The following is a 115343-nucleotide window of genomic DNA, read 5'->3' as shown; positions in this document are numbered from 1 at the left end:
TTGACCCACGAACGGGCCATGGCGCTGCTGCCGGGCCTGAAAGACGCGCCGATCACCGCCGCCTGGGCCGGTTACATCGACAGCACGCCCGACGGCGTCCCAGCGATTGGCGAGGTGGCGACCTTGCCTGGTCTGATCCTGGCGGCGGGTTTCAGCGGCCACGGCTTTGGCATCGGCCCCGGCGCCGGCCACCTGATCGCCGACCTCATCACCGCGCAGACGCCCATCGTCGATCCCCGCCCCTATCACCCCAGCCGTTTCGCCGGTTTCGCCGCCGGAACCGTCGCCGATTTCTGAACCGGAACGCCAGCCCCTCAAGCGCAACAGACGATTTCGATTTCAACCGCAAGGTTCTAAAGCGCGAGGGGCGTCATCCCCGTCACCGTCAGGACGGCGGGACCCGCGACCGCCTCGCGCCACGCGACGGACAGCACGAAACGCTCGTCCAACACCTGCTGGTGGAAGCGCCAAGCCAATGGATCATCGACGATGGCGGGTGAGAACTGGATGCGCCAAACGTCCGGCGCGAACCAGAAGGCGTCCAGCGCTTGGGAGAGGCCGAGGCCGGTCGCCTTGACATAGGCCTCCTTCAGCGTCCACAGCCGAACAAAGCTGGCGGGCTGTTCATCCGTCGGCAAGCCGAACAGCCATCGCTGTTCCTCCGGGGTCAAGACGCTTTCCGCGACCGCCAGATCCATCGGTCGCCGCAACGCTTCGACATCGACGCCTGGGTCCACGGTCGCCGAGACCGCGACGGCCACCATGCCCCGCGTATGGGACAGGTTGAACCAAACCCCGGCCAGGTCGTCGCCGACCCAAACGCGCGGCTTGCCATTGGCCTCGGCGACGAAGCGCAGCCCTTCCGGCGGACAGCCAAGATGCGCGGCCAACACGCGCCGCGCCAGCGCGTGGGCGGCCAGATAGGCGAGCCTGTCGGGCGCGAAGACGAAGCGGTCGGATCGGGCCTGCTCCTCCACGCTGAGCCGACCACGCCAGCGCGCGGCGTCAGCCTCATCGGCGTCGCGCAGGGGCAGAGTCCAGATCCGGACGAACGCGCCTGCGTCGTCCATCAATCCGCCACGCCCCCTTGGGACAATGGTCCATGCAGCATCCGGCGCGCGTCCTCATCGCTGGGGGGAGTGGCCAACGGCTTGCGCACGCGTTTGCTCGCCAACGTGTAGGTCGCCGGCACGACGAACAGCGACAGCAGCATGCCAAGGATCATGCCGCCGATGATGACCACGCCGATCTGAAAACGCCCCTGCGCGCCGGAACCGACGTTGTAGAGCAGCGGCAAGGCGCCGACGATCATCGACACCACCGTCATCAGCACAGGGCGCAGCCGGGTGACGGCGGCCTCGATCACCGCCGCGCGCAGTTCCAGCCCCTCGTCGCGCAGTTGGTTGGCGAATTCCGTCACCATGATGCCCTGCTTGGCCACCAGCCCGACCAGGGTAATCAGCCCGATCCCACTGAACAGGTTCAGGCTGCCGCCAGCCTCCGCCAGCCCCATCAGACTGCCCAGCACGGAAAACGGCACCACCAGAAGGATGATGAACGGATCGCGAAAGCTTTCAAACTGGGCCGCGAGGAAACTGTAGATGTAGATGAAGACGAACGACAGCAGGAAAACCAACCCAGCCATCGCGTCTGTGCTCTTCAATTGCCGCGACGCGCCATCAAAGGCGATGGTGGCGCCGTGGGGCAGAACCGGCTTGACCGCCGCCTCCAGCGCGTCGAGCGTCGGCCCCAGCGAGGCTCCGGCGGCAAGGTTGGCCGACAGGGTGGCCGAACGCTGCCCATCGAAATGCGACAACCGGTCCGCTCCCACGCCGTGGAAGGTTTTTATCAGGTTGCGCAGCGGAACGGCCTTCCCCTTGGCGTCGCGCACCTCAACCAGACCGATTCCCTCCTCCTGGCCGACGATCTTGCCGTCCAGTTCGACGATGATGTTGTAGTTCTTGGACGCGTACGAAAAAGTGCCGACTCGGTAATCGCCCAGCGCCGCCGCCACTGTGCCGCCAATGGCGTTCGCGTCCACCCCGGCGTCACCGGCGATGTCGCGGTCGATGGCAATTTCCAGGCGTGGGCTGTTGAGCCGCAGGTTGCTGGTCGGGTTGACGAGACCCGGCACGGTCGCCGCCTTGTTCAGCACAACGTCCATGGTCGCCGCCAGGGTCGGGTAATCCCCCGGCGCCTTGATCGCCATCTGCACCGGAAGCTGCCCGCCGCCCGACAGGATGCCAGGATCGACGACGTTGACGTCCAATCCGGGGATGGCCTTCAGCGCGGGAATCAACGCCGCGCCAATCTGCGCCGCCGAGCGTTGACGCTGTTCGATCGGCTTTAGGATCAGGATGGCGAAGCCGGATCGCGAATCCGGCAAGCCAACCAGGATCAGCGAGCGGGTTTTTTCCGCCACGGAGTCGAACACCTTGGCGATGTCGCGCCCCTGACGCTCCAGCGTTTCATAAGAGGTGCTGGGGGCGCCGACGAAGCTGGCCATGACATAGCCTTGATCTTCCACCGGAGCCATTTCGCTGGGCAGAGTCTTGGCGGCGGCCACCGCGACGACGCCGACCGCCAGAAACACCGTGAAGACCGCCCAACGTTCCGACAAGGCGCCGTCCAGCGCACGGCGATAGCCGTCCTCCAACAACCGCATCGGCCCACGGCGGCGGCCCGGCTTTTTCGCCTTCGCCGGTTTCAGCAGGCGCGAGCACATCATCGGAGACAAGGTGCGCGAAATGAAGCCGGAGAGCAGCACGGCGGCGGCCAGAGTGAAGGCGAATTCCTGAAACAGCGCGCCCATCAGACCGGGCAGGAAGCCCATCGGCAGATAGACCGAGGCCAACGTCAGCGTCGTGGCGATCACCGCGAAACCGATTTCCCGACTGCCGACAAAGGCGGCGGTCATCGGATCGAGACCGCGCTGGATGTGACGTTCGACGTTTTCCACATCGACGATGGCGTCGTCCACCACCAGCCCAACCGCCAGCACGATGGCGAGCAGCGAGAAGATGTTGAGGCTGTAGCCCATGACCATCATGAAGGCCAGCGTGCCGATCAGCGACAGAGGGATGGTCACGATGGTCACAAGCGAGGCGGACAGCGATCCAAGAAACAGCATGACCACGACGATCACCAGCCCGACCGCGTCGCGCAGCGTGTGGAACAATTCGTCGATGGATTGCTTGATGGGGATGGTGGTGTCGAAGATGATGTCGACCGTGACGTCGGCGGGCAACGCCGCGCGCAGCGTCGGCAGCCTCGCTTCGACGAGCGCGGCGATGGTCAGCGCGTTGGCCCCCGCTTGCCGCAGCACGCCAACCGTCAGGCCGGGCTGCCCGTCGATCAGCACGCCGTTCTTGACGTCGTCGGCCGCCACCACGACTCGGGCGACGTCCTCCAACCGCACCAGATAATCGTCCTTGCCGCGCAGCACCAAACGGCGGAACGCCTGGGCGGTCGCCAGCGTGGTGTGGGCGATGACGTCAATGCGAAGGTCGCCCTTGCCCACCGTTCCGGCGGAAACCGCCGCGCTTTGGCGCAACACCGCCGTGCGCACGTCGTCAGGGGTGATGTCGAGCGCCGCCATCTTCAACGGGTCAAGTTCGATGCGCATGGCGTATTTCCGCTCGCCCAGCAACGCCACCGAGGCGACGCCTTCCAGGGTCGAGAGCGGCGTGCGCACCACGCTGTCCACCAACTCCGTCATCTCCATCGCCGACCGCGTCGGGCTGGAAAGCGACAAATACAAGATGGGGGCGGCGTCGAGGCTGAGCTGCGTCACCACCGGCGCCTGGGTGTCGGCGGGGAGTTGGCCACGGGCGGCGTCCACCTTGGCCCGGACGTCGGCCACGGCGGCGGCGGCGGAGACGCCGCCCTTGAAGGTGATGGTGACGACGCTGACGCCGGATGAACTGGTCGAGGTGAAATAATCGACGCCTTGGGCGCCGGAGATCGCCTCTTCGATGCGTGACGTGACCTCCGACTCGACCAACTCAGCCGAGGCCCCGCTCAAAACCGTGGTGATGGTGGCGAGCGGCGCTTCAAAATTGGGCAGTTCGCGCACGGTCAGCACGGCCAACGCGTAAAGCCCGAGAATCGCCAACAGGGCGTTGACGACGATGGAGAAGACCGGACGTCGGATGAAAAAATCGGAGAGGCTCATCCGCCGCCGCCCGCGCCGACGGCAAGGCCGGCCGTTTTGGGCGCGACGAGCACCGGCGAACCGTGACGGACCTGGAACCGCCCATCAATGATGACCTGATCTCCGGCGGCGACGCCGGAGCGGATTTGCGCGACGCCATTTTCGACAAGCCCGAGGACGACGGGCGCGCGTTCCGCCTTGCCATCCCGGATCCGGTAAACATGTTCGCCCGACAACGCGTAGACCAGCGCGGTTTCCGGCACCAGAACCGCGTCTTCCCAGACCGCCAGCTCCAGGGAAATGCGGGCGAACATGCCGGTTTTCAGTTTGCCGTCGGGGTTGGGAATTTGCCCCAGCAATTCAGCGCTGCGGGTGGCGGGGTCGATGTCCGGGCTGATGAAGGCGACCTTGCCCGCCGTGGTCATCCCACCTCCGGCGACCGTCGCCGAGAACATCATGCCGAGTCGAGTCTCCGCCAGCCGACTTTCCGGCACCTTGAAGGCGACCTCCATCACGTCGAAGCCGCGCAGGGTCGTCACGATGTCGCCGGGAGACAGATAGGCGCCGACCGAATAGTTGATCCGACCGATTTGGCCAGCGAACGGCGCGCTCAGCGACCGATGGTTCACCTTGGCCTGCTGCCCGATCAGGACGGCCTGCGACGAGGCCACGGCGACGCGCGCCTTCTCGATCTGCGCGCGGGTGGAAAAACCTTTGCCCCCCAGTTCGGAAACACGGTCCAATTCCAACTGGTCGTTTCTCAATTGCTGTTCGGCGCCGACCAGATCGGCCCGGGCCACGGTCGAGTCCAGCGCGATCAGCAAATCGCCTTGTTTCACCAAACTGCCCTCGCCAAAGGGCAGGGCGATGACGTGCCCGGCTTCAGGCGGGGTGATCGCCACTTCCTGTTTGGCGCGCAATGTGCCGATCAGAGTCAGGCGTTCGACCGCCGGGCCAAGATAGGCTTGAGCGACGGACACTGCGATCGGCAGAGGCGCGACCTCGACCGGAGCCGCGACGACGGCTTTCAGATTGCGGCTGTACCAATAGGCCCCGGCGCCGCCCAATGCGGTGAGCGCGATGACGGCGGCGACGGCTTTCCGCTTCATGGCGCCTTCCCGATGACGAGGCTCGCTTGGCTTAAGCGTGGCCCCAGTGTCGCACAGACGGGTGTCTCAACGCAAATTTCCACACCCATGTTTCCAGGCGACAAAAAACCGCATTCTCCCTGTTCGGAAAGAAACGCGGCTTTTCATCAAGCCAAAGCAAGACGTCGGGTCGAATGGAAAGTGGCGATTCAGACCGATCAATCGTCGTCGTCGTCATCTTCCTCAAACAGGTTCGCCAGCGTGCGCTCTTCCTTCACGACGACGACCAGGGTCTGGACGTTTTTCTCCAGAACGCCCTGAGTCTGCAACTCGGCAAGGGCGTCCTCGACCTTTTCCATCAGGCGACCGGTGCCCTTGCGCAGACGGCGAATCCGCTTGCGCGACTGTTCGCCCATGTTGATGACGCAGATGGCGCCGCCGCTTCCGCCCTCGGCGTCCGACTCGATGCTCATGATGCTCTCCGCATAAATGGCGTGGTCAATGATCCGGAGCGATCCGGTCAAACGGTGCTTATTCCCAGGAAGGCTTGCGCCGAGCCTTCATCATGTTCGAGCCGAGATCGCGCAGCCAGCCGTTTTTCTTCTTGCGATTCGAGCGATCATGCAGCGTCAAATAAAAGTCCAAAGTCTGGAGTTGCCGACGCAAAACCTTGCGCAGCCGCTTTTCGACGGGCCGCAAGGTCTTGTTCTGCTTTTTGATCTCACCCAAATCCTCGACGATGGCGCCGTGGCGGGTGTGGCCCGATGGTTCGACAACCACGAATTTTACGCCATCCACCGCCGCGACGCGGGATGTCATGGCGTCACGCTCAACGATGCGCTGGGAGGGAGCACTGCCGCTGTTCTTGCGAATCACGGTCACCCGCTTCGCCCCGCCCTTCATTACGACGGTCATCAACCGTGTCCTCCAATCGATTGGGAGCATTCACAATTTATAACACACGCTGATGGATTGACAACAGACCTGCGCGCGCCGCGCGCGCGTATTTTCAGGCCAGCCGCCCGGCGATGACTCGCGACAGGGTTGCGAAGCCGGTTTCAATCGCGAAGAGCGCTTCAATATCAGTCCTTTCGCCAGATTCGCCGACAGTTTCGGGCCGCGCCGCTGGCCCACCCCAGCAACCGCCCGCGATCCAGCGCCGTTATGCGGCGCGCATCCGATCAGCGATGGCCTCCAGATCAAGAACCGACCGCGCCGCCGGGCAACTGGACATCAACTGAATCCGTCCGTCAAAATTCGACAGCACCACGATGTCGCCGCCGCCACGGGGCGAACTCAGCACCAACTCCATGACCGTGTCGGGATCGGGGCGGCGACTGGCGCGTGTCGGCGGGCCGGTGATGGTCAGATCCGCCGAGCCGCCGGTCAGCGCCATGTCCCGTTGGAGCAGCACCTTGGGCAAAATCAGCAGGGAGTCGCCATGGGCGCCGCCCTTGATCCGGTCCCGCACGGCCGCCCGCGCCGCCCGCGCCGCGCCCCAAAATTCCGGCATTGCCGCCGGATCGGCCAGATCGGCGAAAAGATGCGACACCGCCAGCCCCGGCCCCGGCGGAGGGGAGGGATGGATGAAACGGCTCATGTCCACGGACAAGGCCACCGTTCGGCTTCCCAGGCAGTCACGCAGGGCGACCATCAGCGCATGGTTGGGGGTGACTCCCTCCGCCTTGCAGCGGGCCAGGAACGCCGCCGTGTCCTCGGCGGAGAAGCGCAAACACGTCAAGGCCACAGGGGAGGCGGCGGGCAAGACCCCGGCCAGTCGATCCAGCCCGGCGGCTTCCCAACGGGCGCCGGCCTTGGCGCTCCACCAGCCATCAATCAGATCAGCCGAGTCGGGATCGCCAAACACCTCCGGCGGCAAGGATTCCTCGCAGGCCGGCTCCAATGGCCCCGGATGAAGCCCGGCGAGGAAGGCGTCGGCGACGACCAACCCACTGCGCCAGTCGGTCAACGCGTGGTTGGTCGCCAGGGCCAAGGTCGAGCCTCCCGCGTGCCGGATCACCACAGCCCGCCACAGGGGGTGGTTCGGCCCGCCGACCCGCTGGTGCAACAGGTCGGTGGCGACGGCGAGCCAGGTCATCGCGTCACCGTCGATCATGTCGATGACGCCGGACCGCGCGTCTTCAGCCCTTGTGGACCAGCGTGGGCGTTGATGGCGGCCAATGACCGCGCTGGGCAGAGTGAAGGCGCTGTCGCGGACCAGAGCCGCCGCGTCCAGGTTGCGGCGGGTTTGGACCACCAGCACCGTGTTCATCGGGGCTGTGCGGTCCATCAGCCAGAAATTGGCCTCGTTGGGACTGAGCAGGCGATCCACGCTCACCCCACCCCGCCGAGATCGGCCAGTTCCTGATCGAGAAACGCCTCCAGATCGGCGTCGGTCATCGCCAGCACTTCCCGCGCCAACGCCTGTTCCGTGTCCCGATCCGCATCGACCGTCACAGACGGCGCCGCGTCCAACAGATCGGCGAAGCTTTCACCAACGTGCAAGGCCAACGCCTCGATGCTGGGATAGTTGAACAGCAGGGTCGCCGGTTGCGACGCGCCCAAGGCCGCGCCCAGACGGTTGCGCAATTCCAACGCCAACAGGGAATCCAGGCCGATTTCATTCAGCGCCTGGCCCATGTCGATGCGGGTGGGATCGTTCAACCCCAGCACCTCGGCGGCTTCGCTCCGCAACAGTTCAGCCAGCTTGCCACGCCGGGATTCTGGCTTTTCCGCCGCCAACAAGGCCCGGAAATCACGGGTCGGCGCCGATGGGGTCGTCCGCGTGGCCGCCTTGCCCCCCGCCAGCGCCGCCTTTGGCGCGGCTTGCGAGAGGAACGGCGGCGTCCGCCCGCCATAACCGGCCAGGAATTTCGGCCAATCCACCGCGACGAAGCCGTAACGCGCCCGCCCGTCGCCCCCGGCGGCGGCCATGGCGCGGCCCAGCCCGTCCAAGCCTTGGGCGATGGTGAAGGTCTTCACCCCCCGCTCGGCCATGGCGGCGGCGTAGCTCCCCGCCGCCACCGCGCCCACCTCGCCCCAGGCGCCCCAGTTGACGCTGAGGCCGGGCAGCCCATCCCCGCGCCGATGTTCCGCCAAGGCGTCCAGATAGGCGTTGGCGGCGGCGTGGTTGGATTGCCCTCGGTTGCCGATCAACGCGGCGGAGGTGGAAAACAGCACGAAATGATCCAGCGGCCGGCCAAGGCTCAACCGATGCAGACAGCGGGCGCCGTCCACCTTGGCTGGCAGCGCCGAGGCGAAGCTTTCCCAACTCTGGTTTATCAGCGCGCCGTCGGCCACCGACCCCGCCAGATGGAAAATTCCCTTCAAGGGCGGCGTCTTGCGGTCGATCTCGTCCAACAGGGCGGTCATCGCCGCCTCGCTGGCGACATCGGCGACGCGGGTGTGGACCGTCGCCCCCTCCATCGCCAGCGCCGCCCGAAGTTCGTCCGGCGGCGCCCGGCGCCCGACCAGCACGATGGTCCGGGCGCCATGCGCGATCAGCCAACGGACCAGCGGCAGTCCCAACCCGCCGAAACCGCCCGTCACCAGATAGGTGGCGTCGGGCCTGAAGGCGACCGGCGCCGCCAAGGGCGGCAAGGGGGCGGGAACCAGTCGGCTGACCAAGGGACGACCGCCGCGCCAAGCGACGTCCTCCTCCCCGGCTCCGCCATCAAACAGCAGCGCCGCCGCCAGTTCAGCGGCGCCGCCGCCAGCCGGATCAAGATCGACGCGCCGACAGGCCAGTTCCGGATGCTCCAGCGCCACCACCCGACCAAAGCCCCACAGGCTGGCCGCCTCCGGCGCCGTCGGCGCTCCCTCGGCGGCGACCGCGCCGCGCGTGACCAGCGTGAAACCGCGCCGTCCCGCCGCGATCATCGCACGGCCCAGGTCGAACGCCGCCTGCAAGGGCTGCTGATCGACGGCCCCCACCCCGCCCAAAGCGACGACGCCCGCCAAGGCCGACGATCCGGCGATCGCCGTCAACGCTTGCGCCGACGACACGGCGCGGGCCGGTTGGCCATGGGTGGCCAATTCCGCCGCCGCCGCCGCCGCCAAATCCCGTTGCTCATCCTGGCAAACCAGCAGCAGTTCCGGCCCGGCTTCGGCGCGGGCGACGATCACCGATTGCCGCCCCGGCCCGTCCACCGGCGTCGCGGCGACCGCGCCGAAACCGCTTTCCCGCAACACCGCTCGCCAACGCCCGGCGTCCAACAGGGGATGGTCGGGGCGCAAGTCGGTGTCGGCAAAGCGCCACCAACCATCCGTCAGCCCAAAAACGATGTCCCACCAAAGCTGTGGACGCGTGCTTTCCACCAAAATCAACAAGCCGCCGGGGACCAGCGCCTGGCGGACATGCGCCAACGACCGGCGCAAATCGGCGGTGGCGTGAACCACGTTGGCGGCGACCACAATGTCGAAACGCTCGCCGCCAAAGCCCTGCTCGCCGGGCGCCCGCTCCAGATCGAAGACGGCGGTGGCGAAGCCCGGCGCGTCGGCGAAACGCCGTTCCGCCGCGTTCAGGAAAGCGGGCGAGACGTCGGTGAACAGATAACGCGCGGCGCCGCCCGCCGCGTTCAGGACCGGCAGCAGCGCCGCCGTCGTCGCCCCCGTCCCGGCGCCGATCTCCAACACCCGCGCGTTCGCCGCGCCAACGCCGCGCCGCGCCAGCGCCGCCGACAAGGCGGACGCCGCCATGGCGTTGGCGGTTTCCGCCAAACCGGCCCGCCCGTAAACGCCCTTCTCCTCGTCGCTTTCCGCCGGAAACAGCAGAGTCAAGGGATCGGTCTCGCCACGCAGGACGCCGACGATCCCCCGACCGCAACGGGCGACCATGTCGATGTCGGCGGCGTTGTCGGGGAAAGCGGCGGCCAGCGTCCGCGCCACGCCATCGCCATCGCCATCGCCATCGGCCATCCGCTTCAGCCGCTCGAACAGGCGCGCCTTTTCCCGGCTGAGATGCGCGGGCGCCCGACCATCCAGCGCGGTCAGCGCGTCGCGGGCATAGGCCCCGGCCAAACGCTCCAGCCCGTCGCCCAGCCCTGTTTCCGGCAAATCCGCCGCAACCGCCGTGTCCTTGGCCGCCCGCGCCGCAGCGTCCACCCCCGCCCAATCGGCGGCGGGCAAGCCCCCCGTCAAGGGCGCCGTCAGCCAATCCACCGCCAGCAACGCGTCCGCGACCGCGTCGCGTGGAGTCGGCGCGGCCACCCGTTTGATTTGCAGACCATCCACCGCCATCAGGCTGTGGCCGTTCTCGTCGATCAATCGGAAATGACCGACCGCCACCTCGGCGCTGGGTCCGGCGTCGGCGATGCGGGCATGGCAGAAGAAACGCTCTCCTGGCCGCCGCCACAGGCTCAGGCGGTCGATGGACAGCGGCAGGAAGCCGCCCGAGGTTCCCTCGCCGCTGAAGGTCGCGCCCAACAATTGGAAACAGGAATCCAGCACGGCGGGATGGATCGGCAAGCGGGCGGCGTCCGCGCGCAGACCGACCGGCAGACAAATTTCCGCCAGCGCCTCCCCCTCGCCTCGCCAGAACCGCGCCAACCCCTGGAAGGATTCTCCCAACACGATCCCCCGCGAGGCCAGCATGGCGAACAGGGCCGCCGGTCCAGCGTCATCGGCGGTCAACCGCTCGCGCAACGTCGGCAAATCCAGCGGGGCGGGCGGCTGGTCGGGCGCCGCCAGCAAACGACCGGCGGCGTGACGGGTCCAGCCCTCGTCCCCCGCCCGGCGGGAATGGACGGCGTAGCCGCCGTCCGGCATCGCCACGGTTTGCAGGATGGCGCCGTCGGGCGGCGCGACCAGCGCCTGGGCGAACACCAGATCGGCGACGGCGGGCGGCGTCAGCCCCGCCCCCTCGGCGAGCATCAAGCCCAGCACCCCATGCATGGCGCCGGGGACCACCACCTCGCCGAACACCACATGGTCGGCCAGGAACGGCATCGCCTCAACCGACAGCGCGGTTTGATGGATCCGCGCCTCCAGCGGGGTGTCGATGCGCGCGCCCAACAACGGCGAACCGGGTCCAACCTGCGCCACGACAGCGCCACCCAAACCGGGGGTTTCCACCGGCTCCGGCCAAAAGCGGTCCCGACGGAACGGGTGCGGCGGGGCCGCCGTGGGTCGCCAGCCGCGCGATCCGTCCTCCGCCCGGCAATAGGCCGCCCAATCCACCGGCACACCCGCCGTGTAAAGCGCCGCCAGCCCGTCCGCCATCATCCGCCCGTCGTCGATCCCCCGGCGCAGCGACGGAATGAACAGGGTTTCGGGCAGCGTCGCCTTGCCCAGGCTCGACAGCACCGGCTGCGGCCCGACCTCCAGCATCACCCGGCAGCCCTTTTCCGCCAGCGCCTTCAACCCATCGGTGAAACGCACGGGGTTGCGCGCCTGCGCCCGCCAATAAGCCGGATCGAAACGTTGCGTCAGCCGCCCGGTCAAATTGGCGGCGACCGGCAGCCGGGCGGTCTGGCTTTTCATCGCCGCCGCCGCCGCCTCGATCTCGTCCAGGCAGGGATCGAGCAGGGCGGAATGAAACGCGGTCGCCACCTCCAGCTTGTGGACGGCGACGCCCGCCGCCGCCAGCTTGTCGCAGGCCGTCGCCATCGCCGCCAAATCCCCGGCGATCACCGTGTTTTGCGGCGCGTTCAACCCGGCGATGACGGCGCCGGAACCCACGATGACCCGTTTCACCGTCGCCGCGTCGGCGAAGGCCGCCGCCATGCCGCCCAACCCGGCGCGGCGCTCCATCAACCGTCCGCGCTCGGTGATGAAGACGACGCCATCCTCCAGCGAGAAGGCCCCGGCGTAGCAGGCGGCGGCGATTTCACCGACGCTGTGGCCCAGCACGGCGGCGGCCTCCACCCCCCAACTGCGCCACAACTCGGCGGTCGCCAGTTCCAGCGCGAACAGCGCCGGTTGCAACAGGTCGGTGCGGGTCAGCGTTTGGTCGCCATCCGCCAACAACCGGGCCAACGACAGGCCGAGACGGTCGCCAAGAGCCGCGTCGCAACGCTCGATCACCGCGCGGAACGTCGCTTCCGTCCGCATCAGCCCCCCAGCCATGCCCAGATATTGGCAACCCTGCCCGGTGAACAGCAGGGCGAGGGCGGGCGCGGTCAGCGCCTTGGTGGCCGCCGCGCCGTCCAGCGCCTTGCGGGCCGCGTCCAGATCGGAAGCGGCGAAGGCCAGACGGTGCGGATGCTGGGCGCGCCCCGCCGTCAGCGTCGCCGCCAGATTGGGCCAATCGGCGTTTGGATCGGACAACGCCGCGCCAACGCTCGCCCGCAACATCGCCAACCCTTCCCCATCGGCGGCGGACAGGGCCAGAACCGGCGGACGGGTTCTGGACACGGGAACCGCCGTCCGTGGCGGCGGCCCGCCGACGATGACGTGCCCGTTGGTGCCGGAAAAGCCGAAGCTGCTGACACCGGCGATCCGCCGACCATCAACGCCGCCCCATGGCTCCGCCTTGGTGGGCACCGTGAAGGGAAAACCATCGGCGGCGATGTGGGGGTTGAGCGCCTTGAAATGGAGATGGGCGGGAATGACGCCATGTTCGGCGGCCAGCGCCGCCTTGATGAGACCGGCCATGCCGGCCGCCGCCTCCAGATGGCCGATGTTGGTCTTGACCGAGCCAAGCCGGGCTGGCGCGTCCCCGGCGGCGCGCGTGCCATAGACGCTGGCCAGCGCCCGCGCCTCGATGGGGTCGCCCAGCGGCGTGCCGGTGCCGTGCGCCTCAATGACCGACACCTGTTCCGGCGTGATCCGCGCGTCGGCCAACGCCGCGCGGATCACCGCCGCCTGCGCCGGACCGTTGGGCGCGGTCAGCCCGTTGGACCGGCCATCCTGGTTGACCGCCGACCCCAAAATCAGCGCGTGGATGCGGTCGCCATCCGCCTCGGCGTCGGACAGGCGTTTCAGCGCGACGACTCCGCAGCCCTCGCCCCGGACATACCCGTCCGCCGCCGCGTCCAGCGTCTTGCAACGGCCATCCGCCGCCATCATCCGCGCCTTGCTGAACCCAATGTTGAGTTCCGGCGACAGCATCAGATTGACGCCGCCGACCAGCGCCAGCCGGGTTTCCCCGCTGCGCAGGCTGCGCGCCGCCAGATGCGCCGCGACCAGCGACGACGAACACGCGGTGTCGACGACCAGCGCCGGACCTTGCAGACCCAGCGTGTAGGACAACCGCCCGGCGGCGACGGCGACCGAATTGCCCAGGCTGGCGTGACCGTCGATCCAGCCATTTTCACCCAAATTCACCGTCAGCACGCGGGCGTAATCCGTGGTGGACAAGCCGACGTAAACCCCGGTGGCCGTGCCCGTCAGGCTGTCGGGGGCGATCCCGGCATCCTCCAACGCCCGCCACGCGGTTTCCAACAACAAGCGTTGTTGCGGATCCAAAACAATCGCTTCGCGCGGGGAAATGCCAAAGAGACCGGCATCGAAACAATCAACGTCGTCGATGAAGCCGCCCCAGCGGGTGCTCATCTTTCCCGGCGCGTCGGGGTCAGGATCATAAAGGGCGTCAACGTCCCAACGGCTTTTGGGAACCTCGCGGATGGCGTCGTCCCCGTTGACCAACAACCGCCAATAGCTCGCCAGATCGGGGGAGCCGGGAAAGCGGCAGGCCATGCCGACGATGGCGATGGGTTCATGCGCTTTGGCGTCAACCGCCGCCAGCTTGCCGCGCATGTCGGTGACGGCGGCCATCGCCCGGCGCAATTGCTGGGCGACGTCAATCGGGGCGGGAGCCTTAGTATCCGGCACGGTCCATTTCCTCCATCAGCGCGCGGGCCAAGTCTTCTTCGCTCATCGCGTCCAGTTCACTGGGTCCGGGCGGCTCTATCGGCCTTTCCGGGGGCGGCGCCTGGTTTGGACCGTCATCCGCCAAACGTTCGGCCAGGAAACCGGCCAAAGCGTCGATGCCCGGATAGTCGTAGATCAGGCTGGCGGGCAGCGGAAAGCCGATGGCGGCGGCCAGCGCGTTGCGCAACTCCACCGCCATCAGCGAATCCAGCCCGTAGTCGTTGAGCGGCTTGCGCCCGTCCAGGCTTTCTCCGGCCAAGGCGAGAATCGCGGCGGCATGGCCACGCACCGCGTCCCGCAACAGGGGCAGCCGCGCCGCCGGTTCGGCCTCGGACAGGCGCGTTCGCAAACAGGCGGTCGGAGGGGCGGCGTCTGACCGCGAATCCTCATCCACCACCGGCTCCACCACCGGCAGAACCACAGCGTGCGTGGTTTCGGCGGCCAGCAAATCATCCAACGCCGCCAGCGCGGTTTCCGTCGGCAGAGCCGGACCGTGGCGGTTGGCCGCCATGCCGTCGCCCTCCCAGGCGCCCCACGCCACCGCGACGGCTGGCAGCCCTTCGGCGCGACGGCGGCGCGCCAGCGCGTCCAACCCGGCGTTGGCCGCCGCATAATTGGCTTGCCCCGCCGATCCCAGCGCTCCGGCGGCTGACGAAAACAGCACGAAACGATCCACTGGCTGGCCTCGGGTCAGGCGATCCAGCACCACGGCGCCGCGCAGTTTGCCTTTCAGCGCGGCTTCAAAACGGGTCGGCGTCATCTGGGTGAAAACCCCGTCGTCCAGCGCGCCCGCCGCGTGGAAAACACCGGCCAACGGACGGTCCAGACCAGCCAACCAACCAGCCACCGCCGCCTCGTCGGACACGTCGAGGGCGACCGAACGCACCGCGCAGCCCCAATCCGCCAAGGCCGCCATCTCGGCCTTGAGCGCCGGATCGGGTTCCCGCCGCGCCGCCAGGGTGACGCTCCCCGCCCCGTCCGCCGCCAGCCGTCGCGCCAAGGCCCGCCCCAACGCGCCGGTTCCGCCGGTAATCAAATAGGTGGCGTCGGCGCGCAAACTCCGCCGGGTCAAGGCGATGCGGCCAATGTGCTTGGCCGCCTGCATGTGGCGGAAGGCCGGCTCCGGGTCGCGCAGCGAAAACGGCGTCACCGGCAAGGCTCGCAGGGGACCGGCGACGAACTCCTCCATCAGGTCACGCCACAGCCGCCCAACCTGTTCCGGTTCAGCAACGATGTCGCGGTCAAGCGCGATGGTCGAATAGGCGACGTCGGCGCGGTAGGCCATGGCCTGTTCCGCCGACCAGACGCCCGCCTTGCCGACCTCAAGGAAACGCCCCCCCGGCGCCAGAACGTCGAAACCAGCGGCGATCATCACGCCGCTCAGCGCGTTGAGCACCACGTCCACGCCTTGCCCGCCAGTGTGGCTCAGCACCTCGTCCTTGAAGCTGGGCGAGCGGCTGTCGGCGACGCAGGAGACGCCCAAACCACGCAGATACGTCCGCTTTTCCGCATTCCCGGCGGTGGCGAGAACCTCCGCCCCCATGGCTTGGGCGATCTGAATCGCCGCCATGCCCAGGCCGCCGGTTCCAGCGTGGATCAGCACGCGCTCCCCGGCCCGCAGGCGACCCGGCCCGCGCAGGGCGTGCGCGGCGGTCAGAAACACCGTGGGCATGGTCGCCGCCTGCTCATGGCTCCACCCCGCCGGGATCGGCAGGGTCAACGCCGCCTTGGCGATGACCTCGGTCGCCAGACAGCCGGGGGCCAGCGCCATCACCGGCTGACCGATGGCCAACCCGCTCACCCCGTCGCCCAACGCGGCGACGAAACCCGCGCATTCCCCACCCAGTCGGCCACCGTCGCCGGGATAGGCGCCGAGCGCGTTCATCACATCCCGAAAATTCAATCCGGCGGCGGTCACGGCGATGCGAACCTCCCCCGATCCCGGCGACGTCCGATCCAACGGCTGGAACGCCAAATCCCCCAATTGGCCGCTGGCGGGCCGTTCCAACCCGGCGCGACCACCAGCCTCGCCCCAGCCCCCAGCCCAAACCTGCGGCGTCAAGGCGCGGGCAAAGACCGCGTCGTTCCGCAAGGCGATGAACGTCTCGCGACCAGCCATGGCGCGAAGCAGCGGCTCCACCGCCTCGACCAACTCCATCCCGGGCGGCGCGTCGAACGCGCCCGCGTCAAGCTCTGGATGCTCAATCCGCAAGGTGGAGATGACGCCCCACAAGGCCGCCGCCGCGATGGGCGGCGCATGGGCGTCGCCCGGCAACACGGCGGCGCCCTGGGTGACGACGAGCAGTCGCGGCGGCCTGTCCCGACCAATCAGTTGGACCGCCAATCGATGCAGCGCCACGCAAGCCGTCAGGGCGTCGTCGTCGGGCGGGAGGAACAGCGCCAGTTCCGCCGTGTCCGCGTCCACCAAGACCGCGCCAACCGCCGCCAGCCGCCGCGCCAAAACCGCCGCCAGAGCGGCGTCGGCGCCCGCGACATGGACCGTCTTCGGCAGGACTCGGTCCTCAACCGCCGGGCGCCAGGAGAACGCGAACGCCCCCGCCTTGGCGCGCGGTTCCGCCGCCGCGTCCACCCGCGTCAGCGGCTTAGGGTTGGGGCGCAGGATCAGCCCGACGGCTTCGGCCACCGGAACGCCGACGCCATCCAGCAGCGTGACGTCGCCCGACAGCGTTCCGTCCTCCCGCCGCGCCAGCCGCGACCACGCCCACAGGTCCGACCCAATTTCGGCGGAGAACGGACGGAAACCCGCCAGCCCCACCGGCAGATAACCGTTGTCGGCGGCCTCCAGCCCGACCGCCGCCGCGCCCAGGCTCTGGAACGCGCCATCCAGCAAGGCGGCGCGCAACGCGTCGCCGGTCAGTCCAACCGGCCTCGCAAGCCGCGCCAACGCCTCGCCCGAACCGATGCGGAGTTCAATGATCGGTCGGAACGCCGGGCCATAGTCGATGCCCTGCGACGGGAAGCTGGCGTAGAAGGCGCCGACGTCCGCGCCCTGCGGGCATCGCGCCTGCAACGCCGCCAGATCTTGCACGCCGACGCTCGGCGCGTCGCCGACGCGGGCCTCGACGATCAACCGCCAATCATCGGATTCCAACGGCGCGGCGTGCAGGGTCAGCCCGTCGCCGTCCCGCTCGGTTTGCGTCAGCGTGGCCGTGTCCACCGCCAACAGCGCGTGAAAGCGCAGATCGGCGAGCGGCTTGCCCTCGGCCGCCGCCGCCAGCGTCAAGGCCAGGACGGCGGCGGGGACGGTCGCTTGACCACGCACCCGATGATCGGCCAACCACGGCTGCGCCGTGGTGGACAGCACGCTCTGGAACCGGCGAATCCGCCCCGGCCCGCGCAGCGGAGGCCCCAACAGATCGGACGCGCCAATCCCCACAGGCGCGGAGGCGACCGTCGGCGCGGCGTCAACCCAATAACGCCGCCGTTCATACGGGTAGGCTGGCGTGGAGACGATCCGTTGACCGCGCCCGCCGCTGACCGCCTTGCCGTCGATATCGACCCCGGCGACGAACAGCGCCGACAGGCTGCCCAGCACCGCCGCCGATTCCATGTCGGACCCGTCGAGGCTCGACAGCCAGCGGGCGTTCGCGAGCGCCCGGCGCCCCATGCCGCAGAGGATCGGCTGTGGCCCCAATTCCAGAAAGACGTCGCACCCCAGATCGGCCATCCCCCGCACCCCATCGGCGAAAAGGACCGGCGCGCGGGCGTGGCGGCGCCAGTAAGCGCCGTCGAACCGATCAACGGCGGCGCCGGTCAGGTTGCCGAACAGAGGAAGGCGCGGCGTCCGCCACGCCACCGCGTCCGCCGCCCGCTCCAGCTCATCCAACATCGGCTCCAGCAATGGCGAGTGGAAGGCGTGGGACACCGTCAGCCGTTTGGCGACGACGCCGGCGGCGTCCAGCCGACTCAGCGACCGATCCAACGCCGCGCCGTCGCCGGAAATCACCGTGTTGGCCGGACCATTGAGCGCGGCGATGGAAACCAGCGCCGCATCGTCGCCAATGGCAGCTCGCGCCACATCGGCGGACGCCAGAACGGCGGCCATCGCCCCGCCCGGCGGCAACGCCTGCATCAAGGCGCCGCGCTTGGCGATCAGCCGCGCGACGTCGTCGGCGTCCGCCGCCTCGGCCACGGCGGCGGCGATGTATTCACCGACGCTGTGCCCCAGCACCGCCGCCGGTTTCAGCCCCCAATGGCGGTACAGTTCGGCCAGGGCGAACCCCACGGCGAACAGCGCCGGTTGGGCGTAGCCGGTTCGCTGAATCCGCGCCGACGCCTCACCCCACAAAATATCGGTCAAGGGTCGGTCCAGCGAACCGGCCATCGCCGCCGCCATGCGGTCGATGGCGGCGCGGAACACCGGCTCGGTTCGGTGCAACTCCCGCCCCATGCCCGCCCGCTGCGCGCCTTGGCCGGTGAACACCCAGCCCACCCGTGGTTGCTGCGGCGCGGATTCCGGCGGTTGAGCGTTCCGCAAAGCCCGCGCCGCCTCTTGCTCCGAAGCGGCGACCGCTGCGACGCGAAAATCCAGATGCGCCCGACCGGCAAGGCTGGTGTGGGCCAGATCGCCCAGACTGGGGCCGCCCTCGGTCGTCAAAAGATCGGCGCAGTCGGCGGCGCGACGACGCGCGGCGGTCGGCGTCGCCCCCGACGCGACGATCAGGTGCAAGCCGCGCGGTTCCGCCACGGCGACCGGCGCCCACTCAGGAGCTTGCTCCAGGGTCAGGTGAACGTTGGTGCCGGAAAAACCAAAGGCGCTGACCCCAGCGGCGCGCGGTCCCTCAATGGCTGGCCACGGCGTCGGTTCCGTCGGCAGCAGCGCCGGGAAGCTTCCCAGCTCAATGTGGGGATTGAGATTTTTCAAATGGTTGTTCGGCGGAATGACGCCATGGCGCAGCGTCAGCACCGCCTTGATAAGCCCGGCGACGCCCGCCGCCGCCTCCAGATGGCCGAGGTTGGTTTTCACCGCGCCAACCGCCAGCGGTCGGCTTGCGTCGCGTCCGGGGCCGAACACCGCCTTCAGCGCATGGATTTCGATGGGATCGCCCAAGGCGGTGCCGGTGCCATGCGTCTCGACATAGCCGATCCGTTCCGGCGCCATCCGGGCGCGGGCGAGCGCGCCGCGCAAGGCCGCTTCCTGCGCCCGGCCGCTGGGAGCGGTCAGGCTGGACGAGCGGCCATCCTGGTTGATGAAGCTGCCCCGGATCACCGCCAACACCGGATCGCCATCGGCCCGCGCGTCGGACAGACGTTTCAGCACCACGACGCCGCAGCCCTCGCCGCGCACGAAACCATCCGCCGCCGCGTCGAAAGCTTTGCAACGGCCATCGGGGGCCATCATCTGCAATTCCGACAAGGCGATGGTGGACGACGGCGCCAGGATCAAATTGACGCCGCCCGCCACGGCAAGGCGACAATCGCCGTCGATCAATCCCCGGCACGCCAGATGCACCGCCACCAGCGACGACGAACAGGCGGTGTCCACCACCAGCGCCGGGCCTTCCAACCCCAGCAGATAAGCCAGTCGGCCAGCGACGATGGACGGCGCGCCGCCGGTGCCCGACCAGGCGTCGATTCGCCCGCCGCTCGCCGAAATCTGTGAATAGTCGTAATTGCACAAGCCGACAAACACCCCGGTCGGGCTTCCTGCCAGCCGGTCGGGGGGCTGCCCCGCCGCCTCCAACGCCCGCCATGCGGTTTCCAGCCACAAGCGCTGTTGCGGGTCCATCGACGCCGCTTCACGCGGGGCGATGTGGAAGAAGGCCGCGTCGAATTGATCGACATGATCGAGGAAAGCGCCCCAGCGGGTGGTCATCCGTTCGGCCGCCGCGTTCTTTTCCCAACGGTCGGCGGGGAATTCGCCCACCGCGTCAAAGCCGTTCAGCAACAGCCGCCAAAAGGCGTCCGGGCCATCGGCGCCGCCGGGGAACCGACAATCCATGCCGATGATGGCGACGGCGTCGGCGTCGGCGTCGTCACGGGATTCCCCGACAACGGCGGGAGCGGCGGCGAGAACGGCGGCAGCCGCCGTTTTGGCCGGTTGTGGCGCGAAGCTGTCGGCGAGATACGCCGCCAGACGGTCGCAACTGGGGTAATCGAACAGCAACGTCGGCGGCAACGGCGCGCCCAGGCGGTTCTGCAAACGGTTGCGCAATTCCACCGCCATCAGGGAATCCAACCCCAGATCGAACAAATTGCGGCGAGGATCGATGGCGTCGGCCCTTTCGGCGGCCAGCACCGCCGCCGCTTCCCCCCGGACCTGATCGAGCAGGGATACGCTGGAGACAACCGGCCTTGGCTTCCCCGGCGCCTTCGCCGCCGTCGGTCGCGGCAGCTTGGCCAGGAGATCGGCCAAAACCGGCGCCGTCTTGCCCTTCAGCGCCGACGCGAAGGCCGACAAACGGATGGGCAGAACGCCGACCCGACCGTCAAACGGCCCCTCCACCATCGGCCCCCCTGCCATCGGCGCGCCCGCCAACGCCCAATCCAGCGCCTTCACCCCTTGTTCCGGCGGGATGACGTCCATGCCCTGCGCCCGCAGGCGACGCGCGATGTCCGGCCCGGACGCCGAACCGATCTCGCTCCACGCCCCCCAGGCCAAGCTGACGGTCCACGCCCCGCGCGCCGTGCGCCCGGCGGCGAGCGCGTCAAGATAGGCGTTGGCGGCGATGTGGTTGCCCTGCCCCCGCGTGCCGATCAACCCCACCGCCGACGAATACAGCAAAAGGAAATCCAACGGTCCGGCCAGCGTGTCGAGCAGCCAAGCCCCGACCAGCTTGGGCCTCAGCACGGTCGCCATCCGGGGCCAGTCCAAGGAGCCGAGCAAGCCGTCGTCCAGCGTTCCAGCGGCGTGAACCACCCCGGCCAGCCGTCCCGCCCCCGTGGCCAGAGCCGCCCGGACATCAGCTTCCACGCTGACGTCGCCCAACACCCGCCACACGGTGACGCCGCCAGCCTCCAACGCCGCGATCCGCGTTTCCGCGTCCGCGTTGGCCGCCGTGCGCCCCATCAGCACCAGCTTGCGGGCGCCCTGTTCGGCCAGCCACGACGCCGTGCGCAGCCCCAACCCGCCGAACCCGCCGGTTATGAGATAGCGCGCCGCGCCGTCGATGCGCGCCGCCCGCTTTTCATCCGCCGCCTGCGGAACCACATGGCGCAGCCGGGCGACGCGCCGACGTCCATCGGCGTCCAGCCGGACCTGATCCTCGCCATCGGATCGCCGCAACAGGTCGGCCACGGCCTCGGCGACCGCTTCGGGTTCCCGCGCCATCAGCGCGGCGGCGATGTCGATTTGCCTGATCGACACTTCCGGCAGTTCGGCGGCGATGGCGCGGCCCAGTCCCCACAACGGCGCGTTCAACGGTCGAGCGCCCGTCGTGGCGTCCTGGGTCAGCAAAACCAACCTCTGTCCCCGCCCGGCGGCGGCCAACGCCAACCGCCGCGCGCCGTCCAGCACCAGCCGCTGGCGCTCCAGCACCTCAGCCGCGCTCGTCGGTTCCGGGGTTGGATCAAGCGCTTGGGCGAACAGAAGGACGTCCGCCTCGTCCGCCGCCGCCGACGCCGCCGACGCCGGATGGAACCGTTCGGCCAGCGCCCGCGCCACCAACCCGTCGCCCACAATGTGGACGGCGTCCTCCACCCGTCGCCGCGCCGTCAGCACCAGTTGGCGGGCGAACGGCCCGCCGTCCATGGTCGCCGCCGCCACGTCGAAACCAGCCTCGGCCAGCGCGGCGCGCCACCCCCCGACGTCGGGCATCGGGTGATCGGGGCGCAAGGCGTGGTCGGCGAACAGCCACCACCCCTCGGTCAAGCCGAAACACAGATCGATCCAGCCCTGCCGTCCGCGCCCCTCCAACAACACCAACGCCCCGCCGGGCGCCAGCAAACGCCGCAGCCGCGCCAGCGTGTCGGCCAACCGTTGCGTGGCGTGGACGACGTTGGCGGCGACGATCATGTGATAGTGGCCGGGCTGAAAACCCTGCTCCTCCGGGTCCCGCTCCAGATCGAAGCGGGCCGTAGTCGCCCAGGGCTTGTCGGCGTAGCGGTCCTTGGCGGCGGCCAGCAGAGTCGGGGCGATGTCGGTGACGGCGTATTCCGCCATGCGTTCGCCCGGCAACGCCGCCATCAGCCCATCCGTCGTGCCGCCGGTGCCCGCCCCGACCTCCAGCAATCGGATGGCGCCGCCGGTCGGCAGCCCCGCCAGCACCGCCGCCAACAACGCCCGGTTCAGGCCCGACGAGGCGGGGGAGTCGCGGTAGACGTTGCCCTCCGCCCCGCCATCGGCGGGAAACAGCAGGGTCAGCGGGTCCAGCGATCCGCTCAACGCCTCGGCCAAACCCTCGCCGCAGCGGCGCAACAGGGCGATCTCGGTCGCCGCGTCCGGATAATCGGCCGCCAGCGCCGCCATCAACGCCGAGGCGTCCGTCTTGGGCGCCGCGTCCGCCATGCTCCGCAGCAGACCGGACAGCGCCCGGTGACGGGGGAGACGCGCGGCGGCGGGAACCCGCCGCAACGCTTCGGCGGCGTAGGCGGCGGCGGCGGCGTCCATCCGCTCGCCCAGCCCCGCCAGCGCCTGAATCCGTGGCTCCTCCATCGTCGTCGCCAGCGAGGCTTGGGCGGCGGCGGCCATCGCCGCCGCGTCCGCTGGAAGCGGAGCGTCAGGCCAGTCGCAAACCAGCAACCAGTCGCGCCAATCGCCCAACGCCCGCCCGCCGCCGCCCGACAGCCGCAACCCCTCGGCCACCGCGACGCATATCCCGTCGGCGTCGAGCGCCACGATGTCGGCGACCCAATCCGCCCCGCCATCCTCGGTCAACCGGGCGTGCGCGGTCAGCGCGCCGCCGGGCTTGCCGACGCCGGTCAGGACGAAGCGGCGCACCGCCGCCGGTGTGCGCATGGCGCCGCCCAGCTCACCATCCGCCCGCCACGTCATCGCCGCCAAGGACTGAAACGCCGCGTCCAGCGCCGCCGGGTGCACGGCGTGGCCAGCCGGCTCCAACCCATCCAACCGAACCCAGGCGAGGCCCGGCCCCTGCCGCGCCTCGGTCACGCGGCGAAAGGTCGGGCCGTGGGCGACCCCGCCCGCCGCCAGCCACTGATACAGCGCCGGAACGTCAACCCGCGCCGTCACGCCCGCCGCCGCGTCGAAAAGCTCCAGATCGTCCGCATGGTCGACCGCGCGCGCCGACAGGCAGCGGGTCCACGGCCCAGCCGGAAGATCGCGCGCCGCGATGGTCAGGCGGTCGCCGTTCAGCGAAACGAGCATCTCGGTCTTGCCCGACAGGACCAAGGGCGCCTCGAACGCCACATCGGCCGCCGCCGCGCCCAGACCACAGCGGGCGAAGGCCCCCGCCGCCAGTTCCAGCAGCGCCGCCGCCGGCATGATGACGGCCCCGCCGACGCTGTGCTGCGTGAGATACGCCGCCCCCGGCGTCGGCAGGCGGACGCGAAACGCGACGCCGCCGTCCGGCAAATCGATGCGATCCGTCAGCAGAGGATGACCGCCCGCCTGGGCGACGGCGCCATCCCGCCAGTAGCGCTTGCGCAAAAACGGATGGCCGGGCAACCCATCGACGAACCGCCGCGCGCCGGGGAACACGGCGCGCCAATCAACCGTCGCCCCGGCGACGAAGGCGCGGGCCAAAGCCTCCAGCTCCGCGCGCCGGTCGCCAGCGCCGCCGCCGTTCCACGGCTCACCGCCGGACGTCGCCACAGGCGCGCCGGGCAATGGGGCCGCAGCCAACCGACGGCGCGCTTCGTCCGCGTCGGCGGCGACCACGGCGACGCGGTATTCCAAGGCGCTGCGCCCGACCGCCAGAGCGGCGGCGGAAGCGGGCCAATCATCCAAGGCCGGAGCGGCCACGGTGTCCTGGACCAGCCGCGCCAAGGCCGCCGCCGAGCGGGCCGACAGCGCCAGCACCGCCAGACCATCGCCAGAGCCGGTTGGCGCGGGCGGAACGGCGTCGTCCGCCTCAAGGACGATGTGGGCGTTGGTGCCGGAAAAGCCGAAGGAACTGACCCCGACCACCCGCCGCGCGTCGGTCAGCGCGGTCATTCCGCCCGCCGCGATGTGGATCGGACAACCGTTGGCGTCGATGTCGGGGTTGAGCGTTTTAAAGTGCAGGGTGGGGGGCGCCATCCCGCGCTGGACCATGCCCACCGCCTTGATAAGCCCGGTGACGCCAGCCGCCGCCTCCAAATGGCCGAGGTTGCTTTTGACCGAGCCGACGATCAGCGGCGTGGTCCGCCCCTCGCCCATCACGGCGGCCAGCGCGTTCATCTCGATGGGATCGCCCAGCGGCGTGCCGGTGCCGTGCGTCTCAACGCAACACACCTCTGACGGCGCCCGCCCGGCGTTGGCCAGAGCCGCCCGGATCACCGCCTCCTGAGCCAATCCACTGGGCGCGGTCAGGCCGGACGACCGACCGTCCTGGTTGACCGCGCTGCCCCGGATCACCGCCAGCACCCGGTCCCCCGCCGCCCGCGCGTCGGTCAGACGCTTCAGCGCCACCACGCCGCAACCCTCGCCGCGCACGAAACCATTGGCCGCCGCGTCAAAGGGTTTGCAACGACCATCCGGGGCCATCATCCGCAGCTTGGACAGGGTGACGACGCCATCCGGCGACAGGGTCAAGTTCACCCCGCCCGCCAGCGCGGCGTCGCATTCCCCCAACCGCAGCGCCTGCACCGCCAGATGGACCGCCACCAGGGACGACGAACAGGCGGTGTCCACCACCAAGCTGGGACCGTTCAGACCCAGCGTGTAGGACAACCGCCCCGCCGCCACGCCACAGGCGCCGCCGGTGCCGGAATAGGTGTCAAGCGCGCCGCAACCGGCGGACGCCTCGCCCAGCCGGGCGTAATCGCTGGTGCAAACGCCAAGGAACACCCCGGTTTTGCTGCCCGCCAACCCCAACGGTGGAATCCCGGCGTGCTCCAGCGCCCGCCACGCGGTTTCCAGAACCAGCCGTTGCTGCGGATCCATCGACACCGCTTCGCGCGGCGACACGCCGAAAAACTCGGCGTCGAACAAATCAATGTCGCTGAGGAAGCCGCCCCAGCGGGTGTTGGCCTTGCCCGGCGCGTCGGGATCGGCGTCGTAATAGGCGTCGGCGTCCCAGCGCTCCGGCGGAACCTCGCGCACCGCGTCCACCCCGGCGGCCAGTTGATCCCAAAACGCCTCCGCCCCCTCCACCCCGCCGGGCAACCGGCAGCCGAGGCCGATCACCGCAACGGGTTCACGGGCGCGCCGCTCGGCGACGTCCAGCCGGGCCTGCATCTGCTTCAGCAACGCCAGCGCGCGTTGCTTTTCCGAGGGGGCGAGATCGTTCATGGTTCGGCGTACCGTTCTTCCAAGGCGCTGAGGAAACTGTCGAAATCGTCCGCGTCGGGTTCTGGGACCGATTCGGACGGCGGCGGCGGCGGCGGCGGCGGCGGCGGTGGAGTTGGGGCTGGCGACGGGGCCAGCCCACCATCGCTGACGATCAACCCGGTCAAATGCCCGGCCAGCGCGTCGATGGTCGGATAGTTGAACAGCAAGGTGGCGGGCAGGCTTTTCCCCACCAGCCGGGCCAGCCGGTTGCGCAGTTCCACCGACAGCAGGGAATCCAGCCCCATTTCGTTGAGCGGTCGGTCATGACCAACCGGCTTGCCGCCGGTGGACAACAGGGCCGCCGCCTCAACGGCCACCCGCTCGGCCATGTGAGCCGTGCGGCGGGCGGGCGGCAGAGCGCGCAAGGCGTCGGCCAAAGCCCCGCCTTCGGTCGGTCGCTGCGGCGCGACCGCTGCGGGAGCCGGTTTTTTCTCCGCGACCGCTCCCCCCTCCGCCTCGCGCAGCAACGGCGGCAGAGATCCAGAAAAGTGACGGGTCAGCGTCGGCCAGTCGATCGGCAAGACGGCGACGCGGGCCTCGTCGGCGTCCAACGCGCGGGCCAGCGCCGCCAGCCCCTCCGCCGTGGACAGCGCGCCCATGCCGGATCCGGCCAGCCGGTCGGCGACGTTGCGCTTGGCGGCGGCGCCGACGTCGCGCCACGCGCCCCAGGCGATGGAGACGGCGGGCAGTCCCTCGACGCGGCGGCGCTCCGCCAGCGCGTCAAGCGCCGTGTTGGCCGCCGCATGGTTGGCTTGACCGCCCGAACCCAACAGTCCGGCGGCCGAGCCAAACAGGACGAAGGCGTCGAGCGGGCCTGCGGGCAGATCGCGGGTCAGCGCGTCGAGATGACGGGCCGCGTCGATCTTCGCCCCCATCACCCCCGACAACCGCGCCGCGTCCATCCGGGCGAGCGGCGCGTCGTCCAGCACGCCAGCCGCGTGAAACACCCCCGCCAGCGGCGGCAGATTGTCCGCCATCTCCGCCAACACGCCAGCAACCTCGTCGCGGCGCCCGACATCGGCGCGGATGACCCGCAACACCGCCCCGCACGCCGTCATGCGGGCGATGGCGGCCAAGGCGTCCGCCCCAGGCGCGCCACGGCTGACCAGCGCCAGCGCCCTCGCCCCGCGCGACACCGCCCACTCCGCGACCGCCAACCCGACGCCGCCAAGACCGCCGGTGATGAGATACCCCCGATCTGGCCGGAAGGCGAAGCGCGGCGGTCGGGTCAACACGATCTTGCCGAGATGGCGCGCGCGGCTCATCAGCCGCAAGCCATCCACCGCCGCCGCCATCGGCAACGGCGACAGCGGCGGCAGGCGCATGCGGCCTTCCAGCACAGCTTCCAGAGTCGCCCGCAACAGGCGCCCGCCCTCCGCGTCGTCGATCCGATCCAAAGCGACGATGTGGTAATCCACCCCCGGATAGGCGGCGGCGACCCGCTCCGCGCTCCACACGCCGACGCGGCCCAATTCGATGAAGCGCCCACCCGACCGCAGCAGCGACAGCCCGGCGGGAATGGCCTCTCCTCCCAGGCTGTTCAGCACGACGTCCACCCCGTCGCCGCCGCTGGCCGCGCGGATCGCGGAGGCGAAATTGGGATCGCGGGAGTCGAACACCGCTTCAACCCCCTCCTGTCGGCGCAGGAAAGCGCGCCGCTGCGGGCTGCCCGCCGTCGCCAGAACGCGGCAGCCCGCCGCCGCCGCCAGCGACGCCGCGAATTGCCCAACCGCGCCGGTGGCCGAATGGATCAGCACGCGCCGCCCCGGCGCCAAACCGGCCAATTCCGCCATCGCGTGCCAAGCGGTGAAGCCCGCCACCGGCGCCGCCGCCGCTTGCGCCGCCGTCATGCCCGGCGGCAGGCGCGCCGTCCGCGCCGCCGACAGACGCGCATGGTCGGCAAGACAACCGCCGCCCACCGCCATCACCCGATCGCCGACGCGCCGATCGGCGACCCCCTCGCCCACCGCCACCAATGTTCCGGCGCATTCGCCGCCCAACGGAGCCGGATCGACCATGCCAAGGGTGGACAGGACATCCTTGAAATTCAGCCCCGCCGCCTCAACCCGGATGACGACCTCCCCCGGCCCCGGCGTCGGGACCGGCGCCCCCGCCGTCACGGCCACGCCGTCGAAACCGCCGGGCCGTTCGACCGCAAAGCGGAAGCCATCCGGCAAGGCGGCGTCCTCCAACCGGGTCAGGCGCAACGCGCGTCGATGACCCTGCCGCCACGCGGTTTCGCGTTCGTCGTCGGCAGCCGCGATCTCCCCGGCGATGGCGTGGGCGTCATCATCGGCCTCGCCCAGCGGATCAAGATCGACCAGCCGCAGGCGCCAATCCCGCCGCTCCAGCGCCGCAGCCTTGACCAGCCCCAGCACGGCGGCTTGATCCGGGTCGGGACGGTCGAACGGCTCCACCCGTTGCGCGCCACGGGTCAGCACCAGCGCCGCCATGTCGCCAGCGGGCAGGGCTTGCAGCCAGGCCAGGACCCTCGCCACCGGCGCGCCCACGCCGTCAAGGGCGGCGCGGCAGATCAACGGCGGCGCGGCGGCGGCGCGGCGCGCGACAATCACCGCCTGCTCGCCCAACCGCCCGACGCCGGGCGTGGCGATCGCCACATCGTCGAACCCTTCTTCGGCCAGCAGCCGACGCCACGTCGGCGCGTCCAGCAACGGGTAATCCGGGCGCAGGTCGCGGTCGGCGCCATGCCACCATCCAGCGGTCAGGCCAAAGGTCAGGTCGAGCCAGCGGGACGGGCCAAGCCCCTCGGCCAGAACCAGCCAGCCGCCGGGCTTCAGCGTCGCCGCCGCATGACGCAGCGCGCGGCGCAGGTCACGGGCGACGTGCAGCGCGTTGGAGGCGATGACCAGATCGAAGCTGGCCAACGGCGCGCCCTGCGCCGCCGGGTCCGTCTCCATATCGAACAAGGCGGTTTCAAAACCGGCGCAATGGCCAAAGGCCTCCTCGGCGGCGCCAAGAAACGCCGGCGACACGTCGGTGAAGCGGTAGACCGCCAGCCTGTCGGCCAACACCGGCAACACATGGCGGGTGGCGCCGCCGGTGCCCCCGCCGATTTCCAACGCCCGCAGTCCTCTCGCCTCGCCCAGCCCGGCCCGCAAGGCGCCGGTCAACACATCGTTCAACGCCCCCGCATAGGCGGATTCGGCGTAGACCGCGCCCGCCGCGTCGGGAGCGGCGGCGAACAGCAGGGCCAGCGGATCGACCGCCCCAGCCAACACCCGATCCAACGCGGCGCCGCAGCGCGCCAACATGCCGGTTTCCGGGGCCTGCGCCGGGTAAAGCGTCTGAATCTCCGCCAGCAACGCCGCCGGATCGGCGCCGGGAACGGCGTCCGCCGCCATCGCCCGCAAGCGGGGAAGCAAGCGGTCGTAGAGCGGAACAATCACCCCGCCCCGCTCCAGCGCCACAGCGGCGTAAACGGCGGCCAACGCGTCGATCCGGGCCAGATAGCCGGGATAGGCGGCAAGATCACGGTCGGAGGTCATCGCCGCGACGACCTCCGCCGGGGCCGCCAACCGGACCAATTCCGCCGACCGCCACAGCGGGCGGTAGAGATGACGGGCGACAGCGGTCTCCGTCGTCTCGGCGGGACGACAGATCAGCCCGTCGATGCGGGCGATGACCGCCCCATCCGCCCGCGCCAAAACCACATCCCCCACCACGCCCGCCGCCGTCGCGGCGTCGCGCAAACGGGCGTGAACCACCGGCCAGGAAGCCGCGTCAGCCCCCTCCGCCGCCGCCAGCGCCGACCGCGACAGGCTCAAACGGTCGAAACCCGCTGGCAAACACGCCACGGCGTCCGGCGGCGTCGCCGCGCCCAACGCCTGAAACATTCCGTCAAGCGTCGCCGCCAGCGGGCCGCCGGGCCGCAAACGGGCGACCGCCTCCCCCACCCCGGCGCGAACGCCGACCAACCGGCGGAATTCCGCGCCAAGAACGATTCCCGCCGCCGCCATCCGGTCGTAGAACGCGGCCTCCTCCACGGCCACGCCGCACCGCCCAAGGGCGGCGGCGACGTCCAGAGTTCCCAAGATGGCCGGAGCCGGATCCGGCGGGTCCAGTTGCGCGCACAGGGTCCACCCCTCCGCCCCATCGGCGCGGGCGTGGAACCGCAAGCCGCCATCGGCGCCGATGACGGTCTGCAAACGCGCGCCCGCCCCGGAAACGCCGACGGAACGCAGAATGTCCAAAGCCCCCAACGACACTGCGTCGCCCGGTCCCGCCACCTCCACCGCCAGCGCGCCATACGCCGCCCCCGGCAGAGTCACGACGCCCGCGACCATATGTTGCCCCAGCCAAGCCGGAGCGCTGGGAGACAGCCGCGCCTCGTACAGGCGATGAGCCAGCGGCGTGTCGATCAACCGCCCCGGCAATCCCGGATTCAAAGCCTGATCCAGCGACGGCGGATCGCGCCAATAGCGTTGGCGCTGGAAAACGGGCGACGGCGGGCGAACCCGCGTCGGCGTGGCGGACAGCGGCGCCTCCTCCAGCACCACATGGGCGTTGGCCCCGCCGATGCCGAAGGAACTGACGCCAGCGCGGCGCGGCGCGGCGCCAAAACGCGCCCACGCGCGCGGCGCGCCCGCCGGGCTGAACGCCGTGTCCGCGAGGTTCAACGCCGGGTTGGGGCTGGAAAAACCGGCGATTGGGGGAATCGTCGCGTGTTTCAACGCCAGCGCGGCGGCGATCAAGCCCGCGACGCCCGCCGCCGCCTCCAAATGGCCCACCGCCGCCTTGGCGGTCCCCAACCCGACGCGCCCGCGCCCGACGACCGCCGCGTCGAAAACCTGCGCCAGCGCCCGCATTTCGATGGGATCGCCGATGGGGGTGGCCGTTCCATGCGCCTCGACATAGCCGATTTCGGCGGGGGAGACGCCCGCCACCGCCAGCGCCTCGGCGATGACCTCGGCCTGACCATCGACGCTGGGGGCGGTGAAGCCAGCCTTGCGCGCCGCGTCGTTGTTGACGGCGGATCCCAGGATCACCGCGTCGATGACGTCGCCATCGGCCAGCGCGTCGTCCAGCCGTTTCAAGGCGACGACCCCGACGCCTGAGCCGAACACCGTGCCATCCGCCGCCGCGTCAAAACTGCGGCAACGTCCGGTTGGCGACAGGATGGAGCCTTCCTCGAACCGATACCCCACCCGATGCGGCGCCCGCACCGACGCGCCACCGGCCAACGCCAGATCGCATTCCCCCGACAGCAGGCTCTGGCAGGCCATGTGAACGGCGGTGAGCGAGGTCGAACAGGCGGTCTGCACCCCGACGCTTGGTCCGCTCAACCCCAACAGATAAGACAGGCGGCTTGGCAGATAGTCTTTTTCATTGCCGATCATCGCCATCAGCGCGGCGGGCGACGCGCCGGGCCGCAGCCCCGGCAACAGGTTGAACAGAAGATAGGAGCTGATGGAGCAACCGGCGAACACCCCCACGGCGACGCCGTCGCCGGATTTGGGGGCATGGTTGGCCGCCGTCAACGCCTCGACCGCGCATTCAAAAAACAGCCGGTGCTGCGGGTCCAGCAACGCGGCCTGTTCCGGCGGCAGACCAAAATAGGCCGGATCGAAAAGCTCCACCCCCGCCAGCAGCGGCGCGCGGCGAACATAATGGGGATCGCGCAAGTCTTCCTCCGTCACCCCGGCTTGGCGCAGATCCGCCGCGTCGAGGTCGGTGAAGGCGTCGCGACCGCCGCGCAGCAGCCGCCAAAATTCCGCCGGATCGTTGGCTCCCGGCAGGCGGCAGGCCATGCCGACGATGGCGATGTGGTTCGCGGTGGCGCTCATTCCCGTCCTCGCTGGCGTGCGTCGCGCAGGTTGCGCCGGGCGGCGCCACGGGCCGAACCGGACGCCGCCGCCTCCCCCGCAGGGGCTTGGCGGGTCAAATGATCCGCCAGCGCGGCCACCGTGGGAAAACGGAACAGATCGACAATGTCGATGTCGCGCCCCAGCACGTCCCGCAAGCGGCGATGAATGCGGACCATATGGACCGAGGTGCCGCCAAGGTCGAACACCGCCTGGGCGCGTCCAACCGTCTTGCTGTTCAACACCTCGCGGAAGATCGCGGCGATGGTTTCCTCCATCGCGCCGACCGGCGCGGCTTCCAGACTTCCAGGTTGAGGCGCCTGAGCGCCGGGATCGGGCAGCCGCGCCCGGTCAAGCTTGCCGTTGGCCGTCACCGGCAGCGCCGCCAACTGCAAAATCATGTTCGGGACCATGGGCGCGGGCAACCGCGCCGCCAGCCAGTCGCGCAATTCCGCCGCCATGTCGACGGGCGCGTCGCTCGCGATCTCCTCGCCGGGCAAACCGCCAACGAAGCTGTGCAGCAGCTCCCGTTCCTCGCCCAACGCCAGAGCCGCCGTCAAAGGCGATGCGTCGAAATCGCCGATGGCGCAAAGGCCAAGCCCGCCCCGCGCCGCCTGCTCCCTCAGCAATTGCCCGACATAGCCAGCCTCCAACAGGCAGAAATCCCGCGCCAAAGCGCCGTACAACGGTCGGATCGCTGGGTAACAGGCGACCAGAAACAAAGAGAACGCCGCCGTCTCGAACGCGGCGCGGTTGGCCGGGGCGTGATGCCCGACCGTCAGTTCCGGCCCGGCGCCGCAATGTTCCAGGTCATGCCGGTCAGGGTGGTGGTAGTAAAGCCCGCCCGCCAAACCCGCCACCCGGCCCGGCTTGACCAGCAGCCAAGCCTGCACCGCGTAGCTTGACCCCGCCGACGCGTAGCGGAAACGCGGCAATTCCTGCGACGGATCAACCTCGCTCCGCAACGCCGCCAACCAGCGGCCCAACGCCGCCAAGGGCAGCGCCTCGTCCCGAAACCGTCGCGTGGTCTTGCCTGTTGGCAGGGGGGCGCCATCTCCATCCAACGCCACGCGGTCCCCGCCATTTCCCCGCAACGCTGGACGGCTCAGCAGCAACGCCAGCCGGGACGACGCGCCCAGCAACGCCCCCGGCGCGTCGGGGGCCGGTCCACGGGCGCCCTCCAACGACGGGACCACCGACGGAACCGGCGTGGCCTCCGCCTCGACGACGACATAGGCGGCCAAGCGCCGTTCAACGCCCGGCCCGGATCGACCATGGGCGACGACCACGGCTTGGCGAACGCGGGGATGCTCGGCCAGCGCGGCTTCGATCTCGCCCAGCTCAATCCGGTGGCCGTTGATCTTGACCTGATTGTCCTCACGACCGAGAAACTCGATGGCGCCGTCCGCCATGTAGCGGGCGAGATCCCCCGTCTCGTACAGCCGCTCGCCGCTGCGTGGATGGGTGATGAAGCGGGCGGCCGTGCGGGCGGGATCCCGCCAATAGCCGCGCGCCAGCCCGTGCCCGGCGATGAACAGCCGCCCGGTCACACCGTCGGGCGCTGGCTCCAACGCGTCGTTGAGGATGTGATAGGACTGGTTGGCGAGCGGCCAGCCATAGGGAATGCTGCGCCACGCCGGGTCAATCCGGCTGACCTCGAACCAATTCGACCAGATCGACGCCTCGGTCGCCCCGCCCAGGCCAAAAACCGCGACGTTGGGGGCCGTCGCCTTGATCCGCGCCGGAAGGCTGAGCGGGATCCAATCCCCCGACAGCAGGACGGTCTTCAACGACGGGCCAACCGCGCCGCCATGCTCCACCAGCATCGACAGCAACGCGGGCGCGCTGTTCCACAGCGTCACCCCATGCCGATGGATCGACTCCAGCCAGAAACCGGGGTCGCGCAGCCGATCCGGCGGCGGCAAGACCAATTGCCCCCCCGCGCCCAGCACGCCGAAAATGTCGTAAACCGACAGGTCGAAGGACAGCGCCGACACCCCCAACGCCACCGTGTCGGCCCCGACGCCAAAGCGGCGGGTGACGTCGACGACGGTGTTCCGCGCGGCGCGGTGCTCGATCATCACGCCCTTGGGTTCCCCGGTGGATCCCGAGGTGTAGATGACATAGGCCAAATCCTCCGGCTCCGCAGGACCGGCGTCCACACCGTCGCCGGGAATCGGCGTCAGCCCATCCACCGACAGCGCGACGACTCCCGTCGGCCATTCCAGATCCGCCAAGCGATCCTCGGTCAGCACCAGATCAAGCCCGCCATTGTCCGCCAGATAGCGCCGCCGCGCCGCCGACAGCGTCGGGTCGATGGGCAGATAGGCGGCCCCCGCCATCATCGCGCCCAAAACGCCGACCACTTGGCGCCAGCCCTTGTCCAGGCAAACGCCGATCAGCCGGTTTCGGAGCGGCGCCCCATTCGCCCGCGCCCGTGCGGCCACGGCGCGGGCCAATCCGGCCAGTTCGCCATAGGTCAGCGCGCGGTCCTCGGCGATCACCGCCGGGCGGTCCGGCTCAGCCGCCGCCCATTCAAGAATTGGCCGGTGCAGCGGCCCGTCCGGCAACGGCGCCCCGGTGGCGTTGGCCTTCCGGCGGCGCGCCAACTGCTCGACCGGAACATGCTCCCCCAACGGCGCCCGCCAAGCCGCGTCGTCCCGCGCCAGACGGGTCAGGAAATCGGCGTAGGCCGTGAACATCAGGGCGATTTGCCCCGGATGGAACAGCTCCTCCACCGCGTCCCACGAGGCGATCAGGGATTCTCCGTCCTCGATCACGTGATGGTCGATCCACACCTGCGGCGTCTGGGTGATGGCGTGGGTCGTCTCGCCCAGCCACGCGATGGGCAGGGCGGATTCCGCCCCGGCGGCGTGGCGGCCAAGCGCGCTGGTGAACACCACCGGGATGGAATCGATCATCCGACCGTGGCGCCGCGCCAGCTCCCGCGCCACCGCGACGCCGCTCCACCCGTCATGTTCCAAATCCTGAGCCAGCCGGGCCTGGGTCGCCCGCGCCCGCTCAACGAAGCTGGAAGCGCGGGCGTCAATCTCCAGCAGGATGGTCGAGGTGAAATCCCCCACCACCGCCGCGTAGTCCGGCGGGGCGCGGAACGTCGTCAAAGTCAGCAAAAAGCGCTGATGCTTGGCCCAAGCCGCCAGAATGTCGGCGTAGGCCGCCGCCAGCAACGCCGAAGGGGTCAAGCCATGGGCGCGGGCGCGGGCCTTCAACCCGCCCCACAGATCGGGCGGCAGGGTGCGGCTGTGACGGACGAAGCGCGGGCGGTCGATCTCCGTCGGGGTTTTGGCCAGCGCCAGTTCCGGCGGTCCCGGCAAGTCGTCGAGCCGGTCGCGCCAATAGGCCGCCGCGCGGGCTTGATCGACCGCCGACGGCCCGCCGGTCAGAACATAATCGGCGAAGCGCCGCGTCACCGGCGGCAAATCCATGTCCGGATCGTTGTAGAGCGCGCCCCATTCCCGATACAGCAACAGCATGCTGGCGGCGTCGGCGATCAGCAAATCCATGCCGACATGCACGCGGAAACCATCGGCCAAGCGGCTGACCCGGATGTCGAACAGCGGCCACACCGACGGATCGAAGGCGTGATGGGACATCGCGTCCCGCACCGCCGCCACGCTTTGTTCGGTCTGGTCCTGCGTCTTGATCTCATAGGCGGGCGGAGCGGCGAGGACGCGCTGACGCCCCTCCTCGCCGATGACCGCCCGCAGCATGTCGTGCCGGTCGATCAGCCGCCGCCACGCCTGTTGCAGACGCCCGACGTCCAAGGTGGCCGTGTGGAACTCGCGGTAGGCGTGACAACCGATGTTGCCCAGCGCCATTGAGCGGCGGCCCACCCAATAGGCTTGCTGAATGTCGGTCAGAGGAAACTCGTCGACCATGCCGCCGCCCAGCAGCGTCAGCAAGCCGGGCTTGTTTCCAAGCAAAGCCTGCTTGTCGGCGTCGGTCAGCGCCCCCTTGGGCGCCTTGACCGACAGGCCGCCGCCCCCGTCCAACGCCACGACGACGCCTTGCGCGCGCAACCGCCGCAACACATCGGCGGCGGCCTGGATATCGACCGGCTGGCTCATAGCGTCAACTCTTCCCATTCTTCAGATTCAGGGGCTTGCGCGTCGGGCGCGGGTTGGAGAGCGGCGGCGACGTCGGCCAGACTGGCTCCGCCGAGCAGCAGGGCGATCGATGGCGCGGCCCCCCAGACGGCGGCGATCCGGTTGCGCAGCTCCACCGCCATCAACGAATCCAGCCCCAATTGGGACAATGGACGGTCCACCGCCACGTCGGCGCGATCAGCCCCCAGAATGGCGGCGGCGGTCGCCGTCAGCCACGCCGTCCGATCACTCTTTGGCCCGGTTTCCGCAGCCTCGACCGGGGCCTTTTCCCTGGCCACCAACTCGCCCACCAGTCGCGGGGCCGCGCCGGACGGGTGGCGCGCGGCGAAGCGGAACCAATCGACCGCCGCGACCACCGGATCCGTCAAACCAGCGGACAGCGCGCGGTCCAGCGCCTCCATCCCGGCGTCCAATCCGATGGCCCGCAGCCCCAGCGCGTCCACCCGCGCCAGCGACGCGGCGTCCAAGGCGGTCGCCATACCAGCCTCCTCGAAACGGCCCCAGGCGATGGACGCCCCCGGCAGCCCCAGCCCACGGCGCAAGCGGGCCAGACCGTCAAGCGCGGCGTTGGCCGCGCCGTAGCCGCCCTGTCCCGCCGCGCCCAAAACCCCGGCCAGCGACGAGAACAGCGCGAAATGGTCGAGGTCAAGGCCCAGCTCCACCGTCGCCCGATGCAGCGCCCAAGCCCCCCGCGCCTTGGCCGCCAGCGCTTCGGCGAACGCCTCCGGAGAGAGATCCGCCAGCAGACCCGGCCGTTGCGCGCCCGCCGTGTGGAAGATCGCCCGCAGCGGCGGGCCGTCGAGCGCCAGCCGCGACAACAGCGCCATGGCGCCGCCTTCGGCGAAGGCGGGCGCGGCCAGATCGACGGCGATCCGTCGCGCCGGGCAGGGCAATGCGGCGGCGAAGGCGTCCGCGTCCGCCCCGTCCACGTTGCGGCCAACCAGAATCAGCGACGCCGCCCCCCGTTCCGCCGCCCAACGGGCGACGCGTCGCCCCAATCCGCCCAACCCGCCGGAGATCAACACCGCGCCGGACAAACGCGCCGGCTCCACCACCGGGGCGGCCGTCGCGACCAGCCGCGCCGCCTGGACGGCGCCCGCCTCGATTTTCACCAAGGTTTCGTCCGGATCAGCCCCCAACCCGGCGGCAAGGTCGTCCAGATTGTCGGCGATCAGACACCGGGGTCGCCAATTGGGATGCTCCAGGGCGACGGTGGCGGCGAGGCCACGCAAGGCGCCCTGGTGCGGACGAGCGACCAGCGTGTAGCGCAAATCGCGAGCGCCGCCGCGTTCCAGCGCCGCCAACTGGCGAACCAACGCGAAGGCGGGCAGGACCAAGGCCAGCGGGTCGCCATCCGCCGCCGCGTCCCAGCCTTGCAGATCGACCACCTCGCCGGTCCATGGCGCGCCGGAACCGGGGGGCCAGATTGACCCCAACCCAGCCAAGACCGGGGGCAAACCCTGCGCCGAATCCGCGACGACGAAGCGGGCGGGCGAGCGTCGCCCAACCGCCGCCGGTCGCCAGACCATCTGATGGAACAGCCGCGCCGCGCCATCCACCGCCGACGCCGCCGCGCGACGAACATGCAGCCCGCGCACCGTCGCCAGCGGCGCGCCCGTGGCCGTCGTCACCGTGACGTCGGCGCTGATGACGGCGCCGTCGGCGGTCAATCGGGCGTGCGCCCACAGCTCTTCCGCCGCAGCGCCCGTGACCAGCACGCTGTCGATCCCCACCGGCAACAGCGCCTCGCCCCGCAACCGCTCGCTCAACGCCCCGCCCGCCACTTGCAGGCAGGCGTCCAACAAGGCCGGATGCGGCAGGCCGTCCACCCCGCCCCCGGCGCCCCGCAGAATGGCGGGCGACGTCAGTCGCGCCAGCGCCTCGCCGTCTCCCGACCACAGTTCCTGAATGCCCTGGAACGCCGGGCCGATGTGGATGCCGACGCCCGCCAGCCGCTCGCGCCAGACATCGGGCGCGACCACCACCCCGCAACGGGCGCGCAGGGCCGCCAGATCGACCACGCCCGGCGCGTCCGCCGCCGCCAAACCCGACACCCGCGCGTCGGCGTGCGGAAGCCAGTCATCCGCCCCGCCCGTGCACAGCCGCGCGGCGCCGTCGGGGCCGAGACTCGTCCAAACATCGATCCCGCCGCCTTCCGGCAGCGCCAGCGGATGGGCGAAGGTCAAGCCCTCGATCCGGCAAGCCCCGGCGCCATGGCGCGCGCGCCACGCCCCGACCAGGCAGGCGATTTGGACGGCGCCGGGAACCAGCGCCCGACCATGCACCCGATGATCCCCCAGCCAGGGGAACGCGGAAAGGCTGAGCGGAAGGCGGAAATGCGCCTCGGCCCCCGGCGTCGCCACCCGTTCGCCCGGCAGGCTCCGCGCCGCCGCAGGAGCCGGACCGTCCAGCGATCGCCAATAGGATCTGCGCTGAAACGGATAGGTCGGCAGCCGCGCCTTTGGACCCGCGCCGACCACAAGCTTCCAATCCACCGTGACGCCCGCCTCGAACAACGCCGCCAGCGTCGCCGCCATCGACCGCGCGTCGGTCCCGGTCAAGCGCGGCAAGCCAGCAGCCTCCGCCGAATCCCAATCGGTCAACACCACGGTGCAGCCCAGGGCGCGCAGGCGGGACAGACCGTCAGCGCCGTCCTCAGTCGCGGCGGGGACCACCCCCCACTCCGCCAGCCGACTTGTCCAGGCGGCGGACTCCGCGCTCCACACCCCCAGACGCGGGCGCAACGGAACCGGCGCGCCGCCGCCGCCCACGCGCGCGGCCAACAGGGCGCGGGCCTGCGCCGGGCTGTCGGCCACCACCGCCACCCGATGCTCAAAGGCCCGGCGTCCCAACAGAGAGGTCCGCGCCAGCGCCGCCAGATCGGCCCGGTCGTCCAGAACCGCGACGCAACGGCGCACGCCGTCATCCAGCGCCGCCGCCGAACGACCGGACACGGCGAAAATCGCCAGCCCGTCCAGCTTGCCCGGCGTCGCCGGAGCCATGGCGGGCGGCTCCCCCAGCACGACATGAACGTTCGTTCCGGAAAACCCAAAGGCGCTGACCGCCGCCACCCGCTCGCCATCGCCCTCCGGCCAGCCCGTCCGCCCTTGGGGAAACAGCGCCGGGAAACCGTCCAATTCAATGTTGGGGTTGAGCATTTTGAAATGCAGATTGCCGGGAATCGCGCCTTTTTCCACCGCCAGCGCCGCCTTGACGAAACCCGCCGCTCCCGCCGCCGGTCCAAGATGGCCGATGTTGGATTTCAGCGCCCCAAGAACCACCGGGCGGACGCGGTCGCGCCCCAGCGCGTCGGCCAGCGCATGGATTTCGATGGGGTCGCCAAGGCCGGTGCCGGTGCCGTGAGTCTCGACATAACCGACCCGCTCCGCCACCAAACCGGCGTCGGCCAGGGCGGCGCGGATCACCTGGGTCTGCGCCGCGCGCGAGGGCGCGGTCAGGCTGCCGCTGCGGCCATCCTGATTGGCGGCGGACCCCCGGATCACCGCGCGAATGGGGTCGCCATCGGCCAGCGCGTCGGACAACCGTTTCAACGCCACCAGGGCGCAGCCCTCGCCCTGAACAAAACCGTCCGCCGCCGCGTCAAAGCTTTTGCAACGCCCGTCCGGCGCCATCATGTGCAGCTTGGACAACGCCACCGTCAAATTGGGCCGCAGCACGGTGTAAACGCCGCCCGCCAGCGCCAGATCGCTTTCCCCCGCCCGCAAGGACTGGACGGCCAAATGAATCGCCGTCAACGACGACGAGCACGCGGTGTCCACCGCCACCGACGGGCCGTTGAAGCCAAGCAGGAACGACAGCCGCCCGGCGGCGACGCTGGCGACTCCCCCCGACAGCGCGTGAGCGTCCAGCGTCTCTGGCCGCGCCATGGCGGCGTCGTAATATTCCGACGCGTTGATCCCGACATACACCCCGGTGGCCGAACCGTTGAGCCGACCGGGATCAAGACAGGCGTCCTCCAGCGTTTCCCAGGCCACTTCCAGCAACAGCCGCTGCTGTGGGTCCATCGCCGTCGCCTCGCGCGCCGACAACTCGAAGAATCCAGGGTCAAAGCGGTCGATGCCAGCCAGGAAGCCGCCCCAGCGGGTGTTCATCGTACCGGCGTGGTCGGGATCAGGGTTGAACCACGCGTCGGCGTCCCAGCGGTCGGCGGGAACCTCGACGATGGCGTCGGCGCAGTCGGTCAGCATGCGCCAGAACGCCTCCGGCCCGTCCGCCCCACCGGCCAAGCGGCAGCCCAAACCGATGACGGCGATCGGCGCGTGTCGCAGGGCGCGCTGTTCCTCCGCCTCCCGCTTCAGGTTGCGGATGGTGACGACGGCGCGACGCAGTTGGTCTTCCATGGCGACGCTCACGCGCGATCCTCCCCCAACTCGGCGGCCAACAGCGCCGACAAGGCGGCGGCGTCCAGCCCGTCCAGATCATCGCCGTCCTGATCGGCGGCGGGCCGCGCGTCCTCCACCGGGAACAACGACGCCAGCGCGTCCCCGGCGAGAAAATCCGCCAGCGCCGCCACGGTCGGGCGGTCGAACAACAACGTCGCGGGCAACCGGGTTTCCAGCCGCGCCATCAAGGCGTTGCGCAGCTCCACCGACATCAACGAATCCAGCCCGAGGTCGCGCAACCCCCGGTCGTCGTCCAGCGCCGCCGCGTCGGGCATCCGCATGATGCGCGCCGCCTCGCCCCGGATCCGATCCCGCAAGCCGTCCATCCGGCGCAAGCCCGGCAGGGCGGCCAAGTCATCCCGCCATGTCCGGCTCCGCGCCTTGGCCGCCCCCGCCGTCGGCAAATCGACGCCAACGCCAACCGCCGCCATCGCGCTTCGCGGCGCCGCCGCCAAATCCCGCAACAGCGTCGGCAAACCACCCTTGGGAAAGCGTTCGGCGTAGCTCGGCCAATCGGCGTCGATGATGGCGAGATGGGCCGGACCACCATCCTGCGCCATCGCCCACTCCAGCGCCGTCAGCGCGTCGCGGGGGGGCATGTGGATCAACCCGGTGCGCCCGACATGCTCCTTGACGCCGTCCTTGACCGCCGCGCCGACCTCCGCCCAGGCGCCCCAATCCACCGCCAGCGCCGGCAAGCCGACGTCACGGCGGATTTGCGCGATGGCGTCCACCGCGCTGTTGGCGGCGGCGTGGTTGGCCTGCCCCGCCGGACCGATCAATCCGGCGGCCGACGAGAACAGCACGAAATGGTCAAGCGTCAGGTCACGGGTCAGTTCGTGCAAATGCCAGGATCCGCGCAGCTTGGCGTTCAGCACCGCGTCCATCCCGGCCCAACTCTGCCCGCCCAGCGCCGCGTCGGCGACCAGCCCGGCGGAGTGGATGACCCCCTTCAACCGCGCCCGTCCCAGCCCAGCGTCGAGCAGCGCCGCAACCTCGTCCCGTCGCCCGACATCCGCCTGAAGGATTGTCAGGATCGCGCCCTGATCGCGCAACGCCTGCAAGACGGCGGCGTCCGCCGCCTTGGGCGGATGACGCCCGGCGAGAGTCAAATGCCGGGCGCCGCGCTCGACCATCCAGGCGGCGATCTTCAGGCCGATGCCGCCCAAACCGCCGGTAATCAGATAGCCGCCTTGCGCGTCGAAGGCGACGCGCGGAACGGCGCCGCTCACGGCTTCCGCCGCTGGCAGACGGGCCAGCCCCGGCAGACGGCGTTGACCGCCGCGCCACGCCGCTTCGCCGTCCAGGCCATGGCGCAACTCGCTGGTCAGAGCCTCCACCTGCTTGGCCAGGGGCAAAGCCGGATCCAGGTCGATCACGCGACACCCCAATTCCGCCGCCTCGCCCATCACCGCGCGGGCAAAGCCCGGCAGGGTTCCGGCGGCGGCCCGACAACCCGACAGGCCAGCCTCCCCGCCAACCGCCACCATGGTCACGCGCGGCGGGCGGGCGCGGCTCAACGCCCGCTGAACCAAGGCGAGGGCGGGGCGCAGGACGGCCTCAACCTCGGCGTTGGGCTGCGTCCCGCTCAACGACACCCAATCATCGGCGTCCTCCGGGCAATCCTCGCCATGGGCGATGACGCTCACCTGGTCGCCAGCGGCGCGCAAGGAGTCGGCCAGCGTCGCCATGACGTCCAACGGACCATCGGCCAAGGCCCAATGACGGTGTGGGCGGCGCTGGGCGAGGATCACGCATTGCTGCGACACGCCCCCCCGGTCGGCTTCGCCCGGCGTCAGGATCGCCGCTTCGCCAAAACCATGGGACGGCAGCACGGCCCGCCATTGGTCCTGGCGCAGCAGGGCGTAATCGCGCAGATGGGTGTCGGTGAAGGCCCACATCCCATCGGTCAAGCCAAAGGTCAAGTCGCCCCAGGCCAGCGTCCCGGTGTTTTCGACCAGCAGCAGCAAACCGCCGGGGGCCAGCAAGTCATGAACATGGTCCAACGCGCGCCCGAGATCGTCGGTGGCGTGCAGCACATTGGCGGCGACCACCAGATCAAAGGCGCCAACCGCCACCCCCTGCCCGACCGGCGCGCGGGACACGTCAAAACGGGCGAAGTCCATCCGCACGCCATCGGGCGCGGAACCGGCGAAGCGATCCCGCGCCTTGGCGACCAGGGAGGCCCCAAGATCGGTGAAGAGATAGCGGCTGCCGACGGGCAAACGCCCCAACAGATGCGCGGTGGTGGCCCCGGTGCCGCCGCCGATCTCGATCACCCGCAACGGCCGTTCGCGCGGCAGCAGAGCCGTCGCTTCCGCCGCCAAGGTTTGCGCGGCGCGGGAATAGGGCGACGCCTCGTAAAGCCGGTTGGCGAGCGTGACGTCGCCGCCGGGAAACAGCAGCGCCAGGGGATCGACGGCGCCGGTCAGCGCCTCGGCCAAGGCCGGGCCGCAGCGCAGCAGCAACGACAGTTCCGCCGCCGCGTCGGGATGGTGGTTGAGCGCCTGCTCAGCCCGCCGCGCCACGGCGGCGGCCTTCATCTCGGGCAACCGCGTGACGCCGGATTCGATCAGCGATTTGACCAACCAATCCCGCAGCCGGACGAAGGGCGGGGCGACGGTCAACCTCGCCGCCGCCTCCACCGTCGTCGCGCCAAGCGTTTGGAAGGCGGCGATGGTGAAATCGCGGCTCAAACCGTCCATCACCGCGCCGGAATCGCCAAACCCCGCCAGCGCGGCGCGCTCCCGCGCCTCGATCGGGGCCAAGGCCCGCGCCAGCGCCGCCGGTTCTGGCAACGCGACGGGGGCCGGGGTCGCCGTCCAGTTCACCGCATGGATCCAGCGCCGCCACGCCGGAGCCTTGCGCGCCAACGCGGTTTGGGCGTAGGGCGTGGCGCCGCGCAGCAGGGCGGCGTTGGCGGCGGTCAGCGCCTCCACCGTTTCATGCGGCGCGACCTGCGCCGTCAGCAGCAGATAGCGCATGACGTCGTGGCGCAACGCCTTGCCGATGTTCTCATTGGACAGCAAATGCCGCTTGGTCAGCTCGCCCAAACCAAAGCGGGCGGTCAACTCGTCCACCGTCGCCTCAAAGGTCGCGTCGTCCAGCCAGTTCGCCACCTCCGGGCTGGCGTCAACCACGCGGACCAGCCGCAGACGGCGCCGACTCAACAGCTCGACCCATTGATCGTAGCTGGGGGTGAAGGAGTTGGTCGCCTCGTTGGCGATGGCGTCGCCGGTGGAGACGAAATCCGCCACCACCAACAAGCCGCCGGGGGCGAGATGGCCGACGATGTTGTCGAACAGCCCATCCTTGTCGGCGATCAGCCCGGTGACTTCAAAGCCGAAAATCAGATCGAACTGGCCGGGAAAGGGCGCGACGCTGGAATCGTTGCGGTCCACCCGCACCCGGTCGGCCAACCCAAGCCGACGAAGGCGCCGCGTCCCCACCTCGACCTGTCGGGCGGAAATGGTGAAGCCCTGCGCCGACAGATGGGGATGCGCCAAAGCCAGCGCGCAGAGATCGGCGGCGTGACCGCAACCATAATCGAAGACGCGGCGGATCCGGCTGAAATCGACGCCGTCGAACAGGCTGTCCTTCAGCGCCCGCTGGCTGGACCGGAACAGGGCGTGCGCCGCCGGATCCGCGTCCTTTTCAAACAGGGCGCGCACCCAGGAAAAGCCGGGAACCGGCTCGGCGAAGAAGCCGAAGGTCAGATGGGCTTCGGCCTCCACCCCCTCCGGCGCGTCGCCTCCATTGTCGGCCCCGTTGTCGGCGGTGGTTTCATAGGTGCGGGAAACCACCGTCAGCTCGTCGTAAAAGCCGTAGACGGTCTGCGATCCCTCGGCCAAGGTCGGCGCGGCGGTCAACGCCGAGACCGTCCCCGAAACCGCGTGCTTCGTCGGCAGATCCAACCAAAAGCGTTGGCGTTGGAACGGATAGGTCGGGGCCGCGACCCGCCGCCCGCCGCCAGCCCCAACGCCGTCGCACACCGCCGCCCAATCCGGCTCGGCGCCCAGGGCGAAGAGCTTCGCCAGCCCCTCCATCAACCCGAGGTCGTCGGCGCGGCCTCGGCGCAAGCTCGCCACCGTCTCGCCCTTGCCCGCCCCGGCGACCAGCGCCGACAACACCGGCTGCGGCCCCAACTCCAGGAAAACGTCGCAGCCCAGCGCCGCCAGCGCGTCCAGTCCAGCGGCGAAGCGCACCGGCTGACGGGCGTGGTCACGCCAATAGGCGCCGTTGAAGGCGCTCACCGGCCCGCCGGTCAGGTTGGAGATCACCGGAATCACCGGCGCCCGCCACGCCACCGCGTCGGCCAGCCGTTCCAGCGTCGGCAAAACCGGATCAAGCCGGGCGGAGTGGAAGGCGTGGGACACCGTCAGCCGACGTCCCTCGATCCCCCGTTCGGCGAGCGTCGCCGCCAGACGCTCCAACCCGGCGACGCCGCCCGACGCGACCACGTTGGTCGGGCCGTTGACCGCCGCCAAGGACAGAGGATCGGCGGGAAAATCGCGATTGATCGCCGCCAGCAACGGCGTCAGCGTCGCTTCGTCGGTGAAGGCCGCCAGCATGCCGCCGCCGTCGGCCAAGGCCGACATCATCCGCCCCCGCGCCGCCGCCAGCGTCAACGCCTCGGCGTCGCTCATCGCTCCGGCGACGGCCGCCGCCGCGTATTCGCCGACGCTGTGGCCCATCACCGCGACGGGTTGGATTCCCCAGGACCGCCACAAGGCCGCCAGCGCCAGTTCCACCGCCACCGTCAACGGCTGGGCCAGCGCGGTGTCGTCCAGCGGCCCGCCGCCGAACAGCAGATCCAGCGTCGGCCCCGGCAACATGGGGTCCAGGATCTGGGCGCAGCGTTCCAACGCCTGCCGGAACGCCGGAAAATGGTCGTAAGCCCGCTTGGCCATGCCGGAATGTTGCGCGCCCTGGCCGGTGAACAGAAAGGCGACGCGCGGCGGGCGGCGTCCTTGCGCCGGTTTCGCCGCGCGCAAGGACGCCGCCAACGCCGCCGCGCTGTTCCCCGCCGCCGCCAGCCGCCACGGCGACAGACGCGCCCGTCCGGTCGCGGCGGTGCGCGCGGCGTCCGCCATCGACAAGGCGCCGCTGTCCAGCGCCGCCGCCCAGGCTTCCGCCAAGGCGGTCAGCGCCGCCGGGGATTTGGCCGAGAGCGGCAGAGTTCGGGCGCAACCATCCTCGACGACGGGGGATTCCGCGACCGGGCTGGGCGCCTCCAGCACCACATGGGCGTTGCTTCCGCCAAAACCAAAGGCGCTGACCCCGGCGATCCGCCGCCCATCGACGCCCGCCCAGGAGGTCGGCTGCAGGGGAATCACCAGATCGACGGCGCCGCTGTCGATGTCGGGGTTGCGCCGGGTCAGATTCAGATGCGGCGGAATGACCCCGCCATGGACGCACAACACCGCCTTAATCAGCCCGGCGACGCCCGCCGCCGCCTCCAGATGGCCGATGTTGGTCTTGACCGAGCCGATCATCAAGGGCTGGTCGCGCCCTTCCCCCAGCGCGTTGACCAGCGCCTCCACCTCGATGGGATCGCCCAGCTTGGTGCCGGTGCCGTGCGCCTCGACATAGCCGACCAGCCGGGGCTCCACCCCGCCGCGCGCCAACGCCGCCCGCACGACCGCCTCTTGCGACGGCCCGTTGGGAGCGGTCAGGCTGTTGGAAAGCCCGTCCTGATTGACGGCGGAGCCTCGGATCACCGCCAGCACCCGATCCCCGGCGGCCTCGGCGTCCGACAAGCGTTTCAGCACCACCACGCCGCAGCCTTCGCCATGGCCGAAGCCGTCGGCGGACGCGTCGAAAGCCTTGCAGCGCCCATCGGGAGCCGTCGCCCCCAGCTTGGTGCTGGCCACCAGCGCCTCGGGCGACAGCAGCAGATGCACGCCGCCCGCCAGGGCCATCGCGCATTCACCGCCTTGCAGCGCCCGCACCGCCAGATGCACCGCCGTCAATGACGAGGAACAGGCGGTGTCCACCGCAATGCTTGGCCCGGTCAGCCCCAAAACATAGGACAGCCGCCCAGCGGCGACGCTGGTGTGTCCACCCGACGCCGACCAGCCGTCGATCAATTCCGGCTCTGGCGAGCCACGGCCCATCAGCGTGTAATTGTTGTTGTAAAGCCCGACATAGACCCCGCAAACCGTCCCGGCCAGGGAATCCGGCGGAATCGCCGCGTGTTCCAGCGCGCTCCAGGCGGTTTCCAGCAGGACGCGCTGTTGCGGGTCCATCGCCGCCGCCTCACGCGGAGCGATGCCGAAGAACTCCGCGTCGAAGCCGTCGACGCCCCCCGTGAGGAAGCCCGCGCGACGCATGTTCATTTTGCCGGGCGCGTGGGGATCGGCGTCGTGCCACGCGTCCAGCGGCCAGCGTTCCGGCGGAACCTCGGTGATGGCCTCGAACCCGGCCAACAGGCGGCGCTGAAACTCGGCCGGATCCTCCACCCCGCCGGGCAGCCGACAGCCGATGCCGATCACCGCCACCGGCTCCACCGTTTCGGCCTTCAAGAGCCGGGCCTTCATGCTCTCCAGGGCCAGCACGGCGCGCTTGAGGGGACTCAATTCGGCGATTTCGGCGTCCGCAGCGTGCATGATTATGCCTTTTTGGGTTCAAACTCAGCCAAGAGCGCCGCCAAACGCCGCTCCGCTTCGGTTTCCGACAGGGTGACGATGCTGTTCGCCCCGGCCACGACCGGAGCGGGAGGGGAAGAGGCCGCCAAACGGTCGGCGAGAAAACGCGCCGCCGCCGCGACCGAGGGATGGTTGAAGGCCAGCGTCGCCGGCACCGGCGCGCCCAGCGCCGCCGCCAGCCGGTTGCGCAGGTCGATGGCGGCCAAAGAGCCAAGCCCAAGCTCGCCGAACGGTCGGTCGAGCGCCGGGTCCTCCGCCGCCAACCCCAGCACCCGCGCCACGGCGCCGCGCACCAACCGCTCCATTCCGGCGCGGTCGCGCGGGACGCTTGGCGCCGGTTCGACAGCCGAGGACGCGGCGGATTCGCCAGCCCCCCCGCCGGTCATCCGCTCGTAAAGCGAGGCGCCGGAACCGCCTTCCCGCGCCCAGCGGGCCAGCAGGGGCCATTCCACCTTGGCGGCCACCGCCTCGGCGGTGTTTCCCGGACTCAACAGAACCTCCAGCGCCGCCAGCCCATCGGCGGGCGGGAAGGGAATCAGCCCATGCTCGCGCCAGCGCTGAGCCAACAGCGGATCGGCGGAGTCCGCCATGCCCGACCCGGTCCAGGTGCCCCACAGAATGGACAGCGCCGGCAGACCCGCCGCCCGGCGACGGCGCGCCACCGCCCCCAGGGCGGCGTTGGCGGCGGCGTAGACCCCGGTTCCCACCAGCCCGCACAGCGCGGTGATCGACGAGAACAGCACAAAGGCGTCGAGAGTCCGGCCACGGGTGGCGCGGTCCAGCGCCTCCGCTCCATCGGATTTGGGCCGCGCCGCCCGGGCGAAGCCCGCCCAATCCTGCCGCGCCAACAAGGCGTCGGATGTGGCCCCCGCCGTGTGGAAGACGCTGGCCAGCGGGACGCCCTCGCGGTCCAGCGCGGCGAACGCGTCGTCGAGCGCCCCTTCATCGGCGACATCGGCCTGAACCAGCCGCAACCGCACGCCCAGCGCCGCCCAAGCCGCCAGTTGCGGATCGTCGCCGACGCTTGGCGCCGGTCGGCGGCTCAACAGCATCAGATCGCGGGCGCCGCGCTCCACCAGCCATCCGGCCAAGGTCCGGCCAATCCCGCCATGCCCGCCCGTCACCAGATGGCAGCCGTCCGCCCGCGCCGCGAAGCGTCGGCCCGTCGTCGAGGCGATGGGCGCCACGCGGGGCCGCTGGCGCCCACCCGCCCCCCAACGCACCCATTCCTCGGCCCGCCACGCCGCCTCCCCAGCGCGCAGTTCCGCCGCCAGAGCCGCCGCCGCATCGGCCAAACCGGCGTCCAAATCCACGCGGCGGCAGCCCAGTTCGGCGTGCTCCAAGGCGATGGAGCGCCCCAGCGCCGACGCCATGGCGGCGACCGTCGCGCCTTCCGCCGCGCCGTCGCCGACGATCCACAGCCGCGTGGTGGAACCAGAGGCGTCGGCCAACGCCCGCGCCAAGTCCAGCAGCCCACCCAGCGCCGCCTTGGGATCGGCGGCTTCGCTCTCGCCTCCGACCAGATAGAGGATGATCCCGCCCATCTGGGCCACCATGGCCGACGGCAGTCCATTCACCGAAACGGCGTGAATCCCGGCGGCGCGCAACCCCGCCCCCAGCCGGTCGGCGAGCGCGCCGTTCCCCGCCAGATGGACGGGCGGCGGCGCGGCGGCAATCGAACCGTCAAGCGCCGCCGCCTCCCACACCAGCCGCGCCAGCATGCCGGACGGCGCGACGACCGACGCGGCGGTCGCCCCCGGCCCAATCCCGTCGAGCCAGACGCGGCGGCGGTTGGCTTGCGGCGCGGCGGGTCGGGCGCGCAGCGGACCGGGAGCGGGGCCGACAATCAGATGGGCGTTGACGCCGCTCATGCCAAAGGCGCTGACCCCGGCCAACGGCGCCATGGCTGGCCAATCGACCGCCTCCGCCGTCACCGCCAATTGGGTTTCCACCGGGTCGATGTCAGGATTCAGCGCAAGATAGCCCGGCGTCGGCGCAATGCGGCGGTGGGCGACGGCCAGGACGGTCTTTATCAGCCCGGCCATCCCAGCGGCGGCTTCCAAATGGCCGAGATTGCCCTTCACCCCGCCGACCAGCAACGGCCCGCCCGTCCGGGCCGGGCCGCCGTACACCGCGCCCAGCGCCTGCGCCTCGATGGCGTCGCCGATGGGGGTGCCGGTGGCGTGCGCCTCGACATAACCGACCTCCTCGGCCCGCGCGCCCGCTTGGAACAGCGCCAGCCGCAACGCCGCCTCCTGCGCCGGGCCGTTGGGAGCGGTCAGGCCGTTGCTGCGACCGTCATGCCCGACCGCCACGCCCCGGATCACCGCCCATGGAGCGTCGTCGTCCGCCAACGCGGCGGACAGCCGCTTCAGCACCACCACGCCGGCGCCCTCGCCCCGCACGAAACCATCGGCCCCAGCGTCGAAGGGGCGGCAACTCCCGCTTTTCGACCACAGACCGTTGCGGTTCACCGCCTGCGACACGCGGGGCGACAGCGCCAGATTGACCGCGCCGACGACAGCGGTGTCGATCTCGCCCCGGCGCAGCGCCTGACAGGCCATGTCCACCGCCACCAGAGCCGAGGCGCAAGCCGCGTCCACCACCAGGCTCGGCCCGCGCAGATCCAGCAGATAGGACAGCCGACCGGGCATCAAGCTGTGGAAGCCGCCGGGAATGATCGCCGCCGCGACCTCCGCCGGAAGTTGGTCCGCCGCCGCCATCAGCCAGTTGGCGTAATCGCCGTTCTGCGCGCCCAAGCCGACATAAACCCCGGTGCGCGACCCGGCCAGCCGCCCGCCCAGGCGTCCGGCGTCCGCCAGCGCGGCCCAGGCGGTTTCCAGCAACAAGCGCTGGTGCGGATCCATCGCCAACGCTTCCGCCTCGCCAAGCCCGAACATCTCCGGGTCGAAGGCCGTGACGTCCTCGAAGAAGCCGCCACGGGCGAGAACCGGCGGTTCCAGCGCGCCAAACCCCCGCGCGGCGGGCGCGTCCCGCAAGGCGCTGCCGCCGCGCTCCAGAAACGCCTGGAACGCCGCCGGTCCCTCGACGCCGGGGAATCGGCAGCCCAAGCCGATCACGGCGATCGGCTCCATGCTGACCGCGCGGCTTTCCGTCGCCACGACCGGCGGCGGCGCCTCGGTCTTGACCGAACCAGCGGAAAGATGAGCCGCCAACGCCGCCGGGGTGGGGAAATTGTAAGCCAGCGTGCCCGGCAGGCGCCGCCCGAGGCGGCGCGACAGCAGCGTCGCCAAATCGGCGGACATCAGCGAATCCATGCCCATTTCGGCGAAGGGCCTGGACGGATCCAGCGTCGCCCCAGCCGACAGGCCAAGCACCTCCCCAGCCGCCGCCGCCACCAGCGCCGCCATGTCGTCGGACGGCGCGGGCGCTTGAGGCGCCAACGTCGGCGAGGGAGAGGGCGAGGGAGAGGGCACGGCGCGGCCACGCGTCAGCCCTTCCAACAGCGGCGGAACCACCGCCAGCCGCTCGCCGTAAGCCTCCCAATCAATGCCGAGCGCCATCAGCCGCCCGTCCGCGCCGTTCCAGCGGTCGAAGACGGCCAGGGCGGCGACGGCGCTCATCGGCTCCACCCCCCAGCGCCGCCACGCCTCTTGCGACCGCGCGCCCATGGCCGCGCCGATGCCCACGCTCCACGGCCCCCATTGGATGGACAGCCCGGGCAACCCCGCCGCGCGGCGGCGGTCGATCACCCGCTCCAGCGCCGCGTTGGCGGCGGCGTAGGCGGCTTGGCGGGCCGATGGCAGGCTCGCCACCACGGAGGAAAAGGCGATGAAACGACGGATCGGCAATCTGCGGCTGAGACGGTCCAGCACCGCCGCGCCCCGCTGTTTGGGCCGCAACGCGCGGTCGAAACGCTCCGCGTCCAACGCGGCCAACGGCGCGTCGTCGGTGACGGCGGCGGACAGCACGATGTTTTCAATTGGCGGCAACGCCTCGGCGGCGGCGGACAGCGCCGCCGTCATGGCCGCTTCGTCGGCGAGATCGACGGACACCGACCGAACGACGGCTCCGGCCCCCGTCAACGCCTCGACCAGCGCCGCCGGAATGACGCCGTGATCCAGCAGCAGGAACGCCCGCGCGCCCAACCCGACCAGATGATGGGCCAGCGCCTGACCAACGCCGCCCGCCGCCCCGGCGATTAGCCACGCTCCGGCGTCGACCGGCGGCGCAGGTTCCTCCGTCAGCGCAAGGCTGAGACGCCCAATCACCCCGCCCCCGGACAAACGGCGGAAGGCGTCCACCGCGTCACGCGCCGCCACCGCCTCATGGGGAACGCTCAGACCGTCCTCCGCCAACCCCATCGCCCGGTCGAACAAAGCCGAGAAATGGTCGGGTCGCTCGCGGTGCAGGCGGTCAAGATCGACGTCATCCGCCGCGCCGCGCCGGGTCAAATCCACCAGCAGCCCGCCGACGGCGAGCGAGGCGCGCGCCGCGACCAGCCCGCCCTCGTCGAAGGCGCCAAAGGCGACGTCAACGCCGCGCCCATGGGTGGCGGCCCGCACAGCTTCCACCCAATCGGCGGCGCGGGAATCGCCCACCACCTCGACGCCTAAGGCGCTCAACGCCGCCCGCTTGGACGGCGAAACGGCGACCAGGACGCGGGCGCCCAACCGTTGCGCGACCGCCACGGCGGCCAGGCCAACCCCGCCGCCAGCCCCAACGATCAACACATGGTCGCCAGCCCGCGCGCCCGCCCGATCAACCAAACCATGCAAGGCGGTCATCACCCCCACCGGCAGGGCGGCGGCGGCGGCGAAGGACAGTCGGCGCGGCTTGGCGCGCAACAGACGGGCGTCAACGACCACGGAACTGGCCAACCCACCGCCGCCTGGGCAATAGGCGACCACCGCGTCGCCGGGACGAAACGCGGTGTCGGTCCCGGCCCCCACCGCCACGACGACACCCGCGCAATCGGCCCCCAGCGGCAGGCCAGCCCCCGGCCCTTGACCGAACAGCGCCAGCACGTCGCGGAAATTGGGGGCGGCGGCCACCACCCGGATCAACGCCTCGCCCGCCTTCAGATCGGCGGCCAATAGGTCCGGCATGGGCCGCCATTCCAGCCCATCGACGAAACCAGGGCGCGCCACCACCAGGCGCGACGGCTCGAACCGCGCGGCGGATTCCGCCGCCGCCAGCCGCAGGCCATGCCGCCGCCCGCGCCGCCACGCGACGTCGGTTTCTTCATCCGACAGCGCCAGTTCCGCCGCCAATTCCGTCGATGACGGCGATTCCAGCGCCACCACACGACAGAACAAACCGGGATGTTCCGCCCGGATCGCCTGGGCCAAGCCGCCAAGACCAGCCCCCGCCGCGCCAATCGAGACCAGCAGCAAGCGCCCGTCGGTCATCCCTTCGGCCAGCCGCGCGGCGCGGGCCAAGGTCGCCGCCTCATCGCCGCCGGGCAGCAGCACGGCGAGCGGCGCCCCATCATCGGCGACGATCCCCGCCTCTCCGGCCAAGCGCGCCGCCAGCGCGGCGGCGCCGTCGTCCGCAGCGACGATGCGGCAACGCAGGGGCCGCGCGTCTCGCGGGGCGGGCGTCGGCAGAAGCCGCCACGTCAAGGCGCCGACCCATGGCGCCCGTCCGGTCGCCGCTGTGGGAACGGCCATCGCCAACCGGCGCAGCGTCGCCCCCTCCATCGCCACGACGGCGACGCCGTCATCGGTCATCAAGGTCACGTCGGCGCGCAACGCCCCCGCCGCGTCATCCACCCGCACCGCCGCGTGCAGCCAGCCGCCAGCTTCGGCGAAGCCGCCGCTTATGGTCAAATTGTCGAACGCCACCAGCATATAGGCGCCGTCAAGCTCGGGATGGACGGCGGCGGGAAGCTGGGCGCAGGCCTCGATCAAGGCCGCTGGCACGCCGAAGGCCAGCGCCTCTCCGTCTAATGGCGCCGCCAACCGGGCGAGCGCCTCGCCGTCGCCGCGCCAGACGCTCTCGATCCGCCGCAGCCTCGGCCCCAGTTGAAAGCCCCGCTGGGCCAGTCGGCGATAGAACGCCTCTCCGGTCAGTGCGACGCCGCACCGCGCCCGCAGCCCGCCAAGATCCGCCGCCGGAAGGGCGGAGGGCGCCTCGGACGACCGCCGAATTTCGCTGTGGCGGGTCCAGTCCTCCTCCTCCCCGGCGTTGGCCGGACGGGAATGGAGGACGCACGCGCCGTCTTCGCTCACGGTGATCCGCAAATCCTGAACACGGTCCAGAAGCAGCGCCCGGAAGAAGCCGCCATCGCGCAGACGAACCGCGCCTCCCGTCGCGCCCCGCCCCAGCGCGGCGGCGAAGAACGCCAGATGCAACCCGACATGGACCAGATGGCCGCTGTCCTCCAGCCCCGGCGCGTCGCCCGGCCCCAGACGTTGAGCCAGCACGACATCGCGCAGGCCGGGCGCCCGCACCCGCTCGGCGAACAGCGTCTTCGCGATCGGCGCGGCCAGCCAATGACGCTCCGCGCGGAAGGGATAGGGCGGCAGGGGAGCGGAATCGCGGGGCCGCGATCCCTGGATCCGTCGCCAATCCACCGGCGCGCCGCGCGCCCAAAGCCCGGCGGCGGCGTCCAGCATCGCATGACGGTCGGCCATCTCCGGCCGCAGGCTGGCGCCCCAATGCGCGCCGCCCCAATGTGCGCCGCCCTTGTGAGCGCGCCGCCCCAGCGCGATCAAACTCGGACGCGGGCCGATCTCAAGGAACGCGTCGCAACCCAGCGCCGCCAACGTCGCCATGCCCGCCGCGAAGGCCACCGGGGCGCGCGCCTGCGCCCGCCAATAAGCGGCGTCGAAACCACGGCGCGCCGATCCGTCGAGATTGCAAGCCACGGGAATCGCCGCGTCTCGCCACGCAACCCGCGCCGCCGCCCGCGCCAGATCATCCAACGCCGGTTCCAGCAGGGCCGAATGGAAAGCGTGGCTGACGTCCAGCGGGCGTCCCTCGACCCCGGCCAAGGCCAACGCCGCCAGCGCCGCCGTGATCGCCTCCGCCGGTCCCGACAGGGTCAGATGCGCCGGACCATTGTGGGCTGCGATTTCCACCCCCGGCGGCAGGACGCCGCCCAACGCGGCGCGAACCGCCGCCTCTTCGGCCATGACCGCCGCCATCGCCCCGCCCGGCGGCAAGGCCCCCATCAGCCGCCCGCGCTCGACGACAAAAGCGGCGGCGTCCTCCAGGCTCATCGCCCCGGCGACGCAGCAGGCGGCGATTTCCCCCGCCGAATGGCCGAGCACGGCCACCGGCTCCACCCCCCAGTCACGCCAGAGCGCCGCCAAACCGTAGCCCAGCGCGAACAGCGCCGGTTGCGCCCATTGCGTCGGCGTCAGCGACGATCCCGCGTCGAACAGCAGGCCGGTCAACGGCAAAGGCAGAAGATCAGCCATCGCCCCGGCGACACGGTCCACGGCGGCGCGGAAAACCGGCTCGTCACGGTAAAGCTCCCGCGCCATGCCCGCGTGCTGCGCGCCCTGCCCGGTGAACAGAAAGGCGATTTTCGGCCCGGCGCCCACCCGTCCCCGAGGGGCGGAGGCCAACAACCGCCGCGCCTCCCCGGCGTCGCCAGCGGTCAGCGCCAGCCGCCAGGGCAGATCCCCGCGCGACCGCGTCGCTTCCCGGCACGCTGCGGCAAAATCGGGAGCGGCCAACGCCGACAGCGCCAGCGGCTCCAAATCCTCCGCCCGCCGCGCCGACAGCGCCAACACCTGCGGCCCGGCGGCGGGAGAATCCTGCGGAAGGGTCGGCGGCGGTCCCTCCACCACCAGATGCACGTTGGTCCCGCTGGCGCCAAAGGCGCTCAAACCCGCCAGCCGCCGCCCGGCGACCACCGGCCAGGCCGCCGCCGCCCGCGCGACCTCCACCCGCCCGGCGGCGATCTGGATGTGTGGGTTGAGCCGGTTCAAATGGAGGTGGCCCGGCAGCCGCCCGGCGTTCAACCCGGCGATCAGTTTCAACAGACCCGCGACGCCCGCCGCCGCCTCGGCGTGGCCGATGTTGGTCTTGATCGACCCGACCAGCAGCGGCCCCCCCCGCGCCGCCGCGCTTTCGCCAAACACCGCGTCCAACGCGTGCATTTCGATGGGATCGCCCAGCGACGTTCCGGTGCCATGCGCCTCGACATAGCCGATGGCCTCCGGCCCCACGCCCGCCGCGTCCAGCGCGGCGCGGATCACCGCCTGTTGCGCGCCGCCGCTGGGCACGGTGAAGCCACTGGACGCCCCGTCGTGATTGGTGGCCGAACCACGCAAAACCGCCAGCACCCGGTCGCCGTCGGCCAAAGCCCGGTCAAGCCGCTTCAGCGCCACCAGCCCGCAGCCCTCGGCCCGGACATAGCCGTCCGCCGCCGCGTCGAAGGTCTTGCAACGGCCATCCGCCGCCAGCATCCGCGCCGCCCGCAGCACGGCGGTGGTTTCCGCCGTCAGGATCAGGTTGACGCCGCCCGCCAACGCCGCGTCGCAGTCGCCCGCCAGCACCGCCCGCGCCGCCAAGTGAATCGCCATCGCCGAGGAGGAGCACGCGGTGTCCACCGCCAGCGTCGGCCCCCGCAGCCCCAGCGCATGAGCCACCCGCCCGGCGGCGGCGTTGAGGAACTGCCCGCCCACCGCATGCGCGTCACGCCGACCGACCGACCGCGCCAGTTCGGCGTATTCCATCCCGGTGATGCCGACGAACACCCCGACGCGCCCGCCCGCCAGCGCGGGCGGCGACCAACCGGCGTTTTCCAACGCCTCCCACGCCGTGGTCAGCAGCAGGCGATGCTGCGGGTCGATCTGCGACGCCTCGCGCGGGCTGATGGCGAAGAAATCAGCGTCGAAGCCGTCCACTCGGTCGAGATAACCAGCCGCCCCCAGAGTCTCCCAATCGCCCAAATCAGGGCGGCGCGCCAGCGGCGGCGTACCCACCGCGTCAAAGCCGTCCAGCAGCGCCCGCGTCAGCCCGGCAAGATCCTGCACGCCGCCGGGCAGGCGCATGCCGACGCCGACGATGGCCAGCGCCTTTTCGTCGCTTTCGACGGCGGCGGCGGCTGGAACGGCGATGGCGGGGGGGGCGTCCGGCGCCAACAGCCCCGCCAGAGCATCGACCGAGGGCGCGTCAAAAAAGGCCGACGCGGGCAAGCGGACGCCGAACTCCCGCTCCACCCCGCGACGCAGCTCGACCACCCCGAAACTGTCGAGGCCGAGGGCGAAAAAGCCCCGGTCGGTCGCCAGCGCCGCCGGATCGTCCAGGCCAATGATCGCGGCGACCAGCGCCCGCAGCTTGGCCCCCGCGTCGGCGCGGCTGACGGCGGCGGGAAGGATCGAGGACGGCGCTTCCGCTGCGGCGGGAATCAACCCGCGCAGCAGCGGCGCGGCGCGGCGGCTTTCATAAATGGCGCGGAAAACGGGCCAATCGACAGCGGCGGCGACGGTCTGCGCCCGCCCCGACGCGGCCAACCCCAGCAGTCCGGCAAAGGCGCGGTCAAAGGAAATCGGGCGCAGGCCCAAGCGGTCGAAGGCCACGGCGCCCGCGTCGTCGAGCATGCCGCGCACGTCAAACCGCGCCCAATCGACGACCACGACGGGCAATCCCCGGCGCTGGGCGGCGTGGGCGAAGCCATCCAGCGCCGCGTTGGCGGCGGCGTAGGCGTCCAGATCGCGGTCGCCCCACACCGCCGCCGCTGAGCCGAACAGCGCGAAAATCTCCAACGGCCACGCGGCCCCAAGGCGGGCGAGATGCTCGGCTCCCGCCAATTTCGGGGCCAAGGTCGCGGCAAACCCGCCATCCTTCACCCCGGCGGCGTGAAAAATCCCGGCGACCGGCGGGAATTCGCGGGCGAGCAGCGCCGCCAGCCGCTCCATCGCGGCCAGATCGCCGACATCGGTCTGATGGTAGCGAAGATCGACGCCATCCGCCGTCAGGTCAACCGGCACGTCGTGAGCGCCGCGCCCCGTCAGCACCACATGCCGCGCCCCGGCCTGAACCAGTTGACCCGCCAACGCGCGGCCCAAACCGCCCAAGCCGCCCGTGACCAGATAGGTCCGGTCGGAACGGATGGCGACGGGCGCGGAGGACGGCGCGGCGACGGGTTTCAGCCGGGCGGCGAAGACCCGCCCGCCGCGCAGCGCCACCTGATCCTCATCCATGGCGGCGGCCAAAAACGCCGCCAGGGCCACGGCCCCTTGCGCGCCATCGTCGGCCCGATCAATCAACCCGCCCCACAGGGTCGGCTCCCGCAAGGCCAAGACCCGGCCCAACCCCCACACAGCCGTCATCGCCGGGTTCGGCGACCGATCATCGGCCAAAACCGCGTGCGCCCCTTGCGTGACCGCCCACAGCCGCGCGGGCGGAGCGGCGGCCAAGGCCGACAAGACGCTCAAGCCCTCGACCGGATCCCCGGCTCCGGCCAACCAGACCACGCCCGCCCAACCATCGGCGGGAGGGAGCGCGCCCTCACCCCGAACGTCGACGCCCAAATTCCGCCAATGGCCGACCAAAGCCGCGACCGCCGCCGCGTCGCCCAACGCCAGCCAGGAACCGGCCAGCGTCGCCCCGGCGGCGGTTGGCCCTTGGTCATCCCACGCGACCTCGTAGAGGCAGCCATCCAACCCGGCGGTCGCGGCGTCCTTGGCCGGGCCGTCCTTGCCTGGGCCGACCCAATCCAGCCAATGGCGTTTGCGCTGGAACGGCGTGGTCGGCAGGGCGGCGAACGGCTGGCCGTTGGTCAGGCCCTTCGCCACCGCGTTCATGTCCACCCGCAGACCGCCGCGCCGAAGCTGCCCAACCGCGTCCAGCAGACTCAAGACGTCATCGTCCCGCCCGCCCAAACTGGCGACGGTCAACGCGCCCTCCCCCAGCGCCGCCGCCGCCAAGGACGACAACACGGCGCGCGGGCCAATTTCGAGGAACAGCGTGCAGCCCAAATCAGCGGCGGCGCGCAAGCCATCGGCGAAACGCACGGGGTCGCGGGCATGGCCCCGCCAATAACCGGCGTCCAAGCGCGCGATCACCGCGCCGGTTCGATTGGACACCAGGGGCAGCCGGGGCGGCGCGTAGGCGACCGCCGCCGCCGCCGCTTCCAGCCCGTCGAGCATCGGCTCCAGCAAAGCGGAATGAAAGGCGTGGCTGACCGGCAAAAGACGGGCGCGAAGCCCAACGGCGGCCAGCCGCCCGGCCAACCGCTCCAGCGCGTCCAGCGGCCCCGCCACCACGCTGTTGGCGGGACCGTTCAGCGCCGCCAGCGACAGCGTCGGTTCGTCGATCAAGCACGGTTCCACCGTCGCGGCGTCCGCCGTCACCGCCAGCATGCCGCCGCCGGAAGGGAGCGCCTGCATCAAGCGGCCACGCCGGGCGATCAGGACCATGGCCGCTTCCAGCGTCATCGCCCCGGCCGTCACCGCCGCCATGTATTCGCCGACGCTGTGGCCCAGCACGACCGCAGGCTCAACGCCAAAGGACCGCCAAAGTTCGGCCAACGCGCAGCCCACGGCGAACAGCGCCGGCTGCGCCAGTTCCGTCTGGTTGACGTCGTGGCCTGCGCCCTCGAACAGCGCGTCGCGCAGGCTGTAGCCGAGCGCCGGCGCCGCCGCCGCGTCGCATCGGTCGAAGACCGCGCGGAACACCGGGGCCGCGCGGTAAAGACCGGCGGCCATGCCCAGGCTTTGCGCGCCCTGGCCGGTGAACAGAAAGGCGATTTTGGGGCCGTCCGCCACGGCGGGAACCGGGGCGGGAATCGGGGCGGGCGGCGCCTCGACGATGAGGTGCACGTTGGTGCCGCTGGCGCCGAACGCGCTGACTCCGGCGATGCGCCGCCCGTCCACCTCGGGAAAGGCGACCTCGGCGACGGGGGCCGACAGCGGCGCGCCGTCCAAGGTGATGTGCGGGTTGAAGCCGGTGAAATGCAGGCTGCCGGGAAGGCGCCCAGACCGCAGCGCCAGCACGGCTTTGATGAACCCGGCGACGCCCGCCGCCGATTCCGCATGGCCGATGTTGGTCTTGACCGAGCCGATCAACAGGGGACGCTCCCGCCCCTCCCCCAACGCGGCGGCCAGCGCGTGCGCCTCAATGGGGTCGCCCAAGGCCGTGCCGGTGCCGTGCGCCTCGACATAGGACACATGGCGCGGCGCGACGCCCGCCGACGCCAGCGCGGCGCGGATCACCGCCTCCTGCGCGCGGCCGTTCGGCACGGTGAAGCCGCTCGACCGGCCGTCGTGATTCATCGCCCCGCCACGGATCACCGCCAGCACCGGATCGCCGTCGGCCAGCGCCGCCGCCAGCGGTTTCAGCACCACGACGCCGCAGCCTTCCGCCCGGACGAAGCCGTCGGCCCCTTGATCGAAGGCGCGGCAGCGGCCCGTGGGCGACAGCATCCCGGCCCGCGACAGGATGACCGAGGTTTCCGGGCTGAGGATCAGATTGACGCCGCCCGCCAGCGCCATGTCGCAGTCGCCGCCGATCAGCGACCGACACGCCAGATGCAGGGCGACCAGCGACGACGAACAGGCGGTGTCCAGCGACAGCGCCGGGCCAGTCAGACCAAGGGTGAAGGCGATGCGTCCGGCGGCGGTGTTGGCGGGTTGGCCGGTGATCGCCTGCCCTTCCAGCCGCTCCGCCGCGCCACGCCGGGCAAGGCCCGCGTAATCGCTGCCGGTGATTCCGACGAAGACGCCAGCCCGCGCGCCGACCAGCCCGCGCGGGTCAAGCCCGGCGCGCTCCACCGCCTGCCACGCGGTTTCCAGCAGCAAGCGTTGCTGCGGATCCATATAGGCGGCTTCCTTGGGCGGAATGCCGAAAAAGGCGGCGTCAAACTGGTCGATGTCCCGCAGGAAACCGCCCCAGCGGCTGACCGTCTTCCCCGCCACGTCAAGATCGTCGGTCGCCCAATCCCGCCAATCCCACCGCTCCGGCGGAACCTCCGTCACCGCGTCGACGCCGTCGAACAGCAGGCGGGCGAAGCTGTCCGGGTCGTCGGCCCCGCCGGGGAAACGACAGGCCATGCCGATGACGGCGATGGCGTCGTCACCGGCGGCTTTCGCGGCGACAGGGGTCGCCGCCGCCGCTCGTCCGCCCTCGTCCCCCGCCAGCCACGCGGTCAGCGCGTCGATGGTGGGGTGGGAGAACAGCGTCGCCGCCGGGATTGGCCGCGCCAACGCCTGTTGCAGCCGCCCACGCAACCGCACCGCCAGCAAACTGTCCAGACCAAGCTGAAACAACCCCCGGTCGGACGGAACTGGCTCGTCTGGCGGAAAGCCCAAGACCTCCCCGACCAGCCGGGCCACCGTCGCCCGCAGATCAGCGGCGTCCCGTTTTCCGGGAACGGCGACGGCGACCGGAGCGACGACCGAAGCGGCGACGGGTGGCGGCGCGGGCGGCGCCAGTTCGCTGAACAAGGGCCGCGCCCGACGCGCCTCGTTGACCGCGCGAAAACGCGGCCAGTCCACGGCGGCGATGACGGCGTCGCGTCCCAACCCGGCGGTCAGCGGCCACGCCAAAGCGAAGGCGGCGGCGGGATCCATGGCCCCCATGCCCATATCCGCCAACGCGCGGTCCTCGTCGGCGCTGAGCAGGCCGCGCAGACTGAAGCGCCCCCAGGCGACGGCCACCGCCGGAAAACCGGCGCGCCGCCGCGCCGCCGCCACGGCTTCCAGCGCGGCGTTGGAGGCGGCGTAGGCCGCCTTGCCCTTGGCCCCCCACGTCGCGGCGGCGGACGAAAAGGCGAAGAACACCTCGACCGTCGGGTCGCGAGTCAGACGATCCAGCGCCAAGGCTCCGGCCAGCTTGGGCGGCAGGGTCCGCGCCGGATCGGGATCGGCGTTGCCAGCGGCGTGGATGACTCCGGCCAACGGAACGCCATCCGCCGCCAGCCCGGCCAACGCCGCCGCCAACCCGTCGCCGTCGGCAAGATCGGCGATGACCGAACGAACCTCGACGCCCGCCCCACGCAGCCGCTCAATGACGGCGGCGGCGGCGTCCCCCGGTTTCGAGCGACCGAGCAGCGCCAACCGGCGCGCGCCCCGACCCGCCAGCCATTGGGCGAAGGCCAGCCCCAGCGCGCCGTGACCGCCGACGATCAGATAGCGGCGGTCGGCGCGGATGGGAACGCCACCCTCCGCCGATGCCGGATCGGGCGCAAGCCGCAGCCTCTCGACAGCGCCATCGGGGCCGACGCGCAAAGCGTCCTCGTCGGGCGGAGCCAGCGCCGCCAGCCGATCCAGCGCCGCCCCATCCGCCGCCGACAGCGTTCCGCCCCAGCGATCCGGATCGGCGACGCCCAAGGACAGGGCATAGGCGCGGGTGACGGCGTGGCGCGTCGCGGCGGACGCGTCGTTCGCCGTCTCCTGCCCCAACCGCAACCGACCGAAACGCGGATCGGCGAACAACCGGGCGATCTGGCCGCATGCCGCCACCGGATCGCCGCCATCGTCCAGGATCAGGGTTTCGTCCCAGGCCCCGGAAACCGGCGGTGGTTCGCTCATCGCCAAAGTCAGCCGCGCCGCCGCGCGGGCGCGCGCGACGATCAGGGATTGCCGATCACCATCGCCCACCGCCGCGACCGCGTCGAATCCAGCGGCGTCCAGCGCGCGGCGCCAGCCGTCAACGCTCAACAGCGCGCCGTCGTTCCGCAGGGCGTCGTCGTGGCGATGCCACCCCTCCAACATGCCGAACACCAGATTGAGCCAGCCCGGCGCTCCGGTGATCTCCCCCAGCAGCAGCGTTCCTCCCGGCCGCAGCAGGGCGCGGACATGGCGCAGCGTCGCCGCCAGATCGCGGGTGGCGTGCAGGGCGTTGACCGCCACCGCCACGTCATAACCGCTGCTGGCGCTTCCCAGCTCCGCCGGGGCGCTTTCGATGTCCAGCAAACCCAAACTCAAACCAGGATGCGCGGCGAAGCGGGCGCCCGCACGGTCGAGAAACGCCGACGAAACGTCGGTGAAGCGATACTCCCCGCCGCTGGGCAGAAGGGGCAACAGATGCGCCGTCGTGCCGCCGGTGCCCGCGCCGATTTCCACCACGCGAGGGGCTGGCCCGAGCAGCGGCGACAAGGCGGAAAACGCGACCGCGATCCGCTCCCCCAGCGGCAGCGCGAAGGCGGAGCGCTGATACAGCGCCTCCAGCGCCGTCGTCGAACCGTTGGGAAACAGGACGTCGAGCGGATCAACCTCTCCCGCCAGAATCGACGCGACCTGTCCGCCGACGGCGTGGATCAGCCCCAACTCCGCCGCCATCTCCGGCCTCTGGAGAATGATCGCCGCCGGGTCGCGGTCATCGGGGAAGGCCGCCGCCAGTTGGCGCAAACCGGCCAAGCGGCGCGCGGCGAAGCGGTCGTCCGGCGGGGCGCCGTCGTGTCTCGCCAAGCCTTGGCGGGCGTAAGCGGCGGCCAGCCGGTCCAGGTCGCGGGCGGAGGGGGCGGGGGCCAAACCGGCGGCCTTCACCGCGTCGGCGACGCGGCGCGGGTCCGGCGACGCCGCTGTCTTGACCGGCGGCGAATCGCCAACCGCGCGCCATTCCAGCGACAGCCGCCATTCCTGCGGCGACGCCCTTTTCTCGCTCGCCTCGCGCGGCCAGAAACGGACGCGTTGGAACGGATAGGTGGGCAAGGGCGCGCCATGGCGCAGACGCCGCCCGTCGTGGATCGGCCATTCGGCGGCCAGAACGTCGTCCCCCGCCGCCACCTGGCGCAAGCCAGCCAGCAGCGCCGCCCGATCCGCGCCACGCACCACCGCGCGGCAATCAAAGAGGTCCCGCTCCGTCGCGGCGGCCTCGCAAAAATCCGTCAGCGCGCCGCCATCGTCGCCCAGCGCCGTCAGCGCCTCGGCGAACCGCGCCGCCAACTCCCGCAACGCCGCCGGCGTCCGCGCCGACACGGGCAGAACCAGCGGTTGGGCTTCCCCCTCCGCCATCGGCAGCGGTGGAACCCCGGCCTCGACCAGCCCTTCAAACAAGGCGCCCAAGGTCCGCGCGGCGGGCGTCTCCCGCTCCAGACTGCGCAGCGGCGAACCGGCGCGGCCCAACGCCTCCAGGGTTTCGGCGACCGAACGCGACAGCACCGGATGCGGCGCGATTTCCACGATGACCGCGTCTTCGGGCAAGCAGGCCACGGCGGCGGCGAACCGCACCGGCTGGCGCAGGTTGCGCGCCCAATAGCCGCCGTCGAGCGTCGCGCCGTCGCCCAAACCACCATCGACGCCGGAATAGAACGCGATCCCGCCCGCCCGTGGGTCCAGATCGGCCAACGCCGCCGACAGCGCCGCCTGGGGACCATCCATCGCCGCGCTGTGATAGGCGACGTTGACCCGCACCGGAGCCGCGACGATGCCCGCCTTTTTCAGCGCGGCCAACGCCTCTTGGATCGCCGCCGTCGGACCGGCGATGGTCACGGCGTTGGGCGCGTTGAAGCCCGCGAGTTCCACATCGGCGATGTCGGCCAGCGCCGCCGCGACCGCGTCCGCCGACGCCGACGCCTGGGCCATCGCCCCGCGCCCCACCGCGTCCGCCGTCGCCACGCCATGCTGAAACACCACGCGAGCCGCCGCGTCCAGGCTCAAGGCCCCGGCGGCGTAGGCGGCTGCGGCCTCGCCGACGCTGTGCCCCAGCACCGCGTCGGGCCGCCAACCGCGCGCCGCCAGCGACTCGGTCAAGCCAACCTGCACGGCGAAGCACAGACATTGGGTCGCCGTGGCGTCGCCCCGCGCCCCGGAAGCCATCAAATCCAGCAACGACCAGGCCCCGGTCAACCGCGCGAACGCGCCGTCGCACGCGGCCACGGCGCGATAAAACGCCGGATCGGCAGCGAGCAGATCGCGCCCGACCCCCGGCCAGGCGGCGCCGTTGCCTGCGTAGACGAAGACCAGCGGACGGCGCCGCCCTTGCCCGTCCGCCGCCAGCGTCGTCGTCGTCGTCGGCGGCGGCGGAGCTTCCGGCGCCCATTCCTCCAGCGCCACATGGGCGTTGGACCCGCCGAAGCCGAAGGCGCTGACCCCGGCGCGGCGGGGGTGGCGGCGCTCCGGCCACGGCTCCGCCCTGGTCGGAACCCGCAGGTTCCAGCCGGAAAAATCGATGTGCGGGTTGGGTTGGTGGAAATGCAAGCTGGCGGGGAAAACCCGGTTTCGCAGCGCCAGAGCCGCCTTTATCAGCCCGGCGATCCCCGCCGCCGCCTCCAGATGGCCGATGTTGGTCTTGGCCGAACCGACGACCAGCGGAGCCTCGCGGTTCGGCGCGGTCCCCAGCACCGCCCCCAGCGCCCCCGCCTCGATGGGATCGCCAAGCAGCGTCCCGGTTCCATGCGCCTCGACGCAATCCACCTCCGCCAGCGCGACGCCGGCGTCCATCCAGGCGTCGCGCAACACCGCGCGCTGGGCGTCGGGGTTGGGAGCCGTCAGGCCGTTGGACGGCCCGTCGTTGTTGATCGCGCTGCCCCGGACCAACGCCAGAACGCGGTCGCCGTCGGCGATGGCGTGGGACAATGGCTTCAGCAGAACCAGCCCAGCGCCCTCGCCCCGGACATAGCCATCGGCCCGCGCGTCGAACGCCTTCGACCGACCATCGGCGGCCATGCCGCCAAATTTGGTCATCGCCACCGTGCTGTCGGCGGTCAGGATCAGATTGACCCCTCCGGCCAGCGCCGCTTCGCATTCCCCCGACCGAAGAGCGCGCACCGCCAGATGCACGGCGGTCAGCGACGACGAACAGGCGGTGTCGACGGTCAGGCTGGGACCGGTCAGCCCCAGACAATAGCTGACCCGGTTGGCGATGACGCCCAGATCGCGGCCCGTGGCGGAATGCGGGGCGATGGCCTCCAAACCGGCGAAAAGCTGGCCATATTCGGACCACATGGCGCCAATGAAGACGCCCGTGCGCCGCCCGCTCAGCGTGGAAGGCGGCAATCCGGCCCGTTCCAGCGCCTCCCACGCCAATTCCAGGATCAGGCGTTGCTGCGGGTCCATCTCCAGCGCTTCGCGCGGCGACACGCCGAAGAACGCCGCCTCAAAACCATCCACCCGATCAAGAAAGCCGCCCCAGCGCGTGGACATTCGCCCCGCCGCCGCCGGATCGGGATCATAGAGGCCCTCGACGTCCCAACGGTCGGTCGGCATTGGCCCCACCGCGTCGACGCCCTCGCTCAACAGCCGCCAGTAGGCGTCGGGATCATTCGCGCCTGGAAAGCGGCAGGCCGCCGACACGATGGCGATGGGTTCCCCCGCCGCCAGAGGCCCCCGACGCCCGGAAGACGCCTCTTCCGCGCCGCCCGCCAGATGAAGCGCCAACCGCGCCGCCGTTGGATGATCCCACAGCAACGTGGCTGGCAACGACCGCCCCAAACGCCGCGACAGGTCCGCCGTGACCGCCGCCGCCTGCACCGAGGTCAAGCCATGGGCGCTGAATCGCGCGGTCGCGCTCAGAGTCGTCGGCTCGACGCCCAGCGCCGCGCCAAGCGCCCGTGACACTTCGGTCAGCAGCGCTTCGACGTCAGCGGCGGAAGATTGCAGCGAAGGCATCAGAGCGCATCGGCCCACTGCGGCGCCCGCGCCATGTCCGACGCCAGAACCGACGCCAGCGCCGACAGGAAGGCGTCGCGCCGCTCATGCAGGTAGAAATGGCCGCCAGAAAACTGCCGCGCCTCGAATCCGCCCACCGTCAGGGCCTCCCACCCCGCCAAAGCCGCATGATCGGCGCGCCGGTCCTCGTCGCCGCCAAAGGCCGATATCGGATAGTCGAGCGGCGCTTCGGCCCGGTAGACGCCGCGCTCCAGCAACCGCAAATCAGCCCGGATGATCGGCAGGAACAGCGCCATCAGCTCCGGTTCCGCCAAGATGGCCGTCGGCAGACCGCCGAAACGACGGTTCAACTCCTCGGCCAATTGGTTGTCGGGCAATTCGTGCAGCGGCGCCTCGCGATCCGCCTCCATCGGCGCCCGACGTCCCGACACGATCAACCGACGCGGCTGCGGCAAACCGCGACGACGCAAGGCCCGGGCGGTTTCAAAGGCGAGATAGGCCCCCATGCTGTGACCGAAGAACACGAAAGGCCGGTCAAGCCACGGTTCGATGACCTCGCCCAGACGGGCCACCAGAATGTCGGCGTCGTCGATCAACGGCTCCATCAGCCGCCCTTCGCGCCCCGGCAATTGCACGGACAGCACATCCACCCCATCCAGCGCCGCCGACCATGGGAAATAGGACGACGCGCCCCCCCCGGCGTGGGAAAAACAGAACAACCGCAAGGTCGCTTCCGGGCGCGGACGGGGGCGAACAAACCATGCCGCCGTCGATCCCTGCCCGCTGGAATTCATCGCCGCCTCTGTCATCAGGTCCTTCCATCGAGCACGTCCGTCCCGGCCCCCCGAGGGTACGAAAGCAACAAGCCAAAGGAAATGTTTATTCCATTGGATTAGTCAAACCGCCCAAGATATTGCCTTGGTTGAATACGCTTGCATCATGCCTTACTCATGGTCATCGCGTTGTCCCGCTCAAACATCGACGATCAGCGGCATGGTGTTCCATCCCAAACTGCCGGCGCCATAGCCGACGATCGGCGACGGTCGCCGGTCTGGGTCGAGGGTTAGGCCGCGCACCCGCCGCGCCAGCACCTCAAAAGCGATTTTGCCCTCAAGCCGGGTGAGCGAGGCGCCGGGACAGACGTGAACCCCAGCCCCAAAGCCAAGATGCCCGCGCCTGACGCGGTCGATGTCGAATTGGTCAGGGTCGCTCCACCGTTCGGGATCGCGGTTGGCCGAACCCGGCAGCAGCATCAGAAGCGATCCGGCGGGAATCGGCGTGCCCGCCACCTCCACCGCCGTTTTCGCCCGCCGCATGATGCGTTGCAGGGGCGGGCGGGTGCGGCACAGCTCCTCGACAAAACTGGGAATCACTGTTTGGTCTTCTTGCAAGCGACGGAACAAATCTGGCCGATTGGCCAGAATATAGCCGCCATTCGCCAACAGATTGGCCGTGGTCTCATGCCCGGCGATCAACAAAACGGCGCAGAGATTGCGCAACTCCTCGCGTGTGACCACCCCCTCGCGCTCTTCTGCGACCAGCGAAGAGATGATGTTGTCTTGCGGATCCTTGACATGCGTCGCGATGGCTTCGTCGAGGATCTCCATCAGGGCGCGCAAGCCGACTTCCGCCTCCGCCCGCAATTCCGGGCTGCCCATGCCGGTGCGGGCGAAGCTGGCCAGCAGCGCGTCGCGAGCGTAGCGATTCATTTTGTTGCGCTGCTTCAACGGCACGCCCAACATCTCGCAGATCACCGTGACCGGCAACGGATTGGCCAACGCCTGGACAAACTCGCAGGGGCCGCCCAGACCGGACACCAAATCCTCGGCGATCGCCTCGATCCGGCTGGACAATTGCTGAATGTTGCGCGGGGTGAAGGCGCGGTTGAAGGTTTGCCGCAGACGGGTGTGGTCCGGCGCGTCCATCATCACCATCGACATCAGCGGCACCTTGAAACCAAGGTCGGAGCCAAAGGTCTGATGATCGTGCAGGATTCGCTCGACATCGGCGAATCGTGAAATCACATAGGTTTGCGATCCGGCCAAGTGATAGACCGGCGCGTTGCGGCGCAGCCATTCATAGGTCGGATAGGGGTCCGCGTGGACCAACGGGTCCATCAGATCGAAACCGACAATGTCTCCCCGCTTGGCTTCGGTCACGGAACGTCCCTTTCTCGCGTTTTTTGAATGCGTTGGCGTCGCCGTCCCTCAGGCCGGTTTGTCAGCGGAAACCGTCACGTAATCATAAGCGGAAAAGACCGATTCCGGTTTGAAGAACAAGCTGACGTAATAAGGAAAGCGCGCCAGAGGATGGAAACGCTTGAGCATTTCCGGTTCGGTCTTCATGTAATTGTGCAGTCCTGGATAGACATGTTCCCAGATCGATGTGATTTTGACGTTGACGAAGCCCGCCGCCTTGAGTTTTTCGGCGTATTGCTCTGGAAAATCCGCGTTGGCCGCCGGCACCGAATATTTGGTGACGAAGCTGTTCCAGTTCGATTTCTGCACCTTTCGGGCGAACGCGCCGGAAACCGGTCGGTTGGGGATGACGTCGGCCAGCGCCAGCCGACCGCCGGGCCTCAGCACACGGAACGCCTCACGGAAAAAATCCTCCCGCGTGTCGAAATGAAAGGCGCATTCCAGACCCAACACCTTGTCACAGGAACCCGATTCCAGCGGCATGGCGGTGGCCGACGCCTCCAACAACTCGATGCGCTCGCTCATCCCCCGTTCGGCGACCCGGCGACGGGCCAACGCGACTTGCGACGGCGTGATGTTCAACCCGGTGATCTTGCGCGGGCCGAATCGCTCCATCCAGTACATGTCCTGATCGGCAAAGCCGAATCCGACATCGACGACGCGGTCGTCCGGCCCCAGCGCGGCGGTTTCCGCCAACAGCCCGGCCATGGCGACGCAAGCCTGGTCGATGGTCCGCGCGTCCTTCCAATAGCCGAGATTCAGGTACAAACCTTCCCGGCTGAAGGAATTGGTGGACACCAATTCATAGATGTCCTTGGCCGACATCGCGCCGAACGGCGTGTAGAACCAGCGGAAATAGGCCCAACTTTCCCGCAGCCGGTCCATGAACGTCCGTGGCGCGGTCGGCGTCGCTGCTGTCGTCATCCCGGCATCCTCCTCAGGTCATGCGCCCGGCCATGCGCGTTCAAGGTTATTCGGTCCGCCGCTCGATACCCTTTATACCACTGCTTATCGCGCCAACTGCAACCATCAAGAGGAACAAACCGACAAGCCACCACTCATATGTCAATCCCTGGACATCCCCCGCCAGATGATCCAACCAATCATGGCCGCTGAACGGCAGGATCCAGGGGTGATACAAATCGATGAACAGCAGGCCGACGAACACCATGGTGATGACCACGCCCATGCGCAGGAAACGGAAGAGCATCGCGACGACCTGCAACGCCCGTTCGGAGAAACTGCCGATCGCCGAGCCGACGAGCGCCTGGCGGCGCAACCCCGGCTCCAGCGTCGTTTTGGCCTCCTCCACGGTCTGAACAAAGCCCTGAACGGCGGAAAGCGCGCCCTGCACCGCACGCCCGCCGACGTAGCGGCGGCGCTTCATGTCCTTGAAATAGCTTTTGAACAAATTGACATAATTGGCGCTGGGAATCAGATAGTTCAGCGAGGCGTCCAGCGTGCCCCAGGTCCGGCTGATGCGCATGAACTCCCAACTCAACTGCACCTGATAACGCGCCATGATACGGCCGGAATCCATCCCGGCGCTCGACAGCGAACGCTCGTGATAGCCCAAGCCGGTCAAATAGCTGCGGGATTCCCAACAGCGGAAAGAACGCACCAGCTCAAGCCGCAGCGCCTTGATCTGGCCCAAGGCCGGCGGCGCGATGGCGAAACGCAGAGTCAGGTCGGCCGCCTTGGAAAAATCCTTTTGCGCCATCGCCAACAGCGACATTTTGTAATTGGCGAGGAACTCGCGCTCGCACGTTCCGATCACCCCAAAATCAATGAAGGCGAAACGGCTGTCGCGCAGCAGCAGAATGTTGCCGGGGTGAATGTCGGCGTGGAACAGGTTGTCTTCCAACAACTGCCGCATGATCGACAACAGCAACCGCTTGCCCACCTTGCGCGGGTCGACGCCGTTGACCGCGCGCCAGCGGGCCACCCGCGCCGGATCCTCGATCTCGACGCGGATGTAGTCGGACATCAGCACGCCGCCGACATATTCGGTGGTCAGCACATTGCGGCTGCACTGCTCCAGAAACACTTTGGGCACATAGATGCCATGATCTTGCAGGCTCTTGCGCATGCGTCGGGTGTTGGCCGCCTCATAGCGGAAGTCCAACTCCTCCCTCACCATCTGCTCAAGTTCCCACAAGGCGTCGCTCAGATGGATGTGCGGCGCCAGACGCAGCAGATTGAGCAATCGGATCAAACCGCCGATGTGCCGCAAATCGCGTTGGAAGGCCTCCTCCGCTTCCGGCCGACGCACCTTGACCGCGACCAGCGCGCCGTTGGACCGCAAACGCGCCAGATGCACTTGGCTGATCGAGGCGGCGGCCAGTGGTTGGGCGTGAAATTCGGAGAAGACCTCCTCCACCTCGACGCCGAGTTCATCGCGCAGAATGCGCCGCGCGTCCTCGTAAGGAAAGCCGATGGCCCGGTGCTGCAAATGAGACAGCTCGCGGCAGACGGCGGCGGAAAAGACGTCGGTGCGCAGAGATAACAACTGACCGATCTTGATCCACAGACCGCCCAATTCCTCAAAGGCCTGCCGCAACCGGATCGCCCGTTCATCGGGATCGTCGCCGCCAGCCAGACGGCGGCGCAACGTCGTCCAATGATACGCGGCAAAGACGCGAACCATACGCCAAAAGGGAAATCGCGGCGGCGAACCGGCTGGGCGGATCTCCACCAAACGCGCGTCCTTCCCCTCCTCCAGCGGGGTTGGCAACCATTCCCGTCCGAGCATCCGCGACCTTTTCCGTGGCAACCGCGTTTCCATCAACCGCAGCAAGACCTTGCCCGCAGCGAAATCGCATTACAAGAACAATGAGACCACAACCGATGGTGTTGGAGCCGCGACGTCCACGTCGGCGTCGCCGCCAACGTCGCCCAATCACGCCGCAGTCTCCAGGCAACGCTTATGACACGAACGCCCCTCCGCTTCTTCTGAGGAAAGCCGTGACTCTGGCCAGAAAACCGACGCTCTCAGTAAAAATCATTTGTTCCATGTATTTTTCAAGAAACTTTCACATAAAATATCAATCACAAAGTATTAATTCGTCACTGACAACAAACATACGCTCCGCAAAAGCACAGATTCTGGGTAACGCGTGGTCGTACGGCTCGTTTTTTCCACAAGAAATCATAAAGTTCCTTCTGCTCGGCTTTTAGCGTGATGGAGAAATTGTTGAGATAGTCGGCGGCGCCCGGCGTGAGGCTCCGCCGAAAATCCTTGCTCTTGCAGAATGAGCCAAGATTTCTATAAGACAAGCGCCGCGCTGCTTCAGATTTAGCGCGCGGCGCTCTAGTCTTTGATTTATCGAGCAGAGTCACGCGTCAAATCGACATCGATTTAATGCGATCCGCTCTAAACACCTTCTATGCATAACGCACATCCTCGCTTTCGATGGCAAGCGGATCCTGCCCGCGCTTGGACAGCCAGGAATAGACGGGCGGCACCCGGTCGGCGATGGACTCGACATGGATGTCGATCAGGCAGGGTCCGCCGTCGTAGGCGAAGGCCGCCGCCAGCGCCCTGTCCAGTTCCGCCGATGTCCGCGCCGTCCAGGCCTTGACCCCGAAGGCTTCGGCGATGGCCTGCCCCTGCGGCGGCATGAAATCGACGCTGAAGCACTGGTTGTGGCCGCGCAACCGGTGAAGCCCCTTGATCCAGCCGAAGGAGCCGTTGTTGAACAGCAGCAACACGGCCGGCACCTGCAACCTGACCAGCGTTTCCAACTCGCCCACCGCCATGCCGAAAGAACCGTCGCCAAACATGCCGATGGGGCGGCGGTCCTTGTCGGCGAACCAGGCGCCGACCGTGGCGGGCAGAGCGGAGCCGAGTCCGCCGAAAGCGCGCGGGATCGCGAAGCGGGTCCGCCGGTCCTTCAGCTTCAGGAAGCGGGTCATGTAAGGGGTCGGGGTTCCGGCGTCGGAATAGATGTGGGCCGACTTGCCGTAGCTCTCCAGCGCCTCGTTGAAGCAGCGAACCACCCGCTCCGGCCGCAAGGGAAGGGTTTCCGCATTCAGCAGCGGTTCGGCGTTGCGCCAGAACTCCGCGCGCAACCCGTTCAGTTCATCGACCCAAGGCTGGGTCTTGCCCTGATCGCGGTCGGTCGGGGCGAGGTCGATCAACTGCGCCAGGGTCAGCTTGGCGTCGCCCGGCGCCGACAGAACATTCTCGTAATTGTTGGCCATGATCTCCGGATCGATGTCGATCTGGGCGACGCGCTTGTTCAGCGTGATCTTCGGGAAGGTCCAACCAATAGTGACCACCGATCCCATTTTGGAGCCGACGAACAGCACGAAGTCGGCATGCTCCAGCGCCCAGTTGGCATGGGGATGATAGCCGTTGTCGCCGATCACCCCGACCGCCAGGCGATGATCGTCGGGCATGGCGCCCTGACCGGTCATCGTGGTGCAGACCGGAATGTTCAGCCGCTCGGCCAGCGCCGTCACCTCCGGCCCGGCGCAGGACCGGTTCACCCCGCCGCCCGACACGATCAGCGGTCGTTCGCTGGCCGTCAGCAGCGCCATCAGCCGGCGCAGCGTGTCCGGGGTCGGCAGGGTTGGGAAAGCGGGGAAGCTGGCGCATTCCGGCTCGACATGCAACGACACGCGGGCCGGATCGACCTCGGCGCGCAGCATGTCCTCGGGGATTTGCAGATGCACGGCGCCCGGCTTGCCGGAACAGGCGACGCGGAAGGCGCGGCGGAGAATCTCCGGCAGCTTCTCGACCGACTTCACCTGCGCCGACATCTTGGTGACTGGCTCGAACAGGCGGGCGCAATCCAACTCGGTCAGCACGCCCCGCCCCTCGCCGGGCAGCGGAATGTCGATGGTCAGCAGAATCACCGGCACGGACGATGCGTTGGATTCGGCGACCGGCGGCAGCGAGTACATCGCCCCGGCGCCCGAGGGGCATTCAAACACCGCCGGTTTGCTGGTGAAGCGGCCATAGGCGTCGGCCATGTATCCGGCGGACCGCTCGTCACGCGCCATGACATGGCGGATTTGCCCTTCACGCTCTTGCAACGCCTCGTAGAACGGCACGTTGGTGTCGCCCGGAACGCCGAACACCACGTCGACTCCATAGGCGATCAGCATCTCCACCAGGATATCCGCGCCACGCATCGATCTTCTCCTTGGAAGCGAAAGGTCATTTTGAGGGTTGGGGCCAGGACCTAAATCCGGCCAAAGGTGAAGCGGCCGGCGGCAAAAGGCGTCACGTCGCGAACCGGAGTGGCGCCGGCGACCAGATCGGCGACGATGCGGCCGGTGATCGGCCCGCTGGCGAAGCCGACATGACCATGGCCGAAGGCGTGGATGACGTCGGACGAGCGCGAGGCCGGGCCGATCACCGGCAGCCCGTCCGGCGTCGAGGGGCGATGGCCCATCCAGCGGTCGCGCACCGCCCCCGGCCCGTCCGGCAGTCCCGGATAGGTCTTGCGGGCGTGGCCGACCAGGATGTCGGCCCGTTTCCAGTTGGGCGCCGCATCGACGGAAGCCAGTTCAACCTGACCCGAAAGGCGCAAGCCGCCCACCGTCGGGGTGTTCGCCATGCGACCGTCGCTGGGCATCACCGGATGGCGCGGGCCGACCGCCCCGTCCTCGACGACGGCGTGATAGCCGCGCTCGGCCTCCAGCGGAACATGGTCGCCGACGAGGGCCGCAAGCCTCTTGGAGCGGACGCCCGACGCGATCACCGCACGGTCGCACGGGATGATGGCGCCGCCATCGGTCTCCACAGCGGTCAAGCGGCTGCCGTCGAAGGCGAAGCCGGTGGCGCGGGCCGGAATCAGGCGGGCGCCCCGCGCCACCGCGTGCGCGACGATCATCGACACGTATCGCCCCGGATCGCGGCAATGGGCGCCCTGTTCCACCAGCACGCCGAAACCGTACTGTTCGGACAGGCTGGGTTCGCGTTCCTTCAGCGCCGCGCGATCGAGTTCGCCCCAGGTCAGACCGGTCATCCGCCGCAGCCGCCAGGACAGCGCCTCAGCCTCGAACGCCGTCCGGTCGGGATAGGCGTAGAGCAGCCCATCCCGCAGGATCAGCTCACCGCACCCCACCTCCTCGGCGAGCGCCATGTGGCGGTCGGGGCTGTCGGCCAGAATCGTCGCCAGCGCCGCAGCCGTCCGTTCGACCCGGCCAACGGTGGCGCCAGCCATCACGAAGCGGATCAGCCAGGGCGCCAGCCGCGCCAGATGCCTCCAGCGGATGACCAGCGGCCCCTGCGGATCGAGCAGATATCCCGGCACCTGCCGCCACAGACCGGGCATCGACATCGGCGCCACCGAGGCCGGACTGATCCAGCAGCCATGGCCATAGCTGGCCGACTGGCGCCCGCCGGGCGTTTCCGGTTCGAGGATCGTCACCCGATGACCGTCACGGACGAGTTCCAGCGCGCAACTGGCGCCGACGATCCCCGCCCCTGAGACAACTGCATGCATGACCGCCCTTTCACGCCTTCTGAGAGGCAAGCCGTGGGACATTCCGAAGCCGTGCGGCGCCGACCACCGGGCGCGAAGCGCCGTTCACCGCCGCCCGAAAACGGGCCGATGCCGGAAGATTGCAATGGAAGGAAGCCGGACTGGACGACCGTCAGTCCATCAGGGTGAAAACCGCCGTCAGGACGGCCCCAGCCCGTTGTGGAAATGGCTGAGGAACGCCTGGGTCGCGGGCTGGGCCGGAGCGTCGATCACCTGCCGGGCGGGGCCTTCCTCGACGACGCAGCCGTCGCGCATGAACACCACGCGGTCGGCGACGTCGCGGGCGAAGGCCATCTCGTGCGTCACCAGCAGCATGGTCATTCCCTCGGCGGCGAGCGAGCGGATGACCGCCAGCACCTCGCCCACCAGTTCGGGGTCGAGGGCGGAGGTCGCCTCGTCGAACAGCATCACCTCCGGCTTCATCGCCAGGGCGCGGGCGATGGCGACGCGCTGCCTCTGCCCGCCCGACAGCTTGTCGGGATGGGCGGCGGCCTTGTCGGCCAGCCCGACCTTGGCGAGCAGGCCGTGGGCGAGATTCCGCGCTTCCGCCTTCGGCATCCGCAGGACCGTCACCGGGCCTTCCATCACATTCTCCTCCACGCTCATGTGCGGGAAGAGGTTGAAATTCTGGAAGACCATGCCGGTCCTGGCGCGGAAGGCCGCCAGTTCGCGGTCGCCCGGCAGCCGGTGGCCGCGCGTGAAGTCCAACGCCTGCTCGCCGACCCGGATGAAGCCCTGATCCGGCACGGTCAGCAAATTGATGCTGCGCAGCAGGGTGGATTTCCCCGAACCGCTCGGCCCGATCAGCGCCACGACGCCGCCCTTGGCGACGCTGAGCGTGATGTCCTTCAGGACCGCGAGCGTGCCGAAGGATTTCCGGATCCCCACCAGCTCGATCATCTTCTGGGCGGACATGTCTTTTTCACTCCCGCAACAGGTGGTGCGCCATCAGCGGCTCATTCTTGCTTCCAGCCCGTGGGCGAAGCGCGTCAGCGGGAACAGGATGATGAAATAGATGACGGCGATCATCGTGTAGGTTTCCAACGGTCGGTAGGTCGCCGAGGTGATGAGCTGTCCCTGATACAGCAGGTCCGGGACCGCCAGCACTGAGAGCAGCGACGTGTTCTTCAGTTGAAGCACCGTCTGGTTGACCAGCGGCGGCACCATCCGGCGAAAGGCTTGCGGCAGAATCACCCGGCCCATCATCTGGTGTCGGCGCATGCCCAGCGCCCGACCGGCGTCCCATTGCCCCATATCGACGGAGATGATGCCGCCCCGAATGATCTCGCCAAAGAAGGAGGCGCCATAGAGCGTCAGCGTGATGAAGGCGGCGACGGACGGACTGAGTTCGATGCCGGTCAGGATCGGCAACGCGTAATAGACCCAAACCAGTTGCACCAGAACCGGCGTGCAGCGAAAGATCTCGATGACGCCCGTCATCGCCACCGTGGCGACGCGCATGTTCGACAACCGGGCCAGCGCGATCAGGCACCCCACCAACAGGCCGGACACCGCCGTGCCGATGGTGAATGCCAGCGTATAGAGGATGCCGACCCCGATCAGCCCCTTGTATTGCAGCAGGAAACCGAAATCCCATTGATACTGCATCGATCAATCCCGTGTGTGTGGTCCGTCCGGAGTCCGGCGGACCGCTGGCGTGGCCGTTGGCGTCAGGCGGGCGGAAGTCCGGCATGCAGCCAGCGACCGAGCGTCAGGACATCGAAGACGGGAAGCCCGAACCGGGCGGCGATCACGTCGGTGAAGGGCGGCAGGTTGGTGCATTCCAGCAGGATGGCCCCGATGGCCGGTTCCCGCCGCAACAGCCCCTCCACCACCGCCATCAACTCCGCTTCGAGACACAGCCGGTCGTAAGGTTCGTTCTTCTCGATCAGCCGATGGAAAGCGCCTCCCTGCGGCAGACCGGCGACCGGCGGCAAGGATGCCGTCTCCGCCAAGCCAGCTTGGCGAAAATGCGCCGACGTCAGCGAGGCCGCGTCGTAGGTGACGACGCCGATCCGGCGGTCGGTCGGCAGCATCGCCGCGATTTGCGGCAATTGCAGCAGGCTGGAGGTGGCGAGCGGGCGCGACAGCCGGGCGGCGAGCTGGCGCTGACGCAGAACCAGGAATCCACAGGAGGTCAAAAGCGCCGCCGCCCCCTGGCGGATCAGATCCTCGCCCGCCTCGACGAAGGCCTCCAACAGCCCGCCCTCGCGCCCATCGACGACGTCGCGGGGCAGCGCGCCGGACACCGTCCGATAGAGCACGGGAAACGGCCAACTGTCGGCGTTGCCGACGTCGCCGACCGGCCGCTCGAACGCGGTGTCCAGCATGATGACGCCAAGCGGTCTGCTCACGTCCGGTCTCCCCGCAAAAATCGGTCCGCACGCGCCCCAAACCCGGGGGCCCAAACCGAGGACGCCGCCGTCAGAACTGGAGTTCGGACGGGATGTCCTCCTTGTGGATGCCGACCAGCGCAAGGCTGGCGGTGATCCAGTCAGTGACCACGCCGGAGGAGCGGTTGTATTCCAACCAATTGTCCACGAAGGTGCGGAAACGCGCGCTGTCCTCGGCCCGCACGCCGGCGCAGGTCGGCTGACGGATGGCCGGGCCGGGAATGACGATCTTCCCGACATTCGGGTTCTTCTTGACCGTCACCAGCGACAGCATGGCGACCTGGATGACCAGATCGGCCCGACCGGTCTGGACGGCCAGCGTGGCCTCATCCGGGGTCTTCAGGGCGATCAGCGTGGCCTTCGGCAGAACGCGGCGGGCGAACAGATCATGGGTGGAGCCGATGTCCACCGCGACGCGGATGTCGGGCTTGTTCAGCTCCTCCCACGTCTTCGGCTCCAGCCCTTTCTTGGTGATGATGGTGAAGGTGTTCTGCATGATCGGCCGCGTGAACTCCACCACCAGCGCCCGCGACGGCGTGGGGCTGAGGCCGAACATGATGTCGATCTTGTTGGCTTGCAGATCCAGAACGGCGTTGCCCCAAGTGGTTTCGCTGATCTCCAACTCCGCTTCCAGCGACTTCGCCAGATCGCGCGCCATGCTCATGCAGAAGCCGGACCATTCGCCGGTGGCGATGTCCTTGTGATAATAGGGTTCCGTCCCGACGATGCCGGCGACACGCAGTTTCTTGGCGCTGCGGACGCGGTCGAAGGTCGATCCGGCGGTCGGCTGCTGAGCCTGCGCCGACGTGGGAAGCGCCAGAGCGCCCGCGCCAACCGCAGCCGTTCCGACGGCGGCAATTCCGACAAGTCCGGCGAAATCGCGTCTGCTGACCATATTGACCCCCTGTCCGTTCAATATTTCCGGGTTCCATTCAACCTGAGGCGGCGACTTGATCGAGGAACATTTCCAATTCCGCAGTCTTTGGCCTTTCCCTTCGGGCGGGAAGCTTCCGTTCATGAGACTATTTGATGACGCATGTCGTGCGCCGAGAAAAACATTGAAAAATGCGTCTACCATGATTTTTATTCATGATGCAGCAGACGGGCAGCCATGCGACGCTATCTCCCCTCCCTTTCGGCCCTGCACGCCTTCGAGGCGGCCGCCCGATTCATGAATTTCACCAAGGCTGCGGAAGATCTTGGCCTGACCCAAAGCGGCATCAGTCGGCAGATTCGAAATCTTGAGGAGTTTCTCGGCGTCACCCTGTTTCACCGCTCCGGCCCCCGTCTGGTCCTGACCGAGGTCGGCGCCACCTATTACCGCGATCTGGCGCTGACGCTCGACAAGTTGCAGGAAATCTCGATCGACGCGGTCCGTGGACGCAGCGTCGATTCCTCCCTGATGATCGGAACCCATCACACGCTGGCCTCACGCTGGCTGCCGGCGCGCTTGGGGTCCTTCATCGCCGCCCACCCCGAAATCCCGATCGAGGTTTCGCCGGCTCTGCCAACCACCGACTTCGACACCACGCGGTTCGACATCACCATTCTGCGCGGCGTCGGCACATGGCTGCACGCTCGGTCGATCGAGCTGTTCGCGGAAAAGCTGGCGGTCGTCGCGTCCCCTGCTCTGATCGCCGCCGGGGAGACGCTGGACCCACTGGATTTCTCCAAATTCCCGATGTTGCAGAACGCCAGCCGACCCAGCCTGTGGCTTCACTGGCTGCGCGTGGCCGGACTGAACTACAATGGACGGATTCACGGCAACCGCTTCGCCCACAACGACATGCTAATCAACGCCGCCGTCCACGGCATCGGCATCGCCGTGATCCCGACCTGCTACATCGAGCGGGAATTGGCGCGCGGTGAATTGCACATGCCGTTTGGCGAGGCCATCCGCTCCGGCGACTCCTATTATGCGGTCTATCCAGAGCGAAAGGCCCATCACCCCAGCGTCATTCTGTTCCGCGATTGGCTGATCCGTCAAACCCGTAAATACGAGCGGATCGCCACTGCGGATCATTGAGCGTCCGCTAGCGCACGGACTCAATTCAAGAGATGCAGGCAAGCGGTGAAGCAGGCCGAAAACAGACCGGCGGGAGAACGAACGCTCCCGCCGGTTGGCCTCCCTGATGGACGGCAGCCCGATCAGAAGGCGGTGCGCACGCCCGCGTACGCCGCCCGCCCTTCGCCGGGGTAGAAGATCGAGGTGGCGACCCGGCGGGCGTCCGTCACCGTGCCAATGTCGCTGACGTAGCGCTTGTTGGTCAGGTTGCGGCCATCGACGAAGACCAGCAGGCCGTTGGAAAACTCCTTGCCGACCTGAAGCCCCAACAGCGTGTGGCCGGGAACCTTCAGCGTGTTGGCCTGATCGGCCCAGGCCCCTTGCGGAACCCAATCCACCGTCGGGGTCAGATAGAAGCCGTCGTTGGCGTAGGTCAGCGTCGAGCGCAAGACATGCCGGGGCACGCCCGCCAGCCTGTTGTTTCCATATTGCCGGTCGCCGTCAAAGGTGAAGTCGTTGTAGGTCCACATCTGGCCGAAGGTCAGGCTGTCGCCCTTCTGGGCGGCGCCCGCGCCTTGGGACGGACGCTGACGGGCCGGGGCGGCGCGGGACGCAGGTTCGGGCGCCGCAAACGGCGGCCAAGCGCCGTGGGGCCAGACACAGGGCGACGTCGCCCAGCGTCGCCCAATTCGGGGCGAGCGCCTGAATCAGCACGGCCAACAGCAGGGGCGCGAGCAGCGTCCAGGCCGCCCGATGTCTGACCAATCCCCTCATCGCAGGGCGAACCGAACGGGCAACGTGACCTCCAAACGGTCGCGCCCAAGGTCGGCGGGAATTGGCGGCAGCGGCGAAGCGCGCTCAATCATGCTTTCCGCCGCGTGGTCCAGGCTCTCATGCCCCGACCCCTGCACGATGGTCCAGCGCAGGATCGTCCCATCCTGGCCGATGACGAAGCGCAGCAGCACGGTTCCTTCCTCGCGCGCCGTCTGGGCGGCGCGCGGGTAGACTTTGTAACGGGCCAGACGGGCCTGGATGGCGGCGAGATAGTCGGGCGGCGGCGCGCTTGGCGCGGCGGCGGGGCTGGGTTGCGGCGGGATCGGGGCGGATGGCGGAGACGGCGGCGTGGACGACGGCGCCGTGGACGGGGCGGGCCTGGGTCTTGCCGGGGCGGCGACGGTTTGCGGCTTGACCGGGGCGCTTCGCTTCACAGGCTGACGCGGCGGCGGCGTGGGAACGGGCGCCGGTTGAGGCGACGCGGGCGGCGGCGGTTCCGGGGCGGGCGGCTCGACCGGCTGCGGTTCCAAGGCGGCGCGTTCTGGTTCCGGCGTCAGCTCGACCGGGGGTTCCGGCGTCGGGGCGGGTTGCGCCTCGACCGACGGCTCGGGTGGAGCGGGCGGCGGCGGCGAAGGTTCCAGTTCCAACTCGAAGGCGACCGCCAACGCCGTCGGGGGCGGCGGCGGCTTTTCCGCGCCCAGCAGGACGACGAGCGCGAGCGCCCCCCCGTGCAGCGTCAGCGACAGCGGCAAGGGCCACCGGCTGCGCGCGGCGCGCGGAACGGCAGGGCGGGGCGTCGTCCCCTCCGCCGCGCGAAGGGGTCCGGCGCACGGATGGTCTGGAAACAGGGAACATCACCGGGATGAAAGGCGAACCAGGGCCTGCCCGACGCGACGCCCGCCTTGGCCCCATCGGGCGCGCACGCGCGCGTTTGACGGATGGAAAACCAAGCGAGAGCGGTGAATCGGACGAAACCGCGCGAGAATACGGCGCGTCAGACCGTGGGCGGCGCCCGTGGCGCGTGGCGGGGGCGGAACGGCGCGGGGCGGGCGACGCCCGGCCCGTCCAAGAGGCCGACCCGTTGGAACCGCGCGAACGCCGCCGTCCCAGCCGCGTCGTCGGGGGGCAGCGCGTGGGCCGACAGCGCCAGACAAAAGGCGCATGGCCCGCCATGCTCACGCGCGCCGGTGGGTTGGTCGGATCCGTCGGGATCCTCCCAAACCGCGCCGCATCCGGCGACGGCGCTGGACGCTTCGACCGCGACCAGGGCGTGAAGGGCGAGCGTCGGATCCGTTTGGGCGCGGCCAACCCGCGCGGCCATGGCGACATCCGGCAGGATGGTTTGGACCAGAATGGCGATCAACGCCATCCAGACGCGCCAAGGCCGCCGACCGGGGGCAGGCCCCGACGCGCCGTTTTTGGCCGCCCTGATCGTCCAACCCCGTCCGCGCGTCACGCTTGAGCGCCCCCCTGCCCTCACTTGTTTCGGCTTTATCACACCGCGACCGTCGCCACCACAATGGACCGAACGGTCGCCCTGGGATTTTCAGCGCAGGATTGCCGGAAACCTCTCCTGCGCCAGAACCACCTCGGCCATCGCGTCTTCTCGCGCTCATGGGCGGCGGTCAGCGTTTCATGCCGTCCATCTGAGTCCCATGACTGTACGGACTGGGAAATGTTGGAAGGGCGTATAAAGTGATTTACTAAATCGTTTTACTAGGCGTATGATCGCCCCATCGACAACGCGCGCCGCCCCCAGCGGATCGCCCCGCGACGGGCAGGGTCCACAGAGCGCTGCGGCGCGCGGTCGCCAAGATCCCGGCGGTTCGCGCAACGAAACCGACCGGCAACCGATGCGGAGGAAATTGATGAAACGCCGTCTTGTCGCCGCGTTTGCGCTGACCGCGCTGACCGCGCTCTCCACCATCGCCGAAGCGAAAACCACCCTCAGCGTCTGGTACCACGCCGGTCGGCCGGCGGAACGGCAGGTGCTGGAGGACCAGATCACCCGCTTCCAAAAGGAAAATCCGGAGATCGAGATCAAGGCCGTGCAGTTGCCGGAGGGCAGCTACAACGACCAGATCAGCGCCGCCGCCCTCAGCAACAGCCTGCCCGATCTGCTCGATTTCGACGGCCCGCTGCTGGCCAACTACGTCTGGTCGGGCCATGTCCGCCCGCTCAACGGCCTGCTGCCGCAGGAGATCATCGAGGATCTGCTGCCCTCGCTGACGGCGCAGGGAACCTACCCGATCGACGGCAAGCTGTACGGCGTCGGCGCCTTCGACAGCGGTCTGGCCCTGTGGGCGAACCGCAAGCTGCTGGAAAAGGCGCAGATCCGCATCCCCACCACCCCGGAAGACGCCTGGACCCTGGCCGAATTTGAAGACGCCATGACCCGCCTGTCCAAGCTGGACGGCGTCAAATGGCCGCTCGACGTCAAGCTGAACTACGGAAACGGCGAATGGTTCACCTACGGCTTTTCGCCGCTGGTGCAATCCTTCGGCGGCGACCTGATCGACCGCAAGAGCTGGAAGGCCGCCGGCGCCCTGGACAGCGACGGTTCGGCGCGCGGCCTGGGCAAGCTTCAGGAATGGATCAAGCGCGGCTGGGTGGTTCCGGCCTCGGCGGGCGACACCGCCTTTTACGGCGACAAGACCGCCGCGCTGGCGCTGGTCGGCCATTGGGCCTTCCCCAACCATGACGGCGGCCTGGGGGCCGACGCCATCCTGGTGCCGATGCCGAAATTCGGGACCCGCCACGTCACCGGCCTGGGGTCGTGGAACTGGGGCATCTCCAGCGAAAGCAAGCGCGCGACGGAGGCCGCCGCCTTCCTCGCCTTCCTGATGCGGCCCGACGAGATCCTGCGCATCGCCAACGCCAACGGGGCCGTTCCCGGTCGCAAGGCGGCGATCCCGCAATCGGATCTCTACAAGGAGGGCGGGCGTCTGAACCTCTATTACAAGCAACTGCTGACCATCGGGGTGTCGCGTCCCTTCCACCCGGCCTATCCGTTGCTGACCCGCGCCTTTGCCGACGCCGTCAGCAACGTGGTGTCAGGGGCCGATGCGAAGACCGAATTGCGCAAGGCCGCTTCGCGCGTTGATCGTGGCGTCGCCGAAAACGGCGGCTACCCGCCCTTCGGCAGCAAGTAATCCACCGCAGCGCCGCCGTCATCCCGACCGAACGCGGCGCGGCCTGCCAGCCGCGCCGTCGTCGAAGGAACCGAAGCCGTGACCGATCCATCCCCCCCACCCCAACCGACCGCCGCCGGGGGCCGCAACGCCCGCCCCGCCAGCCCCACCACAGGCGCCGCCACCAGCCACGCGGCCAACCGGCGCGCCGTCGCGCTCATGCTGACCCCGGCGCTGCTGCTGCTCGCCCTGTTTCTGGTGCTGCCCTTTCTGCTGTCGATCGGGTTGTCCGTCACCAATTACAACCTGCTCAACCGGCGGGCGATGACGCTGTTCGTGGGCTTGGCGAATTACGCCTCGATCCTGGAGGATGAACGGTTCTGGCGAGCGGCCTGGAACACGGCGCGCTTTGCCCTGGTGACGGTCCCGGTGCAAAGCGCGTTGGCCCTGCTGCTGGCCGTTCTTGTCAACAGCGGGCTGCCGGGGCGCAATCTGTTCCGGGGCGTCTATTTCCTGCCGACCGTGCTGTCGATGGCGGTGGTCAGCGTGATTTGGGCCGGGCTGTTGCGCGCGCCCCAAGGCGTGCTGAACGCGCTGGTCGGCGCGCTGTCGGGCGGCGCGCTCGGCCCCTATGACTGGCTGGGCGACGACACGCTGGCGATGCCCACCATCATCGTCCTGTCGGTGTGGCAGGGGGTGGGATTCCAGATGGTCATCTATCTGGCCGGTCTGCAAGCGATCAACGCCGAACTGTACGAGGCCGCGCGGATCGACGGAGCCAGCCGCTTTCAGCAATTCATCCACATCACCCTGCCGTCGCTGCGCAACACCCATGTGTTCGTCGTGCTCGCCACCACGGTGCTGGCCTTCAAGCTGTTCGGTCAGGTCGATGTTCTGACCCAGGGCGGCCCGTTGGACAGCACCAACACCCTGGTGCGTTACCTCTTCAACTCCGGCTTCCGGGAGCACCGTGTCGGTTATGCCTCCGCCGCCTCGGTGCTGTTTTTTCTGCTGGTTCTGGGCATCACCTTGGTCCAGCGCGCGCTGGTCCGCGAAGACCGGGAGATCTGACCGATGGCCTCCGTTTCATCCCGCACCCTCCGCCTGACCTCCCCCGCCACCCTGCTGACCTACGCCGCCATGCTGGCCGCCGCGTCGATCATGCTGGGTCCGCTGGTGGTCATGCTCGTCACCAGCCTGAAGCCGGACACGTTGCAAATCGTCCAGGATCTGGGCGGGGTCGGGGCCTTCATCCCCGGTCCGGTCAGCTTGGAAAATTACAGGCGGGTTCTGGCCGACCAGCAGATGCCGTTCCTGCGCTTCCTGGTCAACACCCTGGTCGTCGTCGTCTCCATCGTCGGCCTGGGCGTCATCGTCAATTCGATGGCGGCCTATTGTCTGGCCCGCCGCCGCTTTCGTGGCCGCGATCTTCTGCTGGCGGTCATCATCGCGCTCATCATCGTGCCGGTGGAAAGCCTGGCGGTCCCGCTGCTGATGATGGTCAATCAATTGGGCTGGATGGACAGCTACCACGTCCAGATCGTGCCCTTCATCGCGCATCCTTTCTCCATTTTCCTGTTTTATCAATATTTCGCCAAGCTTCCCAAGGATCTGGACGAAGCCGCCGCGATGGACGGCGCGTCCGCCTGGCGGATCTACTGGTCGATCATCATGCCGCTCAGCGCCCCGGTGATCGCCACCGTCGCCATCCTTCAGGGGCTGGAGTTCTGGAGCGCCTATCTCTGGCCGCTGATGGTCACGCGCGGGGTGGAATTCCGCCCGCTGTCGGTCGGCGTCGCCCAGTTCTTCGGCCAGGAACCGCGCCAGTGGGGGGAGGTGATGGCCTTCGCCAACATGGCCTCCCTGCCGGTCATCATCGCCTATCTCGCCTTTCAACGTTGGTTCATCCAAAGCGTCGTCGGCTCCGCCGTCAAAGGATAAGTCATGTTCAATCCGCCCGATCAGTATGTGTGGGATTTCTGGACCGTTCAGGACGGGGAGGACACGCATCTGTTCTATCTGCGCGCGCCGCGCAGCCTGCCCGACCCGGAGATGCGGCACGCCAACGCCCGCTGCGGTCACGCCGTCTCCCGCGACCTGACGCGCTGGACCGAGCTGCCGGTGGCGTTGGAGCCGGGTCCGACCGGCTCCTGGGACGACCGGGCGATCTGGACGGGCAGCGTCTGCCGCGTCGGCGACCGTTGGGCGATGCTCTACACCGGCACCAATTGGGCCGAGGACGGCAAGATCCAGCGCGTCGGTCTGGCCTGGTCGGACGATCTGACCCAGTGGACCAAGGATCCGGCCAACCCGGTGATCGTGGCCGATCCCGCCCGCTATCTCGGCCAGAATCCCGACCATCAGCAGGAACTGGCGTGGCGCGACCCCTTCCTGATGGCCGATCCGGCGGGGGACGGCTATCTCGCCTACATCACCGCCCAGCGGCGCGACGGCGGCCCCGGCAAGCCTGGATGCGTCGCCCTGGCCCGCTCGCGCGATCTGCGCGCCTGGACCGTCGAGGGGCCGGTGACGGAGATGGACGAGTTTTTCCTGATGGAGATCCCGCAGGTGATCCCATGGAACAGCCGCTACATCCTGATCTTCAACGCCGACAAGAGTTGGGTGCGGGCCGACAGCGCCGCGCCGGTGGCGACCGGGGCCTTCTACGCCCTGTCCGACAGCCCCTATGGCGGGTTCCGCTACGCCGGGCCGGTGGCCGTCGGCCAGACCAACGCGCTGTTCGGCGCCAAGATCGCCCCCGGCCCGGATGGACAGCCGATGGTCCTGAGCTGGCAGGGCTACCAGCCCGACGGCTCCTTCCTGGGCGGCCTGACCGATCCCGCGCCGCTGCGCATCGGCCCGGATGGCCGCATCGAGAGCCTCACGCCCTAACCCCCTCCTTCCCCGCAACCCGCACACAGAGGGACCGCCGCCATGGCCCCCGTATCGCTGCGCCAGATCCGCAAGAGCTATCATGAGCTGTCGGTGATCCACGGCATCGACCTGGAAATCGCCGACGGCGAGTTCATCGTCTTCGTCGGCCCGTCGGGCTGCGGGAAATCGACCCTGCTGCGCATGATCGCCGGGTTGGAGGAGATCACCGGCGGCGATCTGGTGATCGACGGGGCGCTGGCCAACCATCAAAGCCCGGTGGAACGCGGCGTGGCGATGGTTTTCCAGTCCTACGCCCTCTACCCGCACATGACGGTGCGCGACAACATGGCCTTCGGCCTGAAAATGGCGAAGGCTGACCGCGCCCTGATCGAGCAGCGGGTGGCGGAGGCCGCGCGCATCCTGCATCTGGAACGCTACCTCGACCGGCGGCCCAGCGCCCTGTCGGGCGGGCAGCGCCAGCGCGTGGCCATCGGGCGGGCCATCGTCCGCCACCCCAAGGTGTTCCTGTTCGACGAACCGCTGTCGAACCTGGACGCCGCCCTGCGGGTGAACACGCGGCTGGAAATCGCCCGGCTGCACCGGGATCTGGGCAACACCATGATTTACGTGACGCACGATCAGGTGGAGGCGATGACGCTGGCCGACCGCATCGTGGTGCTGAACGGCGGGCGGGTGGAGCAGGTCGGGACCCCGGCGGAGCTGTACGAACGGCCCGCCAACCGCTTCGTCGCCAGCTTCATCGGCTCTCCCGCCATGTCCTTCCTGCCCGGCCAGATCGCCGGATTCGACGATGGGCGTTTGACGCTGGCGCTCGCCGATGGCCGCCCCATCCCCACCCGCCACCGGGTGAGCGAGGCCACCCGGCTGGGCGACCCGGTGACGATCGGCCTGCGGCCCGAACATCTGGCCCCGGACGGCCCCGGCGGCGCCGCTTTGCCGGTGGAAATCCAGGACATCGAGTATCACGGCGACCGCCGCTTTCTCTACGCCTCGGCGCCGGGGGCGAACGGTCTGACGATGGCCGTTCCCGGTGGGCGGCGCTTCCAGGTCGGCGACCGCTTCGACGCCCGTTTCGACCCCGCCGCCCTGCACGTCTTCGACGGCACGGGCGTGGCGCTGCCGGTCTGAGGGGGCGACGACCCGCCAGCCAAGGTCATAGGCCGCAGCCTTCCCTTTCCAGAGCGGAGACCGGCGGTATAGGATCGTCGGGTTTCCGCATCCGGTTTGGACGATCATGGCCCGCCGCCCCACCATCCGCAGTGTCGCCGAAGAGGCCGGGGTGTCCCCAACCACGGTGTCGCTGGTGCTCAACAACAACGCCAGCGCCATCCCGGAAGCGACCAAGGAACGGGTGGTGCAGGCGGTGCGCAAGCTGGGCTACCGGCCCAACCCCAGCGCGCGCGCGCTCAGCTCCTCGCAAACCCACACCATCGGCTTCATCACCGACGTGATCGCCTCCTCCGGCTACGCCGGGCGCAGCATCGCCGGGGCGCAGGAACTGTGTTGGGCCAACGACAAGGTTCTGCTGATCGTCAACACCGGGGGCGACGCCGCCATCGCCCGGGCCGCCGTGGAGATGCTGTGCGACCGGCAGGTCGATGGGGTGATCTACGCCGCCATGTCGATGTGCGGGGTGGATCTGCCCGACGCGCTGTTGCAAATCCCGACGATTCTGGTGAACGCCTATGACCGCCAGGGCCGCTTCCCGGCGATTTTGGCGGATGAGGAATTGGGCGGCCACACCGCCACCCGAACCCTGATCGACGCCGGTCATCGCCGCATCGGCATGCTCTATGGCGTGCCGGAGGTCGATGCCGGTCTGGCGCGTCTGGCGGGCCACCGCCGGGCGCTGGCCGAGGCGGGCATCGCCTTTGACCCCGCTCTCGTCATCCCTGACTGTTGGTTCCCCGAGGGTGGCTACCGCTCCACCAAGGCCCTGATGACGCTGGATGAACCGCCGACGGCGCTGTTCTGCGTCAACGATTGGGTGGCGATGGGCTGTTACGAGGCGGTGAAGGAACTGGGCCTGTCGATCCCCGGCGATCTGGCGATCATTGGTTACGACAACCACGAATTGGCCGGTCTGCTGCGCCCCGGCCTGACCACCATGCAGCTTCCCCACTATGACCTTGGCCGCAAGGCGGTGGAATGCCTGCTGGCCCCGGCGGGATCGGTCGAGCCGAACGCCGTCATCCGCCTCCCCTGCCCGCTCATCCGCCGCCAGTCGGTGTGAGCGCGCCCGCGCCGACGATTTTTCGCCGCGCCGTTGCCCGGAACACCCCGCTGGATTAGGACTTTGCGCCTGATTGTCTGCGGAGTGTGTTCCATGCCCACCGCCGCCCCCGCCCTCCGTCATCACCCCGTGCTCGTGCTCCCGCGACAGGGCGGCGGGCGATGCCGTGCAACGGGTGAACAGGGGCCGGAAATCTGTCGCACGGTGTTTCATATGTTCCATTCACCGACCGAGGCCGGGCGCAGCCAAGGCCACGCTTTCCCGATCAACCAATTGATGTTTATTGGTTTTCCGTCATGCCCGTTCCCACCCCGCCCGACCCGCTCCACCTGGTCGGTGCTTCAGGCGGATGTTGCACGATGATTTAATAAAACGTTTTACTAAATCGATTGACTCAAAATGATGGCGTCTCGTACAATCCGGACCCAGCAGGATTGACGGGGACCCGTCGCCCGCCATCACCCGCTCGTTCTTACCCTCTGCATTTCGCACATCCACCGCTTCGGCTCCGCCCATCCACAGGGCGGAAGCGGTGACGCCTGCGGCTTGTCCGCTGCCCCCCGGTCTGTGACGGGGCCGGGGGACCGGCGAAGCCATGGCTTTGCTCTCTTTTGCAAAAACACACACAACGGGAGGTCCTATGACTCAGGTTCGGCTTTGCGGCGTGGCCGCCATCGCCCTTGCCGCCCTTGGCGGCGCCGCCGCCAACGCAGCCCCGAAGTTCGACATCATCCTGGGCGGCGAAGCCTATTTCGAGGCTGGCGTCGTCGGCCAGTCGCTGAAAAGCGGGCAACGCTCCACCGAATTCCGCAACCGCTTCCAGTTGAAGGTGTCGCCGACCGCCACCGCCGACAACGGGCTGGAATACGGCGCGCGCGTCACCCTCCAGGCGTCCAACGGCGACCGCACCGTCTCCGACGACGGAGCCTACCTGTTCGTCAAGGGCGGGTTCGGCCAGATCAGCGCGGGGGCGTTGGGTGGGCCGAGCGACGGGACCGGCGTGATCGCGCCGTCGGATTGGGGCACCGGCGGCGTTGACGGCAGCTACGCCGCCTTCCTCGGCAACACCGGCTCCAACGTGCCGAGCATGACCACCAACCTGAAGGCGTTCAAAACCGGCGACGCGGGCACCCGCGTGCTCTACGCCAGCCCGCGCTTTTCCGGCTTCCAGGCCGTGGTCAGCTACCAGCCCAAGACCGGCAATTTCCACACCAGCGTGGATCGCGGCAAGACGGTGGCCGCCGCCGATTCCTTCCGCAGCGGCGGCTATTCCGACGTCTATGAAGGCGGCTTCAACTACGCCGACACGCTGGGCGACGTGACCGTCGCGGGCGACGTCTTCGTCATTGGCGGCCAGGCCCGCAACACCAGCGCCGGGACCAGCTTTGAACGGCTGTCGTCCTACCATGTCGGTCTGTCGGCGGCCTATGGCGGGCTGAAGGTCGGCGGCAGCTACGCCTATGGCGGCAAGAGCGGCTACATCACCCGCAGCAGCAACGCGCTCGCCACTGATCGCGGCGCGCAGGATGTGTGGACGGTCGGCGCGCAATACACCACCGGGGCCTACACGCTGGGCGTGGGCTATCTGCGCTCCAAGGACGCGGGCGACCTGACGGCGCGCGGCGACCGCCGCTTCAACCTCATCACCACCGGGCTGCGCTACACCGTGGCCCCCGGTCTGGCTCTGGGAGCCGAATACAATCACTTCGACCTGAAGTCCGACGCCGCCTCCCAGAACGACCGTGGAAACATCGTGCTGTTGCGCTCGACCCTGGTCTTCTGATCCCGACGCGTGGCGGCGCGGCGCAGCTCTGCGCCGCCACGCTCCTTCCTGTCTTGCAACGGATGCTCTCCGGCATGCTCACCCCCTCCTCATCCACCGCGCATTCCCGCCATCGGTTCGGCGTGCGCGCCAAACTGCGTCTGGCCTTCACCGGCATGGCGGGGTTGACCATCGCCGCCGTTCTGGTCGGCCTGTGGTCTTTTGCGGCGGTGGAAGATCCATTGGGCCGCATCGTCGGAAACAGCCTGCCCGGGCTGGAGCTGGCCAAGCGGCTGGCGGTCGACAGCGGCGGTCTGGTCATGGCCGCCCCCACCCTGGAGGCTGCGGACCGACCCGAGGAGCGGGAACGGCGCTTTGCTGAGATCCAGGCGCGCGGGCGGGCGCTGGTCGGCCTGGTCGACACCCTGGAAACCCGGCAACCCGGGACCACCACGGTCGCCGCCCTGCGCAACGGCGCCGCCGCCCTGATCGCCGTTCTGGAAGAGGAAAACACCGCCGTCGCCGAGCGCCAGGCCATCCGCACCCGGCGCGACAACGCCCTGGCCGCGCTGGGGCGTGGGGTGGACGCCTTCACCGAACAGCTTGCCCCCATCATCGAGAGCACCGGCGTCGATCTGCGCACCCAGGGCGACACGCTGGGCGTGTCGCTGGATTGGGAGTTGGACGGCGTGGCCGACGCGTTGGCGGGTCTGCTCAACGTTGAGGCCCAGCGCGCCGCCGCCCTCCCCGAAAGCGGCCCCTCCGACCACCCTGAGGCCGCCGCGCGGGCCGGGTTGGAACGCGAAACCGCCGCTGCGGCCGGGGCCTATCTGCAAGACCTGCGACGGGCCGCCGACGCCGCCCGCGCGCTGGGACGGGAGTCCCTGCCCCCTTTGCTGACCAAAGGGTTGGGCAACTTTCGCGCTTATCTGGAGATCGGCAGCCACGCCACCACCGTCGCCGGTCTGCTGCGCGAAGCCGCCCAGGCGGCGGATGACCGGCGACTGACCCAGCTTGAGGAGCAGTTCGCCAGCGCCCGGGTGTTGCTGACCAACCGGCTGAAGCCGCTGCGCCGCACCGCCGACGCCCGCGTCACCGGTCTGCTGGACGCCGCCGATCATCTGCTGAGCTTTGGGTCGGGGGACAGCGGCCAGTTCGCCCTGCGCCGGGCAGAACTGGCGGTGGCGCAGCGCATTCAACGGATTCTGGACGACAGCCGGAGTCTCGCCGCCGTTTTTTCCGACCGGGTGGGGGAACAGACCGACCGCATCAAGGCCGAGGCCGACGCCGACTCGCTCGCCGCGCTCCAGGCGATGGCCGCAGGGCGTTTCAGCCTTGCCCTGGTCGCGGCGGTCAGCTTGCTCGCCGCCCTGGCGCTGGGCTGGCTGGTGGTGCGGCGCATGATCCTGACACCCCTGCATCACCTGTCGCAAGCGATGCGCGCCATCGCCGCCGGACGCCTGGACACCCCGATTCCGGGCGCCCGCGCCGATGAAATCGGCGAGATGACGCAGGCCCTGACCATCTTCCGCGACATCGCCAGCCGCACGCGCGACGTCCACGCCCAGGCCGAGGCGGAGCGCGAGCGCGCCGCGCAGGAACGGCGGCGGACGATGATCGAACTCGCCGAAAATTTTGAGAGCCGCGTGCGCTCCGTGTTGGACCGGGTGGCGGCGGCGGCGGACGCCATGCAGACGATGGCCCAGCGGATGAGCGACAACGCCCGCGCCACCACGCAGGAAACCTCGACCGCCGCCGACACCTCCCGTCTGGCGGACGACAGCGTGCAGGCGGTGGCGGCGGCGACCGACACCCTGTCGCGCGCCATCCGCGACATCGGCGACCGGGTGCAGCGCTCCAGCGTGATCGCCCGCGACGCCGTCGGCGCGGTCGCCCGCAGCAACCGCACCATCGACGAGCTGTCCGACAGCACACGCAAGATCGGGGCGGTGATGCGACTCATCAACGGCATCGCCAGCCAAACCAACCTGCTGGCGCTCAACGCCACCATCGAGGCCGCCCACGCGGGCGACGCGGGAAAGGGCTTCGCCGTGGTGGCGCACGAGGTGAAGACGCTGGCCGGGCAGGTCGGCGCGGCGACGGAGGACATCGCCCGGCAGATCGCCTCGATGCGCACGGTGGCGGAGGAGGCGGTGGAGGCGATCCAATCCATCGACGCCACCATCCGCCACATCAACGACCTGACCACCGCCGTCGCCCTGTCCACCGAAGAGCAAAGCCGCGCCACCCAGGACATCGCCCGCAACGTGCTGCTCGCAAGCGACGGGTCGCTGCGCGTGCGCGGCAGCATCGAATCGGTGGCGCGCGCGGCCACCGAATCCGGGGAAACGGCGGGTCAGGTGCTCTCCGCCTCCTCCACGGTGTTGGGCGAAATCCACGCGCTGAGCCAACAGGTCGAACGGCTGGTTGAGCACATGCGGGCGGGGTGATGACGGCGGTGATGACGAGTTTGGAGGCAAGAAGACGACCGACTTCTGGACTGCGGAAGGCTGGCCGCATCTCGCCATCGTGGTGGATCTGCGCTCCCGCCGCATCGGCGCCCGCACCATCGAAGAACTGTGGAAGGCCGTCGGCTCCATCTGCGACCTGTATACACCCGACGAGTGCTGGAATTATCTCAGACACGCCGAGCGCGCGTCAGATCAAACGCTCTAAACTCTGAATGATTGAGTCGGATGTTCGCGCATCCGCTGACCGCGCGTTGGATGCACAGGACAAAGCATATCCGATATCCATGCAAATGTAATGACATTATGGCATATTTTGCGTGTTGGCTGCTTTAGTCATGGGACTCGGCCCCGGGAGAGATCTGACGGTTAAGGCGACGTCCGGAATAACTGCGGATAGGAATTCTTGGCAAAACAGGGTCGAATTTATAATCAAATTATGAAAATACACGTTTTAATGGAAAATAATTCCGAAAATTTGCCTCTGTCGAGATTTTTACCTCCGGCAACAACTAGGATTTTCTCATTTTTGTTATTTTATTTCAGAAGAATATCTCCCAAAATGATATATGAGAAAAGTTTTATCACCCTAAAAATCTATTTTTTGAGCATTGACAACCAAACCTCGCCTCCGTATTGATAGTATGTCCTTACATACTGTCGCCCTGCCAGGGCTTGTGGCGACAAAATGTCCGCGAGAGGATCCAACATGCTGACTGAAGAGATCCGGCGCATCCCGCCCAAGATCCTGACTGAAGACCAACGAGAGTTCTATTTTCAGAATGGATATCTGCTTCTTGAAAGTATTATTTCGGAGGAGTGGCTTGATCGGCTTCGGGCGGCGACAGCCGAGATGGTGGAACGCAGCCGAAAGATGGAGAGATCGGACAAGGTTCTGGAACTCGAACCTGGCCATTCGGCGGAGGCCCCGCGTCTGCGGCGCGTCACAAGCCCGGTCGACCACCATCCCGAATACTGGCATTTCGCTCGCGACTCGATTATCGCCGATATCGCCGCAGATCTGGTTGGTCTAGATGTCAAATTCCACCATTCAAAGCTGAATTTCAAATGGGCTCGTGGTGGAACCGAGGTAAAATGGCACCAGGATGCTCCATACTGGCCACATACAAATTACAGTTCCCTGACTTTCGGAACCTACCTCAATGACTGCTCTGTCAATCAGGCCCCTCTTGTCGTTCTCCCAAAAAGCCAGGACGGTCCTCTCTATGAACATTACGATGACAACGGTGTGTGGATCGGCGCACTGAAGCAGGCAGATACCGAAGTCCTACCAGTGCATCGGGCCGTATCATTGCCCGGCCCGGCGGGATCAGTGACCATTCACAATTGCCGCACATTGCACAGTTCAGGACGCAATGAAACGGATGAAGGCCGCCCGCTGCTGCTGAACACCTACAGTGCGGTGAACTCCATGCCCTATACCGCAAACCCAATCCCGAGCAGCCACGCGGCTGAGATCGTGCGCGGCAAGCCAGCCCGCTGGGCCGTCCACGACCCGCGACCGTGCCCGATGCCCCCGGATTGGTCCGGCGGCAACTACACCAGCATCTTCTCCTATCAACAAAGAGAAGCTGGATAATTATAAATAATATTGCTCATCACAGCAATATAACTGGAATGTTTTTTGGGTATTATCCGACAATTTTCCGATCTTTGTCTGTTCCACAATGTGAGCACACCCTGATTTTCTGATGGACGAACCAGCTTATCATCAGCCGGATTGACAGCATCCTGTCTATATCCGAAAATCACTCAGGCGAGCCAATATGAAACTCGGAATCGTTGGTGGGGGTGGAGCCTCTGTAGCTCTGCTCGCCGCGCTCACGCGCACGCAGGTCCCCCCGATCGATATCACTCTTTTTGAGCCTGCGCCGAGCGCCGGACCAGGGCGGGCATATCTGGCCGATACGCACACATCCCTGCTCAACGTGACGGCGCAACGCATGTCACTTTTTCCTGATACCCCTGGGGATTTCTGGGCTTGGCTCGGAAAAACCCAGGCATCGGGTTTGTGCGCCGATGGCTTTGCCCCAGGCTCCTACCTGCCACGCCATCTGTTCGGCCAGTATCTCGAAAATACGGTGTGCGACATCGCCCAGCGGGTCACACGATCCGGGCGATGCTTCGAGATCCAAAAATCAACAGTCTCACGCCTGATTCAGGACAGGCGCTCCATCAGCCTGGAAACGGACGACAGCCGCAGATTTTCCGGTTTTGACAGGATCGTTCTTTGCGTTGGGGTGGGGAGCACGCAAGATCTCCACGGCTTGCGCGGGCACGCCGCCTGTATCAATGACCCCTATCCACTTCGCGACAGGCTTGCTGCGGTTGAGCCAAGTCGCGATGTCGTGGTGCTTGGCGCAGGATTGACGTCGGTGGATGTTGTCCTGTTTCTGCTAAGCAGGGGGCACGTCGGCCGCATCACGATGGTTTCACGCAACGGCCTTCTGCCGTCGGTGCGCACCAGCGCGAACGCCCCCACACTCCACTTCCTTTCGCCGGCCGCTATGCGCCAGCATCTCGAAACCAATCCCGAGATGACGCTGGAAAGGCTCTTCCGCCTGTTCGACGCGGAACTCAAACTGTGCGGGATGTCACTTGCTCGGGTCTGCGCGGAAGCGAAATCGGGTGAAAATTTTCATCGGCGCTTGCGGCGGCAATTGCACGAGGCGGAATCAGGTGGCGCGCTTTGGCAACCGATCATGATCCAGGTCATGCATGGTTTAGTCGAACACATCTGGCGCGCCATGCCGATGAAAGATCGCAGCCGCTTTCTCAGTGAGTGGCACACCCGTTTCATCAGTCTGCTTAGCCCCGTACCGCAGGAGACGGCCAGGAAGCTGTTGATAGCGGCCGATACTGGGCAGCTTCGGGTTGAGCGATGTCATCCGACAGCGCATCTCTATACCGAACCCGGCGGCGTATTCAAAATCCCGCTGGCAACCGGCAGCATCGTCGCCGATGTCATCATCAATACAATCCGGCCGTCAAAGGCCGCGATCCCTCCTCAAGCCACCACTCTTGTGGAGAGCATCACGAAAAGCGGAGCCGCCCGTCTGCATCCATTGGGGGGCATCGACATCGACCCTGACAGCAACCGGCTTGTGGATGCCAAGGGTCTTGCAAACGTACGCCTGTTTGCCTTGGGGCAACTCACAGCGGGCGTCCATTACTTCACGAACTCCATGCTTAAGATCAGTCAACAAGCAACAGTCATCGCTGATCGCCTGATTGCTGAAGTTAACTGAAATCATGAAACAATACTTCAACATCTGCGGAGGGAATTCCAAATGTATCGACAAGATGATATATTTTTTCGACGCATAAAAACCACGGATTCTGAAAATATTATTACAAGATACCACAGAGGAATTGAAGAAGCGTCTCTCAGGATCGTTCCAACGCGGACTCTGGCATTTGCACCCGGCTTCACGTACCCCAAACTGAATGACCGTTGGGAAGAGTTCTTTTCAGTCGCACGGGCATCCTTGACGCCAATTCCGAGCTATGCGGGCTATCCGCTCCATCTGCTTGACCTGATGAAGAATCCGGGAACCCACACGACCAAGACCACGGCATCCTTGCTGATGGTGGCGCGGGCCGTCCGGCATATTAACGAAACCGGCGAATCGATCCTGATCTTCACACCATCTTCCGGTAACAAAGCAATTGCTTTGCGCGATGCAGTAGCGCGGGCCTTGGACCTGAAACTGGCGACGCCGAACCAGTTGCGCATCGCTTCACTTACGCCGACCTCGACTTTGCATAAAATGCGCCGCAACAGCCTGACAGAGTCCGAGGAACTGCGCGGCCTAAACCCAATTCTGCTTTATCCGGGTCCCGAAGCTGCCGATGTGAAAGAAATTGGCAAGGCTTTCACCGAATTGGCTGGGACCAGCAGCAAAGAGCGAATCTGGTATTCGCTCGATATTGCCAACTACAAGGTCGCTGACGCCTGCCGGGCTTTCTATGAATACGAGTTCGCGAAAATCGATCCTACCCGTCGTCGAGTGCAGGCGCATGCGGTCTCAAGCGCTTATGGATTGCTCGGCTATCAACACGGGCTGAACACGATGCTCGGGTTGGGAATCACGCATTCTCAACCCGGTTATCTGCTGGTGCAGCACCTTGCGACGAGCGACATGGTTCGTCACTACTTGAGCGCCGTCCATGACCACGCGTCGGCGCCACAATGGGCGTACCATGCCGACCGCGGGATATACGAACAGCAATCCAATCCCCATTTCCCTCAAGTGACATGGGATCCGGAAGAGAACTGCGAACCCACATTCTACACCCACACTCCCCCGACCTCGCTGGAAATGACAGAACTCATCATGCGGCATGGAGGATCGGGGATTGTCGTCTCGTTGCTGGAATGCCTCCAGCGCTACGGCGCCGTCCGTAATCATCTCGCCAGCAGTGCACGACCGCTTCCCGCCGACCCCCGCCGCCTCGCCGAGTGGTCTCTCGTGATGGGAATGACCGGGGTGCTGAACGCGATCGATCGCGGACTGCTCGATGACACCGATGAAGTCATTCTCCATGGCTCCGGCATGTATCTCGCCGATCCTGCAAACATGCCGGATCGGTCTCAATTTACAGAGGTCCATACCGCCAAGGACATCGCTAGGGCCGTGCTTAGCCCTTGATGGTTCATCGTCCGGCCTTATTGCGCACAGGGTGGGCGTGCGCCAGCGGTCATTGGAGTGACCGCCGACATGACAACATCAAGCGAGACGAAGATGTCCTTTCTTTCATCCAAGAACCTCGATCCGCCTCATGAAAAGCCCGATAATGGAAAAGACCCTACCTTCGACGGCGTCGAGATCGATTCCGATAGCGCTTGGCGTGTCGCGGTGGGGGCAAGCCTAGCAGTCACCATCGTGTATGGCCTCACCTACAGCTACGGACAGTTTTTCAAACCGATGGCCCAGACCTTCGGCGCGAAGGAAGCGGCAGGCTCGATTGTCTTTTCCATTACCTCGCTGCTGGGTTTCGGACTGAGCGCTCTCACTGGCCCGATTGCCGACCGTTTCGGTGCGCGCCCGCTCCTAGTGACCGGCGCGTTGAGCCTTGCAGTCGGGTTATCTCTGACCGCCAAGGCGACGTCGTTGTGGCAGGCCTATCTCTGCTATGGCCTGGGCATGGGTATTGGCCTTGGCTGCGTCTATGTTCCAGCCCTCGCAACGGTCGGTCGCTGGTTTCACCGCTACCGGGCGCTGGCGACCGGACTGGTGGTTACGGGTGTCGGCGTCGGCACCTTCGCGGGTCCGCTCTTGTCGGCTTGGCTTATTGCCGAGGTCGGCTGGCGCACGGCCTATATCTATTACGCTGTGAGCGGCGCGGCCATGATCCTGATGTCCGCCGTGCTGATCTCAAGGCCACCCGTTTCCTTGCGAGCCGCCATGGCGGAACAGGACGGCGCAAGGCGCGGCTTTGCAAAGTTCTATGCTGCGGCCCTGTTGATCAACGTGGTGATCTACGTTCCCTATGTTCATCTTTCATATGCGGCGCAAAGGATCGGCATCGACGCCCTGGCGGCAGCCTCACTCGTGTCGGCAATTGGAATTAGCAACATAATGGGCCGTCTGGCGGTTGCCGGTCTGGCAACCCGCATCGGACCACTGGTCATGTTCAAGCTGTGCCATCTCGGCCTGGGCTTGAGTTTTTTCGTGTGGTTGGCCGCGAACGGCTATATGGGATTTCTCGCCTTCGCGATGTTGATCGGCGTGAACCACGGAATCTACAGCGCCTTGATTCCCGTTGTCCTGGCTGAGGAGTTCGGCTCAGACCATATCGGCAAAATGCTGGGCATCCTCTTCACCGCTCTGGGCATCGGATCAGCCATCGGCCCTCCGCTCACCGGATATTTCGTCGAAATCACCGGAGGTTATGCGTTGGCCCTGTGGGTGCTTGCGCTGATCGGTCTTCTGGGGGCGGCGGTGCTCATGAGGTATCGCACGGCGCAGCCCGCCCAATGACGGGATCCCCTCGGTCTAGGACCAAGCCCCGATAAACCCAACTAAGCGGGATTTGATATCAGCGGCCATTGAAGATGATCGCTGATATACGCGCCGACTACAGCGGCAACGGCCCATGCCGCCGAAGTTTTTGATCCTGATTAGGTCACGATCAAAAGCCACTGACACGATATTAAGAAAGCAGTTCGATATGACGAAATGCAATATCGCGATACTTGGCAGCGGAGCCTTGGCAAGAGCCACCTGCTATGCGTTAGCGAACATCTGCGACGACAATCTTTCCGTCGCCGTTCTTTCCAGAACGGGCGCGAGCGTCGATGAGCTTTGCTATGTTGCGAATACCCGCGCGTCATTGTCAGGCTCGCGCATCCAGTTCATCGCACGGAAAGTTGGCGTCTACACATGCGAGAGACTGGGTGACGTTCTCTGTGAAATCGAACCCCAGCTCGTACTCAACTGCGCATCCGTGCAATCCCCATGGGAGAGTCGGTCGGCCCCGTCGGCGTGGACGGATTTGCTCGCCGACGCTGGGTTCGGATTGACCCTTCCGTTGCAGGCGATCATCCCGATCGAAGTTTCATCGGCGATTGCGCGGCAGGCCAACCCGCCACTCTTCATCAACGCCTCTTTTCCGGATGCCGTAAATCCGCTGCTGAAAGCGCTTAGGCTTCCAATTTTTTGCGGATGCGGAAATGTCGCTCTGCTACAGGCGTCGATCTCTCAGGCGCTGGCTGTCGAACGCGGCGCCCGCGTGAAGGTTCTGGGGCACCATTGGCATCTCTATCCGCCCAAAACCGGCATTCCGGAAGCAATGGCTTGGTTGAACGATACAGACTTGCAGCAGGTCGGAGGCTTGTTGCGCAATCAGCGGGAGGCGGCGCGGCCTGAGCTGAACCATGTCAATGGACTTATCACCGCCCAGTTGCTGGTCGATCTCATTCTCAAGCGTAACGTGCATATCTCGTTACCAGGACCACTTGGAATGCCCGGCGGCTATCCAGTCCAAATCGTGGGGCAAGATATCCGAATTGATCTGCCGCACGGCATGACGCTTGACCAGGCCATGGAATTGAACAGCCGCTGGGCGCAGGCGGACGGGGTGCAGGTCCGGGAGGACGGGCTGATTGTCTTCTCGGAGCGAGGATGCGCCGCGATCCATGGAGTCATGCCAAACTTCAGCCCCTGTTTGGCCGCTGAGGACATCGTCGATCTGGGGGCGCGTCTGTCTTGGCTTCGCAAGCAACTTCGCCAGACGCCTACTCGAAGAAGAGATGCCGGAGATTATAGAATTTCAGACTAGAGTTTATCTGTTCGGAGATGAACCGTGCGAGAGATTCTCAAGGTAACGGAGGATCCAGATCGTGTCCCCGGGCGTGGTGTAGGAACGGAGAGGCGCTCATGGTCTCCGGCTGGTCTGGCCGGGATTGTCAGGCGGCAGACACCGGTGGGATCGCCGCCATTCTGCGCCGGGAAGGTCATCGACGTCCAAAAAATCTCGGCCCTTCTGGGGAACGCCAGACGGCGCTCGCCCTTCTGCGCGAGCCGCGCTTCGTCGATCTCGCCCCGGCGGAGGTCTACGCCACCCTGCTCGATGAAGGTCTCTATCATTGCCCCATCCGTACCATGCGCCGCCTGCGGGCCAAACATGACGAGGTCTGGTCCCGGGACATCACCAAGCTGATGGCGCCAGCAAAGCGCTCCTATTATTCCCTCCACGTCATCCTCGACATCTTCAGCCGCCGGGTGAACTTATCCAAATATCCGAGGAACGGGGATCACCTCAGAAACTGCATTCTCGACAAAATGGAATCTGCCGGGCATTATCAGATTGCGGAGTACCGCAGCGCTGAATTATTTTGATTGGCTCGCGCTAATGGAATGGATAAAAAAAGAGGAAGACGTTGGGAAAAGAATACACCTCAATTTCCAGCCAACTCTCAATTCGGCGGGACAGTCCAGTACCTTTATATCATCAACTTGCCGAACAATTGGAAGAGTCTATTCGGTCAGGAGTTCTTGTTCCTGGGCAAAAAATCGAAAATGAGATTGAAATCGCAAAAGATTTGGGACTCTCCCGTCCAACCATACGTCAAGCCATTGACGTTCTGGTGCGTAAAGGATTGTTGATTCGTCGGCGTGGCATTGGAACACAAATTACCAACAATCCCATCAGACGTCGAGTTGAGCTTTCTTCGCTTTATGATGACCTGGAAAAAATGGGAATGGAGCCGTCAACCAAAGTTCTTGAATACCGTATTGTCCCGATAAACGCAGAATTCTCCAATATTTTTGACGCGGAGACAAATCATAAGCTTGTATACATCGAGCGCCTGAGATTAGCCAAGTCAAAACCATTGGCCCTGATGAGAAACTGGGTGCCACTGCAACTCGCACAGTTCTCTCCAGAGCAATTGCAACAAGGTAGTCTTTACGCATTGCTGCGCGCATCTGGCAATGCGCCGAAGATTGCTAATCAAAAATTTTCTGCGACAGCGGCAACATCCGAACACAGGTCAATCCTGAGCGTTGAAGTCGGCACTCCCCTGCTGTCGATGGTGCGGACCTCGTTCGATGCGACGGGCCAACCCATCGAACATGCAGATCATCTCTATATCGCAGATTCCTACGCAATCGAGGTAACTGTGACGGAGTAGCACGCCCGCCCTGTTCCGTTCTCTGGCGCCTGTCTAAGGCGACAAGCGGAACTGTGAGCGGCGTCATGACCGCGCTCCACACCTCCGCCAAGCGTCCCCCTGGTCCGCGTGGCGACCGCCGCCGCCGGATCGGCGCGGGCGTGTGGCTGCTGCTGGCCATCTCTACCGGCTCGACCGCCAAGGCAAAGTGGCGGAGGCGCTCACCAATCTGCTCGACCAGCCCGCCGCAGCGGCCAGCCCAGCGGCCAACCTTGCCCGTTGACGGCGGCCCAGCGCCGCCACAGCCACAGCAAGGTCAACGCCTCCGGCGCGACCAGATGGGCGTAGGCGACGACGGGCAGGTTCCAATGCAGGCCAAGCAGGATCAACGGCCCGCCGACGCCCCAGCCCAACAGCCCGTCGATGCGGGCGACCTGGGCGAACGCGCCGCTGGCCTGCGACGCCGCACGCAGGATGTTCGCGGCCAGCCGGATCGGCAGCGAGACCGCCAGCGCCGTGACCAGCCCCGACCACCACGGCCCCGATTGCCCGTACAGCGCCGCGCCAAACCAGTCGCCGCTTAGGATCAACGCGGCGGTCAACGCCGCCGCCACCGGCGCGCCACGCCGCCACAAAAGGCCCGCCAACACGGCGACGTCCGAGGCGGAGCGTCCAGCGAACCGCATCGCCAGAAAGCGCAGAAAGGCGACGAAGGGCGCGAAGACCAGCGTCGCCAGCACCGACCCGGCGGCGAAGGCGTTGAACCGCCCGGACTCCGCCGCCCCGATCAGCGGCGAGGCGAACAGAGTCACCGTCACCAGCGCTAGAATTTGCCCGGAGGCGACGCGCTGCGCCTCCCACGCGGTCTTGCGGACAAGATCGAGCGCCCAACGGCGTCCCGGCCACCCGAGTCCGGCGCCCGCCGTCTGCCGCAAATACCGCAGCACCCAACCGACCGACAAGAGGTTCAAGAACAGCCCGGCGACAAAGCAGCCGACAAACCCGCCGTCCAACACAAACAGGAACAAACCATTGAGCGCGGCCTTGCCGACCAACTCGCCCAGCTTCCAGCGCACGACCACGCCCCCGGCCCCGGTCGCGTGCAGGGCGAAGGCGGCGCAGGCGTTGACCAGACGCAGCGGAGCGGCGGCGGCGAACCAGGGAACGGCGGCGGCGGCCAGCGCGGCGGGGCCGTCGGTTCCGACAATGGCCCGCGCCGCCGGTCCATAAAGGACAAGACCAAGCCCGCCCAGCCCCGCGCCAAGGATCGCGGCCAGCCCCAACGCCCGGCGGATCGTCGGCCCCGGATCGCCGTCGCGCGCCGCTTGCGCGATGGTGACGGACGCCACCGCGCCAAAGGCCATCATCGCCACCAGATCGGCAACGGCGATCCGCAGCAACAGCACATAGGCGGCGGGGGCCTGCGGATCGACCCGCGCCAGCATGCCGACGTCGATCTGCTGCATGAGCTGCGCCACCGCGAAGGCCAGCAACAACGCGGGAAAGCCTCGCCAAAACGCGCGGTCCACCCGCTGGCCGGACGCCGTCATGGCCGATTGGCCGGTGCAAGGATCATCGGGGAATCGGGGTCCAGCCGGGGAAACCGTCGGACAGATCATCCCCCGCGATGGTGAAAAAGCCGAACGGCCCGTCGGGCGGCGGCAACGGCTCCTCCAACGTGAATTGCTCGACCCGCCGCCCGCTCAGGATCGAGCGGGTTTTCCAGCCGCACACCAGATCGGGCAGATCGGCGCAGCTCAACGCGATTCCCCCCGCTTCCGATCGGTCGCCGGTGGCCCAGCGCGCCGCCGACGCCCCCATCAGCGACAGGCGCAACTCCGGCGTCACCCGGTCGCGAAAGGCCGATTGGGCCAACCAGACGTCCACCCACAGATAATAGGTCCAGTTCAGGGACAGCTTTTCCACCGCCGCCCAGGCCATGAAGGGGCGGAAGATCGCCAACCCGTCCGGCCCCGACAGGTCGAGCAGGCCAGGGCAGATGTCGAACAGCGTGTGCCAATAGACGCGCAGGCTGGTGTCGATGCGGACAAAGGCGCGGGAGTCGCGCGGGTAATCGCCTTGGCGCGCCGGAACGGTCAGCGCGTCGAGCAGGTCGGCGTCAATTCTGGGCAAGGCAAGCGATGCGGCCATGGTCCCTGTCCTGTGTCCGGGGGGCGAAAACGGCGCGCAACCGGTCGAGATCGGCGACGATGTCGTCCTCGTCGAAATTGTCGTCGCGCTCATAGGTCATGGTGGCGCCGGGCTTGTCGAAGCGGTCGCGGCAGCGCTCCAGAAACGTCATCGTCTCCTCCGACAGCGCGCGGTCATGGGTGTCGAGCACCAGATGCGGTTGCAGGATCGACAAATTGTAACCGGCGGTGTGGAAATGCGGGGTCGCCGCGATCACGCCCTCCCACGCGTCCAACGGAACGCCGCAATTCAGATGGGCGCAAACCGCGTTGGACGCGTCGAACAGCACGCCACAGCCGGTGTCGCGGACCAACCGCTCGTAAAAGGCCGGGGCGTCGTGACCGCCATCCATGATCGACGGGTAATTTTCCAGAAACAGCCGCTGGCCCAAACGATCCTGCCACCAACCCACCCGGCGGCGCACGCGGTCGTAATCGCCGACGTAATCAATCTCGGCCAGATGGTAGAGTTGCCGCCCGCCATGGGTGAAGCGCGCCACATGGTCGGAGACGTAGAGCGGTTTCAGCCGGTCGATCAAGGCGCGGAGACGCCGGGCCAGGCTGTCCAGCGCCGCCTCGTCATTCTCGATGAATTTTGAAAACATGATGTGGAAGCCGACCGGAACCGTGAAATGCCCGGCCAACTCGTCGGCCAGATCGTCGGGCGGAACCGCCAGGAAATTGTCGATCAACAATTCCACATAGTCGATCCGGCCCGCCGCCAACAGCCGCCGCACCAGGGGCGCGGTGTCCCCCAGCGTAAAATTGAACCCGATGCGCATGGCCGCGCCCTTTCCACCCTGGGAAGCCGCCCCCACGCCCGCAGGCGCGGGGACGACCGCCGACTCAGTTCACGCCGACCGGGGCGCAGCACGAACCGCAGCAGACACCGGCGCGGCCAGCGATGGTCATGACCTGCTTTTTCGCAATCTTGATGCTCATGGGATGCTCCTGATTGGGATGATTTTCTAAAAACACATCGTGCGCACAAAAGTAAGACCTGAAAATTTTACAGGACGTTACTTTGAATTGCGGCTGATGTGAGTGGTTTTGTATCATACAATGCTTCGAGAGTCCAAAATGATTCATTCTATTGCGCGACTATTTTCTGCCTTTTGCACGCGACCGCATGATTTTCTGTCCTCACCGCGCCGCCGTCCATGGGTTGGACCAGCGCGGGTTGGTCAACAGGCCGTCGTCGGTCAGCGCGCCGAGGAAGGCCAACAGATCGCGCTTTTCGGTCGGCGTCAGGCCGATGCGGGCGATCAGGCCGCTCTTGTGCGGGTTCAGCCGCCCGTCGCCCTTGTGCGGCCCGGTCGTCACCCGCCGCCCGCCGTCGGAATAGAGGTCGATCACCTCGGCCAGGGTGGCGACGCCGCCATCGTGCATGTAGGGCGCGGTGACGGCGACGTTGCGCAGGCTGGGCGCGCGAAACGCCCCCATGTCGGCGGGGTTGCCGGTGAACTCGAACAGGCCCCGGTTGGGAAAGGGGAAGCCGCCCGCGCCATCGATGTTGTAAAGGCCGGTGTTGTGGAACGGCGTCTCCACCGCGCGGCTGCCGGCATGAACGACCTGGTCGTTGAAATTGAAGCTGCCGTGGCAATGGTGGCATTCCGCCCGTTCGCCGAAAAACAGGGCCATGCCGCGCGTTTCCGGCTCGGTCAGGCTGGCTTTCCCCTGAAGATAGCGGTCATAACGGCTGTCCACCGACACGATCCCGCGCTGAAAGGCGGCGATGGCCTTGATGACGGTCGCCATGCTCAGCGGCTCGGCCTCGTCCGGGAACGCCGCGCGGAACAGCGGCGGGTAGAGCGGTTCCGCGCGCAGCCGTTCCAGAATGACGGGCCGGTTGGCGTCGGTGACGCCCATTTCCACCGGATCGTCGCCGAACAACGGCACTTCCATTTGCCGTTCCAGCGACACCAGCGCCGGGTTGGCCCAGGTGTAGGTGGCGTTCCAGGCGCTGTTCGCCAAGCCTTGCGCGCTGCGGTGGGTCAGACCGCCGGTGGATCCCGGCGACCGCGACCGCCCATCGGTGAAGGCGCGGGATTGGAGATGGCACGACGCGCACGCCATCGCGCCATTGCCCGACAGGCGGGCGTCGTAGAACAGGCGTCGGCCCAGCTCGACCTTGGTCTCCGACATCGGGTTGTCGGCGGGAACGCGCGGTTCGGGGACGTGGGACGGCAAGCCCCACGCCCACCCGTCGGCCAAAACCGACGGGGGCGCCAAAACCAACGCGGAAACCAACGCGGACAGGCCGACGATCACCGCCCGCAGACGCGTCCCGGACACAGCCGACGCCCGCCCGCTCACGGCTTCGCCACCACGGTGAAAGCGGGGGCGAAGGCGGGGGACCGACCGGACTCCAGCGGCTTGCCGTCGCTGAGCGACAGGCCCAGCCGGGCGAAGATCGGACCGCAATCGGCGTCGGTCGGGCCGCTCATGCAGCCGATGGCGCCGCCCTGGTCCTTGCTCAGGTTGGTCCCCTGGAACAGCGACGACAGGTCCAACGCCACCGCTTGGGCGCGCGGGTCAAAGGCGGCGAGCGTCACCGGCACGCGGTTGGACCGGGCGCAGACGACGTTGTCGCCGGTCGCCGGGTTGCCCGAACAGCCGGTGGAGCCAAGATGCACGTACCAGCTTGGCGCCTTGCCGCCGTCCGGCTTGGCGACGCCGCCCGCCGGATCGACCTCCACCTTCACAAATTTGCGCCCGGCCTGCCAGCTCCAGCCCAGCGCCGCGATGTCCAGCGGCGGCGGGGCCTTTTCGGTGCTGGTGTGGTTGAGGGCGGGCGGCACGCCGACGGTGAAGGACAGCCCGGCGTAGGCGGTTCCCGCCGGAACCGCGCCCGTCACCGTGACGTTGGTCGCCTTGGTCCCGCCGACGCAACCGCCGCTCCCATCCTCAAAATCCAGCAGGGCGACGTTGGCCGTCTGCCAATCGTTGACGGTCAGGGTCAGCGGAACCGGCTTGCCCGCCGCGTCGATCAGGGCGACGTCCTGCACGTAAAAACGGGCGTCGCGCAACGTCGCCGCCGTCTTGCCGACGCCCAGCGGCCCCAGCGGAACGCCGCAGCGGGCCGCCTTGCCGTTGGCGGTCAGGGCGAAGCTGATGGCGACCGGCTGGGTCGCCACCTCCGGCGCCGTGCTGGCGCAGCCCGCCAATCCAGCGGCGGCGGCCAGCGCGGCGAGGGTGGAAAACAGGCGCATGCGGTCCTCCTGAGAAGAAATGGGGGCGGGGACGGTCAGAAACGGGCGGTGAAGGTCACGTTCACGCTGCGCCCTTCCTCGTAGCTGTAGGTTTCGGCCTGCGACTGCTGGTAGGTGACGTAAGCCTTGTCGAACAGGTTGGTGACGCCGAGATCGACGCGGTACCAATCGCGGTCATAGGCGACGCCGACGTCGTGGGTCACATAGGCGTCGCGGCGGCGCAGCGCGGTCGAATCGTAATGCTGGGCGGCGGCGGCCTGCCCGACATAGCGCAGGGTCCAATTGTCGCCCAGCCGGTACTGCACGCCCAACGACGCCTTGTCCGGCGGGGCGTAGAGGTTGGCCCCGGTCGCCGCGTCCTTCGCCCGCAGCCGCGAATAGGCCAGCCCCAGCGTCAGATCATCCAGCGTGTAGGCGATTTCCGCCTCCCCGCCCCAGCGTTCGGCGTTGGCGACGTTGCGCTGTTGGAAGATCAACCCGGTGCCGGAGAAGGGCGCGACGCGGCGGTAGGTTCCAATGGTCTGCTGGCTGATGAGATCCTTGACGTCTTCCGTGAAGATGGTCGCCTTGGCGCGCAGGCTGTCGCCCTTGGCGAGCAGATCGTCGAAGGCCAGCGTCAGGCCCGCTTCCTTGGTCTTGCTGGTTTCCGGCTTCAGCGACGGGTTGGGCCGGAAGTTGAACAGCGCGCGGGTGGTGTTCAAATTCCCGAACATCTCGGTCAGGGTCGGCGCCCGGAACGCCTCGCCATAGCTGGCGTAAACGCCCAGGAAGCTCCAGGGCTGATACTTCAGGGCGATCTTCGGCGACAGACGGTCGTTGCTGGACGAGGCTTGGCCGGACGGCGACAGGCGGTAGCTGTCCTGACGCAGCGCGCCGGTCAGCGTCCAGTCGTTCAGGATGCGGATTTCATCCTGGATAAAGCCGCCGAACGCCTGCAACGCGCCGTCGGGCAGCACGCTGTTCGGGCTGCCCGCCGATTGGTTCTTGGCGGTGTCGCGGTAGAAATCCAGCCCGTAGGTGACGCGGTGCTTCATCCAGGACGCCGTTTCAAACGACGTGCTGTTCTGAAGGCTGGCCCCGAAGGTCGCCGTCATCGCCGAGGTCGGATCCAGCGCCGGAACCACGCGGCTTTCGGTGTCGAGCTTGAACTTGGTGTAGTAGGCCGACAGCTTGCCGTCCAACAGGCGCTTGTCGGCGTCCTGGAAGGCCCAGGCGGCGTTGTACTGCTCCTGCCGCCGCTTGAGCTTTTGCGAGAAGGGGAACAGCGTGTTGCCGCCGGGGTTGTTCGGCCCGGTCAGATCGTCGGCGAATTTCTGGTAGCCGAGTTGGAATCGGTTCTGGTCGTTCGGCGTGATCGTGCTTTTGACCAGCGCGCTTTTCAACTGCCCATCGTTCGGCAGGGTCGAGCCGGAACCGCCCGTGCCGGTGTGAATGGTGTTGTAATCGCGGTAGGTCACGCTGGCCAACAGATCGACGCCCTGCGTCCGCGCCGCGCCGGTCAGATTGGTGGAGGCTTCGCCGTTGGCGCTGCGGTAGCCCGCCTTGATCCGCCCGCCGACCGTCCTGCCGGGGGCGAGGACGTCCTCCACCCCGATGGTTTCAAAGGCCATGACGCCGCCCAAACCGCCGCTGCCATAGGCCGCCGAGACCGGGCCGCGCACGACGTCCACCTGCTTGATGACGTCGGGATCGAGCAGCAGCGGCGTGTTCACCCCGCCGTCGTTGTTGCGGCGCGCGCCATCGACCGACAGGATGATTCGCGGGCCGAGCAGGCCGCGAATCGCCGGGCTTTGCGAGGCCGGGCGCGGCCCGCCGCCAAAATTCACGTTGGGCAAGGTGCGCAGCACGGTGGACAGCGTGTTCGCCTGGGCGTCGTCCAACTGCTCCCGCCCGACGGTGGAGACCGAAGCCGGAACGTCGAAACCGCTGTTGGCGGTGCGCGTCGCCGTGACCGTCACGGCCTCCAACTGAAAAATGGGCGAAGCCGCGTGGGAATCGCCGGTTTGGGCGGCGACCTGTTGGGCGAAAGCGGGGGCCGCCGACGACAGTAGCAAACCGGGGATGGCGAGCCAGGAGGCGCGCAGGCGCGTCGAAAGACGAGTCACGTCGGACAATCCTTTGAAAACAATGGAATGATGAAAAACGAACGCGCGGGAACGCTCAGCGTTCGGACGCTGGCAGGGCGGCGGCGTGGGCTAAGGGCGCGACCGGAGCGGACGTCCAAACGCCGTTCAGCCGGTTGGACGCCGTCGCCAATTCCGCTTTCAGCGCGGCGGCCAACGCCAGCCGCTCGTCAGCGGTCAGAAAGCCGCCGACGCTGATCCGGCGGCCATGGCTGCCCAGCGTCAGGCGGGGACCGGCGGAGCCGTCCGCCTCGACCGCGACGCGCAGCCAACTGGTTTGCCAATCGCTGACCGAGCGCCGACCGGCGCCGTCCATCTGCTCCACCCGCGTGCGGTCGGGCCAGACGCGGATGCGCTCGCTCATCCGACGGCGGCGGGAATCGCCGACCAGCGACCAGCCGACGAAGGCGGCGACCAGCAGCCCATAGGCCGCCATCGGCCACGCCCCCAGCCACAGCCAGGCGGTCAGGGTGATGGCGGCGTAGGCGACCAGAACCGCCGCGAAAATCACGCGGCCATGGCGGGTGCCGCTGTCGTTGGGGGTGAGCAGGGCGTCAAACAGCGGATCGGCGTCGGGCAACGCCGAATCCGCAGGAATCGAAGAGATTCCGGGCATGGGGAGACTCCACACGGGCAATCACGGGGCAAGACCGCGCGGAAGACAGGCTCCAACGCGGTCGCGAACGGGATCAGCCGAGGGAGGGGGGAGCGCGCGCCTGAAGGGTGGACAGGAACCAACCGGCGGCGATGCGGTCGCCGGGCAGCGCCTCCGGCCCATGACGCACGGCGTCGGTGGGCATGACCAGCGCGACCGGCGGCGGCAACGCCAAACCGCCGATCAACGGGCAGAGCGGGCAAGAGCCGCCGGACATCGCCGTGTCGGTTTGACCGCTGTCGGTTTTGCCGCTGTCAGGATCGACCGGCGCGCCACGATCATCGAGCAGCACGGTTTTGAAGCCGTCGGGCGTGCAAATGACGATCCGGGCGCTGTCCGAATCGTTGGTCGGCGCGGCCATGGCGGGCATCCAGGCCCAGGCGACGATCTGCAACAGCAACGCGACCGCGCCAGCCAACAGGCTGACCCGCCGCGTCCGTCGCGTCTTGTCCCGGTTCCCGATCATGCCGATCCATCGCTGTGCTCAACCGCTGCGCGCGTCACACGCAGCGCGACACATTACCCCAAGCGCCACGCCCGACACGAGCGGCATTTTCACGCAGGGGCGCCGTGCTTCCCAAAGCGGGGCGGTGAACGGAAAAAGCTTGGAGCGGCAAAGGCCACAGGGCTACGCTGCGTCCCGGTGGTGCGTGGCGTTCCCGGAATGCGTTTCAGGAATGGCCGCGTGAAAAGGGAATCCGGTGCGGCCCGTCAGGGCCAAATCCGGAGCTGCCCCCGCAACTGTAAACGGCAAGCGCCGGGTCACGACGCCACTGGCCAACCAGCCGGGAAGGCGACCCGACGCGCAAAGCCGCGAGCCAGGAGACCTGCCACCGTTCCAACAACCCCAGCAGGCCGTCGGTGGGACGGTCGGGAGGTGGCGATGACGTTTTATCCATCGGGCTGAGCCTTGAATCCGTCTGGCGAATCCGTCTGGCGCGTCTGGACGGCGCCCGCCCGCATTTCCGTTTTCATCGCTCAGGACATCCGCCCATGCACATCGAACCCGGCGTCCTCGACGCCGTCAAAGTCACCGCCGCGAACGGCGCGGCGCTCGCCACGCTGGCCGCCTACAGCCCGGCTCTGGTCCGCCAGCCGGTCGAGCTGGTCAAGACCGCCTTCGCGGCGCTGTTCTTCTCCATCTTCATGGAAATCTTCCATTTGCCGGTGGGCGCGTCGGAGCTGCATTTCATCGGCGCGTCGGCCGTCTATTTCACCTTTGGTTTCCTGCCCACCCTGTTTGGCTTCGCCATCGGCCTGCTGCTGCAAGGCGCGCTGTTCGAGCCGCAGGATCTGCTGCATCTGGGCGTCAACAGCCTGTCGCTGATCGTGCCGCTGGTCGCCGTCCACGAAACGGTGGGCAAGCGTTTCTTCGCCGAGGGCGCGGCCAAGGCGACGGTGACGTGGCGGCGCATCATGGCCTTCGACGCCGCCTATTATTCCGGCGTGGTCGCCATGGTCGGCTTCTGGCTGTTCCTGGGCGAAGAGGCGACGCCGCTGGCCGATTGGGCGCTGTTCGCCGCCTCCTACCTGCCGCTGGTCCTGTGCGAGCCGGTCTTCACCTGGGTGGCGCTGAAAGGCGTCGACCGCCTGACCGCCGCCAACCCGCTGCGCCGCGTCACCGCGCTGGACCGTTTGGCGCTGGCCTGAGCGCTGATCGGCGATTGAGGTGGCCCCGCTTTCTGAACCAGAAGGCAGGGCCACCTCCGTCACGACCGTCATGGAGTTGCGGGGCGGCGCTCTTTCAGCAGCGGCTCATAGCGCGCGTCGGTCAGCGTTTTGAAAAAATGGCCGGCAGGGTGAGGGTTGCGCGCAGCCCGCCGCCTGACCGGTTCTCCAGGGAAATGTCTCCCCCATGTCCCCGGGCGATGGACCGGGCGATGGACAGGCCCAGACCAACGCCCCCGGTGGAACGGTTCCGCGACCGTTCGAGGCGTACGAAAGGCTCGAAGACCCGCTCCAAATCCACCGGCGCGATGCCCGGCCCGCAGTCGTCGACCACCACGCGGACCTCCACGCCGACCGGAGCCACCGACACCGCCGCCGCATCGCCATAGGCCACGGCATTGTCCACCAGATTCCGGATGACCCGCCGCATCGCGGCCGGACGGCAGGTCACCGGAAGCTTCGCTGTCCCGTCGAAGGAAACCGGCGCGCCGACGTCGGCCATGTCGTCGCAGACGCTTTCGACCAGCGAGACGAGATCCACCGCCCGCGCCTCCTCGCCGCCCTCCTCGCGGGCGAAGGTCAGGATGGCTTCGGCGGTCAGCCGCAGCTCCTCGACGTTCTGCAACATTCTCTGCTTCGTCTCGCCGTCGTCGAGCAGTTCGACCCGCAAACGCAGGTTGGTGATCGGCGTCCGCAGATCGTGACTGACCGCCGCCAGCATCCGCGTCCGGTCATCGACGAACCGGCGCAACCGGGCGCCCATGACGTTGAAGGCCGTCGCCGCCCGCCGCACCTCGACCGGCCCCGTCCTCTCGTCCAGCTCCACCGCCTCGCCGCGTCCAAGCCGCTCGGCGGCCTCGCCGATCGACCGGAGCGGACGGGAGATCCGGCGGGAGATGAAGAAGGCGACCAGCGCCACCATGGCGACGGCGGAGAAGATGGACAGCGCCATCGACCCGGCGGGCACCCCTGGGCGAGGGGGCAGCACCGTCGCGGCATTCAGCCAACGGCCGTCGGGAAACAGGACCGAGGCCATGAACTTCAGATGCTCCAGTCCATTCAGGTCATCCAATGGCGGCGTGGTCGGCCGCATGATCTGGACCCGGACCTCCCGGAACGACGTCCCGACCATGGCGCTGAGCCGGGCGCGCGCCGCAAGGATCTCCTCCGTCTGGTGGACATAGGCGGCCAGCTCCTGGCGATCCCACCAGAAGCGAAATTCCGCGCTGCCGGACGCCTCCAGAACATCGTCGTGCAGAGCGGGGGGCGTCGCCGCGACCAGCCGGATGGTCGCCGCAGTCTTGGCGATGGTGTCGTCCAGCCGCAGTTGCTGGATCGCCAACGCGCGCTCATCCAGATAGACGACCCAGCTTCCCAGCTTTCCCACCACGACGGCGGCCGTGAGCAGCAGGACCATCTGGGTGAACAGGGTTCGCGGCACGATGCGGCGGAGCAGGCCGGTCACGGCAGGTCCCTCACGTCGGCGGCGAAGGAATAGCCGCCGCCCCAGACCGTTTTGATCAGGGCCGGATTCCGAGGGTCGCTTTCCACCTTGCGGCGGAGACGGCTGACCTGATTGTCGATGCTGCGGTCGAAGGCGTCGGCGGCCCTGCCCTTGGTCAGGTCGAGCAGCTGCTCGCGGGACAGCACGAGGCCGGGACGGCGCACGAACGCCTCCAGCAGGAGGAACTCCGACGTGCTGAGCGAGACCGCCACGCCATCGGCGCCCGTCAACTCCCGCCGCCCCATGTCCAGCACCCAGCCGTCGAACTCCACGCGCGGGCTGGCGCCGCGTCGGCGGGCCGGTTCCGTGGGCAGGCTGCGGCTGCGGCGCAGCACGGCCTTGATCCGCGCCAGCAGTTCGCGGGGCTCGAAGGGCTTCGTCACATAATCGTCGGCCCCCATCTCCAGCCCGATGACCCGGTCGGTGGCTTCGCCCAGCGCCGTCAGGAAGATGACGGGAAGCTCGGTGGTCTCCCGCAGGTGTCGGCACAGGCTGAGGCCGTCCTCCCCCGGCATCATGACGTCCAGCACCACAAGCTCTGGCGCCGACAGGCGCAGCACGCGCCGCGCCGCCGCCGCGTCCTCCGCCACGGTCACGCGCAGGCCGTGGCGTTCAAGGTAGCGGGCCAGCGTCTCCCGGATGTCGCGGTGGTCGTCGACGAGCAGGACATGGATGGAGGACTCATCGGTCGGGGGCGGCATGGCACACCGTTGGAACTGGGAACACCGGCTGTCGGAAACCGTCGCACGACCGACCGGGCGGCCAAAGCGTGAAATTGTAAAAAACTGTCCCAAGCGCCGGGCCCCGACACGGTTCGATACAGTTCCCCGGTCCGCCCGGCATAGTCTGGCGACATCTGCCCCGCACAAATCGCTCCATCGGCGGAATCCCCTCCGCCGAAGCCCAGTCGGTCGCCCCGCTCTGGCGAGCCCTTCTGTCCAGCGCTCCGATTTCGCCACCGCCCCCGGCATGGCGTGTGTTCGGGCCCTTCCATTTTGACGATTCAACCCCCGCAGGGAGAATGCAATGGCGAGACTCACGATCAACGGCAGGCTGGTGGAGGTCGATGTCGAGGAGGACACGCCGCTGCTCTGGGTCATCCGCGACCATGTCGGCCTGACGGGGACGAAATACGGCTGCGGCGTCGCCCAGTGCGGCGCCTGCACGGTGCATGTCGACGGCGCCGCGACACGGTCCTGCGCGCTGCCGGTCGGCGCCGTCACGGAAGATCAGAAGATCGTCACCATCGAGGAGCTCGGCGCCGAAAAGCCCCACCCGATCCAACAGGTTTGGGCGGAGCTGGACGTCCCGCAATGCGGCTACTGCCAGTCCGGCATGATGATGGCGGCCTCGGCCCTGCTCTCGGACACCCCCAACCCGACCGACGATCAGATCCGCGAGCAGATCGGCAACATATGCCGCTGCGGAACCTACCTGCGCGTGCTTGTCGGCGTGAAGCTCGCCGCCCAGCGCATGGCGAACAACCGCAGTTGAGGGAGCAAGCGAAGATGACCACGCACATGTCCGCCGACAAACGGGCTTCCTCCTTCAGCCTGTCGCGCCGCAGCTTCGGCGCCGGCGCGGTTGCGGGGGCCTTCACCTTCGCATTCTCCTTTCCGCTGCCGGCGCGCGGAATGGCCGGGGGCGCGGCGCCGGAGGTCGATGCCTGGGTGGCGATCCAGCCCGACGACACCGTGATCGTCCGCATCGCCCGCGCCGAGATGGGACAGGGAACCTTGACCGGCCTTGCCCAGCTCGTCGCCGAGGAACTAGACTGCAATTGGGACAAAGTGCGTTTCGAGCTGGTCGAGCCGGGAGAGAACCGGCGCCGCAAGCGCGTCTGGCGCGACATGTTCACCGGCGGCTCGTTCGGCGTCCGGCAGTCGCAGGACTATGTCCGCATGGGCGGCGCCAGGGCGCGGGCCATGCTGGTGCAGGCCGCCGCCGTCGGCTGGCGCGTGCCACCGGCGGAATGCACCGTGGCCAAGGGCGTCATCAGCCATGGCGTGAGCGGGCGGACCATCACTTACGGCGCCGTTGCCGCCGCAGCGAACCAGATCACGCCCCCGACGGAGGTCCGGCTGAAGGATCCGGCGACCTGGACCATCGCCGGGAAACCGCTGCGGCGCCTCGACACCGCCGACAAGCTGAACGGGTCGCTGGTCTACGGCGTGGATTTCAGGATGCCCGGCATGCTGGTCGCCGTGCCGAAGGCCTGTCCGGTGCATGGCGGCAAGCTGAAGAGCTTCGACGCCTCGGCCATCGCCGGGATGCGCGGCGTGACGCATGTGCTGCGCGTCGATGACGAGACGGTGGCGGTCGTGGCGGACAGCTTCTGGCGGGCCAAGACCGCGCTCGACGCCCTGCCGATCGAATGGGACGAGGGGCCGAACGCCGCCGTCTCCAGCGACAGCATCGCCCGGACCCTGCGGGAGGGGCTGAGCGCGGAGACGCAATTCGTCGGCAACCGGGCGGGCGACGCCAAGGGCGTGCTCGCCAAGGCAGCCCGCGTCGTCGAGGCCGATTACAGCTTCCCCTACCAGAACCATGCGCAGATGGAGGTGCTCGCCGCCACCGTGCGCTGGACGCCCCAGCGCTGCGAGATGTGGGGGCCGACCCAGGTGGCCGAAGCGGCTCTGGACACTCTGGCGTCGGCCGTCGGCCTTCCGGTGGAGGCGTGCGAGGTCCATGTGATGCGGATTGGCGGCAGCTTCGGCCGACGCCTCGCCACCGACTATGTGCGGATCGCCGCCCTGATCGCCAAGCAGGTTCCCGGCACGCCGGTGAAGATGATGTGGACCCGGGAGGAGGACATGGCCCAGGGCCGCTTCCACCCGATCACGCAATGCCGGTTGCGCGCCGCCCTGGATGGGAAGGGCGCCGTCGAGGCGCTGCACATGCGCATCTCCGGCCAGTCCATCGCGGCTTTCGCCTTTCCCAGTCGGATGACGGCGAATGGCGACCCGTTCATCTTCCAGGGGCTGGTTCCCGATGGCGCCGAGGCGGCGATCGGTTACAGCCTGCCCAACCTGCTCGTCGACCATGCGATGCGCAACCCGCATATCCGACCGGGAGCCTGGCGTGGCGTCAATCTCAACCAGAACGCCTTCTATCTGGAATGCTTCATCGACGAGCTGGCCCATGCCGTCGGCGAGGATCCTCTGTCTTTCCGGCGCAAGCTGATGGCGAAGCATCCCAAACATCTTGCCGTGCTGGAAGCGGCGGCCAAAGGGATCGGCTGGGACGGCAAGCCTGCTGACGGCGTCTATCGCGGGATCGCCCAGACAATGGGCTTCGGCAGCTATGTGGCGGCGGCGGCGGAGGTGTCGGTCGCCAATGGTCGGCTGAAGATCCACCGGATCGTCGCGGCGACCGATCCCGGCCATGTGGTCAATCCGCAGCAGGTCGAGACGCAGGTCGCGGGATCCTTCGTCTATGGACTGTCGGCGATGCTCTACGGTGAATGCACGGTCAGGAACGGGCGCATCGAACAACAGAATTTCGACACCTACAACGTGCTGCGTCTCGATGAGATGCCGACGGTGCAGGTCATCGTCATGCCGTCGGGCGGCTTCTGGGGCGGCGTCGGCGAACCGACCATCGCGGTGGCGGCGCCTGCCGTTCTGAATGCCGTCTACGCCGCCACCGGCAAAAGGATCAGAAAATTGCCGCTGAAGAACAGCGACCTCGGCGTGAGCTGATCGAACGACGTCTCGCGTAAATTGTGGAGTTGGCGGATACGAACACTGCACGCTTTCAACGTACGGCGCCACTCCCTTTCGATTGTGACTGAATTCATCAGCCTGAACCTGGGGCTGCCAGACCTTGATCGCCGCCCTGCGATCCGACGGCCTGACCGCGTCCTGGATCATCAAGGTGGCGATGAACCGCAAGCTTGGTCCACCGAAGTGTTCAGCCCGTTGGCGCACGCCATCCCAGTCCGTGGCGGCGACCGCGTGACCGTTCTGTTGGATGACGGGTGGCGCGCGACGAACGCCCTGTCGGTGGCCGATCCGCGCTGAATTGAAACAGCAAAAAGCCCCTGAAAGCGGTTTGCTTTCAGGGGCTTTATGATTTGGTTG

The 115343-nt window shown here is 68.1% G+C and carries 57 protein-coding genes, 1 pseudogene and 1 riboswitch (1 of these 59 running past the window's edge); of the genes and pseudogenes, 21 read left to right on the top strand and 37 right to left on the bottom strand.

Features of this window, described 5'->3' with window-relative positions:
- On the top strand, positions 1-297 hold the 3' portion of the coding sequence (locus tag ACODS4_RS21070) for an NAD(P)/FAD-dependent oxidoreductase (RefSeq protein ID WP_488867195.1). It extends 1029 nt beyond the left edge of the window; only the last 297 of its 1326 coding nucleotides appear in the window; its start codon lies beyond the left edge, outside the window; its stop codon occupies positions 295-297.
- A gap of 56 nt (positions 298-353) precedes the next feature.
- Here ACODS4_RS21070 and ACODS4_RS21065 read toward each other — a convergent pair whose 3' ends face one another.
- The 23 genes from ACODS4_RS21065 to ACODS4_RS20955 all read right to left on the bottom strand — a co-directional run bounded on the left by ACODS4_RS21065 (position 354) and on the right by ACODS4_RS20955 (position 76899).
- Complete coding sequence (locus ACODS4_RS21065) at positions 354-1070, bottom strand: 4'-phosphopantetheinyl transferase family protein (protein ID WP_488867193.1); 717 nt, start codon at positions 1068-1070, stop codon at positions 354-356.
- Positions 1070-4174 carry an efflux RND transporter permease subunit gene (locus ACODS4_RS21060; RefSeq protein WP_488867191.1) on the bottom strand — a complete coding sequence of 1035 codons (3105 nt, stop codon included), beginning with the start codon at positions 4172-4174 and terminating at the stop codon, positions 1070-1072. Before ACODS4_RS21060 ends, ACODS4_RS21065 begins: the two co-directional genes overlap by 1 nt.
- Positions 4171-5262 (bottom strand): efflux RND transporter periplasmic adaptor subunit, encoded by a 1092-nt coding sequence (locus tag ACODS4_RS21055; RefSeq protein WP_488867189.1) that lies wholly within the window; start codon positions 5260-5262, stop codon positions 4171-4173. The genes ACODS4_RS21060 and ACODS4_RS21055 overlap by 4 nt, the downstream gene beginning before the upstream one ends.
- Positions 5263-5459: 197 nt before the next feature.
- Complete coding sequence (locus tag ACODS4_RS21050) at positions 5460-5714, bottom strand: DUF6200 domain-containing protein (RefSeq protein ID WP_488867187.1); 255 nt, start codon at positions 5712-5714, stop codon at positions 5460-5462.
- Between the two features lie 58 nt (positions 5715-5772).
- Positions 5773-6156 (bottom strand): DUF6312 domain-containing protein, encoded by a 384-nt coding sequence (locus ACODS4_RS21045; RefSeq protein WP_488867185.1) that lies wholly within the window; start codon positions 6154-6156, stop codon positions 5773-5775.
- A gap of 247 nt (positions 6157-6403) precedes the next feature.
- Positions 6404-7579: a hypothetical protein gene (locus tag ACODS4_RS21040; protein WP_488867183.1), complete on the bottom strand. Its 1176-nt coding sequence runs from the start codon at positions 7577-7579 to the stop codon at positions 6404-6406.
- Positions 7576-14013: a type I polyketide synthase gene (locus ACODS4_RS21035; protein ID WP_488867181.1), complete on the bottom strand. Its 6438-nt coding sequence runs from the start codon at positions 14011-14013 to the stop codon at positions 7576-7578. The genes ACODS4_RS21040 and ACODS4_RS21035 overlap by 4 nt, the downstream gene beginning before the upstream one ends.
- The gene (locus ACODS4_RS21030; protein ID WP_488867179.1) at positions 14000-25405 is read right to left on the bottom strand and encodes an SDR family NAD(P)-dependent oxidoreductase; all 11406 of its coding nucleotides are present in this window, start codon (positions 25403-25405) and stop codon (positions 14000-14002) included. Before ACODS4_RS21030 ends, ACODS4_RS21035 begins: the two co-directional genes overlap by 14 nt.
- Positions 25402-31248, bottom strand: a complete 5847-nt coding sequence (locus ACODS4_RS21025; RefSeq protein WP_488867177.1) for an SDR family NAD(P)-dependent oxidoreductase — start codon at positions 31246-31248, stop codon at positions 25402-25404. Before ACODS4_RS21025 ends, ACODS4_RS21030 begins: the two co-directional genes overlap by 4 nt.
- Positions 31245-35354: a non-ribosomal peptide synthetase gene (locus ACODS4_RS21020; RefSeq protein ID WP_488867175.1), complete on the bottom strand. Its 4110-nt coding sequence runs from the start codon at positions 35352-35354 to the stop codon at positions 31245-31247. The genes ACODS4_RS21025 and ACODS4_RS21020 overlap by 4 nt, the downstream gene beginning before the upstream one ends.
- A complete protein-coding gene (locus ACODS4_RS21015; protein WP_488867173.1) occupies positions 35351-39766 on the bottom strand; it encodes a type I polyketide synthase in 4416 nt (1471 codons plus the stop codon). The genes ACODS4_RS21020 and ACODS4_RS21015 overlap by 4 nt, the downstream gene beginning before the upstream one ends.
- Positions 39763-46404, bottom strand: coding sequence for a type I polyketide synthase (locus ACODS4_RS21010; RefSeq protein WP_488867171.1), 6642 nt, complete (start codon positions 46402-46404; stop codon positions 39763-39765). The genes ACODS4_RS21015 and ACODS4_RS21010 overlap by 4 nt, the downstream gene beginning before the upstream one ends.
- Positions 46405-46406: 2 nt before the next feature.
- Positions 46407-64916, bottom strand: a complete 18510-nt coding sequence (locus ACODS4_RS21005) for an SDR family NAD(P)-dependent oxidoreductase (RefSeq protein ID WP_488867169.1) — start codon at positions 64914-64916, stop codon at positions 46407-46409.
- A complete protein-coding gene (locus tag ACODS4_RS21000; RefSeq protein WP_488867167.1) occupies positions 64916-65725 on the bottom strand; it encodes a thioesterase II family protein in 810 nt (269 codons plus the stop codon). Before ACODS4_RS21000 ends, ACODS4_RS21005 begins: the two co-directional genes overlap by 1 nt.
- A gap of 162 nt (positions 65726-65887) precedes the next feature.
- Complete coding sequence (locus ACODS4_RS20995) at positions 65888-67075, bottom strand: cytochrome P450 (protein WP_488867165.1); 1188 nt, start codon at positions 67073-67075, stop codon at positions 65888-65890.
- 48 nt (positions 67076-67123) lie between these two features.
- Positions 67124-68038, bottom strand: coding sequence for an SAM-dependent methyltransferase (locus ACODS4_RS20990; RefSeq protein ID WP_488867163.1), 915 nt, complete (start codon positions 68036-68038; stop codon positions 67124-67126).
- Positions 68039-68084: 46 nt separating this feature from the next.
- Positions 68085-69866, bottom strand: coding sequence for an ABC1 kinase family protein (locus ACODS4_RS20985; RefSeq protein ID WP_488867161.1), 1782 nt, complete (start codon positions 69864-69866; stop codon positions 68085-68087).
- Positions 69867-70498: 632 nt separating this feature from the next.
- Positions 70499-72253 carry a thiamine pyrophosphate-binding protein gene (locus tag ACODS4_RS20980; protein WP_488867159.1) on the bottom strand — a complete coding sequence of 585 codons (1755 nt, stop codon included), beginning with the start codon at positions 72251-72253 and terminating at the stop codon, positions 70499-70501.
- 50 nt (positions 72254-72303) lie between these two features.
- Positions 72304-73572: an NAD(P)/FAD-dependent oxidoreductase gene (locus ACODS4_RS20975; protein WP_488867157.1), complete on the bottom strand. Its 1269-nt coding sequence runs from the start codon at positions 73570-73572 to the stop codon at positions 72304-72306.
- Positions 73573-73749: 177 nt separating this feature from the next.
- Positions 73750-74526, bottom strand: coding sequence for an amino acid ABC transporter ATP-binding protein (locus tag ACODS4_RS20970; protein WP_488867155.1), 777 nt, complete (start codon positions 74524-74526; stop codon positions 73750-73752).
- 33 nt (positions 74527-74559) lie between these two features.
- Positions 74560-75219: an amino acid ABC transporter permease gene (locus tag ACODS4_RS20965; RefSeq protein WP_488867153.1), complete on the bottom strand. Its 660-nt coding sequence runs from the start codon at positions 75217-75219 to the stop codon at positions 74560-74562.
- A gap of 62 nt (positions 75220-75281) precedes the next feature.
- On the bottom strand, positions 75282-75965 hold the full coding sequence (locus tag ACODS4_RS20960; RefSeq protein WP_488867151.1) for an aspartate/glutamate racemase family protein: 684 nt from the start codon (positions 75963-75965) through the stop codon (positions 75282-75284).
- A gap of 70 nt (positions 75966-76035) precedes the next feature.
- Positions 76036-76899, bottom strand: coding sequence for a transporter substrate-binding domain-containing protein (locus ACODS4_RS20955; protein WP_488867149.1), 864 nt, complete (start codon positions 76897-76899; stop codon positions 76036-76038).
- Between the two features lie 216 nt (positions 76900-77115).
- On the opposite strand from ACODS4_RS20955, the gene ACODS4_RS20950 reads away from it, so the two are divergent.
- Positions 77116-78030, top strand: a complete 915-nt coding sequence (locus ACODS4_RS20950; protein ID WP_488867147.1) for a LysR substrate-binding domain-containing protein — start codon at positions 77116-77118, stop codon at positions 78028-78030.
- Positions 78031-78152: 122 nt separating this feature from the next.
- On the opposite strand, the gene ACODS4_RS20945 is transcribed toward ACODS4_RS20950, so the two are convergent.
- The 3 genes from ACODS4_RS20945 to ACODS4_RS20935 form a co-directional block, all read right to left on the bottom strand.
- Entirely contained in the window at positions 78153-78539 is a 387-nt protein-coding gene (locus ACODS4_RS20945) for a TonB-dependent receptor domain-containing protein (RefSeq protein WP_488867145.1), read from the bottom strand.
- A gap of 240 nt (positions 78540-78779) precedes the next feature.
- Positions 78780-79535: an energy transducer TonB family protein gene (locus ACODS4_RS20940; protein WP_488867143.1), complete on the bottom strand. Its 756-nt coding sequence runs from the start codon at positions 79533-79535 to the stop codon at positions 78780-78782.
- A gap of 242 nt (positions 79536-79777) precedes the next feature.
- Positions 79778-80152 (bottom strand): hypothetical protein, encoded by a 375-nt coding sequence (locus ACODS4_RS20935; RefSeq protein ID WP_488867141.1) that lies wholly within the window; start codon positions 80150-80152, stop codon positions 79778-79780.
- Between the two features lie 499 nt (positions 80153-80651).
- Here ACODS4_RS20935 and ACODS4_RS20930 point away from each other — a divergent pair, with 499 nt between their 5' ends.
- The 16 genes and pseudogenes from ACODS4_RS20930 to ACODS4_RS20855 all read left to right on the top strand — a co-directional run bounded on the left by ACODS4_RS20930 (position 80652) and on the right by ACODS4_RS20855 (position 99931).
- Positions 80652-81935 carry an ABC transporter substrate-binding protein gene (locus ACODS4_RS20930; protein WP_488867139.1) on the top strand — a complete coding sequence of 428 codons (1284 nt, stop codon included), beginning with the start codon at positions 80652-80654 and terminating at the stop codon, positions 81933-81935.
- A gap of 78 nt (positions 81936-82013) precedes the next feature.
- Positions 82014-82985, top strand: a complete 972-nt coding sequence (locus tag ACODS4_RS20925) for a carbohydrate ABC transporter permease (protein WP_488867137.1) — start codon at positions 82014-82016, stop codon at positions 82983-82985.
- A 3-nt stretch (positions 82986-82988) separates the two neighbouring features.
- On the top strand, positions 82989-83855 hold the full coding sequence (locus ACODS4_RS20920; RefSeq protein ID WP_488867135.1) for a carbohydrate ABC transporter permease: 867 nt from the start codon (positions 82989-82991) through the stop codon (positions 83853-83855).
- 3 nt (positions 83856-83858) lie between these two features.
- The gene (locus ACODS4_RS20915; protein ID WP_488867133.1) at positions 83859-84806 is read left to right on the top strand and encodes a hypothetical protein; all 948 of its coding nucleotides are present in this window, start codon (positions 83859-83861) and stop codon (positions 84804-84806) included.
- 42 nt (positions 84807-84848) lie between these two features.
- On the top strand, positions 84849-85937 hold the full coding sequence (locus ACODS4_RS20910) for an ABC transporter ATP-binding protein (RefSeq protein ID WP_488867131.1): 1089 nt from the start codon (positions 84849-84851) through the stop codon (positions 85935-85937).
- A gap of 106 nt (positions 85938-86043) precedes the next feature.
- On the top strand, positions 86044-87042 hold the full coding sequence (locus ACODS4_RS20905) for a LacI family DNA-binding transcriptional regulator (RefSeq protein WP_488867129.1): 999 nt from the start codon (positions 86044-86046) through the stop codon (positions 87040-87042).
- 640 nt (positions 87043-87682) lie between these two features.
- Positions 87683-88825, top strand: a complete 1143-nt coding sequence (locus ACODS4_RS20900; RefSeq protein ID WP_488867127.1) for a porin — start codon at positions 87683-87685, stop codon at positions 88823-88825.
- Positions 88826-88899: 74 nt separating this feature from the next.
- Positions 88900-91254, top strand: a complete 2355-nt coding sequence (locus tag ACODS4_RS20895; RefSeq protein WP_488867125.1) for a methyl-accepting chemotaxis protein — start codon at positions 88900-88902, stop codon at positions 91252-91254.
- Positions 91232-91480, top strand: coding sequence for a hypothetical protein (locus ACODS4_RS20890; protein ID WP_488867123.1), 249 nt, complete (start codon positions 91232-91234; stop codon positions 91478-91480). Before ACODS4_RS20895 ends, ACODS4_RS20890 begins: the two co-directional genes overlap by 23 nt.
- Positions 91481-91981: 501 nt before the next feature.
- Positions 91982-92872: a phytanoyl-CoA dioxygenase family protein gene (locus ACODS4_RS20885; protein WP_488867121.1), complete on the top strand. Its 891-nt coding sequence runs from the start codon at positions 91982-91984 to the stop codon at positions 92870-92872.
- 187 nt (positions 92873-93059) lie between these two features.
- Positions 93060-94541, top strand: a complete 1482-nt coding sequence (locus ACODS4_RS20880) for an FAD/NAD(P)-binding protein (RefSeq protein ID WP_488867119.1) — start codon at positions 93060-93062, stop codon at positions 94539-94541.
- A 42-nt stretch (positions 94542-94583) separates the two neighbouring features.
- Complete coding sequence (locus ACODS4_RS20875) at positions 94584-95945, top strand: DUF6002 family protein (RefSeq protein ID WP_488867117.1); 1362 nt, start codon at positions 94584-94586, stop codon at positions 95943-95945.
- Between the two features lie 57 nt (positions 95946-96002).
- On the top strand, positions 96003-97277 hold the full coding sequence (locus tag ACODS4_RS20870; RefSeq protein WP_488867115.1) for an MFS transporter: 1275 nt from the start codon (positions 96003-96005) through the stop codon (positions 97275-97277).
- 115 nt (positions 97278-97392) lie between these two features.
- Positions 97393-98577, top strand: coding sequence for a hypothetical protein (locus tag ACODS4_RS20865; RefSeq protein ID WP_488867113.1), 1185 nt, complete (start codon positions 97393-97395; stop codon positions 98575-98577).
- 167 nt (positions 98578-98744) lie between these two features.
- Positions 98745-99023, top strand: a pseudogene (locus ACODS4_RS20860) (IS3 family transposase); the annotation flags it as partial.
- Between the two features lie 155 nt (positions 99024-99178).
- Positions 99179-99931: a GntR family transcriptional regulator gene (locus ACODS4_RS20855; protein ID WP_488867111.1), complete on the top strand. Its 753-nt coding sequence runs from the start codon at positions 99179-99181 to the stop codon at positions 99929-99931.
- Positions 99932-100131: 200 nt separating this feature from the next.
- On the opposite strand, the gene mbnM is transcribed toward ACODS4_RS20855, so the two are convergent.
- The 9 genes from mbnM to ACODS4_RS20810 form a co-directional block, all read right to left on the bottom strand.
- Positions 100132-101460, bottom strand: coding sequence for a methanobactin export MATE transporter MbnM (mbnM, locus tag ACODS4_RS20850; RefSeq protein ID WP_488867109.1), 1329 nt, complete (start codon positions 101458-101460; stop codon positions 100132-100134).
- Positions 101461-101482: 22 nt separating this feature from the next.
- The gene (mbnC, locus tag ACODS4_RS20845; protein WP_488867107.1) at positions 101483-102061 is read right to left on the bottom strand and encodes a methanobactin biosynthesis protein MbnC; all 579 of its coding nucleotides are present in this window, start codon (positions 102059-102061) and stop codon (positions 101483-101485) included.
- Positions 102030-102881, bottom strand: coding sequence for a methanobactin biosynthesis protein MbnB (gene mbnB / locus ACODS4_RS20840; RefSeq protein WP_488867105.1), 852 nt, complete (start codon positions 102879-102881; stop codon positions 102030-102032). Before mbnB ends, mbnC begins: the two co-directional genes overlap by 32 nt.
- A gap of 64 nt (positions 102882-102945) precedes the next feature.
- Positions 102946-103041: a methanobactin gene (gene mbnA / locus ACODS4_RS20835; RefSeq protein WP_119832990.1), complete on the bottom strand. Its 96-nt coding sequence runs from the start codon at positions 103039-103041 to the stop codon at positions 102946-102948.
- A gap of 201 nt (positions 103042-103242) precedes the next feature.
- On the bottom strand, positions 103243-104394 hold the full coding sequence (locus tag ACODS4_RS20830) for an MbnH family di-heme enzyme (protein WP_488867103.1): 1152 nt from the start codon (positions 104392-104394) through the stop codon (positions 103243-103245).
- Between the two features lie 17 nt (positions 104395-104411).
- Positions 104412-105311, bottom strand: coding sequence for an MbnP family copper-binding protein (locus ACODS4_RS20825; RefSeq protein WP_488867101.1), 900 nt, complete (start codon positions 105309-105311; stop codon positions 104412-104414).
- A 35-nt stretch (positions 105312-105346) separates the two neighbouring features.
- A complete protein-coding gene (locus tag ACODS4_RS20820) occupies positions 105347-107416 on the bottom strand; it encodes a TonB-dependent hemoglobin/transferrin/lactoferrin family receptor (RefSeq protein ID WP_488867099.1) in 2070 nt (689 codons plus the stop codon).
- Between the two features lie 55 nt (positions 107417-107471).
- Positions 107472-108050: a DUF2244 domain-containing protein gene (locus tag ACODS4_RS20815; RefSeq protein WP_488867097.1), complete on the bottom strand. Its 579-nt coding sequence runs from the start codon at positions 108048-108050 to the stop codon at positions 107472-107474.
- Between the two features lie 73 nt (positions 108051-108123).
- Positions 108124-108555: a DUF2946 domain-containing protein gene (locus tag ACODS4_RS20810; protein ID WP_488867095.1), complete on the bottom strand. Its 432-nt coding sequence runs from the start codon at positions 108553-108555 to the stop codon at positions 108124-108126.
- Positions 108556-108716: 161 nt separating this feature from the next.
- Positions 108717-108938, top strand: a riboswitch (cobalamin riboswitch).
- 144 nt (positions 108939-109082) lie between these two features.
- Between ACODS4_RS20810 and ACODS4_RS20805 the strand changes: the two genes are divergently transcribed.
- On the top strand, positions 109083-109739 hold the full coding sequence (locus ACODS4_RS20805; RefSeq protein ID WP_488867093.1) for an energy-coupling factor ABC transporter permease: 657 nt from the start codon (positions 109083-109085) through the stop codon (positions 109737-109739).
- Positions 109740-109860: 121 nt separating this feature from the next.
- On the opposite strand, the gene ACODS4_RS20800 is transcribed toward ACODS4_RS20805, so the two are convergent.
- Complete coding sequence (locus tag ACODS4_RS20800; RefSeq protein WP_488867091.1) at positions 109861-111222, bottom strand: sensor histidine kinase; 1362 nt, start codon at positions 111220-111222, stop codon at positions 109861-109863.
- The gene (locus ACODS4_RS20795; protein ID WP_488867089.1) at positions 111219-111962 is read right to left on the bottom strand and encodes a response regulator; all 744 of its coding nucleotides are present in this window, start codon (positions 111960-111962) and stop codon (positions 111219-111221) included. The genes ACODS4_RS20800 and ACODS4_RS20795 overlap by 4 nt, the downstream gene beginning before the upstream one ends.
- Positions 111963-112287: 325 nt before the next feature.
- Here ACODS4_RS20795 and ACODS4_RS20790 point away from each other — a divergent pair, with 325 nt between their 5' ends.
- Complete coding sequence (locus tag ACODS4_RS20790; protein WP_488867087.1) at positions 112288-112755, top strand: (2Fe-2S)-binding protein; 468 nt, start codon at positions 112288-112290, stop codon at positions 112753-112755.
- A gap of 14 nt (positions 112756-112769) precedes the next feature.
- Positions 112770-114962, top strand: a complete 2193-nt coding sequence (locus ACODS4_RS20785; RefSeq protein ID WP_488867085.1) for a xanthine dehydrogenase family protein molybdopterin-binding subunit — start codon at positions 112770-112772, stop codon at positions 114960-114962.
- Positions 114963-115343 lie beyond the last annotated feature (381 nt).

It is taken from the genome of Azospirillum sp. FG154 (assembly GCF_057809575.1).
This window is presented reverse-complemented; position numbering and strand designations above follow the sequence as displayed.

What these genes read in the sequence shown, in the direction of transcription:
- ACODS4_RS21065 (WP_488867193.1), bottom strand. Translation starts at nt 1,070, where the DNA reads ATGGACGACGCAGGCGCGTTCGTCCGGATCTGGACTCTGCCCCTGCGC.
- ACODS4_RS21060 (WP_488867191.1), bottom strand. Translation starts at nt 4,174, where the DNA reads ATGAGCCTCTCCGATTTTTTCATCCGACGTCCGGTCTTCTCCATCGTC.
- ACODS4_RS21055 (WP_488867189.1), bottom strand. Translation starts at nt 5,262, where the DNA reads ATGAAGCGGAAAGCCGTCGCCGCCGTCATCGCGCTCACCGCATTGGGC.
- ACODS4_RS21050 (WP_488867187.1), bottom strand. Translation starts at nt 5,714, where the DNA reads ATGAGCATCGAGTCGGACGCCGAGGGCGGAAGCGGCGGCGCCATCTGC.
- ACODS4_RS21045 (WP_488867185.1), bottom strand. Translation starts at nt 6,156, where the DNA reads ATGACCGTCGTAATGAAGGGCGGGGCGAAGCGGGTGACCGTGATTCGC.
- ACODS4_RS21030 (WP_488867179.1), bottom strand. Translation starts at nt 25,405, where the DNA reads ATGAACGATCTCGCCCCCTCGGAAAAGCAACGCGCGCTGGCGTTGCTG.
- ACODS4_RS21025 (WP_488867177.1), bottom strand. Translation starts at nt 31,248, where the DNA reads ATGAGCGCCACCGCGAACCACATCGCCATCGTCGGCATGGCCTGCCGC.
- ACODS4_RS21020 (WP_488867175.1), bottom strand. Translation starts at nt 35,354, where the DNA reads ATGAGCCAGCCGGTCGATATCCAGGCCGCCGCCGATGTGTTGCGGCGG.
- ACODS4_RS21010 (WP_488867171.1), bottom strand. Translation starts at nt 46,404, where the DNA reads ATGCACGCTGCGGACGCCGAAATCGCCGAATTGAGTCCCCTCAAGCGC.
- ACODS4_RS21005 (WP_488867169.1), bottom strand. Translation starts at nt 64,916, where the DNA reads ATGCCTTCGCTGCAATCTTCCGCCGCTGACGTCGAAGCGCTGCTGACC.
- ACODS4_RS21000 (WP_488867167.1), bottom strand. Translation starts at nt 65,725, where the DNA reads ATGACAGAGGCGGCGATGAATTCCAGCGGGCAGGGATCGACGGCGGCA.
- ACODS4_RS20990 (WP_488867163.1), bottom strand. Translation starts at nt 68,038, where the DNA reads ATGACGACAGCAGCGACGCCGACCGCGCCACGGACGTTCATGGACCGG.
- ACODS4_RS20985 (WP_488867161.1), bottom strand. Translation starts at nt 69,866, where the DNA reads ATGCTCGGACGGGAATGGTTGCCAACCCCGCTGGAGGAGGGGAAGGAC.
- ACODS4_RS20980 (WP_488867159.1), bottom strand. Translation starts at nt 72,253, where the DNA reads ATGCGTGGCGCGGATATCCTGGTGGAGATGCTGATCGCCTATGGAGTC.
- ACODS4_RS20975 (WP_488867157.1), bottom strand. Translation starts at nt 73,572, where the DNA reads ATGCATGCAGTTGTCTCAGGGGCGGGGATCGTCGGCGCCAGTTGCGCG.
- ACODS4_RS20970 (WP_488867155.1), bottom strand. Translation starts at nt 74,526, where the DNA reads ATGTCCGCCCAGAAGATGATCGAGCTGGTGGGGATCCGGAAATCCTTC.
- ACODS4_RS20965 (WP_488867153.1), bottom strand. Translation starts at nt 75,219, where the DNA reads ATGCAGTATCAATGGGATTTCGGTTTCCTGCTGCAATACAAGGGGCTG.
- ACODS4_RS20955 (WP_488867149.1), bottom strand. Translation starts at nt 76,899, where the DNA reads ATGGTCAGCAGACGCGATTTCGCCGGACTTGTCGGAATTGCCGCCGTC.
- ACODS4_RS20950 (WP_488867147.1), top strand. Translation starts at nt 77,116, where the DNA reads ATGCGACGCTATCTCCCCTCCCTTTCGGCCCTGCACGCCTTCGAGGCG.
- ACODS4_RS20945 (WP_488867145.1), bottom strand. Translation starts at nt 78,539, where the DNA reads ATGTGGACCTACAACGACTTCACCTTTGACGGCGACCGGCAATATGGA.
- ACODS4_RS20935 (WP_488867141.1), bottom strand. Translation starts at nt 80,152, where the DNA reads ATGGCGTTGATCGCCATTCTGGTCCAAACCATCCTGCCGGATGTCGCC.
- ACODS4_RS20930 (WP_488867139.1), top strand. Translation starts at nt 80,652, where the DNA reads ATGAAACGCCGTCTTGTCGCCGCGTTTGCGCTGACCGCGCTGACCGCG.
- ACODS4_RS20920 (WP_488867135.1), top strand. Translation starts at nt 82,989, where the DNA reads ATGGCCTCCGTTTCATCCCGCACCCTCCGCCTGACCTCCCCCGCCACC.
- ACODS4_RS20915 (WP_488867133.1), top strand. Translation starts at nt 83,859, where the DNA reads ATGTTCAATCCGCCCGATCAGTATGTGTGGGATTTCTGGACCGTTCAG.
- ACODS4_RS20910 (WP_488867131.1), top strand. Translation starts at nt 84,849, where the DNA reads ATGGCCCCCGTATCGCTGCGCCAGATCCGCAAGAGCTATCATGAGCTG.
- ACODS4_RS20905 (WP_488867129.1), top strand. Translation starts at nt 86,044, where the DNA reads ATGGCCCGCCGCCCCACCATCCGCAGTGTCGCCGAAGAGGCCGGGGTG.
- ACODS4_RS20900 (WP_488867127.1), top strand. Translation starts at nt 87,683, where the DNA reads ATGACTCAGGTTCGGCTTTGCGGCGTGGCCGCCATCGCCCTTGCCGCC.
- ACODS4_RS20895 (WP_488867125.1), top strand. Translation starts at nt 88,900, where the DNA reads ATGCTCACCCCCTCCTCATCCACCGCGCATTCCCGCCATCGGTTCGGC.
- ACODS4_RS20885 (WP_488867121.1), top strand. Translation starts at nt 91,982, where the DNA reads ATGCTGACTGAAGAGATCCGGCGCATCCCGCCCAAGATCCTGACTGAA.
- ACODS4_RS20880 (WP_488867119.1), top strand. Translation starts at nt 93,060, where the DNA reads ATGAAACTCGGAATCGTTGGTGGGGGTGGAGCCTCTGTAGCTCTGCTC.
- ACODS4_RS20875 (WP_488867117.1), top strand. Translation starts at nt 94,584, where the DNA reads ATGTATCGACAAGATGATATATTTTTTCGACGCATAAAAACCACGGAT.
- ACODS4_RS20865 (WP_488867113.1), top strand. Translation starts at nt 97,393, where the DNA reads ATGCCGCCGAAGTTTTTGATCCTGATTAGGTCACGATCAAAAGCCACT.
- mbnM (WP_488867109.1), bottom strand. Translation starts at nt 101,460, where the DNA reads ATGACGGCGTCCGGCCAGCGGGTGGACCGCGCGTTTTGGCGAGGCTTT.
- mbnC (WP_488867107.1), bottom strand. Translation starts at nt 102,061, where the DNA reads ATGGCCGCATCGCTTGCCTTGCCCAGAATTGACGCCGACCTGCTCGAC.
- mbnB (WP_488867105.1), bottom strand. Translation starts at nt 102,881, where the DNA reads ATGCGCATCGGGTTCAATTTTACGCTGGGGGACACCGCGCCCCTGGTG.
- mbnA (WP_119832990.1), bottom strand. Translation starts at nt 103,041, where the DNA reads ATGAGCATCAAGATTGCGAAAAAGCAGGTCATGACCATCGCTGGCCGC.
- ACODS4_RS20825 (WP_488867101.1), bottom strand. Translation starts at nt 105,311, where the DNA reads ATGCGCCTGTTTTCCACCCTCGCCGCGCTGGCCGCCGCCGCTGGATTG.
- ACODS4_RS20815 (WP_488867097.1), bottom strand. Translation starts at nt 108,050, where the DNA reads ATGCCCGGAATCTCTTCGATTCCTGCGGATTCGGCGTTGCCCGACGCC.
- ACODS4_RS20810 (WP_488867095.1), bottom strand. Translation starts at nt 108,555, where the DNA reads ATGATCGGGAACCGGGACAAGACGCGACGGACGCGGCGGGTCAGCCTG.
- ACODS4_RS20805 (WP_488867093.1), top strand. Translation starts at nt 109,083, where the DNA reads ATGCACATCGAACCCGGCGTCCTCGACGCCGTCAAAGTCACCGCCGCG.
- ACODS4_RS20795 (WP_488867089.1), bottom strand. Translation starts at nt 111,962, where the DNA reads ATGCCGCCCCCGACCGATGAGTCCTCCATCCATGTCCTGCTCGTCGAC.
- ACODS4_RS20790 (WP_488867087.1), top strand. Translation starts at nt 112,288, where the DNA reads ATGGCGAGACTCACGATCAACGGCAGGCTGGTGGAGGTCGATGTCGAG.
- ACODS4_RS20785 (WP_488867085.1), top strand. Translation starts at nt 112,770, where the DNA reads ATGACCACGCACATGTCCGCCGACAAACGGGCTTCCTCCTTCAGCCTG.